Here is a 113724-nt window from a genome sequence, read left to right on the forward strand (position 1 = left end):
TCAAATATATCGTCTCGATGGGCGTGGTAGCGCCTGCGGAAGTTGTTGCTGTACCGGCCCCGGCAGCCAAAGAATAAAGGCAGGCGTCCCACGAGGGACGTGGCCGGATTGAACACTCACTAACCTGAACTGAGAATTTTATGTCTATGCGTACTGAATACTGCGGCCTCGTTACCGAAGCCATGCTGGGACAAACCGTCAGCCTGTGCGGCTGGGTACATCGCCGCCGCGACCACGGCAGCCTGATTTTCATCGACTTGCGCGACCGTGAAGGCCTGGTGCAAATCGTCTGCAACCCGGAGCAAGCGGAGATGTTCAAGGTCGCCGAAGCCGTGCGCAACGAATTCTGCCTGCGCGTGACGGGCGTCGTGACGAGCCGTATCGACGGCACCATCAACAACAACCTGAAATCGGGCAAGATCGAAGTGGTCTGCTCGGAACTGGAAGTGCTGAACCCTTCCGTACCCGTGCCGTTCCAGCTCGATGATGACAACCTGTCGGAAACGACGCGTCTGACGCACCGCGTGCTGGACCTGCGCCGCCCGCAAATGCAAAACAACCTGCGCCTGCGCTACAAGGTGACGATGGAAGTGCGCAAGTACCTCGACGCGCTGGGCTTCATCGACATCGAAACGCCAATGCTGACCAAGTCCACGCCAGAAGGCGCGCGCGATTACCTGGTGCCGTCGCGCGTGAACGCGGGCAGCTTCTTCGCCTTGCCGCAATCGCCACAGTTGTTCAAGCAACTGCTGATGGTCGCCAACTTCGACCGTTACTACCAGATCACCAAGTGCTTCCGCGACGAAGACTTGCGCGCTGATCGCCAGCCTGAATTCACGCAGATCGATTGCGAGACCTCGTTCCTGACGGAACAGGAAATCCGCGACCTGTTCGAAGACATGATCCGTGTCGTCTTCAAGAACACCTTGAACATCGACTTGCCGAACCCGTTCCCGGTGATGGATTTCGCCGAAGCGATGGGCCTGTACGGTTCCGACAAGCCGGACATGCGCGTCAAGCTGGCATTCACGGACTTGACCGAAGTCATGAAGACGGTCGAATTCAAGGTCTTCAACGGCGCCGCCAACATGAAGGGCGGCCGCGTGGTGGCCCTGCGCGTGCCGCAAGGCGGCAGCATGCCGCGTTCGGAAATCGACGCTTACACGCAATTTGTCGCCATTTACGGCGCCAAGGGCCTGGCTTACATCAAGGTCAACGAGAAAGCCAAGGGCCCTGAAGGCTTGCAGTCGCCGATCGTCAAGTTCCTGCCTGCCGACGTGCTGGCCACGATTCTCGAGCAGACGGGCGCGCAAGACGGCGACTTGATTTTCTTTGGCGCGGACAAGGCCAAGGTTGTCAACGACGCCATCGGCGCACTGCGCGTAAAAATCGGTCACAGCGAGTTCGGCAAGAAAGCCGGCCTGTTCGAGGACGTCTGGAAGCCATTGTGGGTGGTCGACTTCCCAATGTTCGAACACGACGAAGAAGCGGACCGCTGGACGGCGACCCACCATCCGTTCACGGCACCGAAAGACGGCCATGAAGACATGCTGGAAACCAATCCGGGCGCCTGCATCGCCAAGGCCTACGACATGGTCTTGAACGGCTGGGAACTGGGTGGCGGCTCGATCCGTATCCACCGCGAAGAAGTGCAAAGCAAGGTCTTCCGCGCATTGAAAATCGATGCCGAAGAAGCGCAGCTGAAGTTCGGCTTCCTGCTTGACGCCCTGCAATACGGCGCGCCACCGCATGGCGGCCTGGCATTCGGCCTGGACCGTATCGTGACCATGATGACGGGTTCCGATTCGATCCGCGACGTAATCGCCTTCCCGAAAACCCAACGCGCCCAGTGTCTGCTGACACAAGCGCCGTCGGAAGTGGACGAGAAGCAATTGCGCGAACTGCACATCCGTTTGCGTGGCGCCGAGCCTAAAGTTGCGTAATGCAGCATGCGGCCGCTGCGGCGGCCGCTGTTTGATAATGCTATGCAAAAAGAGGCGCTGACGAGGCGCCTTTTTCATTGTTGATATGAACCATAAAATTCCCGTTTCCGTGCTGGTCGTCATTCATACGGCTGATCTGGACGTCTTGCTGATCGAGCGCGCGGGCCAACCCGGTTTCTGGCAATCGGTGACCGGTTCCGTCGACGCCGTCGACGAACCGCTGCTGCAGACGGCCGCGCGCGAATTGTGCGAGGAGACCGGTATCGTCGTCGATGGACACGACATCGTGCTGCGCGACTGGAACTTGTCGAATGTGTACGAGATCTATCCGATCTGGCGCCACCGCTACGCCCCCGGCGTGACGCGTAACACGGAACACGTGTTCAGCGTGCAAGTGCCGCGCGATACACGCATTACGCTGAGTCCCCGCGAACACTTGCAATACGCGTGGTTGCCCTATCTGGCGGCGGCCGACCGCTGTTTCTCGTCGTCCAACGCGGAAGCGATTTTGCAATTGCCGGCCATGACGGGCCTGGCGCGTCCTGCCTGATTTCCCTAGAAAGCCTTCCATGTTGAACTGGTTTAATCTCTCGCTGCAACAAAAACTGGCTGGCACATTCTGCCTGGCGCTGTGCCTGGTCGTGATTCTGGCGGCCAGTCTGTACACGCCGCCCGAACGCACGCCGCCGGTCGGCTTGCCGCTTATGGCGATCGGCTGGCTGCTGCATCCGGGCGCCTTTGCCAAGGGCAAGCGCACCGTGGCCTGGCGCGGCGCACCGTTGCTGGTCAAGGTAGTGTGGGCCGCCGGGATCGCGGCGGCCGGCGTCAGCGTCGCCAGCGGCCTGGCGCGCATGTTTGCCTGAGCCTGGCGGCGCCGATGGCGAGCCAATCCAGGAATTAGGTGCGCACGCGCACCTACGCAGGCGCCGCGCGGGGTCCGTCTGGGAGTAGAATCAAGGCATGAAAATCCGCGTAGCAACTTATAATATACACAAGGGCGTCTCCTCCGTTCGTGGCTTGCCCAGAGTGCATGCCTTGAAGCAGGCAATCGCTCTGTTCAATGCCGATGTCGTCTTTTTGCAGGAAGTGCAAGGCAAGCATGACCGCAATGCGGCCCGCTATGGCGCCGAGAAGAATGGTCACAAGCATTGGCCGGAAGCGTCGCAGCATGAATTCTTTGCCGGCGCCGAACACCATTCCGCGTATGGCATGAATGCCGTGTATGACCATGGCCATCATGGCAACGCCTTGCTGAGCAAGTTTCCCATCGCCTCGCAAACCAACCACGACGTGTCCGACCATGCCTACGAGCAGCGCGGCATCCTGCATTGCGTGCTCAAGACGCCGCAGGCCGACGTGCATTGCTATGTCGTCCACCTGGGCCTGTTCGAATCGGGACGGGGCCGCCAGACGCAGGCGCTGATCGACGCCGTCATGGAATCGGCGCCGAATGGCGAGCCCGTCATCATCGCCGGCGACTTCAACGACTGGCGCAATACGCTCAGCGACAAGCTGCGCAATGCGCTGGGCGTGGTGGAAGTATTCGACCAGCGCGCGTCGAACTCGGCTTTGGGCGACCTGGTGCGCACCCTGGCGCGGCGCCAGACGAAAACACCCGTGCCCGTGCCGGCGCGCACCTTTCCCGCCGCCTTGCCTTGGTTCCGCCTGGACCGCATCTATGTGCGCGGTTTCCACGTGGAAGGCGCGCAAGTGATGCACGGCACCTTGTGGGCAAAATTGTCGGACCACGCGCCGATCGTTGCTGCTTTAAAACTCGCGTAGACTGCCGGCATGCGCACAGTCAATTTCATCGCCCACAACGACATCCAGCTGCTGTATTGCGGCACCGATTACTTTCCTGCCTTGATAGCCGCCATCGACGGCGCGCGCTCGGAAGTGTATTTCGAAACGTATATCTTTGCCGACGACGCCACGGGCACCCTGGTGCTCGATGCGCTCAAGCGTGCTGCCGCGCGCGGCGTGCTGGTGTGCATGATCACGGACTGGTTCGGCACCGGCAACCGCCGCGTGAAAGCCATGCATGCGCAGCTGGAAGCGGCCGGCGTGCACCACCGCATCTTCAACCCGTGGTTCCGGCGCGGCATCACGCGCACCCACCGCAAGATCTGCGTTGCCGATGGCGAGATCGCCCTGGTGGGGGGCATCAATATCAACGATGACATGTTTTGCGACTACGACCACAATATCAGCCTGGAAGCGCCGCGCTGGGATTTTGCCGTGCAGGTGAAGGGCCCGCTGGTGGATGCCATCCATGAGGAAGTGCAGGCCCAGTGGGCGCGCTTGGGCAAGATGAACCTGGTGCGGCGTATCAAGCTGTACCGCAAGATGCGGGTCGTCAGCAAGGAGCTGGCGAAGAACCCCGTCGTGGCCGGCTTCGTCGTGCGCGACAACTTGCGCAACCGCCGCACCATCCAGCGCGCCTACTTGCAGGCGCTGGGCCAGGCGCGAAAAAACGTGATGCTGGCCAACCCGTATTTCGCGCCCGGGCACAAGCTGCGCCACGCCCTGGCCCAGGCGGCCCAGCGGGGCGTCGACGTGGTCTTGCTGATCGGCGTGGGCGAGTTCCGCATGCAAGATGCCGTGGCGCACTCGTTTTACCCGAAACTGCTGGCTGCCGGCGTGAAAATCGTTGAATACCGCAAGACGCAGCTGCACGCCAAGGTGGCCGTCGTCGACGATGATTGGGCGACGGTCGGTTCCAGCAATATTGACGCGCTGAGCCTGTTCCTGAACCAGGAAGCCAACGTGGTCATCAAGGACGTGGCCTTCGCGCAAAGCTTGCGCCAGCACATCGAGCAGGGCGTGGCGGACGGCATCGTGATTCACCAGGATGATTTCAAGCACATCGGCCGTTTCCGGCGCATCGGCTACGAAGCAGCCTTCCTCCTGTACCGGCTGGTGATGCGCATTTTTTCAGTAGGCAAGTACGCATGAACGAGATGACAACGGTAAGGCTGGACAAATGGTTGTGGGCGGCGCGCTTCTTCAAGACGCGCTCGCTGGCCAGCGAGGCCGTCGACACGGGCAAGGTGAAAGTGGGCGGCGAACGCGTGAAACCGGCGCGCAGCCTGCGCGTGGGCGACGAGCTGGCCATCGACAATGGTGCGGAGACATGGGAAGTGGCCGTGCTGGGCCTGTCCGACAAGCGCGGTGCAGCACCCGTGGCGCGCCTGCTGTACGGGGAAACGCCGGCCAGCATTGCCCGCCGCGAGCAGCTGGCCGAGGAGCGCAAGCTGTTCCGCGAGCCAGGTACCACCATCAAAGGGCGGCCGACCAAGCGCGACCGCCGTCAACTGAGCAAGGCAGGCGACCTTTCCTGAGGCGCAGCTGTTGTTGTAAGGCAATGGCGCGCAACGCTTTTGTCCTCGTGAAATTGCTATAAACACTTAGCCAAAAAATGCTGCGCTGCACCAATAGAACGTCGGCTCTAAAGTTCCCGTTTGACTTTTACGTGGTAGTGGATAATAGTACGAGCGTTCGGATTTTTTCGGAGCGTGCTTTTTTTACCCGCGTTCCCATCCGCCAGACCGGCAACATCACTTTTAGAACGGACCTCTTGAATACTTCAGTCAAATTCATGCGCAAGGGCGAACTGACCCGTGCAGCCATCCTCGACGTGGCGCTGGACCTGTCCAGCCGCGACGGCCTGGAAGGCCTGACCATTGGGCTGCTTGCGGACAAAATGAACATGAGCAAGTCGGGCGTGTTTGCCCACTTTGGCTCGCGCGAAGACTTGCAGATGGAAGTGCTGAAGCTCTACCACTATCGTTTCGAGCAAGAAGTCTTTTTCCCCAGCATGAAAGAACCACGCGGCATCCAGCGCCTGCAATCGATGTTTGCGCGCTGGGTCAAGCGGGTCAGCGTGGAAATCGCTTCCGGCTGCATCTATATCAGCGGCGCCGTCGAGTATGACGACCGTCCCGGCCCCATCCGCGAGGCCCTGGTGGCCATGGTGCGGGCCTGGCAGGGTGCGCTGCTGCGCTGTGTCGAGCAATCGATTGCCACGGGCGACCTGAAAGCGGACACGGACGCCCAGCAACTGGTGTACGAGATGTATGGCCTGATCCTGGCCCTGCATCACGACGCGCGCTTCTTGCGCGTGCCAGGCAGCATCGAACGGGCGCAAGCGGGCTTTATCCGCCTGCTGGCGTCGTACCAGAATTCCGTCACAAGCAAATAAGCCGTCAGGCAGTATCCGCAGCAACGCACACGCAGTTCACAAGTACAACACTTTAGCTAAACGCCTTCAGGAGAAAATTATGGGTCAATACGTCGCGCCAATCCGGGATATGCAATTCGTTCTGCATGAGTTCCTGCAAGTGGAAGAAGAACTGAAGCAAATGCCGTCGTACGCCGACGTCGACGCCGACATTATCAACCAGGTACTGGAAGAGGGCGGCAAGTTCACTTCCGAGGTTTTGTTCCCCCTGAATCACTCCGGCGACCGCGAAGGCTGCCACCACGATCCTGTCACGAAAAGCGTGACCACGCCTAAAGGTTTCAAGGAAGCGTATAAACAGTACGTCGAAGGCGGTTGGGCGGCATTGGCTTGCGATCCTGAATACGGCGGCCAGGGCTTGCCGGTCGTGCTGAACAATTCGTTCTATGAAATGCTGAACTCGTCGAACCAGGCCTGGTCCATGTACCCTGGCCTGTCGCACGGCGCCTACGAGTGCCTGAAGGAACACGGCACCGACCACCAGAAGGAAGTGTATCTGCCGAAACTGGTGTCAGGCGAATGGACGGGCACCATGTGCCTGACGGAGCCGCATTGCGGCACCGACCTGGGCCTGCTGCGCTCGAAGGCATTGCCTGAAGCGGACGGTTCCTGGACCATCACCGGCAACAAGATCTTCATCTCGGCCGGCGAGCATGACATGGCGGAAAACATCCTGCACCTGGTGCTGGCCCGCGTGCCGGACGCGCCTGAAGGCTCGAAAGGCATCTCGCTGTTCCTGGTGCCGAAATTTCTGCCGAATGCGGATGGCACGGTCGGTGAGCGCAACCCGATCACCTGTGGCGCCATCGAAGAAAAAATGGGTATCCATGGCAATTCGACCTGCCAGATGAACCTGGACGGCGCAAAAGGCTGGATCATCGGCCAGCCGAACAAGGGCCTCAACGCCATGTTCGTCTTCATGAACGCGGCCCGCCTGGGCGTGGGCATGCAGTCGCTGGGCCTGACGGAAATCGCCTACCAGAACGCGCTGATCTACGCCAAGGACCGCACGCAAATGCGTTCGCTGTCCGGCATCAAGAACCCGGAACTGCCGGCCGACCGCATCATCGTGCACCCTGACGTACGCCGCATGCTGTTGACGGGCAAAGCCTATGCCGAAGGCGCGCGCGCTTTCACTTCCTACGTGGCGCTGCAGATTGACCGCGAACTGCACCATCCGGACGCCGATGTGCGCAAGGAAGCGGCCGACGAAGTGGCACTGCTGACCCCTGTCATCAAGGCTTTCATCACCGACAATGCCTGGATCGCCACCTCGGACGCGATGCAAGTGTTCGGTGGCCACGGCTACATCTCGGAATGGGGCATGGAGCAGTATGTACGTGACGCGCGCATCAACATGATCTACGAAGGTACGAACACGATCCAGTCGCTGGACCTGCTGGGCCGCAAGATCCTGGGCGACAACGGCGCCAAGCTGCGCAAGTTCGGCGAAAAGATCAAGGCTTTCGTCGAGGACAACGGCACCGATGAAGCGATGAGCGAATTCGTCACACCACTGGGCGACCTGGGCGACAAAGTCACCAAGCTGACCATGGAAATCGGCATGAAGGCATTCCAGAATCCTGACGAAGTGGGCGCGGCATGCGTGCCTTACCTGCGCGTCGTCGGCCACATGATCTACAGCTACCTGTTCGCGCAGATGGCCAAGATCGCCCTCGAAAAAGAATCCAGCGGCGACAAGTTCTATACCGCCAAACTGGCTACCGCACGTTTCTACTTCGCCCGCTTGCAGCCTGAGACGGCAACCCTGATCCGTCAGGCACGTTCCGGTTCGGCCAACCTGATGGCACTCGACGCAGACCTGTTCTAAGACTTGAGGAAAATATGACCAATTTCATCGTTAAAAAAGTAGCCGTCCTCGGCGCCGGCGTGATGGGCGCGCAGATTGCCGCCCATTGCATCAACGCGAAAGTGCCGGTCGTGCTGTTCGACCTGCCGGCCAAGGAAGGCCCGAAGAATGGCATCGTGCTGCGCGCCATCGAGAACCTGAAAAAGCTGTCGCCTGCGCCGCTGGGCAACAAGGATGACGCCGCGCTGATCCAGGTGGCCAACTACGAAGACAACCTGGACCTGCTGGCCGGTTGCGACCTGATCATCGAAGCCATCGCCGAGCGCATGGACTGGAAACACGACCTGTATCAAAAGGTCGCGCCGCACATCGGCCCGAACGCGATCTTCGCCTCGAACACTTCGGGCCTGTCGATCACCAAGCTGGCCGAAGGCTTCGACGCCGACCTGAAAGCGCGCTACTGTGGCGTGCACTTCTTCAACCCGCCGCGCTATATGCATTTGGTCGAGATCATCCCGACCGCGTTTACCAAGCCTGAAATCGCCGACCAGCTGGAAGGCTTCCTGACCACCACCCTGGGCAAGGGCGTGGTACGCGCCAAGGATACGCCGAACTTCATCGCCAACCGCGTTGGCGTGTTCGGCATCCTGGCCATCGTGCACGAAGCCGAGAAATTCGGCCTGTCCGTGGACGTCGTCGATGACCTGACGGGCTCCAAGCTGGGCCGTGCCAAGTCGGGCACCTTCCGCACCGCGGACGTGGTCGGCCTGGACACCATGGGCCATGTGATCAAGACCATGCAGGACTACCTGCCGAACGATCCGTTCGCTGCCGTCTACAAGACGCCAGCCGTGCTGGCGCAACTGGTGGAAAAAGGCGCGCTGGGCCAGAAGAGCGGCGCGGGCTTCTACAAGAAAGTCGGCAAGGAGATTCAGCGCCTGGACTTCGCCACCGGTGAATACGTCGCCGGCGGCGCCAAGGCTGCCGACATCATCGCCCGCATCCTGAAGGAAAAGGATCCGGTCAAGAAGATGAAGGCGCTGCGCGAATCGACGAATCCGCAAGGCCAGTTCCTGTGGGCGATCTTCCGCGACGCTTTCCACTACATCGCCATCCACCTGGACACCGTGGCCGACAATGCGCGCGATATCGACTTCGCCATGCGCTGGGGCTTCGGCTGGAACGTCGGTCCGTTTGAAACGTGGCAGGCATCGAACTGGCTGCAAGTGGCCAACTGGGTCAAGGAAGACATCGACGCCGGCCACGCGCTGTGCAACGCACCGCTGCCAGCCTGGGTCTTCGAAGGTCCGGTCGCTGAAAAAGGCGGCGTGCATACTCCGGAAGGTTCCTACTCCGCCGTGTCGAACAGCTTCGTGCCCCGTTCGACCCTGTCCGTGTATGACCGCCAGCCATTCCGCGCGCCAGTACTGGGCAGCGGCGCCATCGACGGCAAGACCGCCGGCACCACCGTCTTCGAAGACGAATCCGTGCGCGTCTGGCATACGGGCGACGATGTCTTGATCATCTCGTTCAAGACCAAGATGCACGTGATCGGTGAAGGCGTGATCAATGGCCTGAAACTGGCCCTGGCCGAAGCCGAAAAGAATTTCAAAGGTTTGGTGATCTGGCACGCCGACGCAGCCGAAGGCGGTGCCTTCTCGGCCGGCGCCGACCTGCAATCGGCCCTGCCAGCGTTCATGCAAGGCGGCGTGAAAGCCGTCGATCCGATCATCGCCGAACTGCAGAATACCTTCATGTCGCTGAAATACGCGAACGTGCCGGTGATCGCCGCAGTCGCTGGCCTGGCCCTGGGCGGCGGTTGCGAACTGGCGCTGCACGCGTCGAAGCGCGTGGCCTCGATCGAGTCCTACATCGGCCTGGTGGAAGTGGGCGTGGGCCTGATTCCTGCCGGTGGCGGCTTGAAGGAAGCGGCGCAGCGCGCCTACAAGGAAGCCAAGGGTAACGACATCCTGCAATTCCTGAAAACGGGCTTCACCAATGCGGCCACCGCCAACGTGTCGAAATCGGCGCTGGAAGCCAAAAAAATGGGCTACCTGAAGGAAGACGACGTGATCGTGTTCAACGCCTACGAGCTGCTGCACGTGGCCAAGGTCGAAGCGCGCGCCATGTTCGACGCGGGCTTCCGTCCGCAACTGCCGTCGCTGATCCAGGTCACGGGCCGCTACGGCTGGGGCACCATCAAGGCGCAGCTGGTCAATATGCGCGACGGCGGCTTCATTTCGGCGCACGATTTCAAGCTGGGCGAGATGATCGCCGAGATCGTATCGGGCGGCGACGTGGACCAGGGCAGTTTCGTCAGCGAACAGTGGCTGCTGGATATGGAACGCAAGGCATTCCTGGAGCTGTTGAACCATCCGAAAACCCAGGAACGGATCATGGGCATGATGCAGACCGGTAAGCCGGTACGCAACTAAGCCCATCGTCGATGAAGATCCTGTCGTTGGTATTTAAAGTATTACTGCGCGTGAGGCCAAGCATGGTGTATGACCGTATCAAACAACAGATGATGGACACCTTGCCCTTCGTGCGGCTGCTGGGGATCAGCATCGACGACATCGGCGCCGGCACCTCCAGGGTGTCGATGCCGGAAGATCCAAAACTGAATAATCACCTGGGCACGCAGCATGCGGGCGCCTTGTTTACCCTGGCCGAAACGGCTTCCGGCGCGGCCATGGCTGGCGGCTTCGCCGAGCTGATACTGGGCTTGCGCCCGGTGGCCAAGGAGTCGCGTATCGCTTACCAGAAGCTGGCCCGGGGCGCGACGCGCGCCGAAGGCCGGGTACCGGGCGACCTGGCTGCCTTGAAGGCGCAGCTGGCACAGGACGGCAAGGTGGCGTTTCCCGTGGAAGTCGATATCTTCGACTCTGAAGGCACGCTGGCGGCACAGGTGACGGTGGACTGGTATTTGTCGCAGAAGCGATAGACCAGCATCCCGGAAATTCGACAGAACACGAACCTCGTTCAACATCTTTGAAAGAATAAAATGAGCAAACAACTTCAAGACGCTTACATCGTCTCTGCAACCCGCACCCCGATCGGCAAGGCGCCGCGCGGCATGTTCAGAAACACCCGCCCGGACGACCTGCTGGTGCGCGTGCTGCAATCGGCCCTGGCGCAAGCACCTGGCCTCGACCCGGCGCTGATCACCGACGCCATCATCGGCTGCTCGTTCCCGGAAGCGGAGCAGGGCTTCAATATCGCCCGTAACTCGGTGCTGCTGGCCGGCTTGCCGAAAACCGTGGGCGGCGTGACCGTCAACCGTTACTGCGCTTCGGGCATCACGGCCATTGCCATGGCGGCCGACCGCATCCGCGTGGGCGAGGCCGACGTCATGATTGCCGGCGGCATCGAATCGATGTCGATGGTGCCGATGATGGGCCACCACCCATCGATGAACCTGGACATGTTCAGCGATGAAAACATCGGCATGGCCTACGGCATGGGTCTGACGGCCGAAAAAGTGGCGCAACAATGGAAAGTGTCGCGCGAACAGCAGGACGCGTTCTCGGTCGAGTCGCACCGCCGCGCCATCGCCGCGCAGCAAGCCGGCTTCTTCAAGGCCGAAACGACGCCCGTGGAGATCATCACGCGCACGCCGAACCTGGCTACCGGCCAGGTCGATGTGACGCGCCGCACGGTCGACACCGACGAAGGCGCGCGCGCCGATTCGACGATGGAGTCGCTGGGCAAACTCAAACCTGTGTTTGCCGCCAAGGGTACCGTCACGGCCGCAAACAGCTCGCAGATGTCCGATGGCGCTGGCGCGCTGTTGATCGTCAGCGAAAAGATTTTGCGCGAGCATAACCTGACCCCGCTGGCGAAATTCTCTTCGTTCGCCGTGCGCGGCGTGCCGCCGGAAATCATGGGCATCGGTCCGAAATTCGCGATTCCTGCAGCGTGCGCCGCCGCCGGCATCACACAAGACCAGCTGGACTGGATCGAACTGAACGAAGCATTTGCCGCACAGGCGCTGGCAGTCATCGGCGACCTGGGCCTGGACCCATCGAAGGTCAACCCGATGGGCGGCGCTATCGCCCTGGGTCACCCGCTGGGCGCCACAGGCGCCATCCGCGCGGCCACCGTGATCCACGCACTGCAGCGCACCAAGCAGAAGTACGGCATGGTCACGATGTGCGTCGGTGCCGGCATGGGCGCCGCCGGAATCTTTGAGCGCGTATAAGCTTGACGGGCTGAAGCAATAAAACAGGGCGCTGCGGGATTATCCCGGCGCCCTTTATATTTTTGGAGACGACATGGATATTTTGTGCAGCAAGAGCGAGGGCATCCTCACCCTGGAATTCAACCGCCTGGAACGCAAGAATGCGATCACGGGCGCCATGTACCAGACCCTGGCCGATGCGCTGGTGGCTGCCGAGACGGACAACGACGTGCGCGCCATCCTGATCTGCGGCAAGCGCGAGATTTTCACGGCTGGCAACGACCTCGATGACTTCATGAAGACGGCGCGGCCGAAGGATGGCTCGCTCGACCATGACCGTCCCGTGTTCCAGTTCATGCGCGCCCTGTACGGCAGCAGCAAGCCCGTGGTGGCAGCGGTCTCTGGCCCCGCCATCGGCATCGGCACGACGCTGTTGATGCATTGCGACCTGGTCTACGCGGCCGACAATGCCAGCTTCTCGATGCCGTTCACGCAGCTGGGCCTGTGCCCGGAATTCGGCTCCAGCCTGTTGCTTACGCAACTGGCCGGTTACCCGCGCGCGGCGGAAAAACTGATGCTGGGCGAGTCGTTCCCGGCACAGGAAGCGCTGGAGATGGGCTTGGTCTCGAAAGTCGTGCCCCTGTACGAATTGATGACGTACGCGCAAGGCCAGGCCGCCAAGCTGGTGGCCCTGCCAGCCGCATCCATCCGCGCCACCAAGCGCCTGATGAAACAAAGCCGCATGGAACCGGTGAAGGCGGCCATCGCGGAAGAAAACAAACTGTTCAGCGCCATGCTGGGCGGCGCCGAAGCGAAGGAAGCGTTTACGGCCTTCTTTGAAAAGCGCAAGCCGGACTTCAAGAAGTTTGCCTAGGCTGGATGCCGACCATCTGCTGCACCTGGACGCAGACTGGGATAGCATCCCAGCTGCTCCAAGATGCTGGTGATAACGTCGAAGGCAATTCGGCAAGCGTCCAGTCAGGAACCGTATCGGTACTGCCGCATTCGCAAAGTGCCGATGGATGCGCAGTCAGATTTTTAGTGTAGTGTGACGAGGCGATTGCTCTAATGTGGCGTTGCTGAACAGCTCAATAGTCCAGTCGGTGAACGCTCGCATCGCCGGGGACAGAAAGCGGTGATGGGGGTAGAGTAGTGATACCGGCACCGGCGCTGGCCGCCTGTCGGCCAGCACCTCGACCAAATCCCCGGCTTGCAAATGGTCGGTCACCAGGATCTCGGCCAGCTGCATCAAGCCGTGGCCGTCGAGGCTCAGCTTGATGTACAGCCCGGTCTCGTTGACCGCTACCGAGCCCGGCACCGGGATGGCAATGCTGATGCCCTCGTCGACGAAATGCAGATCGCTCCCCCGCCGCGCGGTGCTGGAAAAATAATGGACCGCCCGGTGTCGTTGCACATCCTCCAGGACCTCGGGAACACCCAGCTCGGCCAGGTAGGAAGGGGCTGCGCAGGTGATCCAGCGCAGTTCGCCCAGGCGGCGCGCGACCAGCGTCGAGTCATCGAGGCTACCGGTGCGGATGACGCAATCGACTCCCTCCTGTATCAAGTCCACCTGGCGATCATTGACGCCGATCATCAGGTAGATATCCGGGTAGCGCTGCTGGAATTGCCGTAACTGCGGCAGGATTAGGGCATGGGCAATGCCGCCAGGCATATCGACGCGCAATCGTCCTTGCGGGCGCTCGTTTGAGCCTTGCAGGCTGGCTTCGGTGTCGGCGATCAGGTCGAGTATTTCGCGGCAGCGGTGGAAGTAGCGCTCACCTTCCGGTGTCAGGCTGAGGTTTCTGGTGGAACGATTCAGCAAGCGCGTCTGCAAATGTTTTTCCAGCCGCTTGATGACGCCGGTGACCGACGATGCCGGCAAGCCCAGGGTCTCTGCTGCGCGCACAAAACTCCTGCTCTCGACCACGCGAAGGAATACCTGCATTGCTTGTACGCGATCCATGGCTTGTCCGTATGGCGGTAAAGGAAACGGCACTATAACCCAACATTGTTCGGATTTTCTGCATGGTGAAAACCTCCATGCCTACTTTTTCTGCATGCTTGCCTGCACTAGACTGGGTGCAACTCATTACCTATGGCAGGAATCAATCATGCTTGAACAAGCCCCTCAATTGCAGGCTCTGCTTGCGCCGCTGGCCGCAGTCCCACACAAGATGCTGATTCGAGGCGCAACGATCATCAGCATGGATGGCAATGTTGGCAATTTGCCCAAGGGCGATATCCTGATTGCCGATGGCGCCATTGCCGCCATCGGCTTGCACCTGGAGGCTGATGGTGCCGAAGTGATCGATGCCGCGGAGATGATTGCCATTCCGGGCATGGTCGATACGCATCGCCATTCCTGGGAAGGCCAGTTGCGCCGCATCAACCCGAATGCGGCAACGCTCGAGGACTATTGCAACGCCACGCATTTCTCGTTTGCCAAGTACTACCGGCCGCGCGACATCTACGTGGGCAACCTGCTCACGGCCTTGGGCTGCATCGATGCCGGCATCACGACCGTGATCGACAACTCCCACAACAGCCGCACAGGGGCGCACTCCGACGCGGCAGTCGAAGCACTGCTCGATACGGGCATCCGCGCGGTGCACGCCTCCGGAGCACCCGTATCGGGTGTCTGGGATGAGGCGCACTGGCCTGGCAACCTCGCGCGCCTGCAGGCCAAGTATTTCAGCAATCCTGACAGCCTGGTGACACTGGCCATGATGGCGCAGCTGGAACCTGAGCAGTGGGCCGTCGCGCGAGCACTGGGTATTCCCATCGTGACCGAGTTTTTTGGCGGTGGCATGGCAGCCGAGCTCGAAGGCTTGCACCAGCAGGGGCTGCTTGGCAGCGACAACATCTTCAACCACTGCACCTGCCTGCCGGAATCGGGCTGGAAAATCTTGCGCGAGGCAGGTGTGCGCGTCAATGTATGCCCGCGTTCGGATGCCCACTACGGTATCGAGGATGGCATGAACGCCTGGCAGGCCGCGTTCCAGCACGGCATACGCCCCGGTCTGAGTGTCGACAACGAGACTTCATATAGTGGCGACATGTTCATGGAAATGCGCGTGGCGTTCTACCTGCAAAGGGTCATGGGACATAGCCAGCGCCTCCATGGTCATCACCATGTGGCGGCGCCCACCGATGCGTTTCGCTTGCTGGAGGCTGCCACGATTGACGGCGCCGCTTGTGCGGGGCTGGAACAACGCATCGGCAGCTTGAGCCCAGGCAAGCAGGCCGACCTGGTACTGATACGCACCAGCGACCTCAACCTGTACCCGGTCAACAACGCCATCGGTACCGTAGTGCACGCGGCGGAGCGCAGCAATATCGATACCGTCATCATCAAGGGGCGCGTGCGCAAACGCGGTGGCGTCGTGCTGGGCGTGGATCAGGCAAAGCTGCGCGCCGCCATCGACGAGTCCTGTGCCCATCTGTTCAATGCCGCCGGTTACCAGCCCGATCTGTTTGGGGTATCGTTCGCACCGATCCAGCATGCGTAAGCGGTGCCTGATGAATGCGATACTGTTAACGTGTTTTCTACCAGCCGCGCCAATGCCCGTTCATTCATGGCAAGAAGGTCAGCCCATAGACGAAGGGGCGTGCGATCACAGGGATAGGCAATGAGGGTATCGGGGAGGCGCCTGATTTTCGGATGGTTGGACAGTGGCAAGTGTAGACGACTGGTCTAATTGTGCTATCATGCAGCGCATGAAAGCTGAATACACCGATGTGCGCCAGCACATTATCGACCAGGGCAAGGCCATCATCACGCGCAAGGGCTTTGCCGGCGTGGGGCTGAACGAGATTTTGTCGGCCGCCGACGTGCCCAAGGGTTCGTTCTACCATTACTTCAAGTCCAAGGAATTGTTTGGTGAAGCGATGCTGGAAGATTACGTCACCGGCTACCTGGCCGGGATGGAAGACGTGCTGGGCCAGCCGGGCCAGAGCGCGGCGCAGTCGCTGATGGCGTATTGGGCCAGCTGGACCAGCGAGAGCCTCGATGGCAGCGGTTGCGACTGCCGCTGCCTGGTGGTCAAGCTCAGCAGCGAAGTGGCGGACATGTCCGAACCGATGCGCGTGGCGCTGCTGGACGGCACCCACCGCATCATCGCCAGGCTGGCCCAGGCCATCGCACGGGGCAGGGCGGACGATTCGCTGCCATCGGTGGCCGATCCCGCGCAGATGGCCGCCACTTTGTACCAGCTGTGGCTGGGCGCGGCCCTGCTGACCAAGCTGCGGCGCGACGCCAGCGCCTTGCAAACGGCCTGGCAGGCGACCCTGGACATGTTGCAGCTGTCGCCGGACAGCTACCGATAGCCAGCAAGCAAGCGGACGCGCCACGTCCGCGTTTTTTTTGAGTGAATAGTAGACGACCAGTCTAATAATAAGGGGCGACAGCATGAAAAATTTTGAATTCCATAACCCGACCCGCATCGTGTTCGGTGCCGACACTGTCACCACATTGTCTACCCTGGTGCCGCACGATGCGCGCGTGCTGATTTTGTACGGCGGCGCCAGCGCGGAAAAGACGGGCACCCTGGCCGAAGTGCGAACTGCTCTTGCGCTGGGCCAGCGCAGCGTGCAGGAGTTTGGCGGCATCGAACCCAATCCCAGCTATGAAACCCTGATGCGCGCCGTGGCGCAGGTGCGTGGCGCCAAGCTGGACTTCCTGCTGGCCGTCGGTGGCGGCTCTGTCATCGACGGCACCAAGTTCGTCGCCGCTGCCGCCCTGTACGACGGCGAGCCATGGGAAATCGCCGAACGCGGCGGCGCCAACGTACGTCAAGCCCTGCCTTTTGGCACGGTGCTGACCTTGCCGGCCACGGGTTCTGAAATGAACAGCGGCGGCGTGGTGACGAAAAAAGCCACGCATGACAAGCTGAGTTTTCGCAGTCCCTTGCTGTACCCGCAATTTTCCGTGCTCGATCCGAGCAAGACTTTCACGTTGCCGGCCAGACAGGTGGCCAATGGCCTGGTCGACGCCTTTGTCCACACCACGGAACAGTATTTGACCTATCCGGTGCAGGCGAAGGTGCAGGACCGCTTTGCCGAAGGCTTGCTGCAGACCCTGGTCGAGATCGCTCCGCAAGCGGTGGCCGCGCCTGACGATTATGCCACCCGCGCCAACCTGATGTGGACGGCCACGCTGGCGCTGAATGGCCTGATCGGCGCGGGCGTGCCGCAGGACTGGGCCACCCACATGATCGGCCATGAACTGACAGCCCTGTACGACATCGATCACGCACGCACCCTGGCCCTGGTGCTGCCGGCACTGCTGGACGTACAGCGCGAGCAGAAGCGCGGCAAATTGCTACAGTATGGCGAGCGTGTCTGGAACATCACCGTTGGCAGTGAAGACGAGCGCATCAGCGCCGCCATCGCCAGCACCCGCGCCTTCTTTGAAGGCCTGGGCATTCCGACCCGTTTGTCCGCTTACCAGCTGGGCCAGGAAGCGGTGGAAGCGGTCTTGACGCAACTGGAAGCACATGGCATGACCTCCCTCGGCGAACACCGCGATATTGACCTCGCGCGTAGCCGCCGTATCCTCGAAGCAGCACTGTAACCCTGACATAAAAGGAAACAATATGAACATCCTGATGGTACTGACCTCGCACGATCAACTCGGCGACACTGGCAAGAAAACCGGTTTCTGGCTGGAAGAATTCACCGCGCCTTACTATGTCTTGCAGGAAGCGGGCGCCAAGCTGACGGTCGTTTCGCCCAACGGCGGCCAGCCGCCGCTGGACCCGAAAAGCGACGAGCCCGATTCGCAAACGGATGCCACGCGCCGTTTCAAGCTGGACGCCGATGCACAAGCCGTGCTGGCCAACACGGGCAAGCTGTCCGAGGTGAAGGCGGCCGACTTCGACGCCGTGTTTTACCCGGGCGGCCATGGCCCGCTGTGGGACCTGGCCGAAGACCCGCACTCGATCGCCCTGATCGAGCAGATGATTGCCGCCGGTAAGCCGGTCGCCGCCGTCTGCCACGCGCCCGGCGTGCTGCGCCACGTGAAGGCAGCCGACGGCACGCCGCTGGTGCGCGGCAAGCAGGTGACGGGCTTTACGAATACCGAGGAAGACGCCGTCGGCTTGACGGCCATCGTGCCTTTCCTGGTCGAGGATATGCTCAAGCAAAACGGCGGCGTCTACTCCAAGCTGGGCGACTGGCAGCCGTACGCCGTCACCGATGGCTTGCTGGTCACGGGCCAGAACCCGGCATCGTCGGAAGCGGCCGCCCAGGCGCTGCTCAAGCTGCTGGCCTGATGGCCGATGTCCGGCTGGGCATTCGTCGAGGAAGCCGGGCTTGAATGCTTCATGCCCCGGCGGCCATGCCAGCAAGGATCAGGCCGACCGAGGCGTGCCATTGCGTCTCGCTGGTCGGCCTGCCCGCCAGCGCATAGCCGTGCAGGAAATCGACAAGCGCATCGCGCCCGCGCAGCCGGATTTTTTTCTCCAGCGAGAGACCGTCGACGGCCAGCTCGAACAGCGCCGTAAACCGCTCGGCCACGTCGTCTTGCGTCACCAGCCCGCGCGCCATCAGGCGCACGAAGTAGGGCGTGGCGCTGATCAGTTCCAGGTACAGCGCGCACAGCGCGAGCAGGCGCCGCAGGGGCGTCTGGCGCCGCGTAAACGGCGGCTGGCGCGGATCGAGCGCGGCAAAACGCTGCACCATCAATGCCAGCAATAACTCCTCTTTTCCTGCGTAGTAGTGATACAGGGCCATGGCATCGACGCCCAGGCCTTGCGCCAGCGCGCGCATGGAAAACGCCTCGCCTTGCTCTTCCAGCAGGGCCAGGGCAGCGTGCAGGATGCTGGCGCTGTCCAGTGCGGGCGCGGCGCGGCGCGGACGCCCCGCGCGGCGCACGGGAGATTCTATGGCTTGAAGTTTTGGAGTTTTCATGGGCATAATTCTACACTGTAGAATTAATTGAGGGAGCACCATGCAAAAAACTTCTGTCAGCGTTTTTCTCGGCATCAGCATCGATGGCTGCATCGCCGGAGAAAACGGCGACCTGTCCTGGCTGGCCGAACTGGCCCCCGACTCGCCCGACGCCACCGGCTACACGGCCTTGATGGATCAAGTCGATACCCTGCTGATCGGCCGTACCACCTATGAGGCCGTGCTGGGGTTCGAGCCGTGGCCGTATGCGGGCAAGCGCGTGGTGGTATTGAGTCACCGCGACTTCGCGCCACGGCATGGCGAACAGCGCCGCGAAGGCAGCGTGCGGGAAGTGCTGGAGGGGCTGGCAGAGGAGGGTTGCCGCCACGTGTATCTCGATGGCGGCGCCGTCATCCGCGCCGGCTTGCGCGAGGGCGTCATCGACAGCCTGACCTTGTCCGTGCTGCCCGTGGTGCTGGGCAAGGGCGTGCGCCTGTTCGATGACGCGCTGCCGCGCAGCGACTGGCGCCTGGAAGATACGCGCCCGCTACCGAGCGGCGTGATGCAGCTGCGCTATCGAAAAAATTAAACCGTGCTGGCGATATCGACGATGAAGCCGGTGTCAAAGCGTTCGTTTTCGGGCGTGCCGTCCGGCTTCTTGTAGCCGCAGGGGTTGCACACGACGCGGCACTCGCCTATCTGGTAGTCGAGCGATGCGTGCATGTGGCCATGCACCCACAGGTCAGCTTGCGTCACCAGCGCGTCCAGCTGCGAGGCGAACGCGGGCGAGCCCAGGTTCGTCGCGTATTGCTCTTCCACCGACAGCATCGATGGCGCCATGTGCGTGATGACTACGGTTTTCCCGGTGAACGGCTGCGTCAGCTGCTGTTCCAGCCAGCAGCGGTGCTGGGCGTGCAGCTGCGCCGTGTCGCTGGCGCACAAGAGGCGCGGCGTCTCGCCACCCGTACTGATGTGCTTGTAGTCGGGCATGTAGGCTTGTGCCGCGTTAAGCGCTTCTGCCTGGCGCTCGGCACCGAACAGCAGAAAATCCGTCCACAGCGTGATGCCGAGGAAGCGTACTCCACCGATTGTCACGGCGTCGCCGTCGAGCAGGCGGATGTTGGCGCCGTGCGCATTCGCGCTGGCGCAGGCATCGCGCACGGCGTCCTGCATGTGTTCGAGCTGGTGGCCATAGCCTTCGTGGTTGCCGTGCACGTACAGCACGGGCAGGGCGCCGAAGGTGCGCGCGGCCCAGGCGATGGCATGGTTGCCTGTAGCGATGTCGCCGGCCAGGATCACCACGTCGGGGCGGCTGGCGGCAAGGTCGATGGCGGGTGTGTCTTCACCCCAGACTTCCAGGTGCAGGTCGGACAGGATCAGCAAACGCATGGCAGTGGGCGCGGCAAGGCGCACGGCAGGTCTATGGGCCTCTATCGTAGCGCAAGTCGCAGCGCCCGTCTGCTTGACCGCGCCAGGCTGGCGACGTTACCCTATGGCATCGATTACCACACACTCATTCCTGGAGCCGCATGCCGCCTTTCTTCATTCCCAAGACCTTGCTGAACATCGCGCTGGCCGCCATGGCGCTACCATTGACGGCGCATGCCGCCACGCCCGCCATCGATCCTCTGACGCAGCCGATTGCCTCACCCTATGCGGCGCAGTGGAACCGCCCGCAGCAACCGGCGCGCATCCATGGCGACACCTATTACGTGGGCGTGGGCGGCTTGAGCGTGGTGCTGATAGACACGCGTGCAGGCTTGATCCTGATCGACGGCGCGTTGCCGCAATCGGTGGCCGCCATCAAGGAGCATATCCTCGAATTGGGCTTTCGCCTGGAAGACATCAAGTTCATCCTGAATACGGAAGCGCATTTCGACCATTCGGGCGGCATCGCCGCCCTGGCCCGCGACAGCGGCGCGCAAGTGGTCGCCAGCCCGCTGGGAGCGGAGGCGCTGCGCGCGGGAGCGGTGCTCGCCGCAGATCCGCAAGCGGGCGAAATCGATCCCATGCCGGCCGTGGAAAACGTGCGCGAGATCGCCGATGGCGAAACCCTGCAACTGGGCGACGTGACCATCACGGCGCGCTACACGCCTGGCCATACGCCGGGCAGCACCAGCTGGACCTGGGTTTCATGCGAGGATGCAGAGCGTCAGGAATGCCTGAACGTGGTGTTCGGCGCCAGCCTCACGCCGGTGGCAGCCGACGATTTTCACTACCTGGCCGATGAGCGCCATGCGGACCTGACGCCGGCCTTCCGCCGCGTCATGCAGGACTTTGCCAGGCTGCCGTGCGACATCCTGATCTCGGCCCATCCTGACCACTCCGGCGGCGACAGCAAGCTGACGCAGTTGCTGGAAGGCGTCACACCGAATCCCTTCATCGATACGCAAGCGTGCAGTAACTACGCTGCCAAAAATGAAGCCAAGCTCGATGCCCGCATTGCGAAAGAAAAAGCAGATGCGACAAAATAGCAAGCTTGGAGCATGCGCCATGAAAGGTGGTTGACGCACTGCAGCATACGGTGCAGAATCAGCGTCCGTAGTGCAGATTAAACAAACTATAGAAAGGAAACCCATGTTCGAGCAGGCTGGCAGCAAGTTGACTTAGCACTAGCCCCGCGCATGACGCTCGGGGCCATCGGCAGCATTGCCGATCTCGAGCCGGTGTCCTTCAAACCCCGGTGAGGAAACTCGCCGGGGTTTTTTGTTTTGGGCGACCCCGGCATAAGGACAGGAAATACCGTGATGCCGATGCATCAAGGGTTGAAAGGAGACACCATGAAAATCAAAGTGAAAGCCACGCCCAAGCCGCGCAATCCGCTGGTGGCGGCCGCCAGGTTGCGAGGCGGCGCCGGTGCGCACCAGTCGGAGTCCTCGCCGCGCGCGGCGCGCCGGGCCGGCAAGCACCGCCTGCAGCAATGGCTGGCGGGCCGGCTCAAACCTGACGATTAGCGGGCCGGCAGCTCGACGATGAAGTTCGGATCAAAATCGGGATTTTGCGGCGTGCCGCTGCGTGTCTTGTAGCCGCAGGGGTTGCTCACCACGCGGCACGGACCGATCCGGTAGTCGCGTGAAGCATGGATGTGCCCATGCACCCACAGGTCCGCCTGCGCGGCCAGGTCGTCCAGGCGCGAAGCGTAAGCGGGCGAACACGCCTCGCTGCCATACGCGCCGTCGATGGATTGCAGCGACGGCGCCATGTGGCTGATGACGACGGTCGCGCCATCGAAGGGTTGCGCCAGTTCGCGCGACAGCCAGGCTTTTTGCTGCGCGTGGAACATGGCCGTGTCGGCCGCGCGCAGCTTGCGAAAGCCCATGTTGGCCAGGCGGATGCGCTTGTAGTCATTCATGGCGGCTTCCGCGTCGCGCATGGCCGACTGGCGCGTATCGTCGCCCAGCAGGCGGAAATCCGTCCATAGAGTGGCGCCCAGGAAGCGCACGGCGTTGCCAGCTTGGTCGGCGATGACGTGGCTATCGGCGTCGAGAAAATGCACGTTGTCCGTGGCGGCGCAGGCGCTGCGCAGCTCCTGGCGCACCTTGTCCAGATGGTGGCCATAGCCTTCATGGTTGCCATGCACGTACAGCACCGGCAGTCCCGCGAATGCGCTGGCGGCCCAGGCGACGGCGCGGGCGCCCGTGTCGATGTCGCCGGCCAGGATGACGGCGTCGGGGCAGCTGAGCGCTAGGTCGCCTTGCGGCGCATCGTCGCGCCATAACTCATGGTGCAGGTCCGACAAAATCAGTAAACGCATGCGGTATCCAGGCGATTGGAGAGTACGCCATCGTACCTGAAAACCCTCACTCTTCGTCCAGCGCGGCGAAGCTGTGCGCCAGGTAGTCGATCAGCGCGCGCACGGCCGGTAGCAGGCCGCGCCGTGAAGGAAACACGGCGTGGATGATTTCGCGCTGCGGCCGCCATTGTTCCATCAGCGGCAGCAGGCTGCCATTGGCCACCTGCTCGGTGATCATCATGGTCGGCAACTGGACCACGCCCACGCCGGCCACGGCCGCGTCGCGCAGGGTCAGTATGTCGCCCGTGACGAAGCGCGGCGTGTGGCGCAACTGGGCGCGCGCGCCATCGGGGCCGTACAAATCCCACTGGTAGTGTTGTTGCGGCATGCCCAGGGCCAGGCTGGGCCAGTCGGCCAGGTCGGCCGGCGCCTTCGGCACGGGCGCGCCGGCGAACAGCAGCGGGCTGCCCACCATGCACTGGCTGCGTTCGGCCAGCACGCGCAGCACCAGATCGCTGTCGGGCAGCGGCGGCGGACGCACGCGGATGGCCACGTCGATGCCTTCGGCCACCAGGTCGACACGGCGGTTGCTTGCTTCGAGCAGCAGGGTCACTTGCGGATGCGCGCGCATGAAGCCGGCCAGCATGGGCGCGACCAGGGAGTGCAGCAGGGCGATGGGGCAGGACAGGCGCACCGTGCCGCGCGGCGCGGCCCGCGTCAGTTCGATCGCTTCCTGCGCCGCCTCCGCTTCCACCAGCATCGCCTTGCAATGCTCGTAAAACGTCTGGCCCACGTCGGTGACGGAAAAATGCCGCGTCGTGCGCTGCAGCAGGCGCGCGCCGAGGCGCTCTTCCAGCAGCGCGATGCGCCGGCTCAGTTTTGATTTCGGCATGCCCAGCGCGCGCCCGGCCGGCGCGAAGCCGCCATGGTCGACCACTTGCACAAAGTAATACAAGTCATTCAAGTCCTGCATGCCACCTCCTTGATCGTTCTATTTTTAGAACGCTGATGGCATATTTTACCGTCTACCCGCTTCATCGTTGCAAGCGTATTCTGTCTCCATCGTCATGCACACCCTACAGGAGATCGAGATGAACACAGTCACAGGTATCTACAGCGCACCGCGCCAGCACTGGGTCGGCGACGGTTTTCCCGTGCGCTCGATGTTTTCGTACAACGGCCATGGCAAGCAGCTGAGCCCCTTCCTGCTGCTCGATTACGCCGGCCCGGCCGAATTCGCGCCCGGCACGCGTCCGCCCGGCGTCGGTTCGCACCCGCACCGCGGCTTTGAAACGGTAACCATCGTCTACAAGGGCGAAGTGGCGCACCGCGATTCGACGGGCCAGGGCGGCGTGATCGGCCCCGGCGACGTGCAGTGGATGACGGCCGGTGCCGGCATCCTGCATGAAGAGTTTCACTCGCCTGCCTTCACGCAGTCCGGCGGCACCCTGGAAATGGTGCAGCTGTGGGTGAACCTGCCGGCCAAGAACAAGATGACGGCACCGGGCTACCAGGCCATCACCAGCGACACCATTCCCACCGTGGCGCTGCCCGATGCCGCCGGTTCGGTACGCGTGATCGCCGGCACCTTCGATGGCCAGCATGGCCCGGCCCGCACGTTCTCGACTATGCAGGTGTGGGACCTGCGCCTGGCCCAGGGCAAGCTGACGGAACTGCCCGTACACGCCGGCTGGAGCACGGCGCTGATCGTCCTGCATGGCACGGTGCTGCTCAATGGCGAGAGCGTGGCGCGCGAAGCGCAGATGGCGCTGTTCGAACGCGATGGCGACAGCATCACCATCGAGGCGAACAATGACGCCGTGGTGCTGCTGCTGAGCGGCGAGCCGATCGATGAGCCCATCGTCGGCCATGGCCCCTTCGTCATGAATACCGAAGCGGAAATCGCGCAGGCGTTCGAGGATTTCAACAGCGGCCGCTTTGCCCGCATCGCGACGTAATGCCGGCCATGCTCAAGGGTATCGAGCATGGCCGTGAAACCAGGCTGGTAATACTGGAGACGGCTGGCAAGATGCCGCTTCAGCGTTCCAGCATCTGACAAAACTGTAGCGAGTGGCAGTGAGTTGTGGCCGGGAAGTGGGGCAGTGCGCATGCACAGTGAGCATTGCAAGCCGCATTTTGCGGCGCGCAGCAGGTTGGATGGATGTTCTACGGTGCTTCATAGCGGGCGCGTATCGCCGCTAGCACGCCGCGCTGTTCCAGGTGCGTGATGGCGGCGTTCAGGCGCGCCAGGTCGTCGGCGCTGGTCGTGCGCGCATTGAGCATCAGGTGCACGGGTGCGCGCAGGACCAGGAAGGGCAGGCTGCTCAAGGCGACGCCCTGCAGGTGCGCTTCGTGGCGTACGGCCAGCACGTCGCCCAGCAGCAGGTCGGCGCGGCCCGCGTCGAGCATGAGGATGCCCTGCCGGAAGTTGCCGAAGGTATTCAGGCGGCCGGCCTTCTCCAGCGCCGGCCGGGCCGCCGCATACTGCGCGCCATACCAGCCCAGCTTGGGCGCCAGCAAGCTTGACTTGCCGCGGGCCAGCTGGCCAAAGCTGCCGACATGGCGCTGCGCGGCGGGCGTGCCGGCCTTGCCGAAGATGCCCACGGTTTCGTCGCGGTAGCTCACGCTGAAACGCGCATACGCATGGCGTTCGGACGTGTCGGAGGCGGCGGGCAGCAAGTCCAGTTCGCCTTTCTGGAACAGCAACTGGCGCCGCGCCGTGGGCAGCTCCGGCACGCTCAGCAAGGTACAGCGCGCTTCCTTGAAAATGGCGCGCAGCAGCTCCAGGTCCAGCCCCGTGTAGTTGCCTTGTGCATCGCGATACAGGTAGGGCGGCCATTGCTCGAGCGCCATCGTCATGCGGCAGGCCTGGGCGGGCAGGACGCTGCCGAGCAGCGTTGCCGCAAGCAGTACGTGGCGCAAGCGCATGGAACATCTCCGCAGTGGTTCTTGGGTACTGTTACCCAATTTGCCAGAATGGCCAGGGAAGTCAAGCAGTGCGTGGCTGGTTTCGGATATCAAATGGGCTATAGTGGCGGCGTGCCTTCATTCAAAGGAATCCGCTTGACTCCCCCGCTCGAGATCGCCGCCAATGTCTTGATGACTGTTTCCATCATCCTGGCCGGACGCAATAATATTCATTCCTGGTGGATAGGCATCGTCGGCTGCGTGCTGTTTGCCGTGCTGTTTTTCCAGGTTAATCTGTATGCTGACGTGATGCTGCAGCTGTTTTTCATCGTCACCTGCGTCATCGGCTGGCTGCAATGGCGGCGCGGTGCCAGCGGCAAGCCGTTGCCGATCACGCGCACGGGCTGGCGCAGCCTGGCCTGGGTGGTGCCGGCAGGCATCGCCTCCGTGGTCATCTACGGCATGCTGCTGCACCGGTTTACGAATGCCTACGCGCCCTTCATCGATTCGGCAGTGTTGGTATTTAGCATCATCGCGCAATTTTTGCTGATGAGCCGACGCATCGAAACCTGGGCCTTCTGGCTGTTGGTCAACACCGTGGCCGTGCCGCTCTACTACAGCCGCGGCCTGCACCTGACGGCCGTGCTATATGCGGCCTACTGGGTCAATGCCCTGATTTCCTGGTACTGGTGGGGCGTGCAGGCACGCCGCGCGGCGCTGGCGCCCGCAGCGCCTTCCACGGCGATCGCCGACGCCTGATGTTGCCAAACGCCAAGTCCTTAGATTCAAATCATATATACAATCAATTTTTAATTCGTTCACGCCATAAATACAGCGGGATATAGTGGTCTTTCCCCGCTTACCGGTGTCTTTTATGTTGCGCTTTAGTCTTTCTACCTATTTTTACGCCGCCCGGCACCTACTGACCATGCAATGCATGGCGCAGTGGATGCCGATGCGTGCCCGTCCACGCATCCCCTAAGTCATTCCCATTCATTTCGTTGTCGTTTGCCCGCTGGCCCACCCGGTCCGCGTGCCCCTGCTCGGCCTTTTTTATCGGAAAAAGGCTGCAATCCCAATAAGAGGAAACCATGTTCAAACCACTCGCCATCAGTCTTGCCATCGCCGCCGCCTTTCCCGCTTTCCCCACCCTTGCCCACGCCGGGGACGACATGCTGCGTGTTAACGTCACCGGATCGAATATCCGCGTCAGCGAAAAGGAGGGCGCCAGCGCCGTGCAAGTCATCACGGCCAAGGAATTGAAAGCCAGCGGCAAGACCAGCGTGTCGGACGTGCTGCGCGCCATCTCCGCCAACAGCGGCAACAGCTACAACGAACAATATACGGGCAGCTTCTCGGCCGGTACTTCGGGCCTGTCGCTGCGTGGTATCGGCCAGAAAAATACCTTGATCCTGGTCAATGGCAAGCGCGTGGCCAGCTATGCGACGGCGCAAAACCTGCAGGAAACCTTTGTCGACCTGAATAGCTTGCCGATGGCGGCCGTGCAGCGCATCGAGGTGCTCAAGGATGGCGCCTCGTCCGTCTACGGTTCCGACGCCGTGGCCGGCGTGGTCAACATCATCCTCTACAAGGAATTCACGGGCACGGACATCACGGCGCAATGGGGTGGCTCGACCGAAGGCACGGGCCAGCATGAAAAGAGCGCGGCGCTGCAAACGGGTTTTGGCAAGCTGGAGGAAGACGGCTACAGCCTGGTCTTCTCGATCGATGCACAGCAGCGCGACAAGCTGCAGCAGAGCGACGTGGAGTGGATGCGCGATGCGGACTTCCGCAACCAGCAGCGCGGTAGTCTGGGCTGGGCCATCACCAACTATGCGGGCACCGACCCGACCAGGACCTTGGGCGGCGTGCGGGGACCATTGCAGCTGGTCAATTATGGCGACATCACGCCCGGCAAGACGGGACAAGTGCTGGCCTACAACCCATCGCCGTACAAAACCCTGATTCCCGGAATCCAGCGCGTGCATACGGCCGCGCGCGCCACCGTCAAGCTGAACGCGGACACGGAAGCGTATGTCGATTTGCTGCACAGTTATTCGCGCGCCGACCAGACTTTCAGCGCGCCGTTGACGGTGAACAATGCCACGCGCGTGTGGAACAACGCCACCCAGGCACTCGACACCATCCCCGTCGTGCTGCCCGTGGGCCATCCGAACAATCCGGGTACCGCGCCCCTGCCGTTCACGGCCACCCTGTTCGACCTGGGGCCGCGCCTGAAGCAGGACAAGGTCACGTTCTACCGTGCGCTGGCCGGCGTCAAAGGCACGCTGGCGGGCTGGGACTGGGATGCAGCCGTGGGCCACTCCAGCAGCAAGCTGGAAGAAACCGTGCAGAACTTCGTCAACCGCTATGAATTCCAGAAAGTGCTGGCCGACGGCAGCTACAATTTCTTTGATCAGTCGCAAAACAGCGAAGCCGTGCGTAACCGCCTGCGCCTGTCGACCCTGCGTCCGGCCGAATCGACGCTCGACACGCTCGACTTCTCGGCGGCCAAGGATATCTGGGACTTGCCCGCCGGCCCGCTGGGCTTTGCCGCCGGCGCACAGTGGCGCCGCGAAAAGATGGACTCGCAAACCTCGACTGCCGTGCTGTCGGGTACGGAGCTGCGCCCGGCCATCAACATCATCAACGGTACGCGCAGCGTCTCGGCCCTGTTTGCCGAATTCAACGTACCTGTAGTGAAAGACCTGTCTGTCAACCTGGCGGGCCGCGCCGACCATTACAGCGATTTCGGCAATGCATTTTCGCCGAAAGCCAGCGCCCGTTACCAGGCGGCGCCGTGGCTGCTGGTGCGCGGCACCGTGTCGCGTGGCTTCCGCGCGCCATCGCTGCCGGAAATCACGCAAAGCACGGCCGTCAGCTATGTCAGCGTGCTCGATCCGCGCGACCCGATCACGCCGACGCAGACGCGCGGCGTGACGGCCATTACCATTGCCAATACGGCGCTGCGTCCCGAGCGCTCGAACAACCTGAACCTGGGCGTGGTGGTCTCGCCGACCAGCAGTTCGAGCATCGGCCTCGATTATTACCGCATCAAGCAGGAGGGTGTGATCGGCACGGAAAGCGCCACCACCACCATCGCCAACGAAGCGACGGCGCCGCAAAAGGTCACGCGCGACGCCGATGGCCGCATTACGACCTTGTACCGCCAGTACCGCAACCAGGGCCAGCGCGAAGTGTCGGGCATCGACATCGACCTGCGCCAGCGCTTCGTCGACAAGGACTGGGGCAAGCTGACCCTGGCCGGCCAGTTGAGCCGGGTGCTGCGCTTTGCCGAACCGCTGTCGGACGGCGCGCCGCTCACGGATGGCGCCGGCACCAATTACTTCGGTTCCATCCCGAAATGGCGCGGCGTCAGCTCGGCCACCTGGGAGCAGGGCAAGTGGTCGTCCACGCTCACATGGAATTACGTGGGCAGCTATGCGCAAAACACGCATCTCGATGAATCGGTGGCCGCCTTCAGCACCTTCGACGTGACCAGCAGCTGGCAGGTGACACCAAAGGCGAACGTCACGTTCATCGTGCAAAACCTGGCCAACAAACGTGCGCCCTGGGACTATGCGTCCACCGGCTTTGACTTTACCCAGGCCGATCCGCGCGGACGCGTTGCGGCGCTCAAGCTGAACTACAAGTTCTAGTAGCCGCCCGCCGCCTGCCGCTGTCCTGTCTGCTCCTGCAGGCGCTGGCGGTAGGCGCTGGGCGTGACGCCCATGCGTTCTCGGAAGGCCGTGGCGAAGTTGCCCGCGTTGTGAAAGCCAATCAGCAGGGCGATATCCTGCACGTCGATTTCCGTCTGCTGCAGCAGTTCCACGCCGCGGGCGATGCGCGCTTCGCGGATGAAGGCGAAGACCGTCATGCCCGTCTGCTCGCGGAACATCAGGGTCAGCTTTTCGCGGTAGGTGCCCACGCTGCGGGCGATGTCGGACAGGTTGGGCAGGCTGCCCAGGTTGTCGAGGATGAGCTGTTTGACGGCATTGACGAACACCAGGTCGGGATGCTGCAGCTTGTCGCGGATCAGCGTCGTGGCTGGCAAGGTACTGTTGCTTTTACGCATCAACCCCAGGTGGATATGGATGCGTGCGGCCAGTTCTTCCGGCGTGAACGGCTTCGAAATGTAGTCGACCCCCCCCACCTGCAAGCCCATGATGCGTTCCTTGGCGGAATCAGCGCCGCTGAGAAAGATCACGGGTATCTCTTCCGTTTCGGGATTGGCCTTGAGCAAACGGCAGGCCGTGTAGCCATCCATCTCTGGCATGCGCACGTCGAGCAGGATCAGGTCGGGATGCGTGGCCAGTGCCAGCTGGTAGCCCTGGTAGCCGTTGAACGCGATGCTGAAACGGTAGGGCTGTTCGCCGAGCAGCTCCATCAGCATGCGCTGCTCGAACGCGGAATCGTCCACGATCAAGATGTTTTTTTTGATGGTTTCGCTGGTCAATGGCATGGCATGGATGACTTAACCAAATAGCAAGTAGTGGCTTATTATGCCTCGCTTTTTCTTTTTTTTCTGCTTTTCTCGTGTTTCAAAAGAGGTTTCTCCGCCAGAAGAAGCGCGGATTTTCCAGATCGCCAATAATTCATTCATGCATTGATTTTAAGCAATGTCGATTGCCAAAAAATCTGTTTTGCCAATGCTGCAAAAAGTGCCGGAGTCCCCGGGTTCCTGACTCTCGGCACAGGTATTTTGTCGTCCTGGTTTGCGTGCCCCAAAAAACGCCGGCAATACCGTGACTATCCTCGATGCCCTTCATATTGGCGGGCTCATTAATGATGTTCCATCATCAGGAGGTATCATGTTGCGAGTCATTTTCCCCCGCCTTGCCGTTGCCGCCAGCGTGGCTTTTGCCAGCACGGCGCTCATGCCTCGCGTCGCCGACGCAGCCGTGTATCTGAACGGCAGCAACACCGCAACCTTTGATGTCACCCTGAAAATCATCGCCAATTGCACCATTGCGGCGGCCGGTCTCGACTTTGGCCAAAGTCAGGGTGTACTGGCTACTGCCGTGAACGTCAATACGACCGTGAATGTCACCTGTACCAGTACCACCCCGTATAACGTGGGCCTGACGGCGGGCACGGGCACGGGGTCGAGCGGCACCACGCGCTACCTGAGCGGCACCGGCGGCAACGTGGGGACGGTGCAATTCAACCTGTACCAGACCGCTGGCAGCACCTTGTGGGGCGATACGCAGGGAACGAATACCGTCAGCGGCACCGGCAATGGCGCATCGCAGCCGATCACGGTGTACGGCAATATTCCGCCGCAAGCGACACCGGCGCCCGATACCTACAAGTCGACCATCACAGCCACCGTTTACTTTTGAGCGGGGGGCTGCGTGAAGGCCGGTTTCGCTTCCCTGATGAAAAACATGCTGGCGCTGCTGGCCTGCTGCGCGGCGGGCGTGCACGGCGCCAACTTGCAGATTTCGCCGGTGACGCTCAATTTGCGCGCCCCACAGAGTGCGGCCGGAATCAACCTGCAAAACCTCGGTGATCAGCCCATGTACGGGCAGGTGCGGGTGTTCGCCTGGGAGCAGCGCGACGGCGATGAGGTACTGGCACCGACGCAGGAACTGGTGGCCAGTCCGCCGATCGTCGAAATCGCCGCCAACAGCCGGCAGACCATCCGCCTGGTGCGTGCCCAAGGCGGCCCCGTCGCGCAGGAAAAGACGTATCGCGTACTCATCGATGAAGTCGGCCGCGACGATGATCCGGGCCGCAGCGGCGTCGATATCCGCCTGCGCTACTCGGTGCCTGTATTCGTGCTGCCGGCCGGTGCGCCGGGCAAGGAAATTCTCGACTGGCAAGTCTTTCGCGAGCAGGGTGCATGGATGTTGCGTATCAAGAACAGCGGCAACGTCCATGCGCAGATCGGTGCGATGACATTCACGAATCAGGCGGGCAAGGTGTTTGTCATCAGCAAGGGGCTGTTTGGTTATGTCCTGGCGGCACGCATGCGCGTATGGCGCCTGCCCGTCGCCGGGGAGGCTGAACTGGATGGGCCGTTGAGTATTGCGGTGCATGTGAATGCAAAGGCGCTCGTTGCCACGAATTCGACACCTTGAACATGGCCACCATGACGGGCGAGCTTGTCGCGCGCCTTCGGCATGGGCGCAACCGGCTTAAACCATGAGACGCGTACTGACATGGCGGATTTGCTGGACCTTGCTGCTGCTGGCCATGGCGGCACTGGCCAGGGCCGATGGATCGGCCGCCGTGACGGGCGCCGACCCGGGGCCGGCCAGCTTGCCCAGCGATCCGATGGCCCCGAATGAACTGTATCTGGAGGTGAGTGTGAATGCTGTATCAACCGGGTTGATCTTGCGTTTTACCCAGGTGGGTAAAGGCTTGCTCAGCAGTGTGGCGAACTTGCAGCAGCTTGGGCTGGACCCGGCGCGCCTGGGTGCGCCCGCTTGGGCCGACGTGGCGCTCGATGCGATTCCCGGGCTCAGCTATGATTATGATGCGGCGCGCCAAAGCGTGTCGCTGCAGATCGCGGACGACTTGCGCTCACCGTTCCGCATCAACGCGCGCCTGGCGGCGCAGGCGCCGCCGTCGCGCGTCACGCCCGGCGCCGTCCTCAATTACGAAGCGTATGCGGAACTGGGGCAGACGCGGCGCGCCGCCATCTTCAACGACTTGCGCTATTTCAATGACAGCGGCGTCTTCAGCAATACGGGCACCGTGAACCTGGGGTCGGACCAGCACAAGTACATGCGCTTTGACACTTTCTGGAGCCACGCCGACCCCGAGACCCTGCAAACGTGGCAAGTGGGCGACCTGATTTCCTCTTCGCTCAGCTGGAGCCGCGCCGTGCGCGTCGGCGGTGTGCAGTGGCGCAAGAATTTCCAGCTGCGTCCCGACCTGCTGACCTTTCCCGTCGCCTCCGTCGATGGCACGGCGCTCGTACCCTCATCGCTGAGCCTGTATGTCAATGGCGTGCAGCAATATGCCGCCAGTGTGCCCAGCGGTCCGTTTGTGCTGAACCAGGTGGCGGGCATCAATGGTGCCGGGCAAGCTACCATCGTCACGCGCGATGCTCTGGGGCGTAGCGTGACGACCGTGCTGCCCCTGTATGTCGATACGCGCATGCTGGCCAGCGGCTTGAGCGATTACTCGGTCGAGGCGGGCGCCATGCGGCGCGGCTATGGCCGACGCCTGTTCGGCTATGAGCGGCAACTGGTCGCCAGCGCTTCCGGTCGCCATGGCGTCAACGACAGCGTTACCCTCGAAGGCCACGCGGAACTGGCTGCCGGCCTGTATCAGGCGGGCGCGGGCGTGCTGGTGCGCCTGGGCCAGGCGGGCGTACTGAACGGTTCGCTGTCGGCCAGCGGGGGACAGCGCCGCGGCGCGCAGCTGGGCGCCGGCTACCAGTACATGGGGCCAAGCTTCAGCGTCGATGTGCAAAGCGTGCGCGCCAGTGCCGCGTTTGCCGACCTGGCCTCGCGCGACGGCAGTGCCGTGGTGCGCGCGGCGGACAGATTCACCGTCAGCCTGCCACTGCCGGCAGGAAGCAGCATCAGCAGCAGCTACATCAGTTACCGCACGCCCGGCGCACCACCATCGAAGCTGGCCACCGTGGGCTATTCGGCCACCCTGTTTCACGGCTTGTTCCTGAACGCCAGCCTGTTCCAGGACTTGCGCCAACGCGAGAAGCGGGGGTTTTACTTCGGCCTGAGCATGGCCTTCGACAACAATCTGGCCATCAGCACGACCAGCAGCCGGCAAAACGGCGAGAGCGGCCGCAGCGTCAGCGCGCAGCGCCCGGCGGACTTTGGCGGCGGCTTCGGCTGGAATTTGCAGGCTGGCACGGTGGGCGGCAACACCTACCGGCAGGCGCAAGTGGAATACCTGGGCAATGGCGGCCGCGTGAGCGCGCGCACGCAAAGCAGCGGCATGGGCAATGTTTCCTCGCTGGGCGCGGCTGGTGCACTGGTGCTGATGGATGGCCATGTCGAAGCGGCACGCCAAGTGGGCAACGGTTTTGCGCTGGTGTCCACTGGGGGCGTGGGCAATATTCCTGTGTTGCATGAGAACCGCCAGATTGGCGTGACGGGTAGTAGCGGTTATCTGCTCGTGCCGAATTTGAATCCTTATGGCAATAACCAGATCAGCATCGCCACGGAGGAACTCGACGTCGATGCGCGGGTGCCCGTGACGAATATCAATGTCGTGCCGCGACACCTGGCCGGTGCGCTGGCCGCTTTTCCCATCGAACGCTACAGCGCGGCCACCGTCATCGTGCAGGGCGCCGATGGCAAGCCGCTGACGACGGGCTTGCCCGTGCTGCACGTGCAAAGCGGCAAGCGGACGGTGGTGGGATTTGACGGCATCGTTTTCGTCGATGATCTGCTGGAGCAGAATCAGTTGCAAGTCGGCGAGGGCGACAGCGTGTGCACGGTGCGTTTTGCCTATGCGCGTCCGGCGGCGGGCGGCTTGCCCGTGATCGGTCCGCTGCGCTGCGCTGCCGCTGCCGTTGGCGCCGGGGGAGGCCGCTGATGCGCCGCCTGCTGCTATGGCTGACCCTGCTGCTAGGCTGTGCCTGGGGCGGTACGGCGCAGGCCGATACCTGCTCGGTCAGCATGACGAATATCGATTTCGGCGCTGTCAGCCCGATTTCCGGCACCGATCACGTAGCGCAGGCAACGGGCACCTTCAGCTGCGTGTTTTCCTCGCTGAACCTGGGACAGTTGCTCACGCCGAATGCGCAAGTGTGCATCTCGCTGGGGCTGGGCACGAATTCCACCTCGGCCTTGCCGCGCAAGCTGGGTAATGGCAGCAATCGCATGGAGTACAACGTGTATGTGGACAGTTCCTATGCCACGGCGAAGATATGGGGCGGCGCCGGCGTGACTGGCGCGCCATCGACCTTAGGCATGACTTTGTCGGCCGGCTTGCTGGCGCCGCCCGGCACGTATTCGACGACGTTTACCGTGTACGCGAAGATCCCTGCCGGCGCCGCACTGGCGGCCGTGCCCACGGTGGGTAACGCCAATACCGTGTATACCTCGAGCTTTGCCGGGCAGGGAACGTATACCTACACCACGTATGGCCTCGTCAACTTGTTTGGCTGCACGGTCAACAGCGGCAGCTTCGGTTTTACGGTGAATGCCACGGCCGTCAACGATTGCACCATCACCGCCACGCCGATGGCGTTTGCGAACGCCACCATCCTGACGGGCAACTTGCGCAGCACCAGCACCTTGTCGGTGCGCTGCGTCAATAACAATGCCTATCAGATTGCCCTGAACGGCGGCAGCGTGGCACTCAATGTGGCCAACCGGCAAATGAAGAATACGGTGACGACGGAGAAGGTCAGTTACCTGTTGTCCGCCACCCTCGATGGTGCGCCATGGGGCGATGGCACGGCAGGCACGAGCATGGTGACTGGCACGGGCACGGGCGCGAGCGTGCCGCTGACGATCTACGGCCGCGTGCCGGCGCAGGTGTCGCCGCGCCCCGGTGACTACAAGGATACGGTGACGGCAACGATTTATTTTTAGAACGTGACGGTGACGAGGCCGGCGCCTGATGGCGTTGCCTGCTGGAGCAGCAGATACGGTGTGTTGTGCTGGCAGCGCACCCGGGCGCTGCTGCGCTGCGAGACGATGGTGCACGCTTCGTTGATGACGAAGGTGGCCTGGAGCGTCGCGGAAGACATGGTGCCGGCGGTGGTGGTCTGGCAAAGGGACAGGGCGAGCAGGGCAGGCAGTACGGCAAGCTTCAAAGGGGTCATCGTGAACGCAGTGAGTGAAAACGGGCGTGGGCAGCAGCGCTGGAAGGCGTGGCTGGCACCGTTTTTCGCACCGGGATTGGGAGAACAGAACCAGCCATGATTGTACTTGAAGAAGGAAAGTGTGAGTTTTCGCGTATTTTCAAGCCGTCGGCATGGTGGGCAGGTGACTTTGCTTTTGATAGTAACTGATGTTTCCGTGTTGCAACTGAGATATTTTTCGATTGTTGTGTTGAATCAACGTGAGGAGATGGTCATGAAACATACCAACTTTAATAATTTGCCCTGCCCGATCGCTCGCAGCCTGGGCAAGGTGGGCGAATGGTGGAGCATCCTCATCCTGCGCGAGGCGTTTTATGGCAAGACGCGCTTCGACGAATTTGAAAAAAGCCTCAAGATCGCGCCCACCATCCTGACGCGCCGCCTGGCCGATCTGGTGGAAGGCGGCTTGATGACGCGCCGCCTGTATTGCGCCAAGCCGCCCCGCTACGACTATGTGCTGAGCAAGTCCGGGCGCGCCTTCAAGCCGGTCTTGCTGGCCTTTATTGCCTGGGGAAATGAAAACTTTGCGCCGGAAGGTGCCAGTCTCGTCATCGCCAGCCGCGACACGGGCCTGGCCGCCGACCCCGTGCTGGTCGACGCCATGACGGGCTTGCCCATCAATGACGAGTATTACGCCTTCGCGCCAGGGCCGGCCGCCAGCGACAGCATGCGCAGCATCATCCTCGATGCGGAAAAAAGCAGCGGCATCGCGCCCAAACCGAAGGCCGCGCCCGCCAATCGGGGCTGGGTGGCAGAAGGTCACCTGGCCTGAAGACGGGCCGGCAGGCGAGCAGCAAGTTTGGCGAAAAGCAAAGCGGACAAGGCGGCATGGCCTTACAGTCGCACTATGCAACACCAGAGTGGCGCAAGCCCGGTTGTGCGGGGCCGGGCGCCCTTCGTGACCCGCTGTCCGCTGTCCGTTACTGTCCGTTGAAGGAGACCTGCGATGAGCACATTGCAACAACACCTGCGCCGCGCCGCCACCGTGCTGGCGCTGGCAGCCCTGCTGGGCGCTTGTTCCCATGGTCCGCATCATCCGGGCGGCCATGACGTCACCTTGACGGGCGCGCAGGAGGTGCCGGCCAACACCAGCACGGCCAGTGGCAGCAGCACTATCCGCGTCGCCCACGACCGCAGTGTCAGTGGCGGCGTGCGCTACACGGGCATGCTGGCGACCGTCGCGCATATCCACGAAGCGCCGACCGGCGCCAACGGCCCTGTCATCTTGCCGCTGGTGAAAACCGCCGAAGGCATGTTTTCCGTACCGGACGGCACCCTGCTCACGCCGCCCCAGTATGCGAGCTACCAGGCCGGCAAGCTGTACGTCAACGTGCACAGTGCCGCCTACCCGGCGGGCGAGATCCGCGCCCAGCTCACGCCATAGCCTGCCAGCGGCGCTTTCCCTCGAAACCTCCTTGGGCCGCGTGAGCGGCCTTTTTTTTACGTCCGGCGGCCAGCCAGAGCAGCGCGCTACAATGGCGCTCCATGCTGACCATCCTCGCCATCACCTTTCCCTTCTTCGCCCTGGTGCTGTGCGGCTATCTGGCCGTGCGGCGCAAGCTGCTGCCGCTGGCAGCCATCGGCGGCTTGAACAGTTTTGTCCTGTACTTCGCGCTGCCCTGCATGCTGTACCGTTTCGGTGCCGCCACGCCCATCGCGCAGCTGCTCGACGCCAGCGTATTTGGCGTCTATCTGCTGTGCGCCCTGATCATGGTGGGCGTCACCATGGCCATGACCCTGAGCCACCGCATCGACTGGAACAACGCCGCCTTCGGCGCGCTGGTGGCCGCCTTCCCGAACACGGGCTTCATGGGCGTGCCCTTGCTGTTGACCTTGCTCGGACCCCGTTCTTCGGGACCCGTCATCGTCACCATCGTCGTCGACATGCTGATTACCAGCTCGCTGTGCATTGCCCTGTCACGCATCGGCAGCGGCGGCGCGCACGGCAGCCGCGCCGCCGTCGGCAACGCCTTGAAGGGCATGGCGGGCAATCCCATGCCGTGGGCGATCGTGCTCGGCGCCCTGTCGTCGTGGCTGGAACTGGCCTTGCCCAAGCCTTTGACGCAGACGGTGGGCTTGCTGGCCGACGCCGCCTCTCCGGTCGCCCTGTTTACCATCGGCGCCGTGCTGGCCCGTTCGCAGATGAGCACGGCCGACCCGGCGCCGCTGGGGGAGTATGTGCCGGTGGCGCTGAAAAAACTGCTGCTGCATCCGCTGCTGGTGTGGTCCATCGGCCACGCGGCCATCGCGCTGGGTGCGCCGCTCGATCCGTTCGCGCTGACCTGCATGGTACTGGTGGCTTGCCTGCCCAGCGCCAGCAATGTGTCGCTGCTGTCCGAGCGCTTCGGTGCAAACACGGCGCGCATCGCCCGCATCATCCTCGTGTCGACGGCGCTGTCGTTCCTGACGTTTTCGGCGGCTGTCAGCTGGCTGGCGTGACGTTGGCGGCGATCAGTGCGCCCAGCGCCCGGGCCGCGCCGGCTTGAGTGTCCAGCGCCAGGCCATGCGCCATGCTGGCCTGGTTTTGCAGGCTGCGGTTCTGCCCCAGCTTCCATTTTCCCGTGATGCGCGTGAGGGGGATTTCGATGCCGACGATGGCTTTGAGCATCTTGTCGATGTAGTCGGCCGGCGCATCGCTCACCCGCCATGGTGCGGCTTGATCTGCCTCATGGCGCGCCGTCAGCCGCTCCAGCAAGTCCATCAGCCACGCCGCGTCATCGATGGCGCGCAAGGGGCCGTGCGCGTGCACGACCGCATAATTGAAGGTCGGCACTACCTTGCCGCTGCCCTGCTTTTCCGCATACCAGGCGGGCGTGATGTAGGCGTGCGGCCCCTGGAAAATTACCATGCAGTCTTCGTCCCCGCCGGCGCGCCACAGCGGGTTGGCGCGCGCCACGTGGGCGCGCAGGATGCCGAACGGGGCCTCGGGCGTGGGCGCGGCGATCTCGAACGGCACATGGTCGGCGCATAATCCATCGGCGCCGTGGCGTACCAGCGCGCCCAGGGGATGGGCCTGGATCAGGCCATGCAGCACGTCGAGGCGCTCTTCGCGAAAACTGGCGGGCGTGTACATCTAGGGCGCTCCTTCCACGACCACATCGGCCGTGAGCGAATTGGCGATGTAGCAGCGTTCGTGCGCGTCGTGGTGCAGGGCGGCCAAGGCCTCTGGCGAGGGTGCCGCGCCTGAAAACACGATGCGTGGGCGCAGCACGATGCGCGTCATGGCCAGCCGCCCCGCAGCGTTTTTTCCCAGCTCGCCGACGGCGTCGTCGCGGTAGTCGTCGATGACGTAGCCGCGCTGCGCTGCCAGCGACAGGAAGAACAGCATGTGGCAGCTCGACGTGGCGGCCACCAGCGCTTCTTCCGGGTCGATATTTTCCGCCACCGACATGGGCAGCGGCACGGACAAGGGAGACGACGAGGCGGGTACGCGCAGGCCGCCGTCGAACTGCCATTCATGGCCGCGGCTGTAGCGCTGGCCGGCGAAATCCTGGCCGTCGCGCTGCCAGGCGACGGTAGCGAAAAACTGATGCATGGGTGCTCCGCAAGAGTCGAAAGGGAAGCGCCATCTTAGCGCTTGTTTTGGCTATTTAAAACAGCCAATAAGTGCTATCTTGAAGATACCAATTCAAGAGCCATTGCGCCATGCCAGCTTCCCACCTGAATCAGATCATCACCGCCTTGCCGCTGCAACGCGGCGCCATCGAGCCGCTATTTCGCCAATTGTATGCGGCCATCAAGGCAGCCATCCTCGATGGCCGCATGAGTCCCGGCATGCAGTTGCCACCCACGCGCGACTTTTGCCATCTGCTGGCCGTGTCGCGCCAGACGGTGCTCAATGCCTATGCGCTGCTGACGGCGGAAGGTTATCTCGATGGCGCCGTGGGACGCGGTACTTTTGTCAGCGTCGACGTGCCTGTGGCCGCGCCGGCCGGCAAGACCGAGGCGCCGGGTCTGCTACGGCCCCTGTCAGCGCGCGGGCAGGGCGTGGTGACGGCCATGCGCCAGGTGGCATACCACCGTGGCCCACTGCGCGCTTTCCGTGTCGGCATGCCGCGCATCGACCATTTTCCGTTTGACGTGTGGAACCGCCTGGAAGCGCGGCGCTGGCGTCGCCCCGACCACCAGTTCGGCTACAGCGATCCGGCCGGCTACCTGCCACTGCGCGAGCTGCTGTGCGTGTACCTGAAGGCGTCGCGCGGCGTGCATTGCACGCCGCAGCAGATCGTGATTACCTCGGGCTCGCAGCAGGCGCTGTTCTTGCTGTCGACCATCCTGCTCGCGCCGGGCGATGCGGCCTGGATGGAGTCGCCCGGCTACCGGGGCGCCAGCGGCCCGCTGCGCGCCGCTGGCGCGCGCGTGTTTCCCGTCCCCGTCGATGCGCAGGGACTGGATGTGGCATATGGCGTGGCGCACTGTCCGCAGGCGAAGCTGGCCTACGTGACGCCATCGCACCAATTGCCACTGGGCGTGAGCATGAGTTTGCCCCGCCGCCTGGCCTTGCTGGCCTGGGCCGCACAGAACAAGGCCTGGCTGGTGGAAGACGATTACGACAGCGAATACCGCTACACGGGCGCGCCGCTGGCCTCCCTGCAAAGCCTGGACCGGGCCGGCTGCGTGGTGTACGTGGGCACCCTGTCAAAAGTGATGTTCCCCGGCCTGCGCCTGGGCTATATGGTGGCGCCGCCCGCGCTGGCCGAAGCGCTGGTGCAAGCCAAGGCCGTGATGGACCGCCACACGGCCATCGTGCCGCAGATGGCGCTGGCTGACTTCATCGCCGAGGGCCATTTTGGCCGGCATATCCGCCGCACGCGCGACAGCAATGCCGAGCGGCGCGACCTGCTGGTGCGCGGTATCGCGCGCGAACTCGACGACCAGCTCGCATGCGGGCCGGCCGACAGCGGCCTGGAATTGTGCGCGTATTTTCGCGGCGGCCACGATGAAGAAACGGTCTCGCGCGAGGGGCTGGCACGGGGAATTGAATTGCGCCCGCTGGGGCACTATGCCGACCCTGACGCCGGCGCCGCCTGCGCCACCCCGCCAGGACTGCTGCTGGGCTTTGCGGCGATTCCCCCGGCCGAGATGGCGCACGGTTTGCTGGAACTGGGGCACATCCTGCGCGGCCGATAAACTATACTGGCGTTTGCCCGCACATGAAGAACACGACCATGACCACCATCCGCTGCTCCTGGGCCAATCCGGCCAATCCCCGCTATCTCGCGTATCACGACACGGAGTGGGGCGTGCCCTGCCACGACGAGCGCCGGCTGTTCGAGATGCTGAACCTGGAAGGTGCGCAGGCGGGACTGAGCTGGGAAACCATCCTCAACAAGCGCGACACTTACCGCGCAGCCTTTGACGGCTGGGACGCGGAAAAGATCGCCGCCTATGGCCCGGAGAAGGTGGCGCAGCTGCTGGCCGACCCCGGCATCGTGCGCAACCGCCTGAAGGTGGCGGCAGCCATCACGAATGCGCAAGCCTATTTGCGCCTGCGCGCGGAAGGCCAGACCCTGGACAGCTTTCTGTGGGCCTACGTCGATGGCCAGCCCATCGTCAACAGCTGGCAGCCCGGCGACTTCCCGTCCAAGACGGCCTTGTCGGACAGGCTCTCGAAAGACTTGCTCAAGCGGGGCTTCAAATTTGTCGGCTCGACCATCATCTACGCCTACATGCAGGGCATCGGCATGGTCAACGACCATGCGCCTTCCTGTTTCTGCCGCGCGGAGCGCTGATGGCCCACGTGCTCGTCGTGCTCGACACGGATTTCGACGGCGCGCGCTTTGGCGCCGCCTGTGGCGCCCATGGCGGGCGGCGCCTGCACTACATCGCGCTGGCGCCGCGTCCCGTCGATGCCAGCCATTTGCCGCAGGAATGGCGCGTGCAATGGCCGCCCTGCGTGCCTGGCCAGCACCGCATGGTCTCGCGCGATGGCCTCGTCACGCTCGATGTGCTGATCGGCCAGCCCGATGCCTGCCTGGCGCAATTGGCGGCGCGTGTCGATGAAGTGCACCTGGCCTGGGTGCCGGCAGCCATGCCGGTGCTGGCGCGCCTGATGGTCGATGGCGCGCGCCTGCAGGCCGTGCACCTGGACGAGGCGCAGCGCGCGGAGTTGCAAAAAAACGGCTTTGTTTTTGACGAGAGCCGATTGCGTGCCGTGTTTTATGCGCGGCGCGGCGAGCACGCAGCCTTCACCGCGCCCGAGCGTCGCGCCATCGTCATCGGCGCGGGCGTGGCCGGCGCGGCTGCCTGCGAACGGCTGGCCGCGCGCGGCTGGAAGGTGACCCTGGTCGAGCGCCACGCGCAGCCTGCCAGCGAAGCGTCGGGCAACCTGGCCGGCATCTTCATGCCGCTGATGTCCAAGGATGACAATATCGCCACGCGCCTGGTGCGCGCCGCCTACCTGTATTCGCTGGGCCGCTGGAAAGACCTGGGCGGCATCGGCGCCGCCATCGAGGGTGTGCAAAGCGGCGTGCTGCACCTGGCGCGCGACGGCGCGCATGCGCAGGTGCAGCGGCAGATCGCCGCCAGCGGCCTGTATCCGCGCGAATTCGCCCGCTGGCTCGAAGCGCCCGAGGCGACCGCCATGCTGGGCGCACCGGCGCCCGATGGCGCCTGGTGGTTCGAACAGGGCGGTTGGGCGCGCCCGTCTTCCATCTGCGCGGCCATGCTCGATGCCTGCGGCGCCTTGCTCACGCGGCGCTTTTCCAGCAGCGCCCTGCGCCTGGAGCGTGGCGATGAGGAATGGCTGGTGCGCGATGCCGAAGGCGGCTTGATCGCTGCGGCGCCCACCGTCATCCTGGCGGCGGGCACGGGAGCGGTCGATTTCGCGCAAGCGGCGCACCTGCCGCTGGACGCCGTGCGCGGCCAGGTCACGCACCTTGCCGAAGGCAGTCTGCCATCCTTGCCGTTTGTCGTCTGCCGCGAAGCCTACATGACGCCGGCGCACCAGGGCATCGTGTGCGTGGGCGCCAGCTACGATGCGGACGCGGATGCCGAGGTACGCGCATCGAGCCAGCACGAGAATATCCACAAGATCGCCGCTATCCTCGATGTGCCGGCGTTTGACGCGCCGCTGGCCGGGCGCACGGGCTTTCGCTGCATGGCGCCGGACCGCCTTCCGCTGGCGGGCGCCTTGCCCGACCCGGGCGTGCCGGGCCGCTGCGAACGCTTGCGCGACGTGCCCCGCTGGCCAGGCCTGTTTGGCTTGCTCGGTTATGCCTCGCGCGGCTTGATCTGGGCGCCGCTGGCGGCCGAGTTGCTGGCTTGCCAGCTGGAGGGCGAGCCGCTGCCGCTGGAGAGTCAATTGGCCGCTGCGCTTGACCCAGCGCGCTTTTTATTACGAGAGCGCCGTAGAGCATATTGATTCTGGTCTTTTTCTAATTCACCCCCCAAACAAGTTCCGGGGTCAGACGCGGCGGGTCTGACCCCGGCTTTACGCTGCAATATCTCCATATACGTTTTTCAGCTTTCCAAACTCTTTTTAATTTGTTTTCCGAACAACATAAGTTCGCTACAGTGGACGTGTGCTGGTTTTTGACGACGGAATATAGAGGTGGAACGATGGCTGCTGCAGAACTGATTTTCGACCCTCGTGCCGCGCACGGCGAGGCGGCCTTTGATGAAGTGCTCCATCTCGCGCGTGTCCAGGCGCAGGCCCAGGGCTTGCCGTATGCGGGCATCGTCAGCGCGCAGGATGCATGGCAGCTGGTGCAGGCTGGCAAAGCCGTACTGGTCGATGTGCGCACCAACGAGGAACGCACTTTCGTCGGCTACGTTCCCGCCTCGCTGCACGTTTCGTGGGCGACCGGTACGTCCATGAACCGCAATCCCCGCTTTGTGCGCGAACTGGAAGCGAAGGTGGGTGGCAAGGATGTCGTCGTGGTGCTGCTGTGCCGCAGCGGCAAGCGCTCTGCCGCAGCAGCCGAAGCGGCGGCCAAGGCGGGTTTCACGCACGTCTTTAATATCGCGCAAGGCTTCGAGGGCGATCTCGACGCGCAGCAGCAGCGTGGCCACAGCGGCGGCTGGCGCTGGCATGCGCTGCCCTGGCTGCAAGATTAAACCTCTTCCCGGAACCACCATGAACCAGCGAGCCCTTCCCCCTGCTTCCCTTGCCGCGCAGCCGCAATGGGAACTGCACCAGATCGTCGACGAATTGCGCGCCGTGCGCGCGCAGTGGCGCCTGGGGCTGGCCAGCAGCCAGGAGTGCGGCGCGCGCGAATTCCCGTCGCGCCAGCACTTGCGCGATATCGTCGGCGCCCTTTGCGCGGCCCTGTTTCCCATGCGCCTGGGCCCCCTCGACCTGCAGCAGGAGAGCGAAGATTTCTTCGTCGGCCATACGCTCGACACGACCTTGACGGGCCTGCACGAACAGGTGCGGCGCGAACTCAGTTACCACGCGCGCCAGCACGGCTTGCAGCAGACGGTCTCCATCGAACAGCAGGCGCTGGCCATCGTGCAGCGCTTCGCCCGCGCGCTGCCGCGCATCCGCGCCCAGCTCGACACGGACGTGGCGGCTGCCTTCCATGGCGACCCGGCCGCGCACAGCGTCGATGAAGTGCTGCTGTGCTATCCGGGCATCCTGGCCATCATCCACTACCGCCTGGCCCATACCTTGTACGCACTGGGTGCGCCTCTGGTGGCGCGCATCATCGCCGAAGTGGCCCATTCGCAGACGGGCATCGACATCCATCCTGGCGCCATTATCGGCAGCAGTTTTTTCATCGACCATGGCACGGGCGTGGTGATTGGCGAGACGGCCGTCATCGGCGAAAGGGTGCGCATTTATCAAGCGGTCACCCTGGGCGCCAAGCGCTTTCCCGCCGGCGCTGACGGCGTGCTGAAGAAGGGACTGGCGCGCCACCCCATCGTGCAGGACGACGTGGTCATCTATGCGGGCGCGACGATCCTGGGACGGGTGACCATCGGTCAGGGCTCCGTCATCGGCGGCAATGTCTGGCTGACCCGCAGCGTGGCACCGGGCAGCCATGTCACGCAAGCGCACAACCAGCAGGAGGCACCGGACTTGTCGGCGCCATCCCAACCCGCTTTTGCCCACCACCCATGAGGACAGCATGTTGATCAAACAGTTTGGACTGGCCGTGCGCCAGTTGCGCGAAGGGCAAGGCTGGTCGCAGGAACGCCTGGCCGAAGCGGCCGACTTGAACCGCTCCTTCATCGGCGAAATCGAACGTGGCGCCGCCACGCCGTCGCTGCTGACGGTGGAAAAACTGGCCGGCGCCTTGGGCATCGGCCTGGCGGGATTGATGGCCCGCTGCGAACCGGAGCTGGTGGATTAAAAACAGGTAAAAGGCATAACAGAACCGTAGCGAGCGGCAGTGAGTTGTGGCCGAGAAGCGCAGCTGTGCAAATGTACGGGGCCGCCGAGACAGTGAGCATCGCAGGCTGCAAATCGCGACGCGCAGTAGGTTTGGTTAAGCGTGTTTTGATGGCGATAGCATGTTGAGAGAAAAGGGGAGACGTCCGATACTTTATTCGTTTTTCAGATAAGCATATTCACTTTTCTCATCAGGAGTAGTCATGGCTGAAGCAACAGAGAGCCAGTTTGCGCTGGGCGATAACGCCGCGCGCCAGCTGGCCAATGCAAGCAAGAGCGTCCCCCAGTTATCCACAATCACGCCGCGCTGGCTGGTGCACCTGCTGCAATGGTTGCCCGTGGAAGCGGGTATCTACCGCCTGAACCGCGTGAAAAACCCGAAGGATGTGCGCGTGGCCTGTTCGCAGCGCGACGAGTCGGAATTGCCGCAAACCTTCGTCGACTACGACGACCAGCCGCGCGAATATTTTCTCAATGCCGTCAGCACGGTGCTCGACGTGCACACCCGCGTATCGGACCTGTACAGCAGCCCGCACGACCAGATCAAGGAGCAACTGCGCCTGACCATCGAAACGATCAAGGAGCGCCAGGAAAGCGAATTGATCAACAATCCCGACTACGGCCTGCTGGCCAGCGTGCATGACGATCAGCGCATCTTCACCTTGACGGGCGCGCCCACGCCGGATGACCTCGACGAACTGCTGACGAAAGTGTGGAAGGAACCGGGCTTTTTCCTCGCCCACCCGCTGGCCATTGCCGCTTTTGGGCGAGAATGCACGCGCCGCGGCGTGCCGCCTCCCACCGTCAGCCTGTTCGGTTCCCAGTTCCTCACGTGGCGCGGCGTGCCTCTGGTGCCGTCCGACAAACTGCCCATCGAAGACGGCAAGACGAAGATCATTTTGCTGCGTGCGGGCGAACAGCGCCAGGGCGTGATCGGCTTGTTCCAGCCTGGCCTGGCGGGCGAGCAAAGCCCGGGCCTGTCCGTGCGCTTCATGGGCATCAACCGCCACGCGATTTCGTCCTACCTGATTTCGCTGTATTGCTCGCTGGCCGTGCTGACCGACGATGCGCTGGCCGTACTGGAAGACGTGGAGATCGGTAAATACCATGACTACCCAGACACCTACAAGTGATGGCGCGGCGGGCTTGCCTGCCGTCCCGTTTTTACCCGATGAAGCGACCCTGAACCGGCTGGCGGGCGAGTTTTTCGCGCGTTTGCCGGGGGTGCCCCCTGCGTTGGACAAGTCTCCCAGTCTCGGTGGCTCCGGCAGCGTGCTCGATGCGGCTCCCCGCTATGCGAACCGTCCGCCGCCGCAGCCCGGCCCTTCGTTCGCCGCCATCGCCCCCGGCGTGGCGGCGGCGCAAGTGCCGCCCGTGACGGCGCCCCTGGAGTCGCCGATTGCACCGGCGCCTGCTTCCGTGCCGACGCCACGCTTGTCCGCCCTCGGTGCACCGTCGCCCTACTATTTTGTCGGCGGCGCGCATGGCTATCCCATGTCGAACGGCAAGCTCGATGGCCTGGCACAGCAGGGGTTGGGACAGGCTGCTCCCGACGATTTGCGGGGACTGTTTGCCACGCCGCAACAGGCGCCTGCGCGCCAGCTGCCGGTATCGCCGGCTAACAGCCAGCCCGTGTTTTATTTCCAGACCGAGCTGCCTTCAGCGACGAAACCGGGCCAACACCAGGCGCCGGCACCGTTCGACGTGCATGCCGTACGGCGCGACTTTCCCGTGCTGGCCGAACGGGTCAACGGCAAGCCGCTGGCCTGGTTCGACAATGCGGCCACCACGCACAAGCCGCAGTCGGTGATCGACCGGGTGTCGTATTTCTATGCGCACGAGAATTCGAACATCCACCGCGCCGCCCACGCATTGGCAGCGCGCGCCAGCGATGCGTACGAGGCGGCGCGCGCCAAGGTGGCGAACTTCTTGGGCGCCGCCTCGGCCAATGAAATCATTTTTGTCCGTGGCGCCACCGAGGGCATCAACCTGATCGCCAATACCTTTGGCCGCAAGGTCATCGGCAGCGGCGACGAAATCATCGTCTCGCAGCTCGAGCATCACGCCAATATCGTGCCATGGCAGCAGCTGGCGGCGGAAAAGGGCGCGATCCTGCGCGTGATTCCCGTCGATGACAGCGGCCAGATCCTCCTCGATGAATTTCGCAAGCTGCTCAACGGGCGCACCAGGCTGGTGTCCGTGACGCAGGTGTCGAATGCGCTGGGGACGGTGACGCCCGTGGCGCAGATCATCGCGCTGGCGCATGCGGCCGGCGTGCGCGTGCTGGTCGATGGCGCGCAAGCCGTGTCGCACCTGCGCGTGGACGTGCAGGCGCTGGATGCGGATTTTTACGTGTTTTCGGGCCATAAAGTGTTCGGCCCGACGGGCATAGGCGCCGTATATGGCAAGGCGGACTTGCTGGAGCAGCTGCCGCCATGGCAGGGCGGCGGCAACATGATCGCCGACGTTACGTTCGAGCGTACCGTCTACCAGGGCGTGCCGAACCGTTTCGAGGCGGGCACGGGCAATATCGCCGATGCCGTGGGCCTGGGTGCGGCCATCGATTACGTGCAGCGCATCGGCCTGGACAACATTGCCGCCTATGAGCACGCGCTGCTGGAATACGCGACGCACCAGCTGCAGGCCATTCCCGGCGTGCGCCTGATCGGCACGGCGCTGGAGAAGGCCAGCGTGGCCTCGTTCGTGCTGGCCGGCTACGAGCCGGCGGAAGTGGGGCGCGCTCTGAACGACGAGGGCATCGCCGTGCGCTCGGGCCACCACTGCGCCCAGCCGATTTTGCGCCGCTTCGGCGTGGAAGCGACCGTGCGGCCATCTTTCGCCTTCTACAATACGTATGAGGAAATCGACCGCATGATCGTCGTGGTCAAACGCCTGGCGGGCGCGCGCCGCTGACGCCAAGCTGTTTCCGGTTCAATGCCAATGCCGCCCTTGCGCAAGCGGGGGCGGCATTGTTGCGTCAGCTCACGGTCTTTGCGCGCGGCTGGCTGGCGCCGGCATGCTGGCGGTATAATTTATCCTTGGCAATAATCAAGCTGCGGCCCCAAGGAGATATTCGGTGGAAGATCAACACAGCTCGCCCGAGCTTTTCCTGTTCCTGGCGTCGACCGTGCACGACATGAAAAACTCGATCAGCGTGGTCAGCGGCACCCTGGAATCCTTGCTGGCGGCCGAGCAGGCCAAGCCCGCGCCCCAGGCCGACCCCGCCTATCTGCAAATGGCGCAAATGCTATACCAGACCAAGCGCCTGAACGATAACCTGATCCAGCTGCTGGCCCTGTACAAGGAAGTGGGCAAGCCCGGCTACCCCTTCGACGTGCAGCCGCAACTGGTGAGCCAGGTAGTCGACCAGGTGGTGGACCAGGAAAAGATCCTGCTGGCTTCGAAAGGCATCCGCCTGGAGACAGTCTGCCCGCCGGAGCTGATCTGGACCCTGGATGAAGACCTGGTCATCGGCGTGCTGGCGCATGCCATCAACAACGCCATCCGCTATACGAAAGACACGATCCGCCTGTCGGTGCGCCAGGCGGACGCCTTGCTGGAGCTGCGCGTGGAAGACAATGGCGACGGCTACTCGCAGGCGCTGCTCGATGCGGGCAGCGCGGCCATGGATGGCATGGCGACCGGCGTGAACTTTTCCACCAACAGCACGGGCCTCGGCCTGTATTTTTCCAGTGTGGTGGCGAAGATGCACAAGCACCGGGGCAATAGCGGCAGCATCGCCCTGGAAAATGGCGGCGTGCTGGGCGGCGGCTGTTTCATCCTGCGCCTGCCCTGAACGAGGAATTCATGACAACAGACAGCCACGCCACCGCCGCCGAAGCGGGCAGCACCGACTGGGCCGACAAGCATTATCTGCTGGTCGATGACTTCATCGGCATTCGCATCCTGCTGCGCGAATCGCTGCGCAACCTGGGCGCGCGCCATATCGACCAGGCGGCCAGCGGCGGCGAAGCCATGAAGCTGCTGGCCAAGACGCGCTATGACGTGGTGCTGTGCGACTACAACCTGGGTGAAGGCAAGAATGGCCAGCAAGTGCTGGAAGAGACGCGCGTGCGCAACCTGACGGCGCCATCGAGCGTGTGGCTGATGGTGTCGGCCGAGAAAAGCGTGGAATCGGTGATGGGCGCGGCCGAGCACCAGCCCGACGCCTACCTGATCAAACCGATCACGGAAGGCGTGCTGCTGACGCGGCTGAACCGCGTGTGGCACAAGAAGCAGGTATTCCGCGAAATCGACCAGGCCTGCATGGAAAAGGATTATTTGCGCGCGGCCAAGCTGTGCGACGCGCAGATCGAGCTCAACAAGCTGCACGCGCTGGAACTGCTGCGCATGAAGGCATCCCTGCTGCTGAAAAGCGGCGAGCCGGAAAAGGCCCGCGCCGTGTACGAAAAAGTGTTGGCCGAGCGCGATTACAGCTGGGCCAGGGCAGGATTGGGCAAGATTCGCATGAATAACGGCGAACACGAGGCGGCGCGGCAGATCTTCCAGGGCGTGATCGTCGAAAACAAGTATTACATCGACGCTTACGACCAGATGGCCGTGGCTTACCAGCTGATGGGCCAGCACGAGGAAGCGTGCGGGGTACTGGAAAAGGCGGCGCGCCTGTCGCCCAATTCCGTGCCGCGCCAGCGCAACCTGGGACTGGCCGCCTTGAAAGTCGGCAATGTCAGCATGGCGGAAAAGGCTTTTCGCAAATGTATTGCCATCGGTGAATTTTCCGTCATGAAGACGCCTGACGCGTATCTGGGGCTGGCGCGCGTGTGCGGCCTGAAGAAGGATGCCAAGGAGGCGCTGCAATGGCTGCTGCTGGCGCAGCGTGAATTTCCGCCCGAGAAAATTGGTTTGCGCGCGAAGATCACGGAAGGCATGGTGCACCACGAAACGGGCGATTACCGGCGTGCGCGCAAGTGTGGCGACGAACTGGAAGTCATGCTGCTTGACGACCCGGCGCGGCCCGAGAAAAGCATTTGCATGGAACTGGCTACCTTGCTGTTCGCCGTCGGCGTCAAGGATGCACCGTCCAGCCTGCTGTGCTATGTGGTGAAGAACAACCACGACAACCAGGTGGTACAGGACGAGGTGCAAAAAATCTTCGACAAGGCGAAGATGGGCGACGAGGGCACCAGCCTGATCATCGCTTCGCGCAAGGAAGCATCGGATTTGATGAACAAGGGCGTGCTGCTGTGGAAGACGGACAAGCTTAACGAGGCGGTCGCCTGGATGCGCGCGGCGCGCGAAAAGCTGCCGAACAACCTGCGCATCCTGTTCAACTCCGCGCAAATCATCGTGTCTTTCCTGGAGCAGCGCGGTTACCAGGCGGAATTGGCGGCCGAAGCCATGGAAGTGTTGTTGTATGTAGACAAAATTGCACCAGGACAGCAGCGCTTCGCGCAATTGATGGAGCAACTGGTGCAGCTGACGCCGCCGCCCGGGCCGGAAGTGGCCGTCGAGGTGCCGGATAAAACGCCGCCGGCGCCGGAAAAAGGGGGAAAATCCGTGCGCGAGCGTGCCGGATGATAAACTAGGGGCCAGCGTGGGTTCGCCCGTGCTTGAGTTGCTTTACAACAATAAGGAAGAAACTATGCGTGATGTGGTCAATGAAGTGTACAAAAAAATGAAGGTCGGCAGTATTGCCTGGGTACGCCCGGTCGCCGCCAAGGGAGACACGCTGGAAACATTCCAGTCTTCGTACGAGCACGCCAAGGCGCTGGCCGACGAAGGCCTGATCACGATCGGTGACGTAAAACGCCAGGCCGACAACATGATCGAGGCGATCCGCATTCATCGTATCGCCTGATCATATCGCCGGCTTGCGTATCAGGCCTTGCCTGGTGCTTTGGACTTGGGCGCTGCGCGTTTTGCGGGCGCCTTGCGCAGCGGGGCCTTGGCCTTGGCTGCCGTGCCTGCTTCCGCAGGCTTGCCAGCGGCAGGTTTGGCCTTGCTGCCCTGGCCAAAGCTGGCTGCTGCTGCACCGGCGGCGTCGGGCGACATGGCTGTCGATACCGCCTGCTTGAACTGATCTTGTAACAAATTCCACCAAGCACTTGGATTGGCCAGCTGGGCTGCCGCCTGGCTCCCGGCATCGTCGGGCGCCGCCGCAGCGGGTTCTGGCGCGGGTGCCGGTGCCGGTGCCGGTGCCGGTTTCGGCGCAGGCGCGGGTGCAGCAGGCGCTGCCTGCTGGAAAAACGCGGAAGCGTAGGGCACCGATTCAAATACGGTTTTCTCGCTGGCGCCGGGCTGGGTGATGGCCGCCGCCAGCGAAGCACCCATCGATTTCAGGGTGGCGATGGTGCCGCGCTGTACTTCCAGCGCCTGGATACTGCCGCGCAGCATGCTGGTATTGAGGTTCAGCCATGCTTCGACGGCTTTCAGGTCGCTGATCTTCTTGTCCAGCTCTTCCACCGACATGGTGGGCGCCGTGATGCCGGGCATACCCATGCCGGGCACGCTCATGCTGCCCCACAGGTTCTTGACGAAGTCGAGGGTATCGGTCACAACTGCTGCGCCCGGCATTTGGGGCATTTGCGGGTTTGCCATGCGAAATCTCCTGGTAGGTGGATGTCCCTAGCGTAGCAGATATCAGCTTGCAACTGACGCAAGCTCACCAACATTTTCTTACATAAAACATCAGGAGTTGAGCACGGGCAAGAAGCGGGAAGCGGGGCGGAGGCGTTACACTACGGCCTATGATGCCCGATTCCTTCTTTTCGCGCCCGCGCCGCCGTACCGTCATTTTTGTCGCGGTCATCGGCGCACTGCATTACATGGCGCTGGAATGGCTCACCTCGCGTGCCAGCATGGTGGCGCTGGGGCAGGATCATGGGCAGGTGGTCAGCATGGCATTGATCGCCGAAGCACCCAAACCCCAGCCGGTGCTGGCGCCACCTCCGCCGCCCAAGCTGCGGCCCGTGCCCGAGCCCCGCCTGCCGCCACCGCCGCCGCCGACGGACTTGCCGTCGAGCGAGATAGCCCAGTGGACGGCGCCCGCCAGTGACGTGCCGGAAGGTCCGGTTACGTCCGAACCGGCTGCCGTGGCCGCCCCCGCCATCACGGCGCCTGCGCCCGCCGTGGCCGCCGTGCCCGCACCGGCCAGCGCGCCGCCGCCAGCCGTCGAGCAGGCACGGCACTACAAGACGAATGTGCCTGCCTCGGCCCAATTCGACCTGCACGTGGACCGGCGCGATGCCGACGGCACCAAGTGGCAGGGCGTGGCGGCCATGGCGTGGGAAAACAGGGGCGATACCTACCAGCTGAAACTGGAAGTGGGCTTGAGCATGCTGATCACGCGCATCAACCTTCTGGTGCTGACCAGCGAGGGCGTGATCGATGCCAGCGGTATCGTGCCCGTCACGGCCACGGAGAAGCGCAAGGGCCGCGCGCAAACGGCCACGCATTTCAACCGCGACGCCAAGGCCATCACGTTTTCGGCCGTGACAGCCACAGCGCCGTGGCAAGAGGGGGCGCAAGACAAGGCCAGCGTGCCGTTCCAGCTGGCCGCCATCGGCCGCGCCGACGTCAACCAGCTGGCGGGCAACATCGATATCCTCGTCGGCGAGGAAAAGGAAGCGACCGTGTTCCGCTTCCAGCTGGTGGGCGAGGAAGAGCTCGATACCAAAATGGGGCGCCTGGTGACCTGGCATGTGCGCCGGCCACCGAAGCCCGGCACCTATTCGTCGCAGCTCGATATCTGGCTGGCGCCGTCCATGCAATGGTATCCGGTACAAATACGCAATACAGAAGCGAACGGGGCGCTGACCACGCAAACCGTGACCAAGATCTCCGTAAATGATTCAACAGGAAAATAAATGACTACTTTGACTACTTTGAAACGCGTCCTGGCTGCCAGCCTGCTGGCTGCCACCCTGACGCCCGCCATGGCGGCGGACGAGCCCGTGGACCACCCCGTCATCAAGCGCCCATACAAGCTGGCGCCATCGGCAGACCTCGTGTATTCGATCAAGGCGAAGCAGCGCGGCATTGCGCTGTCCGGAGAATCGGTCAGCAACTGGCGCGCCGGCGAAGGCAAGTATTCGCTGCTGGCCGAAACCAAGGCTGCGCTGTTCGGCAAGATCCTCGAGCAGCGCAGCGAAGGCACGGTCGACGATTACGGCCTGGCGCCTGCCCAGTTCGTGGAAAAACGCTTCCGCAAGGAAGCGGCCACGACCACGTTTAAGCGCGACAGCAAGACCATCGTCTTCAGTGAGGGCGATGACAGCTATCCGTTGAAGGGCGGCGAGCAGGACCGCAACAGCACCGTCTGGCAACTGGTCAGCGTGGCGCGCGCCACGCCCGAGAAATTTACGCCGGGCTCGGAATGGAGCTTCTTCGTTGCCGGCCGCCACGACGCCGAGCCGTGGACCTTCAAGGTCGTCAAGCAGGAGACCGTCGCCACCGGCCAGGGTTTGGTGGAGGCCGTGCACCTGGTCAAGGCGCCGCCGCCGGACAAGAAGGGCCAGCAAGTGGACCTGTGGCTGGCGCCGTCGCTGGAATGGTATCCCGTGAAGGTGACGTTCGCCGATGAAGATGGCGATTATGTCGAGCAAACCTTGCAGAAGATCATTAAAAAGTAAGTGCTCACCAATGTGCAGGGCCAGGCATGCCGGGTTTGCTTCCCTGTTTTGCCATCCTGGCCCGGCATGGCGCCGCGGCTGTGTTGCGCCGCGTCCGCAGCACCCCCTCCCGCACGCTAAATTGCATGTCAGAACTGATATACTGACGCCCCCGCCCCGCAGCGCCGCGTTAGCCCGCTGCGCCGCCCGCTGAACACTCATCCGGAAAAGAATGATTGATATAATGGCAAGTGCAGCCGTGGCTACGGATGCAAATCAGACAGAGCAAGAGCATCACGATTCCTTGCAGGCGCATTTCCAGCCCAATATTTCGGCCGATGAAATTGAGCAAGTTTTTCACTTGAAGCGGGCGCAGCCCTTGCTGCAAGTGTTTACGGCCCTGTTCCATGGCGGTTTCGATGGCGTGCTGGTGCGTCTGCTGGTGTTGCGCGAGCTGGCGTCCGATGCGGCCACGTCCGCCTATACGCGCGCCGATATCAACACCAAGCTGGCTTATTTATTGCCGGAAAGCCTGGAAACGGTCTTGCTGCGCCTGCGCTCGAACCAGTTGCTGGCCTGGGATGCGCAGCAGGGCGTGTACCGCGTCACGCCCATGGCACGCAATGTGCTGTCCGCCATCGACAGCTTGCTGGGCCTGGGCCAGACGGAAGACGAAGCGGAAATGGGTTTCCTGTTATCACAGGTGGCGGGTGCGCAAGCCGTGGGCGGCGTGTCGGTCGAGCAACTTCAGCATTTGCTGGGCCGCCTGGTGGACTTGACGGAAGAATTCTCCGACGCCATCGCCTCCGGTTCCGAATTCCGTTTGCGCACGGCGCAGGCGAAGTGGAACATGGCGTGCGACTGGGTCGAGAAGGGTTCCGAGATTCTCGTGGCCATTACTTCCGATGAAAACGCGGACAGCGCCACGCACAAGGCGGCGCAGGCAATCGGCCGCGCGCAAAGCAAGTTGCTCAATATGCAAGGTATGTTTTCGCGCGCCCTGAACCAGATCGAGCGCCAGCGCGTGCACCTGGGCCAGTCGGGCCTGTCGACCACCGACATCAAGCGCTGGCTGCTGCTGCATGAAGACCTGGCCAGCCTGGCCGAGGGCGCCATCGACCAGCCTGTCGTGCCCCTGTTCTCCACGCCGGCCGAGATGATCGACGTGGCGGAAACGGAACTGCTGTCGGAACGGGCGGCGGGTGTCATCAACACGGGCCTGCCCAGCGGAGAGGACGCGCCCACTACCATCAGCGACGGTCCCGCCATGCAACTCGAACTCGATGACTTGCTCGAACGCCTGTCGAACTTCGCCAGCCTGGGCAATTTCCCCAGCATCGGCGAAGAAGGGCCGAAGTCCGTACCGGTGCAGGACTCGCTGCTGCCGGCCAGTTTTGCCGTGGCGTCCTACCGCGCCTCGATGCTGCCCCTCCTGGGCGATGTGTCCGAAGCAAGCTTGCAAGGCTCGACGGCCGAACTGGCCCGTTTGCCGATCACCTTTACACCGACCGACGAGATGGTCCAACTGACCGACCCCCACGTGGCGGCCATGTCGATCGCCTCGCTTTCACTGAATGTTTCACTTGATTTAGATAGCGGCACAGCCGATGAATGACGATTCCCAAATCCTGATTGCGCGCCTGCTCACGCATCAAACCCTGCGCCGCGACGACAAGCTCGTCAAGCGCGTGCTGTCCGACGAGCTGTTCCGCGCCGAAATCGATGCGCGCCTGCTGGCCTGCGGCTTGAAATTGCTCGACAACGTGTACGCCGACCATGTCACCCTGGCCCTGACGCGCACCATCGAACCGAAGATTTTCGGCGCGCGCGACGTGTGGCAAAACAATAATTTTGGCCTGGCACGCGATGGCGTGGCCTTGCTGGTGGTGCTGTGGGCGCAGATCATCCTGCCCAAGCGCGAACGCCAGGAAACGCACCAGCATGCGGATGATGACCAGAACGATATGTTTGGCACGGAAAAGCCCCTGCCGCGCGCGGAAGACGCATCGATCGGCATTTCCTACAAGGCGCTGCTGTCTGACTTCGGCGACAAGCTGGGCAAGAAGACGCGCATGGACATGAATTTGGGTACCCTGGCCAAGCTGGGCTTCATCGAGCGGCGCGGCGACTTTATCCTGGAAGGTCCGCTGCTGGACTTGATGATGGATACGGACGTCCTGAAAGAGCGCATCATCAACGGCGCCCTGGCCGACGTGTTCAAGCGGGCGCCTGCGCGCCTGGTGGCTGTCGACCCCGATGCCGACCTGGCAGACGACCTGTCCGCCGACATCGGCGACTTGCCCGACGCCGGCGACGAGCCCGTGTCCGACCTTCCTCACTGAAAGCACCCATGTTTCATATCAAATCACTTGAACTGGTGCACTGGGATTACTGGCAGCGCATCAAGAATATTCCGCTCGACGCGAAGATCATCACCATCGCGGGGCAGAACGGCTCGGGCAAGACCACCTTGCTCGACGCCTTGCGCACCTTGTTCGGCCTCGACTGTTCGATGGGGCGCACCTATAAACACTATGCGCGCCACTCGGGCCAGCAAACGGCATGGCTGCGCGCCGTGGTCGACAACAAGAACGTGGGCAAGCAGCTGTCGAACCGTCCGTTCCGCAGTTCCGGCTTCTTCAGCGACGATGAAGTGACCCTGTTTTGCCAGATCCAGAAGAATGGCGGCGACTGGAAGCGTCAGTATCTGATGCGTCCGGGCAATGTGCAGATCGAAGACATCACGGATGCCAACGACTGGCTGGGCGTGGAAAACTACCGCAAGCGCCTGGCCAATGCCGGCCTGTCGCCCGCCATGTCGAAAGTGCTGGCGCTGGAGCAGGGCGAGACGGACAAATTGTGCGAATACGCGCCGCGCCAGCTGCTCGACCTGGTGTTCCAGGTGTTCGGCGACAAGGAAGTGCTGGATGCCTACGATGAAGCCAAGCGCCACCAGCGCGATACGGAAGTGGAGCTGAAGCGCTTCGAGACGGAACTGGAAGCGTCCAAGACCAACCTGGAAGGCTTGCGCCTGCGTGTGGCCAATTACCACCAGTGGGAAAGTCTGCACAAAGAGCGCCGCAACTTGCTGGAAGAAGTGCTGCCCAGCCTGCAATACCACGAGGCGCGCGAAAAGGCGGCCACGGCCAGCCGGCAATTGCGCGATGCGCGCAAACCGATGGCGCAGGCGGATCAGCAGCTGACCGACAAGCGCAATGCGCTGGCCGCGCAAGCGAAGGCCCTGTCCGACGCGCAAATGAACGAAACCCTGCTGGAGCAGGAATCCATAGGCCTGCAGAGTCGCCTTTCACTGATCAATGCAAAACTGAAACCGCTGGACAGCCTGCTGGAACAGAAAGACCGTTTGCAGAAGCTGGCGGCGGACTCGGGCAGCGATATCGCCGAAGTGGCGGCCCAGCTGGAACAGAAGGAAGCGCAATTGTTGCAGCAGCGCCAGCAGCGCGACGCCTTGTCCGCCCGCATCGCGGGTGAGCAGGCGACGATTGCCGCGCTGCAAGGCAAGACGGCCATGCCGGAGCCGGACAATGTGCGCGGCATGCGCCGCGCGCTGCGCGATGCGGGCATTGCACATGCGATGCTGTCGGATATCGTCGAAGTGACGGACAGCCGCTGGCAGGGTGCCGTCGAAGGCGTGCTGGGCGGTTACGCCTCGGTCGTCCTGCTCGATAAAGCCAAGGATGCGGCCGCTGCCTACCGGCTGGCCGAGAAAGAACGCTATCGCCACTTCATCGTGCCCGAGCTGGTCACGGCACCTGTCGCCAACGACGAAAGCCTGCTGGCCGTGGTGAAATTCTCCGCGCCCGTGCCTGGCTGGCTGATCGAGCAACTGTCGCGCATTGCGCGCGTCGATTCCGTCGAAGCGGGCTTCAAGCTGGGCAACCACGAAGAGTGGATCACGCCCGAGGCGTATCACCGCGAACGCCGGGGCGGACGCTCCCTGTTCGTGGAAGCATCGCGCTACCGCTTCGGCCAGGCAGGCCGCAGCGGCCGACTGGAAGCGCTGCTGCGTTCCTTGCCGGGCCTGGAAGGGCAGGAAGACACGCTCACCCTGGCGATCTCGAAGCTGGCGGCGGAAGTGGGCGCTTTAAAAGCGCGCATCGCCGGCGTCGACGCGGCCAAGGAACTCAGTGCGCGCCAGGAAGAATTCGCCGAAGCGCTGCGCAATTCGAAACCGCTCAAGGAAGAGCGCCTGGAAGTGGGCGGCCGCCTGGGCGAGCTGCAGAATCTGACCAAGAACGCCACCGTGGCGCGCACGCGCGCCGATACCGTGTGGCAAAACGCGCGCCTGGCCCTGTCTGAAGCGGAAGCCGGTTCGCGCCTGGGCTACAAGAAACAAATTGAACAGCGCGCCGAGCACGCGCGCGCCTTGCTGGCTTTGCGCCATGCGTGGCGCCATCTGCCGAAAAGCTGGCGCCGTCCCGCGCGCCGCGCGGCCCTCGTGGCCGAACACCAGAATGCGCACCAGGTCGACTTGCGCGTGGCCAGCCTGCAAAACAGCCTGGCGCGCGACGACTGGGAACTCGACGCCACCGTCATCGACCAGCACCACCGCCTGTCGGACCAGTTGCATGGCCGTCAGTCGGAAACGGACGAGCGCCGCTACCAGAACAACCGCGCCATCGAAGCGACGGGCAATGCGCGCGGCGCCTACATGGAGCGCTTGCGCTACACCATCAAGACTTATAGCAAGAACATCAAGGAGCTGGGCGAGCTGGCCGGCATCGAAGTGCATGCCGACCCTGTGCGCCTGGAAAACGACGATGTGCAGCTGTCGCAGGCGGGCTTGCACGTGCGGTTCAAGTTTGACGGCAAGGGCGTGATCGGCATGAACGATGGCGAAGCGTCGGGTGGCCAGCAGGTGATGAAGTCGCTGGTGCTGCTGATCGGCTTGCTGAAATCGGAAGACGGTTCCGGCGGCTTCGTCTTCATCGATGAACCGTTTGCCCACCTCGATATCCGCAACATCCAGCTGGTGGGCGAGTTCCTGAAAAACACGGAAGCGCAATACCTGATGACGACGCCGTTGACGCACAACACGGATGTCTACGATCCATCGGAGCTGACGCTGATCACCAGCAAGAAGAAAAAGGATACGCAATGGGCGCAACCGATTTTCGTGCTTCAGCGCAGAGTCGAACCCGTACCGGGCAAGGCCGCGTGATGGCCGTGCGCAAGCTCGTTCTGGCCGCTGCCCTGTCGCTGGCCTTGGTGGGCACGGCCGTGGCCAACGACGGCATCGGTTCCGTGAGCGCGGGCGGCATCCTGTTCGGCAAGACCGATGCCGTGGCCATGAAAAAGGAAGTGCTCAGCGTGAGCACGGACTTGATCAAGGTCGAATACGAATTCCTCAATGAATCGGCGAAGGATGTGGAAGAGACGATTTTCTTCCCCTTGCCAGAATACGCGGCCGGCTACCATGGCTCGCCCACGTATTATGGCCAGCCGCAGCAGTTTACTGTCGACGTGGACGGCAAGCGCAAGGACTATAAAACCACCTTCGTCGCCAAGCTCGACAGCAACGATGTGACGGCCCGCTTGCGCCAGCTGGGCCTGTCGGACGCGCAGATCGCCTATTTCCCCTCGCACACGCCGTTCGACAGGAAAGTGGCGCCGCTGACGGCCGCGCAGAGCAAGATCATGATCGGCGAAGGCTTGCTGGCGCAGTTGTATGACGAAGAATGGGTGCCGGCCTGGACCGTGAAAGTCATCTACCTGTGGCAGCAGAAATTTCCCGCCGGAAAAGTCGTGCGCGTGCGCCATCAATATGCGCCATTCGTCGCGGCCGGGCCCGGTGCTTCCTACCTGGGCGATGGCAATGCATTTGAAAAGAAATACTGCGGCGACCAGGCCTTCTACAAGACGTGGAACCGCCTGGCGGCCAAGCAGGGCGAAAGCGGCTTCGTCAATGCTGTCTGGGTATCGTATATTTTGACGACGGGCAACACCTGGAAGAATGGCATCGAAGACTTCACCTTGAACCTGATCAAGGGCAAGCCGGATGAGCTGATCAGCCTGTGCTTCCCTGGCACGTTCACCAAAATTAACCCCACCACCTTGCAAGTCAAGCTGCGCAACTTCCATCCGAAGCAAGACTTGGATGTGTACTTCGGCAATGTCGAAGGGACGGTTAGCCACGACGGCGTGGCGCCGCAGATCCGGCCATAGCAGAATGAGCACATGAGTGGGCAGGAGGCACTGGCGGCGCGCCTGCGCGCCATCGCCCGCGCCACGCCGTGGTGTATGCAAGCCCTGCAGGCCGTGCAGCAGTTGGGCTTGCCCCACTGCTGCATCGGCGCCGGTGCCGTGCGCACGCTCGTGTGGGATGCCTTGCACGGCTACGCACAAGCGTCGGCACTGAGCGACGTCGACGTGGCGTATTTCGATGCGCACGATGTGCAAGCCCGGCGCGAGGTGGAACTGCGCCAGCGCCTGGGAACCCTGCTACCCGGCGTGCCGTGGGAAGTGTGCAACCAGGCCAGGGTGCATCTGTGGTTTGAAGACGCGTTCGGCTATGTCGTGCCGCCCTTGCTGTCGCTGGACGACGCCATCGCTTCCTGGCCCGAGTTTGCCACGGCCGTCGGCATTTATCTGCAGCCTGATGGCGAGATCGGCATCATCGCGCCGCACGGCCTCGATGAGCTGTTCGCCATGGTGGTGCGGCGCAACCCGGCGCGCATCAGCCTGGATGGGTATGCGCAGCGGCTGGCCAGTAAAAACTATGCGGCGCACTGGCCGCGCGTCACCATCATCGCCCCCGAAGATGATGGTGTAAAACACAATTAAATTCACCGTGGATACATTTTTCATATAATTGCCAATTATCCAATAGTGCTTTCAGCATCCTCATCCAATGTCCTTATCGATTTCCACGCCGCTGCGCCGCATCGGCCAGCTGTTCTTCCTTTCCTCCGCCTTCGTGGTGCCCGCCGCCTGGGCCGACAGCTACGGTGATTTCCAGCAAGCCAGCGGCCAGCTGGAAGCGCTGATGGCCAAGGCGACGACGCACAGCGGCTTGCCGCGCCTGGGCGACCCTGACGTGGCAGCGTTGTTTGCCCGGATTACCGATGCGCCGCGCCTGTTCCAGGCGCCCGTCGCCGCGTTGCAGGACATGAATCAGAGCGTGGCCCTGTGCGAGCGGGCGACCAAGCTCGGCAAGGCGTATTACGCGTTTGACATGGAGCGGCCGTTGCCGCTGTCGGGGGCGGAGCTGCAGCAGGCGCGCGCGGACCAGGCAAGGCAGAACCTGGCCAATTATGGCGATGAAATGAGTACTTTTTTTGCCTTTGGCATGCATTGCCATGGTCATTTGATTCAGCTGATGGAGCAGGAATTCAGTGCCCTGCCCGCCGATGCGGTGAGCGGGACCGAGCGTCTGCGCGCGCGTGCCTTCAGCAAGGGCTCGACCACCATGTATGTTGGTGTGGTGCAATTCGTGCAGGTGCCGTTCTGGAACGTGGCGCAAAAGAAGCGGATGCTGGAAGCGGCGGCGCAGCACGCCACGGCGAATGTTGCGTTGATGCCGCCGCCGTTGCGCGAGCGTTTGCTGGGTACTCTTGCGCAGGCGGACCAGGACCTCGATCCAACCCTGGCGCCGGCGCTGGCGACGATACGCCAGGCGCTGTCCGTGACGACGTGCGAAGGCCTGTGCCAGTTCTATTGAGGTAGGGCGGACTTACTCGGGTGCCTGCAAAGGCTTGTTGCGCTTGCGCCAGCGCAGCAAGCCCCAGGCGTAGACGGCGTAGTAGCCGATGACCAGGCCGTAAGCGGCCATGGTCAGCGGGCTCTGGCCGAACGGCGGCGGAGGCACGGGCACGTCCAGGCGCGTGTTCAGGTAGATTTCCATGCCACGGTACAGCAAGCGGGCGATGAACAGCATCGTGATGGCCAGGCCAAGGTAGCGGTGCTGGGTAAAAAAGAAATCTTGTCCTACTTGCTCGAAGCGCGTCAGCTTCAAGCCCAGCACGCCCAGCCAGCCACCGGCCAGCGCGCCTGCGCCCAGGCTGGACAGGGGCAGGACCTCGAATTTCGTCGTCGTCGCCAGGAACAGCAGCAACGCGGGAAACGCGACCGCCACGCTCCAGTGCCGCCACAGCTGCGACTTCTGGCGCGCCACCAGTTTCTTCAGGCGCGAATAAATGCGCCAGACCAGCAGCGGGACCAGGAACAGCAGGGCGAGGGTAGTGGTTTCCATGTAGGCATTCGGGTGCGGGTAAAACAGCGATTGTAAGCGAGATGGGGGCGGCCGGCGATGCTTGTCAAACAGTAAAAGTTGCTGGTTGACATTTACATGGCATGAACGCACTATGCCTTGTCACAAAGCGCCGCCATGAGCGGTGCCGTGCGCTCGCTGCCTGTCACCACCTTCATACACTGGAGTCCCATGTCTACTCGTTTGCCTTTGCTGCCTATCACTGTTGGCCTGATGGCCTCGTCTTCCCTGGCCATGGCGCAAGATGGCGCTTATCAAGCCCCGCCGGCGCCCCTGCAAGCCATCGTCGATGCGCCGCGCGCGCCGACCCTGAGCCTGAGCCCGAAACGCAACCTGGCCGCCGTGCTGCCCACGCCATCCTTGCCCAGCATTAGCGAAGTGGCGCAGCCAGAACTGAAGCTGGCGGGCTTGCGCATCAATCCGCGCACGTATTCGGCCAGCCGTTTCAGTTTTCACACGGGACTGGGCTTGCTCGACATCGATACGCAGAAGGAAATCAAGGTCAGCGGCTTGCCCGCCTCACCCCGCATCGCCGATCTGGCCTGGTCGCCCGACCAGCGTTACCTGGCGTTTACGCACATCGCCTTTGCCGATCCCGCCAGGGGCGTGAAGGAGTCCGGCGTGGAGCTGTGGCTGCTCGACGTGCAGACGAAAGCGGCGCGCAAGCTGGGCAATCAATCGCTGTCGGCCGTTTATGGCCGCGGCTTTTCCTGGATGCCCGACAGCAAGACCTTGCTGGTCCAGCTGAAACCGGCCAAGCTGGGCTCGGCGCCCGTGGCGAGTGGCATTCCGACGGGCCCATCCATCCAGGACAGCGTGCCGGGCAGCGGCGTCAAGCAATTGCGCACCTATCCCGACTTGCTGAAAAACGAACAGGATGCGCAGCTGTTCGAACACTACATTACCGTCCAGCTGGCCTTGCTGGACGTGGCGGGCAAGCAGCGCCTGGTTGGCCAGCCGGGCCAGTTCTCGCGCGTGTCGGCCTCGCCCGATGGCAAGCACCTGCTGACGACCAGCATCGTGCGTCCGTATTCCTATATCGTGCCGGCGCATGACTTTGGCCATAAAATCGACGTGCGCGACCTGAATGGCAAGGTGGTGCATGCGGTGGCGGCCCTGCCGCTGGAAGAAGGGCTGCCGCCAGGTAATGATGCCGTGTCCGCCGGCGTGCGCTCCGTCAGCTGGCGCGTCGATGCGCCCGCCACCCTGGTGTGGGCTGAAGCGCAGGATGGCGGCGACCCGGCCAAGGCGGTCGAGATCCGCGACATCGTCTATACGCAGGCGTCACCGTTCACCAACAAGCCGGCCGTGCTGGCCAAGCTAGGCTCGCGCTATGCGGGCGTGGCCTGGGGCCGCGGCGACCTGGCCCTGCTCAGCGAAGCGTGGTACAAGACGCGCGCCGTCAAGCAATGGCGCATCCAGCCGGATCAGCCGTCCGCCGTGGCGGGCACGCCTGGCGACCTCGTGTATGCCGGTTCCTTCGAAGACCGCTACAACGATCCGGGCCAGCCCGTCATGCGCGCGGACGCTGCCGGCTTGCCGCGCCTGCTCATCGCCGCCGATGGTTCCATCCTGCTTGACGGCCAGGGCGCTTCGAAGGAAGGCGACCGACCATTCATCGACCGCCTGAACCTGGCGACGAAACAGAAGGAGCGGCTGTTCCAGAGCGCCGCGCCGTATTATGAAAATGTGGTGGCCGTGCTGGACGAGGATGGCAGCCGCTTGCTGTCGACGCGCGAATCGCCGACCGAGCAGCCGAATTTCTTCGTGCGCAACCTGAAACAGCAGGGCGCCGCGCAATTGACGGCCCTCACGCATTTCCCCCATCCGTTGCCGCAACTGAAGGACGTGCAGAAAGAGCTGATTCGCTACAAGCGCGCCGATGGCGTGGACTTGACGGCCACCCTGATGCTGCCGCCAAACTACGACGCCCGCCGCGACGGTCCGCTGCCGACCCTGATGTGGGCGTATCCGCAGGAATTCAAGACGGCCAGCGCGGCCAGCCAGACCAAGGGTTCGCCGTACAAATTCAATGCCGTCAGTTACTGGGGCCCGGCCGCCTTCCTGTCCATGGGCTACGCCGTGCTCGACAATCCATCGTTCCCCATCGTCGGCAATGGCGAGCAGGAGCCGAACGACACCTACCTGCCGCAGCTGGTGGCTGACGCCGAAGCTGCCGTCGACGAGGTGGTGCGCCGTGGCGTGTCCGACCGCAACCGCATCGCCATCGGCGGCCACTCGTATGGCGCCTTCATGACGGGCAATTTGCTCGCGCACACGCGGCTATTCCGCGCCGGCATCGCCCGCAGCGGCGCCTATAACCGCACCTTGACGCCGTTCGGCTTCCAGGCGGAAGAGCGCTCGTTCTGGCAGGCGCCGGCCGTCTACCAGGCCATGTCGCCGTTTAATTATGCGGACAAGATCAAGGATGCGCTGCTGATGATCCATGGTGAGCAGGACAACAACTCGGGCACTTTCCCCATCCAGAGCGAGCGCATGTTCCAGGCCGTCAAGGGACTGGGCGGCACAGCGCGCCTGGTGATGCTGCCGAACGAAAGCCACGGCTACCGCGCGCGCGAATCGATCATGCAGATGCTGTATGAAAGCAACAACTGGCTGGAGAAATATGTGAAGAACGCGGCGCCGCCGGCCGCCGACGTCAAGCCGGCAGGCAAATAAGGGCAGCGGCACGCATCTCGTGGTATGGTCTTCCTTTGTCTGCAGGGAGGCCAGCCATGTCAGTCATCAATGCCCACCGCGCGCCTGACCCGGCGCCAGTCGATGAACCCATGCCGGCGCCGGAGCCGCAAGAAGCACCCGGGCGCCAGCCGGGGCCCGTGCATCCGGTGCCGCAGGACGATCCTGTGCCGCACCCGCATCCCAGTTAATCTCGTCAAGAAAGGCTGTTTTAGATGGCAATTGTCAAGGAAGTCTACACACGCAAAGTCAGCGGAGAATCGTTCGACTATGAACTCGATTACACCCAGGGCGCGGACGTGGCCTGGATTGCGCGCGTGTACCACGACGGCGTGCTGAAAGGCTCGCCGCACGGCGCGCTGACGGCCAACGTGCTGTCCGGCCCCGCGCTGGAACAATATCTGCGCGCCTACGTCGAAGGCATGATCGAGCGGGGGCTTGACGTGGCCGAATAAACTGTTTGTGGTAGAGCAAAGAAAAGGGCGCCGAGGCGCCCTTTGTTGTTTCTGGTGGTGTCGGATTACGCGGCTGCGCCGCTAATCCGACCTACGCACAGGCACGTGGGCCGTAGGTCGGATTAGCGCGGCAACGCCACGCGTAATCCGACAACATTGTTGGCCGCCACTCTAATCAAACGCCCACGTGTACAACACGTCCAGTGCATTGTTCGTGCCCGTCTGGAATTGCAGGGTAATGCGGCGGTTCAGCTTGTAGCGCAGCTTGACCAGGCTCGTCGCCGTGCTCGTGCCTTGTTCGAACGTCAGGTAGGCGCGCGACGACAGGCGCTTGCCGACGGTGACGACCGTGCTTTCCAGCCCTTGCGCCTGCGACAGGCCCACTTCGTCGAGGCCCAGCGAATTGGCCAGCTTGCCCTGCAAGCCGCCGCCGGAGCCGCCGAAGAGGGCGCCTGCGGCCGTCGTCAGCAGGGCCATTTCATCGCCGGCCGCCGTTTCCGCGCCGTGGCCGAGGATCAGCCAGGCCAGCTTGTCGCTGTCCGACACGCTCGGCGTGGAGACCAGCTTGGCCGTCGGTGACTGCGCCGTGCCGCGCACTTCCACGCCCGCTTCCACATTCGTTTCCGACAGCGCTTCGCCCTCGGGCCGCTTGCGCACGGCCAGGATGTTCAGGGACGGGTTGTCGTAGGCGCCCGTGAAGGCGATCAAGCCCCGTTCGATCGACAGCTTTTGCCCATAGGCCGCGTACTGGCCGTTGCTGACTTTGATGCTGCCCGTCACGCGCGGCGCGGCGCGGTTGATGACGCGGGCGCGTATATTGCCCGCCAGGTCGGCGTCGAGGCCCATGCCGCGCAAGTGGAAGGCATTGCCCAGGTCGAACTCGAGGTCGATATTCAGGGGCAGCGAAGGCGCTTCCTTGCTGCCCTTGACTTCCTTGCCCAGCACCACCACGTCGCTGCTTTGCGTGGGGGTATCTTGCGGCGCCAGTTCGATCAGCGCACGGTTGGCCTTGAACTTGCCCTCGAAGCTGAAGCGCTTGTCGTTGCGCACCAGGGTGCTGTTGCCCGACAGGATCAAGGTGCGGTCGGGACGCGACAGCGCCTGCAGGCGGTCGGCCATCAGTTTCAATTCCAGGCTCGCTTCGCCATTCGCAAAGCGTACCCAGCCATCAGCCTGCACCTTGCCATCGCCGCCGTCAAAGCTCAGGCGCTGCAATTGCAACTGATCGCCGGCCAGCTTGGCTTGCAGCACGCCATTGCGCAACTTCAAGCCCTGGTCGGCCCAGTTCACCAGCAGCTTGCTGCCATTGATGTCGCCATTCAATTGCGGCGCGCCGATGCTGCCGCTGCCGGCCAGCGCGATTTTCAGGGCGCCGCCCAGCTCCAGGCCTGGCTGGCCCGTCAGCGGCGCCAGCCAGGCCAGTGTATCGACGTTGGTGGTGGCCGTCAGCGAGAGGGCACTGTCGTTGCTGATGCGTCCACCCAGCATTTGCACGGTGGCATTGATATCGCTCTGGCCCGCGCGCGCGCCATCGAGTTTCACGGCCAGGCGCAGTTGCTGGTTCGCTACATCCACGCGGGCATCGAAGGTGCGCAGGCCCAGCGCCAGCGGCTGTTCCACGCCCACCGTCACGTCGCCTTTTTCGCGGTAGATGTGCAGCATGCCGGCCAAAGACGGATCTTTCTGCTTGGCCGTCGGTACCTGCATGTCGAGCGACCATTGCGCGCCCAGGGTCAGGTCGCTGCGCGCATTGGCTTGCAGCGAGGGTATCACTTGCGCCAGATAGGTCAGCGCCACGCCGGCCGCCTGGCCGGAACTGGTCCAGCGGGGGCCGTTCTTGACCAGGCTTTGCATGGTGATGCTGCCTGCCGGTAATTTGATGACGGTGTTGCCCACGCTGATCTGTTCAGGCTGGCCCAGGCCCGCCACGCCGCTGCCGGCGGGACCGGCCACTTTCACGGGCACGGGCGCTTGCAGCACCAGCGCATAGCGGCCCTTGTTTTGCAGGCTGTCGATCGTGCCTGTCCAGTTGGCACCGCTCTGGCTGCCCCGGATTTGTACGGTGGCATCGAAATCGTCATTGCGCGCCGTCAAACTGACCGTATGGCTGCCGCGCGTGCCCGTCGTACCAAGGCGGGCGCTGGCCAGCTTGAAGGTGGGCGTGCTGTAGCCCGTGATGTCCAGGCTGCTGACCATGGGGTCGAGCGCGCCCTGGCCGGCGCCCACGCTGGCGCTGCCTTTGATGGATTTCAATTGCTGGTCGCCAAAGAAGGTCAGGTCACGGCCATCGAGTGTCAGTTGCGCGGCCGGCGCATCCATCTTGCCGCTCACGGAACCGGCTGCCTGCAGCACGCCGGCAAAGCGCGGACCCAGGGTCGACAGTTGCGGCGCGTCGAGTTTCCACGCCAGCTTGTCCGTGGCGCCGCCCAGCGCGCCCTTGGCCAGCAGGCTGTTCGGCCCCAGGCGCAGTTCCGCATCCACGCTGTCTATGCGTTTCGCGTTGGCCGACAGCCTGGCATAGCCGGCCAGCGGCGCGTTTTGCAGCGTCGATTCGCGCAAGCCGAGGTTCAGGGCCACTTGCCAGTCGCCGCTCAGGCGGCCGCTGCCGTTGAAATCCGCATTGACGTTGCCGTTGGGCAGTGATGCGCCAAACGCGGCCGGGTTGATCTTTTGCAAGGAACCCGTCATTTTCAATTCCGCTTCCTTCTTCGGTCCCGTCAAGCCCACGTCGCCGCTGGCGTGGATGGCGCTGTCTGGCGCGGGACGCTTGCCGCTGGTGAGGCCCAGTCCTTTTGCATCGGCAACAAAGCTCGTGCGCGGCTGCTGGAGGGTGCCCTGCACCACGCCGCTGGCCAGCACGCTGCCCAGCAAGTCGCCCTGCAGGGCGGAAAGTTGCCGTGCATCGACGTTCCAGTTGAGCTTTTCGCCGGCGCCGCCAAAGTTGCCCTTGGCCGTGAGATTATTCTTGCCCAGCGCCAATTGCACGTCGATGCCGCTGAAATGGGCCGCATCGGCCGTCAGCTTGCCCTTGCCGGACAAAGGCTGGTCGAGCAGCTTGCTGGGGCGCACGGTGAAGTCTGCATTGGCCAGCCATTGTGGCGCCACGTGGCCGCTGGCGCGCACGTCGAGGTTCAGGTCGGCCACGGGGAAGGCGCCGAAGTCTGCGGGATTGAGGCGGCTGGTATTGGCCACGGCCTTGAATGGCTGTTCATCCTTCAGGCTGATCTGGCCCGTCGCGTTGACGCTGCTTTTGCCTGCTTGCAAGGTTGCCTTGCGTAGTTGCACCAGGGAATCTGCCAGGGTGGCTTCCACGTCCAGGCGCAACTTGGCCTCACCGAGCTTGGCGCGCAGGGTTTGCGTCTTGCCGTCGCTGTCGAGCACGATATCGCCGACGATCTTCGTGCTATTGATGCTGCTGTAAATATGCTGCAAGTCGATCTTGTCCGTGTGCAAGGTCAGCTGCGCATTGCCGATGGGAGCGTCGGCCGCATTGCGGTTGAGTTTGCCACTGCCCGTGAATTTGCCCGCGTTGCCGAAATCGATGATGGCCGATTCCAGGGTGGTGGCTGTCAGGGTGCCGCCCAGGCGCGCTTCGAACTGGCGCAGCGGCAGCTTTTGCTGGTCGATGGGGCCGGGCGTGGCGTGGTTGAGGATGGCCAGCTTGCCCGACACGGTTTGCGCATTGGGCCGCGTGTCGATGGCGGCGTCGAGTTCCAGGCTCAGGTCCGCCTGCGGCAGGGTCGCGTCGAACTTGCCCGGATTGATGTTGCGGCCTTTGATACTGGCCGAGCGCAGGATGATGACGGGGTCGAACGGTACCAGCGCCAACTGGGCGTCGGCCGTAGCCGCACCCGCGCTGCCCTTGGCTGTCACGTTCAGCACGTTCAAGTCGCCGCCCAGCTGCAGGGTCAGGGCGGCTGGTTTTTCACCGGCGGCGGCATTGAGCTGCGTCAAGCCCGCCTTGCCGCTGAGCTTGAACGGCTGCGTGGCGGCAATCGTCGCGCTGGCCGTGGCCTGGCCGAACGGCGTCAAGGCCGAGGCGTCTTCCAGCTGCCATTGGGTCTTGTCGCCCGACAAGGTGAAATGAATTTTTTCAAATACCGTGTTGCCGCTCGCGCTGATGAGGGTGACCTTGTCCAGGCGCGCGTCGGAAATGCCGATCTTGAACGGCGACGCCAGGCTGGCGGGCATGGTCGACGGTTCCTCGGAGGGCGCCGTACTCTCCACGGACAGGCTGGCCACATGCAGTTCGCTGATGGCGATGCCTTCCGAAAAGAATTGGAAGGGTGACCAGTTGATATCGATATTGTCGGCCGTGATGTGCTGCGTCTTGCTGCGGTAGCTGACGTGGCCCAGGTGCATGCGATTGTAGAGCGAGCCGGACACGCCCGACACTTCGATTTCGCCGCCGCTGGCACTGGCCACTTTTTGCACCAGCATCTGCAAGGTCGATTCGCGGCCCAGGAACCAGAAGGCACCACCCAGCAGCACGGCCAGGCTGGCAACGGCGATCAGGAGGTAGCGCAGCGCCCGGCGCGGTTTTTTCGCCGGCGGTGGCGGCGCGGTGTCGTGGGACTCGGTAGTAATATCAGACATCAGAAAGTGAATCCCAGAGAGAAGTGCAAACGGTATTTTTGGACGGCGTGGCCATATGCCACGTCGACATTGATGGGGCCGACGGGGCTCTTGTAGCGCCCGCCCAGGCCGTAGCCCGATTTCGGCGTCATGGCCGCTTTCACGGTATCGGCCGCGTTACCGGCGTCATAGAAGGCGGCAATCGCCCATTTCGGCTTGAACCAGTATTGGTATTCGGCGCTGCCGGTCAGCATGTAGCGTCCGCCGACGGTGGCGTCGCCTTCCTTGACGCCCAGTTCCTGGTAGCCATAGCCGCGCACCGACTGGTCGCCGCCCGCGCGGAACAGGTAGACGGCCGGCACGCCGCGCTTTTCCTTCGAACCCAGCGCGCCCATTTCGCCACGCACGATCAGCTCGCCTTTTTCGCCCAGCGGACGGTAATACACGGCCTTGCCGGCCACACGCACGAAGCGCTCGTCCGTCAGCACGGGCAGCAGGGCGCCGCCCACCTGGGCATTGATGACATAGCCCTTGGTGGGGAACAGCAGGCTGTCGAGGCTGCGCTTGGTGATGGCATAGGTCAGGGGCAAGCTCTTGCTGCGCGTCTGTTCCAGGCCCACGACGGTCTTGTCTTCGCTGAGGAACTCGAACGTCAGGCTGCGTTCGAGGTTGGTGCCGCCCCAGTTACGCTTGGCCGAGATGGTGGTGACGGCCGTGATTTCATTGGAAATGTCGCTGCGTTCGAACGAAGCGCCCGCGCTGTCGTTGTAGCCGCGTTCGGTCGTCGGAAAGTAAAAATTGGCGTGCGCCGCCTGTTTCTTCGTTTCCATGGTGAGGGCGCTCTTGAAGCGCGTGCCCCACACGTTCAGGTTGTCATAGTTGAGCTGGGCGCGATTGCCCGTATTCGTACTGAAACCAAGGCCGGCGCTGACGTTCTGCTGCTTGTTTTCCGTCACGCGCACCACCAGCGGCAACTGCGGCGCGGGGCCGCGGTTGACGGGCCTGGCTTCGGGGACGGCGCCGGAGGCCTCGGCTTGCTGGCTTTCCTGGCCCGCCTCAATCTGCTCGCCCAGGATGCTGCTCATGTCGGCGCTCACCTCCACGCTGGCAAAGTAGCCCGTGTCCTGCAGGCGAGCCTGCAACGATTGCAACGCCGATTCGCTGTAATAGTCACCCGGGCGTATCTTGTCGAGGTTGCGGATGATGGCTTCCGGGTAGCGTTTCAGGCCTTCGATGCGCAGTTCGCCAAAGCGCAGTTCAGGGCCGCTGTCGAGCACCACCAGCAAGGATACCTTGTGCGTTTCCGGGTCGACCACGGCTTGCGTATCGACCAGTTGGGCGCGCGGATAACGCGTCTGCACCACTTCGCGCAGCAGCGCGCGCTTGGCCGATTCCCAGTCGGCCTGGCGAAACACGCTGCCTGCCTTCAGCGGCCAGCTGCGCTTGAGCGCTTCCGTATCATATGGTTCGGATGCGGCCAGCGGCGGCGTGGGATCGAAGCCGCGCAATTCCAGCTCGACCTTGTCAATGGTCACCGGTGCACCCGGCTCGACGTCGACGATGACGACAGGTTTGGCGCCCGTCGTATCGACGCGCACCGTGACGACGGGCGTATAGTAGCCAGCCGTGGCGACGAGGTTCCTGGCTTGCTCAGGCGTATCACGCACGAGGCGCTGCAATTGCACACGGTCCATGCGCGGGTTGCCGCGGAAGCGTTCCAGGTCCAGGTTTTTTTCCAGCAAGTCATCGAGGTCACCGGGCGCGTTGACCTTGACCTCGTACTGCAGCGGGGCGGGAGCCGCTTCCGTGCTGACGGGGCTGTCTGCAACGGCGTCTTGCGGACGCTCTTGCGTGCGCTCCTGTGTTCCGTCCTGCGCGCGGGCCTGGGCGATCGGGCATATCAAGATGACACTACCAGCGGCCGCCAGTGTCAGTTGACCCATTACTTTTGTCACTACTTGTGCCAAAATTCGTGGTCGTATCGCCTTGCCGGCAGCCGTATGCCGTATGGGTCGTGCAGAAAACATGGTGCTCCAGATGAGTAAATGCTGACTGCATGTTACCGGAATCGGTAAACTGATGGCGGACGAATAAGTATTTTTTGCGCAGGGAATCATGTTTCCCCGCGCACGATTGCAACAGAGTAAAACTGAAAAGAAAGAAATTATGCTAGCAACTGATTCCGCACTGGTGCTCTTTAGCGGTGGGCAAGATTCCACCACCTGCCTGGCCTGGGCCCTCAAGCACTATAGCCGCGTGGAAACCATCGGCTTTGACTATGGACAGCGCCATGCGATCGAGCTGACCGTGCGTCCGGGCGTGCTCGAGCAGATGCGCCAGCAATCGCCCGAGTGGGACAGCCGCCTGGGCCAGGATCACATGATAGACCTGTCCCTGATTTCCGCCATTTCCGATACGGCCATGACGCAGAACGTCGAGATCGTCATGCAGGAAAACGGCTTGCCGAACACCTTCGTTCCTGGGCGCAACTTGCTGTTCATGACGGTGGCCGCCACCGTGGCGTACCGCCGCGGCTTGACGGTGCTGGTAGGCGGCATGTGCGAGACGGATTTTTCCGGCTATCCGGATTGCCGCGACGACACGATGAAGGCGCTGCAAGTGGCGCTGAACCTGGGCATGAACACGCGTTTGAAACTGGAAACGCCGCTGATGTGGCTGGACAAGGCGCAAAGCTGGGACCTGGCGGAAGACCTGGGCGGCCAGCCGCTGGTCGACCTGATCCGCAGCGGCACCCACACCTGCTATCTGGGTGAGCGGGGCGAGCTGCACGACTGGGGCTATGGTTGCGGCACTTGCCCCGCCTGCGCCCTGCGCGCCAACGGCTACCAGCAGTACGCTGCGCGCAAAGCCCTGAAGTAAGCAAGTTGTAACTAAGTTGCGTCGTTTCTTCAAGCGGCGCGGCAGGGTTGACGGTCATGCTGTGGTTTTTGCCACAGGAGCGTCTTGCCATGAAATCTCTCTTCGCCGCGCTGTACGGCCCCGTCTTCTGGGCCGGCTTCATCGGCGCCGCCGCCTGCTTGGTGGCGGCTTGCCATTTTTCGCTCTGGGTCTTGCCACCCTTGTTGCTGCTGGCCCTGCTCACTTCCTTGTTTGCCGAACGCTATCTGCCGTATGACGGCGCGTGGAACCGCGATCATGGCGACGTCTGGCGCGACAGCCTGCATGCGCTCGTCAACGAAGCGCTGTACCTGCTGGGCCTGGCGGCTTTCCCCTTGCTGGCTGGCCATCTGGCGCTGGGGCCATTCTGGCCCGGCCAGTTGCCATTCTGGCTGCAACTGCTGCTGGCCATCCTGATCGCCGATTGCGGCATCACCCTGGTGCATTACCTGAGCCACCGTTATTACTTTCTGTGGAAATTGCATGCAGTACACCACAGCGTGCAGCGCCTGTATGGTTTTAATGGCTGGATGAAACACCCGCTGCATTTGCTGCTGGAAGCGGCGGGCGGCATGCTGCCGCTGTTGCTGCTGGGCATACCGGAAGCTGTCATGGCCGTGCTGGCGTTTGCCGTGGCGGTGCAATTGTTGTTGCAGCACGCGAATGTCGACATGCGCATGGGGCCGCTGCGCCACGTGTTTGCCTGGGCGCCATTACACCGTTTCCATCACATGAAATACGGCACGGCGGGCGACGTGAATTTCGGCCTGTTCTTTACCTGCTGGGATCGCCTGCTGGGCACAGCCTTCGACGCGCCCGGCTACCGCATGCGGGGCGAGGACCTGGGCATCGGCAGCCGTCCCGACTATCCCGTGGCCTACCTGCGGCAATTGATCGAACCGTTCCGCGCGGAAGAGGGCGTGCGCGCACCCGAGCTGCCGGCCGGCTTGCGCCACGGGCCTCAATCGACAAGTTAATCAAGCAGCTTGACGTTGAGCTGGCGCAAGCTGCGGTCGGCGCGCACGCCGAACAGGGTGCGCATGGTGCGCGAAAAATGCGCTGCATCGGCAAAGCCGGCGCCGTGGGCTGCCTCCGTCAGGGTGCTGCCGAGCAAGATGAAACGGATGGCCAGGCGCAAGCGGCGCCACAGCACGAGACGCCGCACGGGCAAGCCCAGCTGGGCGCTGAACAGGCGTTCCAGCTGGCTCAGCGACAAATGCGCCGCCTCGGCCACGGCCGCCGCGCTGACCTTGCCGGACAACAAGACATCGACCTGGTCCAGCGCGCGCTGAACGCGTGCGTCGGCCAGGATTTCGCGCGGCTGTGCCTGCAGCGCGGCTGCCAGGCTGTCCAGGCTGGGCGCGCCTGCGCTGCCGGCGGCCGCCAGCAAGGCCGCGCCGCCCAGGCGCTGCGGTTCCGCATAGATGGTCAGCACGGGTGACGGTGCAGCAACGATGGCGTGCGGGTGCAGGCTCTCGACCAGTAAGTGCTGCGCCGTATGGACGATGCCGTCGAGCTCGGCCGTGAAGGGCGCCCCGGTGCTCAGCATCAGCTGGTGCGCGTAATGGGCGTGGCTATCCGTGGCGCCCGCTGCGCCATGCAAGATGGCAAAGTCCGGCGCCAGCCATAATGTTCCCTGCCAGCTATCGTGCTGCAAACGCGGCTCCTTGGTGATGACTGCGGGGCGATCATACCAGCCGCTGGGGATGGTTTTCACGGCATCGAATTTTCCTGGAGTACGCATCATTGCATTGACGAAATATGTGATCTTTTTAATACAATATTCAGCATTGCAAGGGCGCCCGCTGTAACGTACTATCATTCTCATCGACTACCGATGGTAATCGTGCAGCCCGCTGCCAGCCATGCTGCTGAGCGTGTAGCGGTTTGAGGTCCGTTCTGCTTGTCCGCCTGTCATGCCTACACGCGCGCCTACGTCGTGGTTTGCTCGCTCAGTGTCGCACTGGGTGGGGCCGCGCGTGCTGGCTGCGCTGGTACTGGCACTGTGCCTGGGACTGACGTATGGCGCCTGGCGCAATGCCAGCGACGCCAGCGAACAGCAGGTACAGGCCGATTTTGACTTCCGCGTGCGCGAACTGGTGGGCAACATCGTTGTCCGCATGCAGACCTATATCCAGGTGCTGCACGGGGTGCAGGGACTGTATGCCAGTTCGCAGGACGTTGCGCGCCGCGAATTCCAGGCCTATCTGGCGGTGCAGCAGGTGGACCGCCACTTTCCCGGCATTCACGGCATCGGCTACCTGCCCCTGTTGCCGGTTGCCGGGCTGGCGCGGCACGAAGCCGGCGTGCGCGCGGAAGGCTATCCCGGCTATGCCGTGCGTCCGCCCGGCCACCGCGCCTGGTACGCGCCCATTACCTATCTGGAACCTTCAAGCGAGAGCAACCTGCTGGCCATCGGCTACGACATCGGGTCCGAAGCCGTGCGCCGCGCCGCGCTCGAGCAGGCACGCGACACGGGCCAGGCCGCCATGACGGGCAAGATCCATCTGGTGCAGGATGGCGGCAGCACGCAGGCGCATGGCTTCCTGGTCGTGTTGCCCGTCTATGACAATGGCTTGCCGCATGCCAGCCTGGCGCAGCGGCGTGCCGCCTTGCGCGCCTGGGTGTTTGCGCCGTTCCGCATGGGCGACCTGATGGCGGGCGTGGGTGGCGAGGGGGCGCGCCAGCTGGACCTGGAAATCTATGATGGCGCGCAACTGACCGAGGCGGCCCTGATGTATGACAGCTTGCCGGGCGCGCAGTCGTCTGCCGCGTCGGACAGCCTGGTGTCGCAGCAGGCGATCAGCATCGCCGGCCATGCCTGGACCTTGCGCATGCGCGCCATGCCGGGCTTCGATGGCGAGCTGCTTGCGCGGCCCCGCCTGGTGGCCTGGGCCGGCTTGCTGGCCAGCGTCGTGCTGGCGCTGGCGGCCTGGCTGCTGGCGGCGGGCCGTGCCCGCGCCCAGGCGGCGCTGGCGCGCTCGAGCGAGCTGACTGGCCAGCTGGAGCAGGGGCAGGCGAGCGTGCTGGCGATGGCCGAGGCAGCGCAGCGTAGCCAGGCCATGCTGCGCAGCATCCTCGATTCGACCATCGACGGCATCCTGGTCGATAACGTCGATGGTCGCATCTTCACCTCGAACCGGCGCTTCCGCGACCTGTGGCAAGTGCCCGATGCACTCGACTGGCAGGCCGATGGCGCGGCGCTGGTGCGCCATGTGGAATGCCAGCTGGAGCAGGCGGCGCCTTTCCTGGGAGCACGCGCCCACGCGCCGCATGGCCACCGCGAGCGGCGCGACGTGCTGCATCTGCGCGATGGCCGGGTGGTCGAGCAGTACGTGCGCAGCATGCAGCTGGGCAATGAACAGGCGCGCTTGTGGACCTTCCGCGATATCAGCGAGCGCAGCCAGATGGAGCGGCGCGAGCACACGCGGCGGCAGGTGCTGGAAATGCTGGCCACGGGCGCACCGCTGGAACGGGTGCTGGAAAGCGTGGTGCTGAGCGTGCAAGCCGACCATCCTGCCATGCTGTGCAGCATCTTGCTGCTCGATGAAAGCCGCCACCGCCTGGTGCTGGGCGCGGCGCCGAGCTTGCCCGCGTTTTTCAACCTGGCCAGCCATGGCCATGACCTCGACACCCTGCAGGGCGTGCATGGCATCGCGGTGCAGGCCTTGCGCGACGGCCAGCGCGTGATCGTGGGCGACTTGCATGCCGCTGCCGATGCGCAAGAGACGATGGAACTTGCGTGGCGAGCCCAACTGCAATCGTGCTGGGCCGAGCCCGTACGGGGCGGCTCGGGCAAGCTGCTGGGCGTGATGATGGCGTATCACCGCCAGCCCACGCTACCGGGCGCGGCACATCTGGCGCGGCTCAGCGAGGCCGCGCATCTGGCCGGCATGGCCATCGAACAGGCGCAGGTGGCGCTGGCCCTGCGCGCCGGCGAAGCGCGTTTCCGCAGCCTGTACGACCATGCACCCGTGGCCCTGTGGGAACAGGACTGGTCGGCCGTACGCGCTGCGCTCGATGCGCTCGAGCAAGCGGGCGTGCGCGACCTGGGTGCCTACTTCCACGCCAATCCGGACGCGCTGCAGCGGCTGGCGGGGCTGGTGCGCATCATCGATGCGAATGGCGCCGCGCTGGCGCAGGTGCGCGCCAACGAGGATGACCAGCGGCGCGGCGCGCTGGGCCTGGCGCAGAATTTCGATGATAGCGCCTTGCCCTGTTTTGGCGATGCGCTGCTGGCGCTGGCTGGCGGCGCCCACCTGTACGAGTGCGAGAGCAGTTTTGTGCGTCTCGATGGTGCGGCGCGGCAAAATGAATTGAGCTTGCTGGTGATGCCCGGCCATGCGGACAGCCTGGACTTTGTCATGGTGTCTACACTCGATATCACCGAGCGCAAGCGCATGAACGCGGAATTGCTGCAGCTGGCCACCACCGATTTCCTGACTGGATTGCCGAACCGACGCCACTTCATGGCGGCGTTGGAAAACGAGCATGCACGGCTGCAGCGCGAACTGGCCAGGTGCGCCAGCGTGCTGATGCTTGACATCGATCATTTCAAGCGTGTCAACGACGAGTATGGCCATGCGGTGGGCGATGCCGTGCTGCGCCACTTGGGCGCGCTGATGTGCCAGGCGCTGCGCAAGGTCGATGTGCCGGGCCGCGTGGGCGGCGAAGAATTCGCCATCTTGCTGCCGGGCACGGACCTGGCGGCGGCAGCCGTGTTTGCCGAACGGCTGCGCCGGCGTGTGGCGGAAAGTTCGCTGACCACCGATGGCGGCATCCTGATCACCATTACGGTGAGCATCGGCATGGCCGCCATGGCCGGCACCGATGCCGATTGCGACGCCGTGCTGGCGCGCGCCGACGAGGCGCTGTACCGGGCGAAGCGTGGCGGGCGCAACCGCATCGAACAAAATGATGGCGGCAGCGACGGCGTGCTCAGCAAGTTCATGGCGCAGTGATTACAGGCTGTGCTGACGCGCTTGCGCTTGCTTGTGCTTGCGGCTGAGGATCAGCCAGACGATGGCGACGGGTATCAGCAGCGGCAGCAGCACGGGCGTGCTCAGCGCCAGTACCAGCACCACGCACAAGGCCACCACGGCGATCAGCACCACGCCCACGCCAGCCAGGACGACCCCTGTCACGACGGCGGCACACACCAGCGCAATGGCGGCGATCAGCAAGCCGCCACCGGCAAACACCAGGCCGAACAGCCATTCCAGAGGACCGTCGACATCGTCGCCGTTGAACTGCATGTGCATGTCGCTGCCGCTTATCTTGTCGAGGAACAGGCAGGCGAGCATGACGATGAGGACGAAGGTGAGCAATTTTTTCATGGTAAGCCTCAGTGGGTGTGTGATGGGGTGTTGCATGGTCACACTGTAGGGGGGCGCCGGGCTGGCCGCCAGCAGTGTGCGACAGGCGGTTGTTTTCACGGTATGGGAGGTCTGTACGGGCAGAAAACGCTGATCTGGAACAAGATTTCTTTTCTTGTAAAACGCGCAAGCCGTCCTATACTGAACACCTCAGTCTCGCAAGGAGGGCAACATGCTTTTGTTTGCAGATACCGGGGATCAATCGCTATCCCTTTCCCACCATCGAACCACGCGCCAGCCTGGCGCCACGCAGTCCTGCGCCGAGCCCGTCGGCGCGCCATCGGCGATACCGCCGATCATCATCAACCCCTTTAATTACCACGCGCCGCTGCCAGCCATCGACCCGCGCTGGGTGCCGCCCGGTCCGCCGCTGACCTGGCCCAACCGGCCTGCCATGTCCATGTGTTGATCGCCGCCATGGCGGCAGGCTGGGCCGTGCTGTGTGACGTTCCGTCGCCATTGCGGCAAGGCGGCACGGGAGGGCGTTTTCGACTATCATGCTAGCCCCGACCCTCCATCACGAGCACCGCCATGAGTACCGATTTTCCCGACTTTTCCGACGAAGCAGCCGAGCAAGACAATGACGCCCCGATCCAGGAGCCGCGCCTGTGGGTAGGCAATGGCTGGACGGCGCGTGTGATCAAGAACGAGGAAGATGAAGGTTGGGCCGTGGCCATGATCAAGGATGGCGAACCGGAGCCGGCGCTGGTGGGCCCGTGGACCATGGGCCGCGACAAGAAAAACCCGAAGCCGCTCGACGTCAACGCGTTTAATACGCTGGTCAAGACAGCTTCGGAAGTGCTGCGCCGTCACGAGCAGCAGCTGCATGCACAATTGCACAAGAACCTGTTTGTCGCCACCGACGAGGGTCAAATCAAGGTGATGTTCGACATCGTGCCTGATGAAGACCACCCGTACGCGGAACTGAGCGCCTACGACGCGGACGGCGAACAGATCGCCAAGGTACGTACCTCGGCGGCCTTCAAGTTCAATGCCACTGCAGCAGCGAACTGGATCGAGGGCGGCTACCGCAAGCCATGACCAGGTAGGTCGGATTAGCGGGGCTTTGCTCCGCGTAATCCGACACCACCACCGGCGCCAACAATGTGTCGGATTACGCGTGCCCTTCGGCCACGCTAATCCGACCTACCTCCTCTTCCTCCTCCTCTTGCCGGCGGTATGCCAGCCGGTACAGCAATGGCAGCACCAGCAAGGTCAAGGCCGTCGACGACAGGATGCCACCGATCACCACGGTGGCCAGCGGGCGCTGGACTTCGGCGCCCGTACCCGTGGCAATGGCCATCGGCACGAAGCCCAGCGACGCCACCAGCGCCGTCATCAGCACGGGCCGCAGGCGGGTAATGGCGCCTGCACGTATCGCTTCCTGCAGCGGCATGCCCTGTTCGCGCAGCTGGCGGATGTAGGCGATCATCACCAGACCATTGAGGACGGCCACGCCGGACAGGGCGATGAAGCCCACTGCTGCCGAGATCGACATGGGAATGTCGCGCAGCCACAGGGCGACGATGCCGCCCGTCAAGGCGAACGGGATGCCGCTGAACACCAGTAGCCCATCCTTCACGTTGCCGAACATGGCGAACAGCAGCACGAAGACGAGCGCCAGCGCCACGGGCACCACCAGTTCCAGGCGTTTCGTGGCCGACTGCAATTGCTCGAACTGGCCGCCCCAGCTGGTCCAGTAGCCGGGAGGGATGGCCACCTGCGATTGCAACTGCTGCGTGGCGTCGGCCACGAAGGAGCCGATATCGCGTCCGCGCACGTTGGCGCTGACGACGATGCGGCGCTTGCCGTCTTCGCGGCTGATCTGGTTCGGCCCCGGCGCCACTTGCAGGCTGGCGACTTCACCGAGCGGGATGAAGCGTGCGCGGCCTTCCGCCGCCGCCCCCACAGGCAGGGCGATGGGCAGGCGCTTCAATTGCTCCAGGTCGCTGCGCAGACTGTCGGGCAGGCGCACGACGATGTCGAAGCGGCGGTCGCCCTGGAAGAGAGTGCCTGCCTCTTGCCCTCCGATGGCCGTGGCTATTGCCGATTGCACGTCAGCAATGTTAAGGCCGTAGCGGGCCGTCTGCTCGCGGTCTATCTGCACCGTCAGCATGGGCAAGCCCGTCGTTTGTTCCACTTTCACTTCGGTGGCACCCGGAATCTTGCCCAGTACGCCCGCGATCTTCGCCGCCGTGCTGTCGAGCACGGCCATGTCGTCGCCGAACAGTTTCACGGCCACGTCGCTGCGCACGCCGGAAATCAGTTCATTGAAGCGCAGCTGGATCGGCTGCGAAAACTCATAGTTATTGCCCGGCAAGCTCGTGGCCGTCGCTTCGATTTCCGCCAGCAACTGTTCGCGTGATTTGCTCGGTTCCGGCCACTGGTCGCGCGGCTTGAGCATGATGTAGCCGTCGGAAATATTCGGCGGCATGGGGTCCGAGGCGATTTCGGCCGTTCCCGTGCGGGCGAACACGCGTGCGATTTCCTTGTGGTTTGCCATCAGCTTGCTTTCCAGTTGCTGCTGCATGGCCAGCGATTGCGTCAAGCTGGTGCCGGGGATGCGCAAGGCCTGGATGGCGATGTCGCCCTCGTTCAGGCTGGGCACGAATTCGCTGCCCATGCGCGTGGCCAGCAAGCCTGACAGCAATACGGCCACCGCCGCGCCCGTCAGCACCACGGGCGTATTGCGCATCACCTTGCCCAGCAGCGGCGCATACCAGCGCTTGGCCGCGCGCATGATGGCATTTTCCTTTTCCGCCACCTTGTCGCCAATAAACAGCGCCACGGCGGCAGGGATGAAGGTGATCGACAGCAGCATGGCGCCCAGCAGAGCGATCACCACCGTCAGGGCCATCGGCGTAAACATGCGGCCTTCCACGCCCGTCAGCGCGAAGATGGGCAGGTACACGACCATGATGATCAGCTGGCCATACAGCAAGGGCCGGCGCGCTTCTTGCGATGCCGCAAACACTTCATGAAAACGCTCCTGCAAGGTCAGCGGCCGTCCCAGTTTCTGCTGGGCATGGGCCAGGCGGCGCACGCAGTTTTCCACGATCACCACGGCGCCATCGATGATGATGCCGAAGTCCAGCGCCCCCAAACTCATCAGGTTGGCGCTCACATGGTATTGCACCATGCCCGTAAACGTGAACATCATGGCCAGCGGAATCACCATGGCCGTGATGAGGGCCGCGCGGATATTGCCGAGGAACAGGAACAGGATGGCGATCACCAGCACGGCGCCTTCCAGCAGGTTTTTCTTTACCGTATTGATGGCCTTGTCGACGAGGACCGTGCGGTCATACACGGTGACGGCGTGCACGCCTTTCGGCAGGCTGCGGTTGATTTCCACCATCTTCTTGTCGACGGCTTGCGAGACGGCGCGGCTGTTTTGCCCGATCAGCATGAACACCGTGCCCAGCACCACTTCGCGGCCGTTTTCCGTGGCCGCGCCCGTGCGCAGCTCGCGCCCCAGCACCACATCGGCCACGTCGCGGATGCGGATGGCCACGCCCTGCACATTGGCGACGACGATGTTGCCGATGTCGCTTTTTGAGGCCACCTGACCCGGCGCGCGTATCAGCAGCTGCTCGCCCTGTCTTTCGATATAGCCGGCGCCCACGTTGCTGTTGTTGCGCTCGAGCGCAGTCACCACGTCTTGCAGGCTGATGCCGTAGGCGGCCAGTTTTTCCGGGTAGGGCGCTACCTGGTATTGCTTGGCGTAGCCGCCGATGGCATTGATCTCCGTGACGCCCGTGACGTTGCGCAATTGCGGTTTGATGATCCAGTCCTGGATTTCGCGCAAGTCCGTGGGCGTGTACGGCGTGCCATCGGGCTTCTTCGCGCCGTCCTGCGTCTCCACCGTCCACAGGTAGATTTCGCCGAGGCCCGTGGAGACGGGCCCCATCTTTGGCGTGATGCCAGCCGGCAAACTTTCCTTGGCTTCCTGCAAGCGCTCGTTGATCATCTGGCGCGCAAAATAAATGTCCGTGCCATCCTTGAAGATCACCGTTACCTGCGACAGGCCATAGCGCGACAGCGAGCGCGTCTGCTCCAGGTTCGGCAAGCCGGCCATGGCCGTCTCGATGGGGAAGGTGACCCTCTGCTCGGTTTCCAGCGGCGAATAGCCCGCGGACTGGGTATTGATTTGCACCTGCACATTGGTGATATCGGGCACGGCGTCGATGGGCAGCTTTTGATAGCTGTAGATGCCCAGGCCGGCCATGGCGGCCACAGCCAGCATCACCAGCCAGCGCTGGTCGATGGCGAAGCGGATCAAGCGTTCAAACATGATGGTTTCCTTAGCTTTGACGTGATCAATGTTCGTGGCCGGCGGAATCTTTGCCCAGCTCGGACTTCAGCACAAAGCTGCCTTGCGCCGCGTACGGCGTGCCGGCGGCCAGGCCCTGCTTGATATGCGTCAAGGTGCCATCGCTACGCCCCAGCACCACGGGCGTGGCCTGGTAACCCTCCTTGACTTGCACGAAGACGACGGGCTTGTCTTCCACCGTCTGAATGGCCGTGCTGAGCACGGTGACGGGCGCGTCCGCTTCGCCGGACACCACTTCCACCGTGACGAACAGGCCCGGGCGCCAGGCCATGTTGGGGTTTTGCAAGCTGATACGTGCCTTGGCCGTGCGCGTCTGCTCGCCCAGCAGAGCGCCCACGTAGGTGATCGTGCCTTGCGCGCTGGCATCAAAAGCGCTGGCTTTTACTTCCGCCTTGCCTCCCATGCGCACGGTGGCGAGGTCTTTCGCTGGCACGGCGATTTCCGCCCACACGGTCGAGAGGTCGGAAATGACGAAGATGTTCGCGTCTTCCTTGACGGCTTCGCCCAGGGTGATATGTTTTTCCAGCACCATGCCATCGAACGGCGCGCGGATGTCGTAGCGGTTCAGCGGCCCTTTGCCGGAAGCACCGGCGCCCAGCGCGCTGAGCTTTTGCTGCGAATTATGAACGGCGATTTCCGCCTCGCGCCACGTTTGCTGCGCCTGCAGATAATCTTGCTCCGCAGAAATTTTCTCGCGCCACAGTTTTTCTTCGCGTTCATACGTGGAGCGGGCCAGGGATAAACGCCGCTGCGCCGACAGCAATGCGCTGCGCTGTTCCGACAGTTCCGTGCTGGCGATGACGGCCAGGATCTGCCCCTTTTTCACCAGCTGGCCCAGGTCAGCCTGTACGGCTTCCACCACGCCTGCCAGGCGCGGCACGACGTGGGCCGTGCGGTCTTCATTGAAACGGATTTCGCCGGGCAGGGCGATTGTCGTCTTGATGCGCCCTGGCGCGGCCGTGGCGATGACGACGCCGGCCGCGCGGCTTTGCGCAGCCGTCAATTCCAGCCTGCCTTCCACTTCCTCGTGGCCATGTTCGTCTTTCTTTTCCGCATGTGCTTCCGCCTTGACGGCAGGCGGCGGCGTCTTGGATGTGCCCGTGCCGAGGATGAGAATGGCCAGGACGATGCCGGCGGCCGCGATGGAAGCGATGGCAATCGCCTGCTTTTTGTTCAGTGTGATATTCATGGATGGTGTTCCTTACAGGGAGGCGGGGGCGCCCAGCAGGCGCTCGATCTCGGCAGCGGCGTGCTGCGCTTCGGTCAGCGCGCGCAGGTATTGGTTTTTGGCTTGCAGCAAGGTGCGCTGGGCATCGAGCACGTCGAGGAAGGCGAACTTGCCGAACTCAAAACCCTTGCTGGCCGCGTCGTAGGCGCTTTGTGCGCCAGGCAAAATGTCCTGGCGCAAGCTTTCCACGTCAAGCCGGGCCGTGGCCAGCCGTTCGCTGGCGGCGGCTACATTGGTCTGCACGGCGATGCGGGCGGCGGCCAGCTCGTCGCTGGCCTTGTCGCTGCGGCGCAGGGCGTCGAGCCTGTTGCCGGCATTGCGGTCGAACAGGGGCAGCGGCAAGGCCAGGCCGATGATGGCCTGGTTGCGGCCCAGCTCTTCCGAGCGCTTCATGCCGATGCTGACCGTGACGTCGGGCGTGGCGCGCCGCTGTTCCACGTCCAGCATGGCTTGCCGCTGGGCCAGCGCGCTGTGCGCCTGGCGCACGGCCGGGGCCTGGTCCAGGCGTGCCGCCAGTTCGCTGGCGGATGGCAGCTCCGGCAAGGTTTCCAGGCGTCCTTCCGCGACGCTGAAGCGCGGCGTGGCATTGCCCCACAGGGCGGCCAGGCGCTTGCGGGCGCTGGCCAGGGTACTGCGGGCCAGGTTCAGCTCCAGCCGCACGCTCGCTTCGGCAACCTTGGCACGCGTTTCTTCGACAGGGGACGCCTTGCCGGCCGTGACCCGGCGCGCCGTGATGTCGCTGGCGCGCGCGGCCAGCGCCTGCGCGCTGTCGGCCAGGCGCAAGCCTTCCTGGGCGGCCAGCACGTCGACAAAGGCGGTGGTCACGGCGGCGCGCGTGTCGGCTTGCTGCAGGAACAGGCCGGCTTGCGCCAGGTCTTCGCCGCGCTGGGCGACGACCGTGCGGGCACCGCGCTTGCCGCCCAGTTCTATGAGCTGGTTGAGCTGCACGGTGGTGCTGCGCGTGGCGCGCCGCGTGTCTTCCAGCACGGTTTGCAGTTCCGGATTGGGCAGGGAGCGCGCCTGTTGCAGGGCGCCCCCTTGTGCCGCCAGTTCATGGCGGGCGGCCGACAGGGTGGCGTTGCCGCCTTCGGCGAGCAGCAGCGCGGCGGGCAAGGTCAGGGGGCCGGCGGGCTCCGCAGGTGTTTGCGCATGGGCAAGATTGCCGGCCAGCAGGCCGGCGGAGAGCAATAACAGATGAATGGATCGGTACATCGAATTCTCCAAAAGCATGGAAAAGAATTCGACGGGACGCGCAGGCTGGCGCCCAGGTCAATCAGGCGCGTGTATTGCGATCAGTGGAATGAAATGTCCCGTCGGCCTAAATGGCCGACGACCAGTCAGGGCGCTTGGGAGCGTCCGGGATGTGAGAAGCGTAAAAGAAGGGGGAAGTGTCCGCGTTGACGGAGGCCATGTCGCCGACCGGCAGGCTGGAGCCGGCCGGTAGCCACGCATGGCCAATGCCATGGCAGACGTTGCAATCGCTGTGCGGCTGGCCTTTTTTCTGCTGGTCAGCTTTGTCAGCCACGGGTTTCTTGTCAGCATCCGCCTTGTGCTGGTGGCTGTGGTGGCCCAGGTGCTGCGCCGCCTTGCCTTCTTCGTGCAGGCAATACGCGCTCGCCGCAGCCCAGGACATCTGGAGCGGAAGCACGAACAGCAGCAAAATGAGGAAGAATCGTCGCATGGTGAAGGCTATTGTACAGAAAGGCGGGCGACCGTGCCCAGCTTAGCGCGGCTGGGCGCGCCACGCCTTCAGCTGCCCGGCGATGGCCTTGCCCTGGAACATTTGCGGCTCGGAATGCTCTTCCGCTTCCATGCCGCCTTCGCGGAAGTCGGCCGCCTCGCGCGCCTGCACCAGCACCCTGGCCTGGTCGAACGCTTCGGCAAAGCCAGCACTCTTTGGCAGCGCTTCCTTGAAATACGCTTCGCTGAAATACGTGAAATCGCTCTGGTCGTCGCACCCGAACGAGGTGCGGTCGCTGCGCGCGGCCGTGATGACCAGCGTCTGATCATCCTTCAGCGCATCGATGAAACCGCCCGCGTAGCAGGCCGAGATCACGATGACCTTCCAGCGGATGCCGCTGTGCTTGAGCATGGTGGCAAGCTCCTGCGCGGGCAGGCTGTGCAAGTCCATGCCGTTCTGCGCCAGCGCCAGTTCGTGCTCGGGCGAGCCGTGGCTGGTGAGGAACAGGAACAGAATGTCGTTCCGCTTGTCCATCTTCGCGCCCAGCGCATCGAGGCTGGCGGCTATGCTGGTGCGCGTGGCCATCGGCTGCTGCGCCACCGTGTTGCGGCTATTGACCAGCATCAGGGAGCGGCCTACGGTGCCGTAATCGCGGTCGAACTGGCGCTGCACGAAGGCCGTTTCGCGGTGAAACACTTCCTGCGCGCCATCGCCCGCCACGCCCAGCAAATACAGATTGATTTTCTTCGCCGCATCGCGCGGCGCGATGCGCGCCAGGGCACCGTCGAGCAGGGTGCGCTGGTTATACAGGGCCAGTTCGATATTGTCGCGCGTGAGCTTATCCAAGGCCGGGTCGTCCAGCTGGCCTTCGGTCCAGTTGCCGCTGTCTTCGCGCCGGCCATCGGCCTGTGCGACGGCGTAGCGCAGCACGCCCTTGCCGTCGAATTGGCCATTCTTGAAACTGCCCCGGTATTCATCGCCGTCGGCCGTGCGCAGCACGCCTTCGCCTTCGAATTTCCAGTCTTTCAGCTCGCCTTCGTAGTGGATGCCGTCGCTGGTGCTGACCTTGGCCTTGCCCTGCAGCTGGCCCTGTACGAAGTCGCCTTCGAAGACGGTGCCGTCCGTGTCGGTCAGCTTGCCTGCGCCGTGCGGGCGCCAGTGTTTGAAATGGCCTTCGAAGGTGGCGCCATCGGCACCCTGGAAGCGGCCTTGTCCTTCGAAGCTGCCCTTGACGAAGTCGCCCGCATAGATCTCGCCCTTGGGCGAGGTGTAGCGGCCGATGCCATCGAAGGCACCCTGGCGGAAGGCGCCCGTGTATTCGACGCCGGACGCCTGGCGCAGCGTGCCCTGGCCGGAAAACACGCCGCGCGCGAAGCCCCCTTCGTAAAACGCACCGCTCGCGTACTCGAGCCGGCCCTGGCCGTGCATCTTGCCCGCGACGAGGGGGCCAAAATAGCGTCCGCCATCGGCCGTTTCCGCTGCCGGCGCCTTGGCTGGCGCGGCGCACAGCGGCGGCATGCCCAGCGCGGCAAAGGCCAGCAGGCCAGCGAGGGTATAGGGGCGAAGCGAGGCGCGTAGCGTGGCAGTCATGAGGACGGTCTGGTCTGTAGGAAGGGGCCTAGTCTGCCACTGTATCGCCAGCGTGGCAAATGCCGGCGTTGCGTGTGTTGCTCTGCCTTAAGGCAAGATTGTGCGTTTTATGCCGTGCCAAGGCTGGGCTGAACTGATAATATTGATTTTCAGAACATTATATGTACACAAGGCACACAGTTACCCATGGAAAGCCGTCTTAGCCGCCTGGAAGCCGTCCAGACCGTGTTGCTGGAAATCGGGCAGCGCTCGAGCACCTGCAGCGATATCAGCGAATTCCTGCAGGCGGTGCATGCGGCGCTGGGGCGCATCATGTATGCGGCCAATTTTTATGTGGCCCTGAGCGACCGTGACGACGGCCTGGTGCGCTTTCCCTATTTTGTCGATGAATTCGATGCGGCGCCCGACCCGGACGTGGGCGTGCGCCTGGCCAGCGCCGCGCAATCGCCCACGGCGTGGGTCATCGTCAACCGCAAGCAACTGGTGATGACGGCCGACGACGACGCCATGCGCGCCATCGGTGGCGGCGCCTGGGGCGGCGGCACGGCGGCCGAGCACTGGATCGGCTGTCCGCTGCTGGACCAGCAGCACCAGGTACTGGGTGCCATCGTCATCCAGAGCTATGACGCGCAGCACCGCTTCAGCCTGGAAGACCAGGCCCTGTTCGCGCTGATCGCCACGCACGTGTCGAGCGCCCTGCAAGGCATGCAAAGCATGGACCGGCTGGAAAAGGCGGTGCAGGAGCGCACGGCCCTGCTGGCGCACGAGGTGGCCGAGCGGCGCCGCGCGGAAAACCTGCAGCATGCGCTATATGAAATCGCCAACTTGTCGGCGCAGGCGTCCGATGCGACGACCCTGTATGCGCGGCTGCACGCCATCATCAGCGAGCTGGTGACGGCGAAGAACTTCCTCATCGCCCTGTACCATCCGGACAACAAGGACATCACGATCCCGTATTTTGTCGATGAAAAGGATGCGCAGGCGCCCGTGAAGCGCTTTCATTACGGCATCGGCATGAGTTCGTACGTGCTGGCGCGCCGCCAGGCCTGCCTGCTCGATGCGGACAGCTATGCGGCGCTGGTGGACAGTGGCGAGATGGACGAGCCGCTGGGCAATGTGGGCATCGCCAGCTGGATGGGTGCGCCCATGCTGCTGGGCGAGCGGAAATATGGCGTGATCATCGTGCAAAGCTACGATACTTCCGTCGTGTATGGGCAGGCGGAACTGGACGTGCTGGCCTTCATGGCCAGCCATGTGGCCGTGGCGATGGCCCGCATCCAGGCCGACAGCGCCATGCGCCAGGCCAAGGAAGCGCTGGAAGAGCAGAACGCGGCCCTGAACAGCGCCCTGAGCGCCTTGCAGGAGGCGCAGTCGGAACTGGTACGCCAGGAAAAGCTCGCCTCGCTGGGCCGCCTGGTGGCGGGCGTGGCGCATGAAATCAATACGCCGCTGGGCATTTGCGTCACGGCCACCAGTCACCTGGTGCAGGAATTGAAGCTGACGCGCGAAGACCTGGACGGCGGCCAACTCGATGAAGACGGTTTGCGGCAGTTTTTCGACATCATCGACCAGACCCTGCGCATCATGACGACGAATACGCAGCGTGCCGCGGCGCTGGTGCGCAGCTTCAAGCAGGTGGCCGTGGACCAGTCGTCGGACGAGTTGCGCAGCTTTAATTTGCGCAAATATCTCGATGAAATCCTGCTCTCTCTGCAGCCCAAGCTGAAGGGCAAGCCGATCAAAGTAGACATCGATTGCGCGCCCGAGGTGCAGCTGCGCAGCTATCCGGGCGCCGTCTCGCAGATCGTCACGAACATGGTGGTCAATTCACTGGTGCACGGCTTTGTCGAAGGCGAGCCGGGCAAGATCAGGATCAGCGTGCGGACGGCCGGCGAGATGCTGGAACTCGACTACAGCGATGACGGCATGGGCATGGATAACGCCACCCTGGGCCAGCTGTTTGATCCCTTCTTCACGACGAAGCGGGGCTCGGGCGGCAGCGGCCTCGGTGCGCATATCCTGTACAACCTGGTGACGGGGCCGCTGGGCGGCACGGTGAAGGTGGTCAGCGCGCCGGGCATGGGATTGCATTACAAGATCCGTTTCCCGCTGGAGCCACGTAGCTCGGATTAGCGGCAAGGCCGCGTAATCCGACGCTACCAGCGGCGTCAACGATGTTGTCGGATTACGCGCGGCGTTGCCGCGCTAATCCGACCTACGCCTTTTAATCAGGGAAACGCTGATTCAACGCAAGCGCTTCGTCGAGATTGGCAATCAGCAACTCCACATACTGCGGGTCGAGGTGGCTGCCGCTCACTTCGCGCAGGTAGCTGACCACGCGCTCCAGGGGCCAGGCGTCCTTGTAGCAGCGCTTGTGCATGAGGGCGTCGAAGACATCGGCGACGGCGGCGATGCGCGCGTATTTGTGGATGTTTTCGCCGACCAGGCCTTGCGGATAGCCGCTGCCGTCGTACTTTTCATGGTGCTGGTGGGCGATCACGGCCGCTGCTTTGAGCAGCGGGCGCTGCGAGCCGTCGAGGATGGACATGCCCACCGTCGGATGCTGCTTCATGATTTCCCATTCGGCCGCGTCGAGCTTGCCCGGTTTGAGCAGCACGGCGTCAGGCGTGGAAATCTTGCCGATATCATGCATGGGCGCCGCGTGGCGCAGCACCATGGTTTCCTCTTCCGACATGCCGGACGCCTGCGCCAGCAGCTGGCACACTTCGGCCATGCGGCGCACGTGGTTGCCGCCTTCGTGCGAGCGTGATTCGACCACGTCGCCCAGGCGCAGGATCAGTTCGGCCTGGGTATCGGTGATTTCCTGCGTCAGCAGGATGTTGTCGAAGGCGATCGCCACGCCGGAGCAGAATACTTCCAGCAATTGCGCATCGAGGTCGGAAATCTCTTCCACGCCTTTGAGTACCAGCAAGGATGCCTTGCCGCTGCTGTTCGGAAAATAGCCGACATAGGTGTCGCCGTGCAGGCGCGAGATTTTATTGCTCTTGGCATGGTCCAGCTGCGACAGCAGGGACGGGCTGAGGATGCCGCCATCGGCTTCATGGTCGCCGATCTGCGCAAGGATTTCATAATCCTGTTCGCCCGTGATGGCGCTGGCGCCGCGCAGGCGCAGCAGCATGCTCGTTTCCAGGCGCAGCAGGGCGACGACTTGCTGCAGCAGGCCGCTGGCGAAGTCGCGCAGGTTGCGCTGCTTGAAGATATGCGCCGACGCCGCGATGACTCTTTCCAGGCCTTCGCGATAGTGCAGCTGGGCCAGGCGCGCCTCTTCCACCTTCATGATGTCGCGGTAGGCGCGCAGGGCGGCAAAGGTGGTGGTGAACAGCTTGGTGCGGTCCAGTTCCGTCTTTTCCTTATAGTCGTTGATGTCGTAATTGACGATCACCCGTTCTTCCGGCGCCTGTCCCGGCTGTCCCGTGCGCAGCACGATGCGCGTAAACTGGTTGCCCAGGTCTTCGCGCATCCAGCGCGCCACCTCCAGGCCGCTGTCTTCGCGTTCCATCACCACGTCGAGGAAGACTAGCGCGATGCCTTCTTCGCGCGCCAGCACCTGCTTGGCTTCGGCGCCGCTATACGCATGCACGAAGCTCAGGGCGCGGCCTTCGAGGCGGAAACGGCTCAGTGTCAGTTTGGTGATGTCGTGGATGTCGGGTTCATCATCGACGAGCAAGACTTTCCAGGGGAGTAACTTGGGTGAGGCTGAAGACAAAAATGACATAAGGGCGAGTTCCGCTAAAAGGCATAACTGACGCAATGCTGAGACGCCCGCGCCAGGCTAGCCTGTGCGCCACGACTGGCGTTGCGCGTTTTTTGGGCGCATTTTATCGATTGTAGACTGACGGCCAAGTATTAACAATAAGCAAGAAAAATTGACCAACAACATGCAACACAGCTGCTAAAAAAACACTTTAAATGCCTGCTGCTGACACTATCTATACTTTATCGCTTAGGCAACTATATTTTCAAGACAATACTTTGTTTTAATTAATATTGCCAATGAATCTGCAAAAAAATACGCCGTTCCGCCTTTCTCACGGAAAACCAGAAAAGTAACAAGGTATGAATTTCGCGTCAGAATCGGGTGGAGCGCGTTATATTGAATAGGCATAAGAAGTGGCCCCATGCCACTCACTTTTCCTGAAAGGGTACATCATGCAAAAGCAAACGACGCGCGCCCTGATCGCCGGCCTGGCCTTGCTCGCCAGCAGTGCGGCCTGGGCAGGAACCGAGGTGCATTTCAGCAAACCGGATCAATTCACGGATGTCCCGTTCAATCCGCACGAACGGGAAGAGGCGTTAAAGGAACTGAGTCGGCATTTTGCGAAGCTGGGCGCATCGCTGCCACCCGGGCAGACCTTGAAAATCGACGTCACGGACGTGGATCTGGCGGGACGTGAAGATCCCGCGCTGCGTGCCGGCCAGGATATCCGCGTCATGAATGGCCGGGTCGACTGGCCGCGCATGCGCCTGCACTATGTGCTGGAACAGGATGGCAAGGTCATTCGCAGTGGCGATGCAGCCTTGTCCGACATGTCGTACCTGACCCGCATCAATCATTACTTCAGCAATGAAAAGCTGCGCTATGAGAAGCTGATGATCGATGACTGGTATGGCGACACCTTCGGCATCAAGGTGAAGCGCCAGGCGCGCAAGTAAGCGGGCGTGCACCGCTATGTCAGCGCAGGTACGCACCTTCGATGCGTGCCAGCTGGCCGTTCTGCCGCATGGCAAGCAGGGCCGCATTCATCTTGTTGATGAAGTCGGCCTTGTAGGCGGGCGTATTGCGCGCGCTGTAGGCAATGTAGGTGGCTTCGGATGACAGTTCCAGCACTTCGTGCAATTGAAAGGCGTATCGGTCCAGTTCGCCTTGCAGCTGGCGCGCCGTGTGGCGTGCCGCGCCGCGGTCGCTGGCGTAGCAATCGATGCGCCGCAGTGCCAGTTTCTTCAGATTGGCTTCATTGCCCTTGGCCGCTTCCAGGTGCAGCAATCCCTGGCGGGCCGGCGCCATCAATTTTTCCGACAGCAAAAAACCCGTGTTGACGCCTATGGTCAGGCCGGCGAAGTCGGCAGGAAAATGCGTACGCGGCGTGCGCATCACGGCATCATGGCAAAACAACACCACCGATTCGCGGTACAACATGGTCGAATACGGTTGCACGTACGGCCGTTCCCGCTTGTACCCGGGCGGGAACAGGCCGAATACCTGGCCTTTTTCCAGCGCATCGAGACCCCGTTTCCAGGGACGCGGCTGCAGTTCCAGCCGGTAGTCGGGCATCGTGCTGGCTGCCAGGCGCAGGATATCGATGTACATGCCCTTGAAGACGCCGTTTTCCACATAGCTGTACGGTGCATAGTCGTCGTCGCCGTACAGGATGACGGTTTGCGGCGCGGCCAAGGCGGTCGTCGGCCACAGGCCCGGCAAGGTCAGGGCCAGGCATAGTCTTGCCGTTATCGCTGCTTGCATGCCGCTCCAGTGTTAATATCTTCCTGGCAAGTATACAGCATGGCGGCAAGGTGACCCGCTTAATCCAGCCCTTAATCGATCCAGTTCACCTGCGGGAACTTGCTGCCGAACTCTTCAGGCATCGGCACGACCTGGCTGCGCTTGTAGTTGAAAAATACAAAGCCGGACTTGGCCATCGCGATCAGGGTGTTGTCGCGAGGACGCGTGATGCGGAAGGTGATGTCGCCGCCATATTTATTAAAATCCATGACGCCCACTTCGAACAGCAGCTGGTCGCGCGCATGGGCTTCGGCACGGTAGGTAGTGGCCAGGTCGGTGACGATGATGCCGGTGCCGTCCGCTTCGATGTCGCGCACGCCGAACTCGAACAGGAAGCGGGCGCGGGCCTCGGAAATCATGGAAATCATGGAATCGTTGCCGAGATGGTTGCCGGCATTGATGTCCGTGGTGCGTACCGTCAGTTGCGAGGAATAGCAGTACTGGTCTTCGGGAAATTCAAGTTTCAAACGGGCCATGGTGTTCTCTTGGGCTGATGCGCAGGGCGCGGCGGAAAAAAACCATTTTAGCCGGTTCCCCGCGCCCCGTCGAAAAACGCCCTCAGCCGCGTGCGCCACCATGTCCGCCTGCGCACGCTTATTTGCGCACGCTTATTTATGTACGCTTATTTACGGACGATCTGGTAGACCTTGCCCGTGCCGCTCAGCATGTACAGCTCGTTTTGCGCATCCTGGCCAAACGACAGGATATTGCCCACGTTAGTGATGCCCCAATCTGTCACGGCGGAAGCCGTGCCATTGCCGTAGCTGAAGCTTTTTAGCCAGCCGCTGCAGTAGTCCGAATACAGGTACTGCCCGACCAGTTCCGGCAGGGCGGAGCCCCGGTACACATAGCCGCCCGTGACCGAGCAACCGCCGGCAGCATCGTGGCTGTATTCGATGGCGGGCAGGACCAGAGCCGCCTGCGCGCAACTGCTGCTGTTGTAGCAGTGCGCGCCTTCCATGATGTTCCAGCCGTAATTGTTGCCCGCCTGGCCCATGGGATGCACATCGACCTCCTCCCAATTGGCCTGGCCCACGTCGGCGATATACAGCAGCTGGGCCGGCATGTCGAAGGCGTAGCGCCACGGGTTGCGCAAGCCGTATGCCCAGATTTCAGGGCGCCCACCTGCCGTGGCAAATGGATTGCCCGGTGGAATGGCGTACGGCAGGGCCACCGTGCTGGCGTTGACGTCCAGGCGCAGCAGTTTTCCCAGCAGGACGTTCGTATTTTGCGCATTGCCGGACGGATCGCCCGCGCTGCCGCCGTCACCCGTGCCCGCATACAGGTAGCCATCCGGGCCAAAGCTGAGCAAGCCGCCGTAGTGGTTGCTGAACGTGGGGTGGGGTATCGTGAGGATGGTCAGGGCGGACAGGGGATCGGCCACGTTGGCGTTGCCCGCCGACACTTGTCGGCGCTCGATGACGATATCGCCGGCCAGGTTGGTGTAATACAGGAAGAAATAGCCGTTGCTGGCATATTGCGGATGGAAGGCCATGGATAACAAGCCCCGTTCGCCGCTGGTGCTGGTCAGGCTGCTGATGTCGAGGAAGGGCGTGGCCAGCAGGCCGCCGTTCTGTACTACGCGGATGCGGCCGGGGCGTTCGAGAATGAAGAGGCGGCTGTCGCCGGGCGGCGCCGTCAGGAAGATGGGCGCGCTCAAGCCGCTGGCCACTTCTTGCAGGGCCAGGGCCAGCGGTGCCGTGGCTGCATAGGTGACGCCGGCGCTGGCCGTGGCGTCCGCATTGATTTGCACCTGCTGCGTGACGGGCGTGGGGGCCAGCGTTACCGTGCCTTGCGCAACGCTGGCGGCGCTGAGCATGTAGGCGCCGGGCGCCAGCTTGGTGAGCGTGGTGCTCGCCGTCAGCAGCTTGCTGTAGGACGCGGGCCCCGTGACCGTGACGGCGCCCGCCACGCCGGCCGGCAAGCCGCCGATGGTGACTGCCAGGCTGCCGGTGGTGGCGCCGGGTGGTGGGTGGTCTTGGCCGCCGCCACAGGCGGTCAGCAGGGCCAGGCAGCATGCCAGCAGCAGCGCTGGCCAGGTGATGGGCAGTCGGAATAGCGAGTTGCGCATGTCAGTCTCCTGCGGGAACGATGAAATGGCGAGTCAGTGAGATGCATCAAGGGAATGCTGTTACGTCAAGAATGCACGTTTTTGTGCCCGCAAGATTGAGCTTGCGCAAGCGTACGCCTGTCATACACCGCGCTTCCGTGCGCTGCTGCACGGTACGGCGGCATCGGACAAATTCGCCGCGTTTTCAGACAAGCACGGGGCCAGCTGCCCCATCGCGTCCGCCGGCGCCCGATAATGGCGGATCTGAAACCGAGCAGGAAGAATCCCCATGAAAACCAAAGCCGCGATTGCCTGGAAGGCGGGTGCCCCGCTGACCATTGAAGAAGTCGACCTGGCCGGCCCGCGCGCCGGCGAAGTGCTGGTCGAGCTGAAAGCCACTGGCATTTGCCATACCGATTACTACACCCTGTCGGGCGCCGACCCGGAAGGTATCTTCCCGGCCATCCTCGGTCATGAAGGCGCCGGCGTCGTCGTCGACGTGGGTCCGGGCGTGACGACCCTGAAAAAGGATGACCACGTTATCCCCCTGTACACGCCGGAATGTCGCCAGTGCAAGTTCTGCCTGTCGCAAAAGACGAATTTGTGCCAGGCCATCCGCTCCACGCAGGGCCGCGGCCTGATGCCCGATGCCACCAGCCGCTTTTCGCTGAATGGCCAGCCGCTGTTCCACTACATGGGCACCTCGACCTTTTCCAATTACATCGTCGTGCCGGAAATCGCTCTCGCCAAGATCCGCGAAGATGCGCCGTTCGACAAGGTCTGCTACATCGGCTGCGGCGTGACGACGGGCGTGGGCGCGGTATTGTTCTCGGCCAAGGTGGAAGCGGGCGCGAATGTGGCCGTATTTGGCCTGGGCGGCATCGGCCTGAACGTGATCCAGGCGGCGAAAATGGTCGGCGCCGATAAAATCATCGGCATCGATATCAACCCGGCGCGCCAGGCCATCGCGCGCAAGTTTGGCATGACGCATTTCATCAATCCTAACGCGGTGGAAAACGTCGTCGATGCCATCGTGCAATTGACCGACGGCGGTGCCGATTATTCATTTGAATGCGTCGGCAACACGACGCTGATGCGCCAGGCGCTCGAGTGCACGCACAAGGGCTGGGGCAAGTCCTTCATCATCGGCGTGGCGGCAGCGGGCCAGGAAATTTCCACGCGGCCATTCCAGCTGGTGACGGGGCGTGAATGGCGCGGTTCGGCCTTCGGCGGCGCACGGGGCCGCACGGACGTGCCGAAGATCGTCGACTGGTACATGGAAGGCAAGCTCAATATTGACGACCTGATCACGCACCGCTTGCCGCTCGAACGCATCAATGAGGGTTTCGACCTGATGAAGAGCGGAGAATCGATCCGTTCCGTGGTGCTGTATTAATCTTCTTGTATTAATCTTCCTGTATTGATCGCATCGTAATGTACTCAATGCGCAACACTTGACGGACGGGGCAGGGCGGCAGGCTGTACTTCGCTGCCTGCGCCTGCTAGTGTGAAGGCATCCGCCTTGCTTTGGGAGCCGTTCATGTTTGCCACTGCCTACCTCGCCACGTTGCGCCGCATGCTGCCCATCTTCCTCGGCGCGGCCCTGTCCTCCCTGCTGGCCTTGTGGTGGAGCAATGCCGCCATCCTCGCCTCGCCCGCCATCTGGCTGGCGCTGCTGGCCACCTATCTGCTGTGCGCGCTGATGTTTACGCCGCTGGCCTGGCACCGCCAGCAGTTGGCCACGCGCCACGTGCGTACCAAGAAGTCGCGCTGATTCTCGCTGCGCCTAACGCGCCGTGCTGGAAAAGCGTTCGCGGTAGTCGCGTGGCGTGATGGCGAGTTTCTTTTGAAACAGGCGGCGCAGCCTTTCCTCGCTGTGCAAGCCCGCCTGCACTGCCACCTGTTTTAAGGAGGACACATTGTCTTCCAGCAAGCGGCGCGCCACTTCAAAGCGGGCCGTTTCGATGAATTCCGTGGGGCTGCTACCCGTTTCGCGCTGGAACACGCGCGTAAAATTGCGCTCGCTCATGGCCAGCCTGGCCGCCAGCAGCGGTATGCTGAGTTCTTCGTCCAGGTGTTCCATGATCCAGCCCTGCAACTGGCGGATGGTGGGATGCGTGGTCATCTGGCTCGACAGGTGCACGGAAAACTGCGACTGGCCGCCGGGCCGTTTCAAGTACACCACCAGGTCGCGCGCCACTTCCAGCGCGATATCGCGGCCGAAATCGTCTTCCACCAGGGCCAGGGCCAGGTCGATGCCTGCCGTCACGCCGGCCGACGTCCAGAATTTCCCCTCTCGCACGAAAATCGCATCGGCATTGACCTGTATCAAGGGATAGCGCTGACGCAGGCTGTCCACGGCGCTCCAGTGCGTGGCGGCGCTCTTGCCGTCGAGCACGCCCGCTTCGGCCAGGAAGAAGCAGCCCGTGCACAGGGCCGCCAGGGTCGTGATGCGCGGCGCCGCCTCGGCCACCCAGGCGGCGAGGGCGGGGATGTCCTGCAAGACTTGCTCGACATGGTGGCAGCCGACGATGACGGCCAGGTCGGGCAGACGGCTGGCATCGAGCGCCTTGCTGGCGTGCAGCGACATCAGGGTGTCGGACTCGACGGGGCCGATGGCCGTCGACGCGATGCGCACGTCGTAGCCACCGGGCAGATTGCGCAGGCGCAAATGGGTGTTGGCGTAGTCAAACACTTTCATGGCGCCGATGGCTTCGAGCGCCTTGAAGCCTGGATAGACGATGATGTCGACGGTGCGCAGGGGGAATTCTTTGGGGCTTTGCTTGATCATGCGAAGTACGTGTGGGTGGAAAACACTGCCATAATGCAACACCTGCGATGGTACAGCTTAGCATGAGATAGTTAATATGCCGCCCGCCACCTCCCATTTATCCGATTTCTGAACATCGTGCGCATACACATTTTTTTCCTTGGTTTGTTCTTCTTGTTATCGACCGGCATGGCCCAGGCGGCCACCCTTAATTTCGATGGCGGCGCTGTCGCTGGCTGCAACGTGAACGAAGCCAGGACAGAGTATACCTGCGCGTCCCTGGCGATGGAGTGGAACGACGCCGTCGTTATTGGTACTGGCATCAGCGTTGTAGTCAACAGTCCTGTGACCATAACGTATAACCAAGGCTTGACGATGAGAGGCACAGCTACCCTGACGGCCAAGGGAGATATCAATGTCAGCGACAACCCGCCATCGAGTTTAAAAATAAGTGGCGGTACCATTATCGCCAATGGCGGCACTTTCATCGCAGGCGGGCAGAACGGGCAAAACATAGTCGCCAATATCATAGCGTCGTCGATCAAGCTGGGTGGTAGTCCGATCAGCGTGACAGGCAATCTTAATACAACGGGTGCCGTCACTATCTCTGCCCGTTCGACCGTGAATGGCGCTATCCAGGGCGGCTCCGTGGCCATCGAGGCTGATGCCAAGGTCACAAACGGTATTAGCTCGACAGGGCCAATAAATCTCGCATCGAGAGTGAATGTCACGGGGGCTATTACCGGTACCACCATCGTTACCGCTTCCGCTGTCGTTATTGATGGCAGCATCACCGCCAGCACCTCGCTCTTGATCGAGTCTGCAAGCAAGGTGACGGGCAACCTGACTGCCCCTTCCATCCAACTCAAGTCGACGGACCTGGTTGTGACGGGCGATGTCAAGGCATCCCAGACGCTGGTCGTTGAGAACAAAGCTACCATCAAGGGCAATGTAGAAGGTGGAAACGTGACCCTTGGGAATTCCGATGCGACCATCACCGGCAACGCCTTGGTCGATCACATTACATTGGGATATCACGGCCGGGTGCAGCAGACCATTACCTGCAAGGCCTACACGCCGTCCAATCCGTGCAGCTGCGTGACGAACAACAGTGGCTGGACCTTCAATGAACCGATGGGGCCGAAGTGCGGTCCTGGCACGCAGGCGGGGCCGCACCATTTTCAGATCGACCATTCAGGCACGGCCCTGACGTGCGCGCCGCAGACGGTAACAGTGACGGCGTGCGCGGATGCCGCCTGCAGCGCGAAGTACACGAACGGCGCGAATGTCACCGTCAGCCCTGGCGGCACGGCGACGCAGATAGGCAGCAGCGGCGTGGCAACGGCCAGCGTGCGCCAGTACACGGCCGGCACGGCCACCTTGAGCCTGACGAGCGTGACCGGCACCACGGGTGCGCTCGTGTGCAAGCGCAGCTCGGACAATAGCAATAGCTGCGACATGGCGTTCGCGGCAACAGGTTTGATTGTCACTCCCGTCAACCACGTCTCTGCCAAACAACAGGCGTTTGGCATCAGCGCCGTGCAGGCCAGCGGAGACCAGCAAGCCTGCGTGCCCCTGTTTGCGAATAAAAACAAGGACTTGACGCTCACTTGCGGCTACAGCAATCCCGCCAGCGGCAGCTTGCCCGTCTTCGTCAAAGGCACGGGTGGCTTCATCGCCCTGGCGGCGGATAACAGCAGTGCTTGCAGTGCCTTGGGGAAGACCGTCAACCTGGCGTTCAATGGCCAGGGCGTCGCCACGGCCACTATGTCCTACGCGGATGTGGGGCAGCTGAATTTGAAGGCCACCTATGCGGGGTCGGCCACTACGGGCGACGCCGGCTTGAGCATGACGGGCAGCGGTAGCGTCATCGTCGTGCCGGCCAAGTTCGGCCCCGTTACCATCGCTACTCTCCAACGCGCGGGCGCGCCCGTGACGGTCAGCATGAGCGCGCTCAATAACGTGGACCAGTTGACGCCGAATTTCGGCAATGAAAAGATAGCAGAGACGGCGCTGCCTACGCTGGCCAGCCTGGTCAGGCCGACGGCGATCGAAATGAGCAAACCAGCCAAGCCGGACATTCAGGGTGGCTTGGTTTTCCAGAATGGTAACGTTGCCAGCAGCGACATGAGCTGGCCGGAAGTGGGAACGATCACCATCGCCTTCAAATTGGCCAATCGCAACGGCTACCTGGATGCCAACGCTACGGTGCCGGACTTGCCCTTGGCATCGAGCGTGAGCAAGGCGGTGCAGCTCATCCCGCACCACTTCATCACCGAACTGATCAGGACCGGCGCTGCCGACAGCATCGCCACGCCATGCGCCGCGCCGCTCACCTGTGCCGACGATGGGGAAAAAGGCCGCTACGCCTACTCGGGGCAGGCCATAGGCGTGCGCGTGACGGCGCGCGCCCTTGGGGAGACGACGACCCAAAATTATGATGAGCTCAATCCGAGCGCCCTGGCGCCCGTGTTGCTCGAAGGCTGGGATGCGGCCACGGGCACGATTTCCTTTCCGCCGAGCACTCCTGATGGCAGCAGCCGCCTCACCGACGGCAAGAAGGAGCAAAATACCGTCACCGGCGTGGCGCCCGCGAAATTCACCCTCGGCGTCGCCTCGCCCATGGTCGCCTACCGATTTCCGGGCAAGGCAGGCGTGCCGGTGAAGGTGGCGCCTACCGACGTGCGCTGGCGCGCCAGCAGCACGTATCCCGGCGGTACCGTCGTCAGTTCAAAGTCGGCATTGATACAGAACGAGGCACGGATGACTGTGCTGTCGGGGCAATGGCAGGTAGCTCATGGCTATGGCTCGGAGTTGCTGCCAGTCCGGCTGGCCGTGCAAGTCCAGTACTGGAATGGCAAGAAATGGACGACGAATCTGCTTGACAGCATCAGTGCGTTCTACAAGTCGCACGTGGTGCTGGCCAATTGCAAGAAAACCCTGGATTGCGCTGCGCTGGTCGCAGATGACCGGACCTATGCCGTCGTGCAAGGTGCACTGCCGCAGTTCAATCGCCTGACCTTGCTGGCGCCTGGTGCTGGCAAGGCCGGCAGCGTGGACGTTTCCGTGGGCAACCATCCCTACCTGGGTAGCACGGTGGGCGTCGTCGTCTTTGGCATCCTCAGATCGGGCCCCGTGATTTATCTGCGCGAGATGTATTGAGCCTGGACAATGGGCGGGCGCAGACAGGGTAAAAAACCAGTAACATGCCTGGCTGTGGCATTCCCCTCAACCTCAGACTGGAGTTTCTATGAGCACAACTTCGCAGTGGATCGATATCGCCGGCCCGGACGGCAGCTTCCAGGCTTATCTGGCCGTGCCGCATGTGGGCAAGGGCCCCGCCATCATCCTGTTGCAGGAAATTTTCGGCGTCAACGAGCACATCCGCGCCGTGGCCGACCAGTACGCGGCCGATGGCTACGTGGTGCTGGTGCCCGACCTGTTCTGGCGCGCTGGCGCGCACATCGAGCTGGGCTATGACGCGGACGGCTGGAAGCGCGCCGTGGAATTGATGCAGGCCACCGATAATCCGCATGCCGACGCCGATATCGCCGCCACCGTTGCCGTCTTGCGCGCGCGCCCGGAAGTGACGGGCAAGCTGGCCTCGGTCGGCTACTGCTTCGGCGGCCGTTTGTCGTTTCAAACGGCTGCGGCCGGCCTGGTCGACGCGGCCATCGCTTATTACGGCGGCGGCATCCAGAACAAGCTGGACCTGGCCGACCGGATCAAGGTGCCGCTGCTCATGCATTTCGGCGACCAGGACAGCCACATCCCGCTTGACGCCGTGCAAAAGATCGCCGAACGCTTCGACGACCGGCAAGACGTGGAAATCCATATCTACCCGGGCGCCGAGCACGGTTTCAATTGCACCCACCGCGACAGCTACCAGCAGCGCGCCGCAGCCCACGCGCACGGCAATTCCTTGATTTTCCTGGCGGAAAACTTGTAAGACTTCCTCGCCAGGCTGGCCAGCCGCTATTGTCTAGCCCAACGCGCGCTCAGCAGCAAAGCCGCATGGGCGCTAAAATAGCGGCTGTGCCGGGCAACTCCGGCCGGCCGGGCGGAGTTGCCCGGCAAACCTGGATGAGGAACCGAATTAAAGATGGCCCAAGTAATTGTTTCTGTAACATTGGCGGCAAGCGCCGAACGCGTGTGGGATTTTATCGGCGGCTTCCAGTCGCTGGCTGAATGGTCGAGCTCGATCAAAACCAGCCTGTCCGAGCATGGCGGCCGCGTGCGCCGCCTGAAAACCACGGACGGCGCCATCATCGCCGAACGCCTGCAAAGCTACAGCGAGGCGGACAAGAGCTACAGCTACACCATCGTCTCGGGCCCGATCCCCGTCAAGAATTACCGTTCCACCCTGCGCGTCACGGGCGAGCCGGGCGCAAATGAGTGCGTGGCGGAATGGTCTAGCGAGTTCGACGCGGCCGAGGGTGTGGAAGAGGTCATGGTGGGCGCGTTTCAACATTTGTATGAAACGGCGTTCATCGACCTGAAACGCATCATGGCGATTTGAATCAACCAGTGTAGGTCGGATTAGCGGCTACGCCGCTTAATCCGACACCACCACCGGCGCCAACAATGATGTCGGATTACGCAGGGCGATGCCCCACCTCGGCGGCCCCGCTAATCCGACCTACGCTAGACGTTACCGCTTCACCTTTCCAAACGCCTCGCCCTTGTTCCAAGTAGGCAAATTCTTGTCGTTTGCCACTTCATAGCCGAGGTTCAGGGTGAATTGCGCCTGCTGCACCATGCCCGACAAGTCTCACGACGGGTGGTATTCATCTGTTACCTGATGGTAATCCTTTTTAAACGCGACCAGGCGCTCGCCGGAGGCTTTCGGCGCCTGCACGAAGTCGAACGAGCCGTCGCCGGAAAACACGGCCGAGCCCACGTTGAAGGCGGGCACGCCAGCTTTGGCGAAGGCAAAATGGTCGGCCCGGTAAAAGGCGCCGGACAGGTCGGGTATCGTCGGCGCCAGGCGCAGGCCCATGCGCCTGGCTACCTTGGCGGCGCTCGCGTACAGGCTGCTGCGCTCGGCGCCGGCCACGCCGATGTCGTGCGTCTTGCCGACGAAATTCATGCTGTCGAGGTTCAGGTCGGCGGCCGTCTTGGCCAGCGGCCACAGGGGCGCGCGCGTGTAGGCCGTGCTGCCCAGCATGCCCGTTTCCTCGCCGGCCGGCCACAGGAAGATCTGCGTGCGGCGCGCCGGCTGTTTCACGGCCACCTGCGCCATGGCCAGCAGGGCCGCCGCGCCCGAGGCGTTGTCGATGGCGCCGTTGTAGATATGGTCACTCTGGCCGCTGCGGCCGTTGCCTTCGTCATCTTTGCCCAGGTGGTCCCAGTGGGCCGAGTAAATGACGGCTTCGTCCTTCAGTTTCGGGTCCGTGCCCGGCACGATGCCGGCCACGTTGAATTGCTCGATGCTGCGGATCTGGCTGTCGACTTGCACTTTGACCGTGGCATTCAGGGCCACGGGGCGGAACTCGCGCGTTTCCGCCTGTGCGCGCAAGGCGTCCAGATCCTGTCCGCCCGCCTGGAACAGGGCGCGCGCCGTGTCTTCCTGCAGCCAGCCTTCCATGGCATTGCCCGCGCCAGCCAGGCTGAAGCGCTCGTGGCCGAAGCCATTGGCGGGCACCGACCACGGATACGAAGCGGACTCGGTCGTATGGATCAGCAAGACGCCGGCGGCGCCCTGGCGCAGCGCTTCCTCGTACTTGTAGACCCAGCGGCCGTAATATGTGAGGGACTTGCCGGCAAAGCGCTTCGGCTCGGCAGCGGTCGGCTGCGGATCGTTGACCATCATGATGAGCAACTTTCCTTTTAAATCTACACCCTTGAAATCGTCCCAGCGCTCTTCGGGAGCACGGATACCGTAGCCGGCAAACACGACGGGCGCGTCGAATGCCACCTTGTCCTTGCCATTGGCGGCACCAAAGACGATGTCCTTGCCGAATGCGGGAGCGAGGGTCTTGCCGCCGACGCTGAACGTCACCTTGCTTGATGGCAAGGCCTTGCTGCCGACGATGCTCAGCGCCTGGCGGTACGTGCCATCCTTCAATGGCTGCAAGCCGGCCACGGCCGCCTGGGTTTCCAGGTAGCGCACGGCCAGGTCGCCGCCGCGCTGGCCCGTGCCGCGTCCTTCGAGCAAATCGTCGGCCAGGAAGGACAGATGAGCGCGCAGGGGCGCTTCGGCAACGAGCGGTTGGGCGAGGGCGGCCGTGCTGAACAGGCTGGCGGCGAGGACGTAGGGAAAACGCATGACAACTCCAAAAGTGAATACGGGAAAGCAAAGCAGCGGCAATCTTACTCTACCGCAATGCCCAGCGTAGCGCGCGGCGTGTGCGCGACATTGCGGCCACAATGGCAGTTGGCCCACCGACAAGGAGCGTTTCATGACTGCCACTGACTTGCAATCGAGCAATACCCTGCGTACCGCCGACGGCACCCTGATCTACTACAAGGACTGGGGCAGCGGTCCGCCCGTCGTCTTCAGCCACGGCTGGCCACTGTCGTCCGACGCCTGGGAAGACCAGATGTTTTATCTGGCCTCGCATGGCTACCGCGTCATCGCGCACGACCGGCGCGGCCATGGCCGCTCCAGCCAGCCCTTCGACGGCAACGACATGGATACTTATGCCGACGACCTGGCCGCCTTGATCGAGGCGCTGGACTTGACGGGAGCCACCCTGGTCGGTCACTCGACGGGCGGCGGCGAGGTGGCGCGCTACATCGGCCGCCATGGTACGGACCGCCTGGCGGGCGCGGTGCTGGTCGGCGCCGTGCCGCCCCTGATGCTGCAGACGCCGGACAACCCGACGGGCTTGCCGCTGTCCACCTTTGACGCCATTCGCGCGGGCGTGCAGGCCGACCGCAGCCAATTCTTCCGCGACTTGAGCGAGGCCTTCTATGGCTACAACCGGCCCGATGCAAAGCCGTCGCAGGGCGTGCGCGACAGTTTCTGGCGTCAAGGCATGCAGGCCGGCATGCCGGCATCCTATCTGTGCATCAAGCAATTTTCAGAAACGGATTTCACCGGCGACCTGGCCAGGTTCGACGTGCCGACTTTGGTGATCCATGGCGACGACGATCAGATCGTGCCCATCGCCGCCTCCGCGCGGCGCACGGCTGAGCTCGTCATCGGCAGCAAATTGCTCGTGTATGCGGGCGCGCCGCACGGCCTGGCGACAACGCACAAGGACCGCCTGAATGAAGACTTGCTGGAGTTCCTGCGCACCTGAAAAGGGGCGGGCGCCATAGTGGCGAGGCGCCCGCCGTTGCCGTTGCCGCGCAAAACAGGCGCAGGTGGCACATTGTTGTGTATCGTTTAATGTTGGCAAAAGTTAGCTAAATCACGCGCCAATTGCGTGCGGATCAGCGATTTTTCTGCCTTTTTTCGGTCCATATGCCGCAAAAAACGGCGTTCTGCGGCATGCAGCCACCCGGTAAGGTCCAGTAAAGAGTAAACTAGCAGATACACTCTTTCGCATTGGGCGATTCGAGCGAACTTGTGAGTGATTTCATGTCTGATACACCAATTTCCTTATTTTCCGACCTCAACCTGAGCGAGCCGCTGATTCGCGCGCTCAAGGATGTCGGTTACGAAACACCGTCGCCTATCCAGGCGGCCACGATTCCATTGTTGCTCGCTAACCGCGACGTGCTGGGCCAGGCGCAAACAGGCACGGGTAAGACCGCCGCCTTCGCCTTGCCTATCCTGTCGCGCATTGATCTGAAACAAAGCTCACCCCAAGCCCTGGTCCTGGCACCGACGCGCGAACTGGCCATCCAGGTCGCCGAAGCGTTCCAGGTGTACGCTGCCCACATCCCCGGCTTCCATGTACTGCCGATCTACGGCGGCCAAAGCTACGGTCCGCAACTGTCGGCCTTGCGCCGCGGTGTGCACGTCATCGTTGGCACCCCTGGCCGCGTCATCGATCACCTGGACAAGGGTTCGCTCGACCTGTCCAAGCTGAAAACGCTGGTGCTCGACGAAGCCGATGAAATGCTGCGCATGGGCTTTATCGACGATGTCGAACGTATCTTGAAAGAAACGCCGGATGGCCATCAAACGGCCCTGTTCTCGGCCACCATGCCTTCCGTCATCAAACGCATTGCCACGACGTACCTGGTGAACCCGGCCGAAGTGACGGTTGCCGCCAAGACGGGCACGGCCGACAACATCCGCCAGCGCTACTGGCTGGTGTCGGGCATGCACAAGCTCGACGCGTTGACCCGCATCCTGGAAGCGGAAGCGTTTGACGGCATGATCATCTTCGCCCGCACCAAGCTGGGCACGGAAGAGCTGGCTGGCAAACTGCAAGCCCGCGGCTTCTCGGCTGCCGCCATCAATGGCGACATCCAGCAAGCGCAGCGCGAGCGCACGATCCAGCAGTTGAAAGACGGCAAGATCGACATCCTCGTGGCAACCGACGTGGCCGCCCGCGGCCTGGACGTCGAGCGCATCAGCCACGTCGTCAACTACGACGTGCCGCACGATCCGGAAAGCTATACTCACCGCATCGGCCGCACTGGCCGCGCTGGCCGCAGCGGCGAAGCGATTCTGTTCATCACCCCGCGTGAAAAGAACTTGCTGAAAGCCATCGAACGCTCGACTCGCCAGCCGATCAGCATGCTGGAACTGCCAACGATCCAGGCCGTCAACGACGTGCGTATCGCTAAGTTCAAGGAACAGATCAGCGAAACCCTGGCCCTGGGCGAACTGGAGCAGTTCCAGTCGCTGATCGAAGATCTTGAACGCGAAAAGAACATTCCCGCCATCGAAATCGCCGCCGCCCTGGCGAAGATGGCGCGTGGCAATGTGCCTTTGTTGCTGGACAAGAACAAGGCGCGCGAGCAAGCCACGTGGCAAGACGACCGTCCTGTGCGCCAGGACCGTTTCGAGCGCAACGATCGTCCGGAACGGGGCGACCGCTTCGAGCGTAACGAGCGCAGCGAGCGTGGCGAACGCCCGGCCTTCCCGAAAAAGGAACGCATTCAACGTCCAGCCGACGCCGGCATGCAAACTTTCCGTATTGAGGTAGGTCATCAGCATGGCGTGAAACCGGGCAATATCGTGGGCGCCATCGCCAACGAAGCGGGCATCGATTCTAAAAATATCGGCCGCATCGAAATCTATGACGATTACAGCGTCCTGGACTTGCCAGACAGCATGCCGAAAGAATTGCTGGACCAGCTGAAAACCGTGTGGGTAGCGGGCCAGCAGCTGCGCATCAGCCGCGACGGCGATGCACCGGACCTGGCGCCGCCAGCCGCGCCGCGCAAGCCGTTTGCCGCCAAGTCCGCGCCAGCGTTCAAGGATGCCCCGGCCGACGCGGGCGACGCAGCACCAGCGCCGCGCGCGCCGAAGAAGGAACGTCCACGCCCGGGCGTGACGGCTTACCGTATCGAAGTGGGCCGTGAGCACGCCGTGACGCCAAGCAACATCGTCGGCGCCATCGCCAACGAAGCGAACCTGGAAGCCAAGCATATCGGCCGCATCGATATCTTTGACAACTACAGCGTGCTGGACCTGCCGGAAGGCATGCCGCCGGAAATCCTCGACCACCTGAAATCGGTCGTGGTCTCGGGCCAGAAATTGCGCATCAGCCTCGATGACGGCACGACGGAACGCAAGCCTGCGGCTCCGCGTCCGAAGTCGCCACCGCGTAAGACATTCAAGTAAGCCATCCCCACGGGCGCTCCGGCGCCTGTGTCGCGGATTGGAGACATATCCCCCACTGGCGCGTTCGCGCCAGTTTTTTATTTTCCCTCAGTAAATGTTCATGATGGCTAAGTCATGCCTGCCGGCAGGCGTCGCCAAGTGCCGCCAGTGATTGCAATGCTTCCGCGTCTTTTTATCGGCATACACACCATATTTATTGTCTGCCGCATCGTTACATAAATTTTTATTAATTATTGTGTGTGCATTCAATTTGAATATCGCATTTCAATAAAATCAATTAAGTTGAATCAAAGTAAATTGTAAAACATAAATAAATTAACTTTTATTAAATTGTTTGACCAGCATCACTGTCGCCTTGGCGATATCTTGCCGGTGCTTGATGTGGTATATTGTTTTTATGTTTTTGTTATGCTAGTTGAAAAAAAATAGAGGAGCGACGATGCGGGTCAATACGCCAATCACGCAAAATGAATACGTATTAAATGAAGGCATGACGATTGTTTCCACCACGGATTTAAAGGGAAACATCAATTACGCCAATCAGTATTTCATTGAAGTCAGCGGTTTTTCAGAAATGGAACTGCTGGGTGCGCCACAGAATATCCTGCGTCATCCCGATATGCCGGCCGAAGCCTTTGCCGACCTGTGGGATACCATCAAGACGGGCATGCCATGGACTGGCATGGTCAAGAACCGCTGCAAGAATGGCGATTTTTATTGGGTCTTCGCCAATATCACCCCCGTCATTGAAAACGGCCGTCCGATCGGCTATATGTCCGTGCGTACCAAGCCCACGCGCGAGCAGATCAATGAAGCGGCAGCCCTGTATAAAAGTTTTAAAGATGGCAATACCGCCAGGCTGGCGATTCGCAAGGGCCGCATTGTGCGCCAGGGCTGGGCCGCCAAGCTGGCCGAGTGGCGCAAGCTGAGCCTGTCGCAAGACCTGGCCCTGCATTGCATCGTCTTTGGCGTGGTGCTGGCCATCCTCGGCTGCGCCGTGTGGAATATCGATGGTGATACGAGCACGGCCACGCGCAGCTGGCTCAGTGGCGCGGCCGCCGCGGCTGTCGCGCTGATGCTGTATTTCTGGGCCCATCTGCACAATTCGCTGGTCGCGCCGCTGGGCGACGCCATCACGGTGGCGCGCAAGATGGCAGGTGGCGACCTGACGGGCGTGATCGACAAGGTGCGTGATGATGATATGGGTCAATTGATGGCGGCCTTGCGCCAGACCAACATCAACTTGCACAGCATCATCGGCGACGTGCGTGCCAACTTCGAGGATATCCGCGTCACTACGGCGGAAATTGCCACCGGCAATATGGACTTGTCCAGCCGCACGGAATCGCAGGCTTCCAGCCTGGAGCAGACGGCGGCCAGCATGGAGGAATTGACGTCCACGGTGCAAAACAGCGCCGACCACGTTGCCACGGCCAACGACCTGGCGGTGCAGGCATCGACCGTCGCGGCCAAGGGCGGCACCATCGTCAGTGAAGTGGTCACCACGATGAATGAAATCAGCACTTCGTCGCGCAAGATTCTCGACATCATCGGCCTGATCGACGGCATCGCTTTCCAGACGAATATCCTGGCCTTGAACGCGGCCGTGGAAGCGGCGCGCGCGGGAGAGCATGGCCGCGGCTTCGCCGTCGTGGCCGGTGAAGTGCGCAGCCTGGCGCAGCGCTCGGCGACGGCGGCCAAGGAAGTCAAGAATCTGATCGACCATTCGATCGCCACCGTGAATGCGGGCAGCGTGCTGACCAGCAATGCGGGCGCCACCATGGCGGAAGTGATTGCCTCGGTGGCCCGCGTGACGGAAGTGATGGACGAGATTTCTTCCACCACGCGCGAGCAGAACCAGGGCATCGGTCAAGTCAACCAGGCCGTTATCCACATGGACGGCATCACGCAGCAGAATGCGGCGCTGGTGGAGCAGGCCGCTGCGGCTGCCACCAACCTGGCGCGGCGCACCGACAGCGTGGCCCAGTCGATCGGTATCTTTAAATTGAAGGCATCGCCCAAGCGCAAGGCTGCCGGCGTGGGCCGCAGCGTGGGTGCGGGCGTGACGGCAAGGGCACTGTTAAAGGCGAGGTAGCAAAATGCCGGGGTCAGTCACTGCGTGATCGGTATGCTCCCCATTGGGGCGCATACCCCCCGTCGGGTCTGCCCCCAATTTACCCGCCTTCAGCTACGCGCTACAGTCATTACCGCTTTACCCGATACACTTCCCCGCTGCGCACCTTCTGCACCACCCCATCCCCGCCAAACAAAATCACATATTCTCCCTGCGCGCCCGCAGCGGCAGGGTAGTTGTACATCCACACTTCATTGCCGCTGTCGAAACGGATGGACGTGCTGTCGCCTAGCGCCGCGCGCACCTGCTCGCGCGTGCTGCTGCCTGGCTGCACCGCCTGCTCCAGGGTGGCGTAAGGCACAGTCTTGCTTGCCTGTAATGCGCGCGTGCCGGAGCAGGCGGCCAGCGTTATCAAGATGATCAGTGACAGCCATTTCATGGCGCCACCTCGTCCATGTAAGTAAATTCCAGCAAGGTATCGTCGGGCCAGCTGGCGTCCCACAGGGGCGCGTAATACGTGCGGTCGAGCAAGACCTGGCAATCGCAATAGGGCAGTGAGGCGGGCGTTTGCTCGCCGCCCGCGTACAGCATGGTGAACGGCAGGGCAAGGCGGCGCTCGCCATGCACGAGGGTTACGCCAAACAGGGGACGGTCCGTGAAAAACAAATAATTGCCGTTCGCTTCGGAACACACCTTTTCGGTGCTGTAGAGCATGCTGGACAGCCAGGCGATGATTTGCGGGTCGTTTGAAATCAGGCCCGAATCCATGCCGGCGCGGCATTCCAGGCGCAAGTCGCCCAGGCGCCGCGTGCCGGGCGGCAAGCCGGGCGTGATGACCTGCGCGCGCCAGCTCATGGTGGAAGCCCTGCGGTTGGCGATCAGGATAGCATCCTCGCGCGCGGCTTGCGCGTTGCGCACGGGGGCAAAGCTGTTGTCCTCCGCCAAGGGCAGAGGAATGCTGATGGTGTCGCCGGCGATGCGCAGCTGCACGCCTCTCATGTCCACGCCAGGTTGGCGCGGCAGCAAACGGAAGCGCAGTGTCGCCTGCGGCGCCAGCGCATGGTCGCGCTCGAAGCGGTCCACGCCCTGCAGCATCTTGCGGTAGGATTTGTCGACGGGGTCGCGCGTGGCGTCCACTTTCACTTGCGGCACGGACGCGGTTTGCGCCAGCGCAGCAGCGCTGGACAGTGAGCCAGCGAGCAAGCCAGCAAGCAGCAGGGAGAGAGGGATGCGCATGGCTTGATGCTACGCCTTTTTGCGCGGCAGCCACGCACGCATGGTTGTCAGTATTGCGTCGATTTGCGCGCGTCGCCGCGGACCTGCTGCGCCGGGTACTTCTGTGCGTTGAGCAGCATCTTTTCCAGCACGGCCGCATGCAGGTCGACGCCGCTCTTGTCGGCCAGGCGCACCAGGTACATCAGCACGTCTGCCAGTTCGTGGCGGATGCCCGTGCGCGTCGCTTCGTCCAGCTCGCTGTCCGCACCCGTGGGCAGCCACTGGTAGTGCTCTGCCAGTTCCGCCACTTCCACGGACAGGGCCATGGCCAGGTTTTTGGGCGTGTGGAACTGGTCCCAGTCGCGCTCGGCGGCAAAGGCGCGCAGGCGCGCGCGGATGTCGAGCAGGCTGTCGGATGGCGCATTCATGCGGCCACCTGCAGCGGTTTTTCCATGAAGACACTGAACGGATCGTCGGGGTAGTCGCCGTACGGTCCGCGCTGTTGATAGCCGTGGCGCGCGTACAGGGCGATGGCTGCAGGCTGGTGGATGCCCGTCTCCAAGGTCAGCAAACGGCAGCCGCGCGCCAGCGCCTGTTCTTCCAGCAGGGCCAGCAGACGCCTGGCCAGGCCCAGGCCGCGGCTGTCCGGGTGCACATACATGCGCTTGACTTCGCCGAAATCGGGCGTGACGACGATGGCGCCGCAGGCGCGCGCCGTGCCTTCTGCATCGCGGGCAACGGCAAACAGCAGGCTGTCCGGCGGCACGGACGCCAGGTCCAGCGAGTACACGCATTCGGCCGGATACAGGGTTTGTTGATAGGCATCAAGCTCGGCGATCAGGAGCTGCACATCGGCTTGCTGGGGCGATTCCAGGCGGATTGTCATGGGGAATTCAAGTAGATGAGATGTTCCCCATGGTATCACTGTGGTCGCGCCAGGCGCATGGACAGGCCGATGGGCGACATCACAAAGCCCATCAGTTCCTGTGCCTCGCCGCCATCGGGCGTATCGACGCCGGCGATGTCGAAGCTGCCCAGCAGCATGGCCATGGCGATCTTGATTTCCAGCAAGGCCAGATAGCGGCCGGGGCAGGTGCGTAGCCCGGCGCCGAAGGGCATGGCGGCGCGCTTGTCGTTGGCTTCTTCATTGCCGGCCAGCCAGCGCTCGGGCCGGAAAGCCTGGGCGTCGGGAAAGTGCGCATCGGACACGCTGTCATGGCGCATCACGCACCACAGCATGCTGCCGGCGGGGACGGCCACGTCCCCCACCACCGTGTCGCGCAGCGCTTCGAGCGGGATGTAGGGCGCCACCGGCTTCAGACGCATGGCCTCGCTGGCGCACGCGCCAAGATAGTCGAGGCTGTCCATTTGCGCCAGGCTGAAGTGCGCCACGTCGGGCGCCAGACGCCGCACTTCCTCGCGCGCCTTGGCCAGGGTGTGCGGATGGCGTTGCAGCAGGTAAATCATCCAGGACAGCGTGTTGGCCGTCGTGTCTTCGCCCGCCAGCAGCATGGTCAGCACATTGCCGGCCACGGCGCGGTCGTCCACGCCACTGTCGGCTTCATCGGCGGCGGCGATCATGGCTTCGAGCAAGTTGGGCGGGCGCACGCGCCGCGCGGGATCGTGCTCCAGGCGGGCCCGCGCTTGCCGCACCAGGTCGGCCACGGCCACGTCCAGCGCCGCCACGTCGCGGTCCAGGCGCCGGTCGACGGGTAGTTTGACATAGCGCCAGTACGGCAGCATCGACAGGCTGCGCCGCGCCACGGCAGGCAGGATCGAATCGAGGTGGCGCTGGATCACGTCCTCGCCCGATTCGAGCGTATTGACTGCCGTGCCGAAGGCCAGGCCGGCGATGATGTCGACCGTGTAGCGTTTCAGGTCGCCATCGAGGCTGATCGCCTGGCCTTGTGTGGCGGCAATGTGCCAGCGTCGCTGCAGGCGCTGCGCCACCGTCACCAGCGCCGGGAAGTAGGCCTTGATGGCGCCCGGCGCCAGGCCGGCCATGACCATGCGGCGTTGGTTGCGCCATTGCGTGCCCTCGGCCAGGAACAGGCCCGGGTTGCCGCCCATTTCCACCGAAACCGTATAGCTCGACAAGGGGCGCCGGAAGCCATCCGGGCGGTCGCGCAGCACGGCAGCCACGACTTCGCTGTCGGCCACCACCAGCACCAGGGTGCGGCCGAACCAGGCGCGTACGTAGGGGCCATAGCGCCGCACCCAGCCTTCCACGTCGCGGTGGATACGCGGCAGTTTCACTTGCAGCGCGTTGCCGATAATGGGCAGGGCAAACGGCCCCGGCAATTGGCGGATCTGCCGCAGGGGCGGAGTGGTGGCGGGCGCGGCGGCGTGGTCGAGTGGTGGCATGACAAGCTCCTGTTTCAGTGGGAACGATGACATGACTGTAGCGCGCTTGCGTTCGCGCGTCTTGAACGAATACGACATCGCGCGGCGCCCGCAATTGCCGGTACAATCGTCGCCATGCCTGCCGCCCAGACGCCCCCACCGCCCCTGACCCGCCTGATCGCGCCGCGCACCGCGCTCGCTTCCTGCGTGCGCGCCTTCCTCGTGCGCGACACCACCGGCTGTGCGCTCTTGCCGCCGGCGCAGCGCCTGAACCGTTTCCCCGCCACGCCCATGTGCTGCCTGCTGTGGACCGTCGCTGGCGAGGTCGAGGCGGCGGCACCTGGCCCCGACCTGCTGCATGTGCGCATGCCGCCAGCCCTGTTCAGTGGCCCGCGCGGCTATCCGCTGGTCAGCTACAACCCCGGCCCCGTGCACTCGTTCATGGTGATGCTGTATCCGGCCGCCCTGCACGCGCTGACGGGCATCGACATGGCAGTTATGTTCGACCAGGTGCGCCCGCTCGAACCGCTGTTCGATGCCGACTGGCTGGCGCTGTCCGATGCCGTGCTGGCCGCACCCGACGACGCGGCGCGCATCGCGCTGGTGGAGGCCTTCCTGGCGCCGCGCTGGGCGGTGGCGCGCGGAAATGGCGACCATCCGGCCGGCGCCATGCAGGACTGGGTGCGCCGCCTGGGTGTGCAAGCGGCATCGACGGGCCTGGCCAGCGGCGTGCGCAATATCGAGCGCCGCATCAAGGCCTGGGCCGGCCAGCCCATGCGCACCTTGCGCCGCATGCGCCGCGCGGAGCAGTCGTTTCTCGACGCGCGCGAGGCCATGCTGCAAGGCAATGCTTCATGGAGCGATATCGCCGCCGAGGGCGGCTACGCCGACCAAGCCCATCTGTGCCGCGAGGTGCGCGCCATCACGGGCTTGAGCCCCACCGAACTGGCGCGCGCCAGCCGCGATGATGAAAGTTACTGGGTCTACCGAGTGTGGGCGTAGGTCGGATGAGGTCCGAAGGACCGTCATCCGACAACGTCGTTGGCGAGGCCGGTGGTGGTGTCGGATTACGCGGCGTTGCCGCTAATCCGACCTACCGTTCGCTGTACACTTTTCCCTTGGATAGGGTGACTTCATGGTGGCCCGCGCCGGGCGCCATCATGGGGAAGCAGTTTTCTGCGCCATGCACGCGCACGTCGAGGAAGCAGGGGCCTTCGGATGCCAGGCAGGCGGCCAACGCTGCATCGAGTTCCTCGCGCCGGCTCACCGTGTGCGCTTGCCAGCCAAACGCACGCGCCAGGGCGACGAAATCGGGCAGCGCTTCCGTGTAGCTGTGGCTGTAGCGCTCGCCGTGGTGCAGCTCCTGCCACTGGCGCACCATGCCCATATAGCCATTGTTCGACAATACCACTTTGACGGGCAGGCGGTGCTGCACTGCCGTCGCCAGTTCCTGGATATTCATCAAAATCGAGGCGTCGCCGCTGACACACACGACGCGCTTGCCGGGATGGGCGACCTGCGCGCCGATGGCGGCCGGCAAGCCATAACCCATGGTGCCGGCGCCGCCCGAGGTGAGCCAGCGGCGCGGCTGCTCGAAACG

At 63.0% G+C, this 113724-nt stretch carries 101 protein-coding genes and 1 pseudogene (2 of these 102 cut by a window edge); 68 read left to right on the forward strand and 34 right to left on the reverse strand.

Going from position 1 to position 113724, the window contains the following annotated elements:
- From CLU92_RS22315 to CLU92_RS22375, 13 genes are all read left to right on the forward strand, one after another.
- A protein-coding gene (locus tag CLU92_RS22315; protein WP_101483643.1) for a DUF502 domain-containing protein crosses the window boundary here: on the forward strand, nt 1-77 show its end. The gene continues 565 nt to the left of window position 1, outside the view; the window shows 77 of its 642 coding nt (coding positions 566-642); its start codon lies beyond the left edge, outside the window; its stop codon occupies nt 75-77.
- A 63-nt stretch (nt 78-140) separates the two neighbouring features.
- A complete protein-coding gene (gene aspS, locus CLU92_RS22320; protein ID WP_166674654.1) occupies nt 141-1943 on the forward strand; it encodes an aspartate--tRNA ligase in 1803 nt (600 codons plus the stop codon).
- An 85-nt stretch (nt 1944-2028) separates the two neighbouring features.
- Nucleotides 2029-2493, forward strand: coding sequence for a dihydroneopterin triphosphate diphosphatase (gene nudB, locus CLU92_RS22325; RefSeq protein WP_101483645.1), 465 nt, complete (start codon nt 2029-2031; stop codon nt 2491-2493).
- Between the two features lie 19 nt (nt 2494-2512).
- Nucleotides 2513-2806, forward strand: a complete 294-nt coding sequence (locus tag CLU92_RS22330; protein ID WP_070345870.1) for a hypothetical protein — start codon at nt 2513-2515, stop codon at nt 2804-2806.
- Nucleotides 2807-2903: 97 nt separating this feature from the next.
- Nucleotides 2904-3725, forward strand: a complete 822-nt coding sequence (locus CLU92_RS22335; RefSeq protein WP_101483646.1) for an endonuclease/exonuclease/phosphatase family protein — start codon at nt 2904-2906, stop codon at nt 3723-3725.
- A 9-nt stretch (nt 3726-3734) separates the two neighbouring features.
- Nucleotides 3735-4898, forward strand: coding sequence for a cardiolipin synthase ClsB (clsB, locus tag CLU92_RS22340; RefSeq protein WP_101483647.1), 1164 nt, complete (start codon nt 3735-3737; stop codon nt 4896-4898).
- Nucleotides 4895-5284 (forward strand): RNA-binding S4 domain-containing protein, encoded by a 390-nt coding sequence (locus CLU92_RS22345; protein ID WP_077398991.1) that lies wholly within the window; start codon nt 4895-4897, stop codon nt 5282-5284. The genes clsB and CLU92_RS22345 overlap by 4 nt, the downstream gene beginning before the upstream one ends.
- Before the next feature lie 257 nt (nt 5285-5541).
- Nucleotides 5542-6144, forward strand: coding sequence for a TetR/AcrR family transcriptional regulator (locus tag CLU92_RS22350; RefSeq protein WP_034753385.1), 603 nt, complete (start codon nt 5542-5544; stop codon nt 6142-6144).
- Nucleotides 6145-6223: 79 nt separating this feature from the next.
- Nucleotides 6224-8014: an acyl-CoA dehydrogenase C-terminal domain-containing protein gene (locus CLU92_RS22355; protein WP_034753387.1), complete on the forward strand. Its 1791-nt coding sequence runs from the start codon at nt 6224-6226 to the stop codon at nt 8012-8014.
- 14 nt (nt 8015-8028) lie between these two features.
- Entirely contained in the window at nt 8029-10428 is a 2400-nt protein-coding gene (locus CLU92_RS22360; protein WP_101483648.1) for a 3-hydroxyacyl-CoA dehydrogenase/enoyl-CoA hydratase family protein, read from the forward strand.
- Nucleotides 10429-10490: 62 nt separating this feature from the next.
- Nucleotides 10491-10937, forward strand: a complete 447-nt coding sequence (locus CLU92_RS22365; RefSeq protein WP_101484831.1) for a PaaI family thioesterase — start codon at nt 10491-10493, stop codon at nt 10935-10937.
- Nucleotides 10938-10997: 60 nt separating this feature from the next.
- Nucleotides 10998-12194, forward strand: coding sequence for an acetyl-CoA C-acyltransferase (locus CLU92_RS22370; protein ID WP_101483649.1), 1197 nt, complete (start codon nt 10998-11000; stop codon nt 12192-12194).
- Nucleotides 12195-12267: 73 nt separating this feature from the next.
- Nucleotides 12268-13047 carry an enoyl-CoA hydratase gene (locus tag CLU92_RS22375; protein ID WP_101483650.1) on the forward strand — a complete coding sequence of 260 codons (780 nt, stop codon included), beginning with the start codon at nt 12268-12270 and terminating at the stop codon, nt 13045-13047.
- 156 nt (nt 13048-13203) lie between these two features.
- Here CLU92_RS22375 and CLU92_RS22380 read toward each other — a convergent pair whose 3' ends face one another.
- Nucleotides 13204-14136: a LysR family transcriptional regulator gene (locus tag CLU92_RS22380; protein ID WP_101483651.1), complete on the reverse strand. Its 933-nt coding sequence runs from the start codon at nt 14134-14136 to the stop codon at nt 13204-13206.
- A 148-nt stretch (nt 14137-14284) separates the two neighbouring features.
- On the opposite strand from CLU92_RS22380, the gene CLU92_RS22385 reads away from it, so the two are divergent.
- The 4 genes from CLU92_RS22385 to CLU92_RS22400 all read left to right on the forward strand — a co-directional run bounded on the left by CLU92_RS22385 (nt 14285) and on the right by CLU92_RS22400 (nt 18445).
- Nucleotides 14285-15682 (forward strand): amidohydrolase family protein, encoded by a 1398-nt coding sequence (locus CLU92_RS22385; RefSeq protein WP_101483652.1) that lies wholly within the window; start codon nt 14285-14287, stop codon nt 15680-15682.
- Nucleotides 15683-15890: 208 nt separating this feature from the next.
- Nucleotides 15891-16499 carry a TetR/AcrR family transcriptional regulator gene (locus tag CLU92_RS22390; RefSeq protein ID WP_101484832.1) on the forward strand — a complete coding sequence of 203 codons (609 nt, stop codon included), beginning with the start codon at nt 15891-15893 and terminating at the stop codon, nt 16497-16499.
- A gap of 82 nt (nt 16500-16581) precedes the next feature.
- Nucleotides 16582-17745 carry an iron-containing alcohol dehydrogenase gene (locus tag CLU92_RS22395; RefSeq protein WP_101483653.1) on the forward strand — a complete coding sequence of 388 codons (1164 nt, stop codon included), beginning with the start codon at nt 16582-16584 and terminating at the stop codon, nt 17743-17745.
- A gap of 22 nt (nt 17746-17767) precedes the next feature.
- Nucleotides 17768-18445 carry a type 1 glutamine amidotransferase domain-containing protein gene (locus CLU92_RS22400; protein ID WP_101483654.1) on the forward strand — a complete coding sequence of 226 codons (678 nt, stop codon included), beginning with the start codon at nt 17768-17770 and terminating at the stop codon, nt 18443-18445.
- A 49-nt stretch (nt 18446-18494) separates the two neighbouring features.
- Here CLU92_RS22400 and CLU92_RS27555 read toward each other — a convergent pair whose 3' ends face one another.
- Nucleotides 18495-19082: a TetR/AcrR family transcriptional regulator gene (locus tag CLU92_RS27555; RefSeq protein WP_180338568.1), complete on the reverse strand. Its 588-nt coding sequence runs from the start codon at nt 19080-19082 to the stop codon at nt 18495-18497.
- Nucleotides 19083-19122: 40 nt separating this feature from the next.
- On the opposite strand from CLU92_RS27555, the gene CLU92_RS22415 reads away from it, so the two are divergent.
- A complete protein-coding gene (locus CLU92_RS22415; protein ID WP_101483655.1) occupies nt 19123-19650 on the forward strand; it encodes a dihydrofolate reductase family protein in 528 nt (175 codons plus the stop codon).
- Here CLU92_RS22415 and CLU92_RS22420 read toward each other — a convergent pair.
- On the reverse strand, nt 19647-20450 hold the full coding sequence (locus CLU92_RS22420; protein WP_101484833.1) for a metallophosphoesterase family protein: 804 nt from the start codon (nt 20448-20450) through the stop codon (nt 19647-19649). The genes CLU92_RS22415 and CLU92_RS22420 overlap by 4 nt on opposite strands.
- Nucleotides 20451-20590: 140 nt before the next feature.
- Between CLU92_RS22420 and bla the strand changes: the two genes are divergently transcribed.
- Together bla and CLU92_RS27880 are read left to right on the forward strand one after the other, a co-directional pair.
- Entirely contained in the window at nt 20591-21535 is a 945-nt protein-coding gene (gene bla / locus CLU92_RS22425; RefSeq protein WP_101483656.1) for a subclass B3 metallo-beta-lactamase, read from the forward strand.
- Nucleotides 21536-21841: 306 nt separating this feature from the next.
- Nucleotides 21842-22015: a hypothetical protein gene (locus CLU92_RS27880; RefSeq protein ID WP_166674652.1), complete on the forward strand. Its 174-nt coding sequence runs from the start codon at nt 21842-21844 to the stop codon at nt 22013-22015.
- Here the strand turns inward: CLU92_RS27880 and CLU92_RS22430 are convergent.
- Together CLU92_RS22430 and CLU92_RS22435 are read right to left on the reverse strand one after the other, a co-directional pair.
- Nucleotides 22012-22815, reverse strand: coding sequence for a metallophosphoesterase family protein (locus CLU92_RS22430; protein WP_101483657.1), 804 nt, complete (start codon nt 22813-22815; stop codon nt 22012-22014). The two genes, CLU92_RS27880 and CLU92_RS22430, sit on opposite strands and share 4 nt — an antisense overlap.
- Nucleotides 22816-22861: 46 nt before the next feature.
- Nucleotides 22862-23767 (reverse strand): LysR family transcriptional regulator, encoded by a 906-nt coding sequence (locus tag CLU92_RS22435; RefSeq protein WP_101483658.1) that lies wholly within the window; start codon nt 23765-23767, stop codon nt 22862-22864.
- Between the two features lie 118 nt (nt 23768-23885).
- Here CLU92_RS22435 and CLU92_RS22440 point away from each other — a divergent pair, with 118 nt between their 5' ends.
- The gene (locus tag CLU92_RS22440) at nt 23886-24752 is read left to right on the forward strand and encodes a pirin family protein (protein WP_101483659.1); all 867 of its coding nucleotides are present in this window, start codon (nt 23886-23888) and stop codon (nt 24750-24752) included.
- Between the two features lie 208 nt (nt 24753-24960).
- Here CLU92_RS22440 and CLU92_RS22445 read toward each other — a convergent pair whose 3' ends face one another.
- Nucleotides 24961-25722, reverse strand: a complete 762-nt coding sequence (locus tag CLU92_RS22445; protein ID WP_101483660.1) for an ABC transporter substrate-binding protein — start codon at nt 25720-25722, stop codon at nt 24961-24963.
- Between the two features lie 135 nt (nt 25723-25857).
- On the opposite strand from CLU92_RS22445, the gene pnuC reads away from it, so the two are divergent.
- Nucleotides 25858-26460, forward strand: a complete 603-nt coding sequence (gene pnuC / locus CLU92_RS22450) for a nicotinamide riboside transporter PnuC (protein ID WP_101484834.1) — start codon at nt 25858-25860, stop codon at nt 26458-26460.
- A 332-nt stretch (nt 26461-26792) separates the two neighbouring features.
- Nucleotides 26793-29360 carry a TonB-dependent receptor gene (locus CLU92_RS22455; protein ID WP_101483661.1) on the forward strand — a complete coding sequence of 856 codons (2568 nt, stop codon included), beginning with the start codon at nt 26793-26795 and terminating at the stop codon, nt 29358-29360.
- On the opposite strand, the gene CLU92_RS22460 is transcribed toward CLU92_RS22455, so the two are convergent.
- Both CLU92_RS22460 and CLU92_RS28340 read right to left on the reverse strand, forming a co-directional pair.
- Complete coding sequence (locus CLU92_RS22460; protein ID WP_101483662.1) at nt 29357-30163, reverse strand: response regulator; 807 nt, start codon at nt 30161-30163, stop codon at nt 29357-29359. The genes CLU92_RS22455 and CLU92_RS22460 overlap by 4 nt on opposite strands.
- 12 nt (nt 30164-30175) lie before the next feature.
- Nucleotides 30176-30304, reverse strand: coding sequence for a hypothetical protein (locus tag CLU92_RS28340; RefSeq protein WP_257561356.1), 129 nt, complete (start codon nt 30302-30304; stop codon nt 30176-30178).
- A gap of 208 nt (nt 30305-30512) precedes the next feature.
- Between CLU92_RS28340 and CLU92_RS22465 the strand changes: the two genes are divergently transcribed.
- The 4 genes from CLU92_RS22465 to CLU92_RS22480 all read left to right on the forward strand — a co-directional run bounded on the left by CLU92_RS22465 (nt 30513) and on the right by CLU92_RS22480 (nt 35222).
- Nucleotides 30513-31043: a spore coat U domain-containing protein gene (locus CLU92_RS22465; RefSeq protein WP_101483663.1), complete on the forward strand. Its 531-nt coding sequence runs from the start codon at nt 30513-30515 to the stop codon at nt 31041-31043.
- A gap of 36 nt (nt 31044-31079) precedes the next feature.
- Nucleotides 31080-31784, forward strand: a complete 705-nt coding sequence (locus CLU92_RS22470; protein WP_243857872.1) for a molecular chaperone — start codon at nt 31080-31082, stop codon at nt 31782-31784.
- 64 nt (nt 31785-31848) lie between these two features.
- Nucleotides 31849-34218, forward strand: coding sequence for a fimbria/pilus outer membrane usher protein (locus CLU92_RS22475; RefSeq protein WP_101483665.1), 2370 nt, complete (start codon nt 31849-31851; stop codon nt 34216-34218).
- On the forward strand, nt 34218-35222 hold the full coding sequence (locus CLU92_RS22480; protein ID WP_101483666.1) for a spore coat U domain-containing protein: 1005 nt from the start codon (nt 34218-34220) through the stop codon (nt 35220-35222). The genes CLU92_RS22475 and CLU92_RS22480 overlap by 1 nt, the downstream gene beginning before the upstream one ends.
- Here CLU92_RS22480 and CLU92_RS22485 read toward each other — a convergent pair.
- Nucleotides 35219-35455, reverse strand: coding sequence for a hypothetical protein (locus CLU92_RS22485; RefSeq protein WP_101483667.1), 237 nt, complete (start codon nt 35453-35455; stop codon nt 35219-35221). The genes CLU92_RS22480 and CLU92_RS22485 overlap by 4 nt on opposite strands.
- 253 nt (nt 35456-35708) lie before the next feature.
- Here CLU92_RS22485 and CLU92_RS22490 point away from each other — a divergent pair, with 253 nt between their 5' ends.
- From CLU92_RS22490 to CLU92_RS22500, 3 genes are all read left to right on the forward strand, one after another.
- Nucleotides 35709-36266, forward strand: coding sequence for a helix-turn-helix domain-containing protein (locus CLU92_RS22490; protein WP_101483668.1), 558 nt, complete (start codon nt 35709-35711; stop codon nt 36264-36266).
- Nucleotides 36267-36440: 174 nt separating this feature from the next.
- Entirely contained in the window at nt 36441-36878 is a 438-nt protein-coding gene (locus tag CLU92_RS22495) for a CHRD domain-containing protein (RefSeq protein WP_101483669.1), read from the forward strand.
- 101 nt (nt 36879-36979) lie between these two features.
- The gene (locus CLU92_RS22500) at nt 36980-37933 is read left to right on the forward strand and encodes an AEC family transporter (protein ID WP_101483670.1); all 954 of its coding nucleotides are present in this window, start codon (nt 36980-36982) and stop codon (nt 37931-37933) included.
- Here CLU92_RS22500 and CLU92_RS22505 read toward each other — a convergent pair.
- Both CLU92_RS22505 and CLU92_RS22510 read right to left on the reverse strand, forming a co-directional pair.
- Entirely contained in the window at nt 37917-38567 is a 651-nt protein-coding gene (locus CLU92_RS22505) for an FMN-binding negative transcriptional regulator (protein ID WP_101483671.1), read from the reverse strand. The two genes, CLU92_RS22500 and CLU92_RS22505, sit on opposite strands and share 17 nt — an antisense overlap.
- Nucleotides 38568-39029: an OsmC family protein gene (locus CLU92_RS22510; RefSeq protein WP_101483672.1), complete on the reverse strand. Its 462-nt coding sequence runs from the start codon at nt 39027-39029 to the stop codon at nt 38568-38570.
- A 110-nt stretch (nt 39030-39139) separates the two neighbouring features.
- Between CLU92_RS22510 and CLU92_RS22515 the strand changes: the two genes are divergently transcribed.
- From CLU92_RS22515 to CLU92_RS22565, 11 genes are all read left to right on the forward strand, one after another.
- Nucleotides 39140-40624 (forward strand): PLP-dependent aminotransferase family protein, encoded by a 1485-nt coding sequence (locus CLU92_RS22515; protein ID WP_101483673.1) that lies wholly within the window; start codon nt 39140-39142, stop codon nt 40622-40624.
- 38 nt (nt 40625-40662) lie between these two features.
- Entirely contained in the window at nt 40663-41226 is a 564-nt protein-coding gene (locus CLU92_RS22520; RefSeq protein ID WP_101484835.1) for a DNA-3-methyladenine glycosylase I, read from the forward strand.
- Complete coding sequence (gene mnmC / locus CLU92_RS22525) at nt 41226-42857, forward strand: FAD-dependent 5-carboxymethylaminomethyl-2-thiouridine(34) oxidoreductase MnmC (protein WP_101483674.1); 1632 nt, start codon at nt 41226-41228, stop codon at nt 42855-42857. The genes CLU92_RS22520 and mnmC overlap by 1 nt, the downstream gene beginning before the upstream one ends.
- 197 nt (nt 42858-43054) lie before the next feature.
- Complete coding sequence (locus tag CLU92_RS22530; RefSeq protein ID WP_101483675.1) at nt 43055-43552, forward strand: rhodanese-like domain-containing protein; 498 nt, start codon at nt 43055-43057, stop codon at nt 43550-43552.
- 19 nt (nt 43553-43571) lie between these two features.
- A complete protein-coding gene (epsC, locus tag CLU92_RS22535; protein WP_101483676.1) occupies nt 43572-44558 on the forward strand; it encodes a serine O-acetyltransferase EpsC in 987 nt (328 codons plus the stop codon).
- A gap of 7 nt (nt 44559-44565) precedes the next feature.
- The gene (locus CLU92_RS22540) at nt 44566-44790 is read left to right on the forward strand and encodes a helix-turn-helix domain-containing protein (protein WP_101483677.1); all 225 of its coding nucleotides are present in this window, start codon (nt 44566-44568) and stop codon (nt 44788-44790) included.
- A gap of 241 nt (nt 44791-45031) precedes the next feature.
- Complete coding sequence (locus CLU92_RS22545) at nt 45032-45961, forward strand: family 2A encapsulin nanocompartment shell protein (RefSeq protein WP_034753448.1); 930 nt, start codon at nt 45032-45034, stop codon at nt 45959-45961.
- Nucleotides 45936-47741 (forward strand): family 2A encapsulin nanocompartment cargo protein cysteine desulfurase, encoded by a 1806-nt coding sequence (locus tag CLU92_RS22550; RefSeq protein ID WP_101483678.1) that lies wholly within the window; start codon nt 45936-45938, stop codon nt 47739-47741. The genes CLU92_RS22545 and CLU92_RS22550 overlap by 26 nt, the downstream gene beginning before the upstream one ends.
- A gap of 163 nt (nt 47742-47904) precedes the next feature.
- The gene (locus CLU92_RS22555) at nt 47905-48624 is read left to right on the forward strand and encodes a sensor histidine kinase KdpD (protein ID WP_101483679.1); all 720 of its coding nucleotides are present in this window, start codon (nt 47905-47907) and stop codon (nt 48622-48624) included.
- 11 nt (nt 48625-48635) lie between these two features.
- Nucleotides 48636-50366 (forward strand): response regulator, encoded by a 1731-nt coding sequence (locus CLU92_RS22560; protein WP_101483680.1) that lies wholly within the window; start codon nt 48636-48638, stop codon nt 50364-50366.
- A gap of 16 nt (nt 50367-50382) precedes the next feature.
- Entirely contained in the window at nt 50383-50646 is a 264-nt protein-coding gene (locus CLU92_RS22565) for a hypothetical protein (protein ID WP_225317168.1), read from the forward strand.
- Between the two features lie 20 nt (nt 50647-50666).
- Here CLU92_RS22565 and CLU92_RS27885 read toward each other — a convergent pair whose 3' ends face one another.
- Nucleotides 50667-51386: a PhaM family polyhydroxyalkanoate granule multifunctional regulatory protein gene (locus CLU92_RS27885; protein ID WP_180338569.1), complete on the reverse strand. Its 720-nt coding sequence runs from the start codon at nt 51384-51386 to the stop codon at nt 50667-50669.
- 149 nt (nt 51387-51535) lie between these two features.
- Between CLU92_RS27885 and CLU92_RS22580 the strand changes: the two genes are divergently transcribed.
- From CLU92_RS22580 to CLU92_RS22615, 8 genes are all read left to right on the forward strand, one after another.
- Nucleotides 51536-52654, forward strand: a complete 1119-nt coding sequence (locus CLU92_RS22580; protein WP_101483683.1) for a DUF3108 domain-containing protein — start codon at nt 51536-51538, stop codon at nt 52652-52654.
- Nucleotides 52655-53419: a DUF3108 domain-containing protein gene (locus CLU92_RS22585; RefSeq protein WP_101483684.1), complete on the forward strand. Its 765-nt coding sequence runs from the start codon at nt 52655-52657 to the stop codon at nt 53417-53419. It abuts the gene before it with no gap.
- A 211-nt stretch (nt 53420-53630) separates the two neighbouring features.
- Nucleotides 53631-55013, forward strand: coding sequence for a hypothetical protein (locus tag CLU92_RS22590; protein ID WP_243857871.1), 1383 nt, complete (start codon nt 53631-53633; stop codon nt 55011-55013).
- Nucleotides 55006-55740, forward strand: coding sequence for a hypothetical protein (locus CLU92_RS22595; protein ID WP_101483686.1), 735 nt, complete (start codon nt 55006-55008; stop codon nt 55738-55740). Before CLU92_RS22590 ends, CLU92_RS22595 begins: the two co-directional genes overlap by 8 nt.
- A gap of 8 nt (nt 55741-55748) precedes the next feature.
- The gene (locus CLU92_RS22600; protein ID WP_101483687.1) at nt 55749-58580 is read left to right on the forward strand and encodes an ATP-binding protein; all 2832 of its coding nucleotides are present in this window, start codon (nt 55749-55751) and stop codon (nt 58578-58580) included.
- Between the two features lie 5 nt (nt 58581-58585).
- On the forward strand, nt 58586-59584 hold the full coding sequence (locus CLU92_RS22605; protein WP_180338570.1) for a DUF4424 family protein: 999 nt from the start codon (nt 58586-58588) through the stop codon (nt 59582-59584).
- A gap of 12 nt (nt 59585-59596) precedes the next feature.
- The gene (locus tag CLU92_RS22610; RefSeq protein WP_257561377.1) at nt 59597-60202 is read left to right on the forward strand and encodes a nucleotidyltransferase family protein; all 606 of its coding nucleotides are present in this window, start codon (nt 59597-59599) and stop codon (nt 60200-60202) included.
- A 67-nt stretch (nt 60203-60269) separates the two neighbouring features.
- Nucleotides 60270-61079 (forward strand): hypothetical protein, encoded by an 810-nt coding sequence (locus CLU92_RS22615; protein WP_101483689.1) that lies wholly within the window; start codon nt 60270-60272, stop codon nt 61077-61079.
- 12 nt (nt 61080-61091) lie between these two features.
- On the opposite strand, the gene CLU92_RS22620 is transcribed toward CLU92_RS22615, so the two are convergent.
- Nucleotides 61092-61610 (reverse strand): hypothetical protein, encoded by a 519-nt coding sequence (locus CLU92_RS22620; RefSeq protein WP_101483690.1) that lies wholly within the window; start codon nt 61608-61610, stop codon nt 61092-61094.
- Nucleotides 61611-61799: 189 nt separating this feature from the next.
- On the opposite strand from CLU92_RS22620, the gene CLU92_RS22625 reads away from it, so the two are divergent.
- Genes CLU92_RS22625 through CLU92_RS22630 form a run of 3 tightly spaced genes read left to right on the forward strand, consistent with a single transcriptional unit; the run spans nt 61800 to nt 64780 of the window.
- Nucleotides 61800-64307: a S9 family peptidase gene (locus CLU92_RS22625; protein ID WP_180338571.1), complete on the forward strand. Its 2508-nt coding sequence runs from the start codon at nt 61800-61802 to the stop codon at nt 64305-64307.
- Nucleotides 64308-64363: 56 nt separating this feature from the next.
- The gene (locus CLU92_RS27890) at nt 64364-64516 is read left to right on the forward strand and encodes a hypothetical protein (protein WP_166674650.1); all 153 of its coding nucleotides are present in this window, start codon (nt 64364-64366) and stop codon (nt 64514-64516) included.
- A 24-nt stretch (nt 64517-64540) separates the two neighbouring features.
- On the forward strand, nt 64541-64780 hold the full coding sequence (locus CLU92_RS22630; RefSeq protein WP_034753464.1) for a hypothetical protein: 240 nt from the start codon (nt 64541-64543) through the stop codon (nt 64778-64780).
- Nucleotides 64781-64951: 171 nt separating this feature from the next.
- Here CLU92_RS22630 and CLU92_RS22635 read toward each other — a convergent pair whose 3' ends face one another.
- Together CLU92_RS22635 and CLU92_RS22640 are read right to left on the reverse strand one after the other, a co-directional pair.
- Nucleotides 64952-69376, reverse strand: coding sequence for a translocation/assembly module TamB domain-containing protein (locus CLU92_RS22635; protein ID WP_101483691.1), 4425 nt, complete (start codon nt 69374-69376; stop codon nt 64952-64954).
- Nucleotides 69376-71298: an autotransporter assembly complex family protein gene (locus CLU92_RS22640; protein WP_101483692.1), complete on the reverse strand. Its 1923-nt coding sequence runs from the start codon at nt 71296-71298 to the stop codon at nt 69376-69378. The genes CLU92_RS22635 and CLU92_RS22640 overlap by 1 nt, the downstream gene beginning before the upstream one ends.
- A 223-nt stretch (nt 71299-71521) precedes the next feature.
- On the opposite strand from CLU92_RS22640, the gene queC reads away from it, so the two are divergent.
- Both queC and CLU92_RS22650 read left to right on the forward strand, forming a co-directional pair.
- Nucleotides 71522-72235, forward strand: coding sequence for a 7-cyano-7-deazaguanine synthase QueC (gene queC / locus CLU92_RS22645; RefSeq protein WP_101483693.1), 714 nt, complete (start codon nt 71522-71524; stop codon nt 72233-72235).
- A gap of 89 nt (nt 72236-72324) precedes the next feature.
- Nucleotides 72325-73230: a sterol desaturase family protein gene (locus CLU92_RS22650; protein ID WP_101483694.1), complete on the forward strand. Its 906-nt coding sequence runs from the start codon at nt 72325-72327 to the stop codon at nt 73228-73230.
- On the opposite strand, the gene CLU92_RS22655 is transcribed toward CLU92_RS22650, so the two are convergent.
- Complete coding sequence (locus CLU92_RS22655; RefSeq protein WP_208327663.1) at nt 73227-73970, reverse strand: AraC family transcriptional regulator; 744 nt, start codon at nt 73968-73970, stop codon at nt 73227-73229. The two genes, CLU92_RS22650 and CLU92_RS22655, sit on opposite strands and share 4 nt — an antisense overlap.
- Nucleotides 73971-74169: 199 nt before the next feature.
- Here CLU92_RS22655 and CLU92_RS22660 point away from each other — a divergent pair, with 199 nt between their 5' ends.
- Nucleotides 74170-77214, forward strand: a complete 3045-nt coding sequence (locus CLU92_RS22660) for a CHASE domain-containing protein (RefSeq protein WP_257561390.1) — start codon at nt 74170-74172, stop codon at nt 77212-77214.
- Here the strand turns inward: CLU92_RS22660 and CLU92_RS22665 are convergent, their stop codons facing one another.
- Complete coding sequence (locus CLU92_RS22665; RefSeq protein ID WP_101483696.1) at nt 77215-77589, reverse strand: hypothetical protein; 375 nt, start codon at nt 77587-77589, stop codon at nt 77215-77217.
- Nucleotides 77590-77800: 211 nt separating this feature from the next.
- On the opposite strand from CLU92_RS22665, the gene CLU92_RS22670 reads away from it, so the two are divergent.
- Nucleotides 77801-78037 (forward strand): hypothetical protein, encoded by a 237-nt coding sequence (locus CLU92_RS22670; RefSeq protein WP_101483697.1) that lies wholly within the window; start codon nt 77801-77803, stop codon nt 78035-78037.
- A gap of 122 nt (nt 78038-78159) precedes the next feature.
- Nucleotides 78160-78669, forward strand: coding sequence for a hypothetical protein (locus CLU92_RS22675; RefSeq protein ID WP_101483698.1), 510 nt, complete (start codon nt 78160-78162; stop codon nt 78667-78669).
- Between the two features lie 73 nt (nt 78670-78742).
- Here CLU92_RS22675 and CLU92_RS22680 read toward each other — a convergent pair whose 3' ends face one another.
- From CLU92_RS22680 to CLU92_RS22700, 5 genes are all read right to left on the reverse strand, one after another.
- On the reverse strand, nt 78743-81922 hold the full coding sequence (locus CLU92_RS22680) for an efflux RND transporter permease subunit (protein WP_101483699.1): 3180 nt from the start codon (nt 81920-81922) through the stop codon (nt 78743-78745).
- A 25-nt stretch (nt 81923-81947) separates the two neighbouring features.
- Nucleotides 81948-83150 (reverse strand): efflux RND transporter periplasmic adaptor subunit, encoded by a 1203-nt coding sequence (locus CLU92_RS22685; protein ID WP_101483700.1) that lies wholly within the window; start codon nt 83148-83150, stop codon nt 81948-81950.
- A gap of 12 nt (nt 83151-83162) precedes the next feature.
- Nucleotides 83163-84401 (reverse strand): TolC family protein, encoded by a 1239-nt coding sequence (locus tag CLU92_RS22690; RefSeq protein ID WP_143452637.1) that lies wholly within the window; start codon nt 84399-84401, stop codon nt 83163-83165.
- A 106-nt stretch (nt 84402-84507) separates the two neighbouring features.
- Nucleotides 84508-84870, reverse strand: coding sequence for a cation efflux protein, CzcI family (czcI, locus tag CLU92_RS22695; protein WP_101483701.1), 363 nt, complete (start codon nt 84868-84870; stop codon nt 84508-84510).
- Nucleotides 84871-84912: 42 nt separating this feature from the next.
- Nucleotides 84913-86460, reverse strand: coding sequence for a C13 family peptidase (locus tag CLU92_RS22700; RefSeq protein WP_101483702.1), 1548 nt, complete (start codon nt 86458-86460; stop codon nt 84913-84915).
- A gap of 186 nt (nt 86461-86646) precedes the next feature.
- Here CLU92_RS22700 and CLU92_RS22705 point away from each other — a divergent pair, with 186 nt between their 5' ends.
- Nucleotides 86647-88593, forward strand: coding sequence for a GAF domain-containing sensor histidine kinase (locus CLU92_RS22705; protein ID WP_101483703.1), 1947 nt, complete (start codon nt 86647-86649; stop codon nt 88591-88593).
- 91 nt (nt 88594-88684) lie between these two features.
- Here the strand turns inward: CLU92_RS22705 and CLU92_RS22710 are convergent, their stop codons facing one another.
- Nucleotides 88685-90196, reverse strand: a complete 1512-nt coding sequence (locus CLU92_RS22710; protein ID WP_101483704.1) for a response regulator — start codon at nt 90194-90196, stop codon at nt 88685-88687.
- A gap of 434 nt (nt 90197-90630) precedes the next feature.
- Here CLU92_RS22710 and CLU92_RS22715 point away from each other — a divergent pair, with 434 nt between their 5' ends.
- A complete protein-coding gene (locus CLU92_RS22715; RefSeq protein ID WP_101483705.1) occupies nt 90631-91134 on the forward strand; it encodes a DUF3016 domain-containing protein in 504 nt (167 codons plus the stop codon).
- 19 nt (nt 91135-91153) lie between these two features.
- On the opposite strand, the gene CLU92_RS22720 is transcribed toward CLU92_RS22715, so the two are convergent.
- The 3 genes from CLU92_RS22720 to CLU92_RS22730 all read right to left on the reverse strand — a co-directional run bounded on the left by CLU92_RS22720 (nt 91154) and on the right by CLU92_RS22730 (nt 94052).
- A complete protein-coding gene (locus tag CLU92_RS22720) occupies nt 91154-91942 on the reverse strand; it encodes an ABC transporter substrate-binding protein (RefSeq protein WP_101483706.1) in 789 nt (262 codons plus the stop codon).
- 71 nt (nt 91943-92013) lie between these two features.
- Nucleotides 92014-92457 carry a thioesterase family protein gene (locus tag CLU92_RS22725; protein WP_071079638.1) on the reverse strand — a complete coding sequence of 148 codons (444 nt, stop codon included), beginning with the start codon at nt 92455-92457 and terminating at the stop codon, nt 92014-92016.
- A gap of 146 nt (nt 92458-92603) precedes the next feature.
- Nucleotides 92604-94052, reverse strand: a complete 1449-nt coding sequence (locus tag CLU92_RS22730; protein WP_101483707.1) for a sorbosone dehydrogenase family protein — start codon at nt 94050-94052, stop codon at nt 92604-92606.
- 268 nt (nt 94053-94320) lie between these two features.
- Between CLU92_RS22730 and CLU92_RS22735 the strand changes: the two genes are divergently transcribed.
- Together CLU92_RS22735 and CLU92_RS22740 are read left to right on the forward strand one after the other, a co-directional pair.
- Nucleotides 94321-95427, forward strand: coding sequence for an S-(hydroxymethyl)glutathione dehydrogenase/class III alcohol dehydrogenase (locus tag CLU92_RS22735; RefSeq protein ID WP_101483708.1), 1107 nt, complete (start codon nt 94321-94323; stop codon nt 95425-95427).
- A gap of 144 nt (nt 95428-95571) precedes the next feature.
- Nucleotides 95572-95805 (forward strand): hypothetical protein, encoded by a 234-nt coding sequence (locus CLU92_RS22740; RefSeq protein WP_101483709.1) that lies wholly within the window; start codon nt 95572-95574, stop codon nt 95803-95805.
- A gap of 12 nt (nt 95806-95817) precedes the next feature.
- Here the strand turns inward: CLU92_RS22740 and CLU92_RS22745 are convergent, their stop codons facing one another.
- Nucleotides 95818-96822 (reverse strand): GlxA family transcriptional regulator, encoded by a 1005-nt coding sequence (locus tag CLU92_RS22745; RefSeq protein WP_101483710.1) that lies wholly within the window; start codon nt 96820-96822, stop codon nt 95818-95820.
- A 354-nt stretch (nt 96823-97176) separates the two neighbouring features.
- Here CLU92_RS22745 and CLU92_RS22750 point away from each other — a divergent pair, with 354 nt between their 5' ends.
- From CLU92_RS22750 to CLU92_RS22760, 3 genes are all read left to right on the forward strand, one after another.
- Nucleotides 97177-99963, forward strand: a complete 2787-nt coding sequence (locus CLU92_RS22750; protein ID WP_180338572.1) for a DUF6701 domain-containing protein — start codon at nt 97177-97179, stop codon at nt 99961-99963.
- 88 nt (nt 99964-100051) lie between these two features.
- The gene (locus tag CLU92_RS22755) at nt 100052-100750 is read left to right on the forward strand and encodes a dienelactone hydrolase family protein (RefSeq protein ID WP_101483712.1); all 699 of its coding nucleotides are present in this window, start codon (nt 100052-100054) and stop codon (nt 100748-100750) included.
- A 153-nt stretch (nt 100751-100903) separates the two neighbouring features.
- Nucleotides 100904-101320: an SRPBCC family protein gene (locus tag CLU92_RS22760; RefSeq protein WP_101483713.1), complete on the forward strand. Its 417-nt coding sequence runs from the start codon at nt 100904-100906 to the stop codon at nt 101318-101320.
- Nucleotides 101321-101452: 132 nt separating this feature from the next.
- On the opposite strand, the pseudogene CLU92_RS22765 reads toward CLU92_RS22760, so the two are convergent.
- Nucleotides 101453-103069, reverse strand: a pseudogene (locus CLU92_RS22765) (M28 family peptidase).
- A gap of 133 nt (nt 103070-103202) precedes the next feature.
- Between CLU92_RS22765 and CLU92_RS22770 the strand changes: the two are divergent.
- From CLU92_RS22770 to CLU92_RS22780, 3 genes are all read left to right on the forward strand, one after another.
- The gene (locus CLU92_RS22770; protein WP_101483714.1) at nt 103203-104048 is read left to right on the forward strand and encodes an alpha/beta fold hydrolase; all 846 of its coding nucleotides are present in this window, start codon (nt 103203-103205) and stop codon (nt 104046-104048) included.
- A gap of 281 nt (nt 104049-104329) precedes the next feature.
- On the forward strand, nt 104330-106492 hold the full coding sequence (locus tag CLU92_RS22775; protein ID WP_101484840.1) for a DEAD/DEAH box helicase: 2163 nt from the start codon (nt 104330-104332) through the stop codon (nt 106490-106492).
- Between the two features lie 439 nt (nt 106493-106931).
- Nucleotides 106932-108587 carry a PAS domain-containing methyl-accepting chemotaxis protein gene (locus CLU92_RS22780; protein WP_101483715.1) on the forward strand — a complete coding sequence of 552 codons (1656 nt, stop codon included), beginning with the start codon at nt 106932-106934 and terminating at the stop codon, nt 108585-108587.
- 109 nt (nt 108588-108696) lie between these two features.
- Here the strand turns inward: CLU92_RS22780 and bamE are convergent, their stop codons facing one another.
- Genes bamE through CLU92_RS22805 form a run of 5 tightly spaced genes read right to left on the reverse strand, consistent with a single transcriptional unit; the run spans nt 108697 to nt 112145 of the window.
- A complete protein-coding gene (gene bamE / locus CLU92_RS22785) occupies nt 108697-109005 on the reverse strand; it encodes an outer membrane protein assembly factor BamE (RefSeq protein ID WP_101483716.1) in 309 nt (102 codons plus the stop codon).
- Nucleotides 109002-109802, reverse strand: coding sequence for a hypothetical protein (locus CLU92_RS22790; RefSeq protein WP_101483717.1), 801 nt, complete (start codon nt 109800-109802; stop codon nt 109002-109004). Before CLU92_RS22790 ends, bamE begins: the two co-directional genes overlap by 4 nt.
- A gap of 47 nt (nt 109803-109849) precedes the next feature.
- A complete protein-coding gene (locus CLU92_RS22795) occupies nt 109850-110209 on the reverse strand; it encodes a nucleotide pyrophosphohydrolase (protein ID WP_101483718.1) in 360 nt (119 codons plus the stop codon).
- Nucleotides 110206-110667 carry a GNAT family N-acetyltransferase gene (locus tag CLU92_RS22800; protein WP_101483719.1) on the reverse strand — a complete coding sequence of 154 codons (462 nt, stop codon included), beginning with the start codon at nt 110665-110667 and terminating at the stop codon, nt 110206-110208. Before CLU92_RS22800 ends, CLU92_RS22795 begins: the two co-directional genes overlap by 4 nt.
- Nucleotides 110668-110702: 35 nt before the next feature.
- Nucleotides 110703-112145, reverse strand: a complete 1443-nt coding sequence (locus CLU92_RS22805; RefSeq protein WP_257561411.1) for a cytochrome P450 — start codon at nt 112143-112145, stop codon at nt 110703-110705.
- A gap of 114 nt (nt 112146-112259) precedes the next feature.
- Between CLU92_RS22805 and CLU92_RS22810 the strand changes: the two genes are divergently transcribed.
- On the forward strand, nt 112260-113126 hold the full coding sequence (locus CLU92_RS22810; RefSeq protein WP_243857867.1) for an AraC family transcriptional regulator: 867 nt from the start codon (nt 112260-112262) through the stop codon (nt 113124-113126).
- 91 nt (nt 113127-113217) lie between these two features.
- Here CLU92_RS22810 and ilvB read toward each other — a convergent pair whose 3' ends face one another.
- A protein-coding gene (ilvB, locus tag CLU92_RS22815; RefSeq protein ID WP_101483721.1) for a biosynthetic-type acetolactate synthase large subunit crosses the window boundary here: on the reverse strand, nt 113218-113724 show its 3' portion. The gene runs 1245 nt beyond the window's last position; only the last 507 of its 1752 coding nucleotides appear in the window; its start codon lies beyond the right edge, outside the window — the gene reads right to left on this strand; its stop codon occupies nt 113218-113220.

The sequence above is a fragment of the Janthinobacterium sp. 61 genome (genome assembly GCF_002846335.1).
GTDB lineage: Bacteria > Pseudomonadota > Gammaproteobacteria > Burkholderiales > Burkholderiaceae_D > Janthinobacterium.

Bases quoted from the DNA above. Each gene is read 5' to 3' on its own strand.
- aspS (WP_166674654.1), top strand. From the start codon at position 141: ATGTCTATGCGTACTGAATACTGCGGCCTCGTTACCGAAGCCATGCTG.
- nudB (WP_101483645.1), top strand. From the start codon at position 2,029: ATGAACCATAAAATTCCCGTTTCCGTGCTGGTCGTCATTCATACGGCT.
- CLU92_RS22330 (WP_070345870.1), top strand. From the start codon at position 2,513: ATGTTGAACTGGTTTAATCTCTCGCTGCAACAAAAACTGGCTGGCACA.
- CLU92_RS22335 (WP_101483646.1), top strand. From the start codon at position 2,904: ATGAAAATCCGCGTAGCAACTTATAATATACACAAGGGCGTCTCCTCC.
- clsB (WP_101483647.1), top strand. From the start codon at position 3,735: ATGCGCACAGTCAATTTCATCGCCCACAACGACATCCAGCTGCTGTAT.
- CLU92_RS22345 (WP_077398991.1), top strand. From the start codon at position 4,895: ATGAACGAGATGACAACGGTAAGGCTGGACAAATGGTTGTGGGCGGCG.
- CLU92_RS22350 (WP_034753385.1), top strand. From the start codon at position 5,542: ATGCGCAAGGGCGAACTGACCCGTGCAGCCATCCTCGACGTGGCGCTG.
- CLU92_RS22355 (WP_034753387.1), top strand. From the start codon at position 6,224: ATGGGTCAATACGTCGCGCCAATCCGGGATATGCAATTCGTTCTGCAT.
- CLU92_RS22360 (WP_101483648.1), top strand. From the start codon at position 8,029: ATGACCAATTTCATCGTTAAAAAAGTAGCCGTCCTCGGCGCCGGCGTG.
- CLU92_RS22365 (WP_101484831.1), top strand. From the start codon at position 10,491: ATGGTGTATGACCGTATCAAACAACAGATGATGGACACCTTGCCCTTC.
- CLU92_RS22370 (WP_101483649.1), top strand. From the start codon at position 10,998: ATGAGCAAACAACTTCAAGACGCTTACATCGTCTCTGCAACCCGCACC.
- CLU92_RS22375 (WP_101483650.1), top strand. From the start codon at position 12,268: ATGGATATTTTGTGCAGCAAGAGCGAGGGCATCCTCACCCTGGAATTC.
- CLU92_RS22380 (WP_101483651.1), bottom strand. From the start codon at position 14,136: ATGGATCGCGTACAAGCAATGCAGGTATTCCTTCGCGTGGTCGAGAGC.
- CLU92_RS22385 (WP_101483652.1), top strand. From the start codon at position 14,285: ATGCTTGAACAAGCCCCTCAATTGCAGGCTCTGCTTGCGCCGCTGGCC.
- CLU92_RS22390 (WP_101484832.1), top strand. From the start codon at position 15,891: ATGAAAGCTGAATACACCGATGTGCGCCAGCACATTATCGACCAGGGC.
- CLU92_RS22395 (WP_101483653.1), top strand. From the start codon at position 16,582: ATGAAAAATTTTGAATTCCATAACCCGACCCGCATCGTGTTCGGTGCC.
- CLU92_RS22400 (WP_101483654.1), top strand. From the start codon at position 17,768: ATGAACATCCTGATGGTACTGACCTCGCACGATCAACTCGGCGACACT.
- CLU92_RS27555 (WP_180338568.1), bottom strand. From the start codon at position 19,082: ATGAAAACTCCAAAACTTCAAGCCATAGAATCTCCCGTGCGCCGCGCG.
- CLU92_RS22415 (WP_101483655.1), top strand. From the start codon at position 19,123: ATGCAAAAAACTTCTGTCAGCGTTTTTCTCGGCATCAGCATCGATGGC.
- CLU92_RS22420 (WP_101484833.1), bottom strand. From the start codon at position 20,450: ATGCGTTTGCTGATCCTGTCCGACCTGCACCTGGAAGTCTGGGGTGAA.
- bla (WP_101483656.1), top strand. From the start codon at position 20,591: ATGCCGCCTTTCTTCATTCCCAAGACCTTGCTGAACATCGCGCTGGCC.
- CLU92_RS27880 (WP_166674652.1), top strand. From the start codon at position 21,842: ATGAAAATCAAAGTGAAAGCCACGCCCAAGCCGCGCAATCCGCTGGTG.
- CLU92_RS22430 (WP_101483657.1), bottom strand. From the start codon at position 22,815: ATGCGTTTACTGATTTTGTCGGACCTGCACCATGAGTTATGGCGCGAC.
- CLU92_RS22435 (WP_101483658.1), bottom strand. From the start codon at position 23,767: ATGCAGGACTTGAATGACTTGTATTACTTTGTGCAAGTGGTCGACCAT.
- CLU92_RS22440 (WP_101483659.1), top strand. From the start codon at position 23,886: ATGAACACAGTCACAGGTATCTACAGCGCACCGCGCCAGCACTGGGTC.
- CLU92_RS22445 (WP_101483660.1), bottom strand. From the start codon at position 25,722: ATGCGCTTGCGCCACGTACTGCTTGCGGCAACGCTGCTCGGCAGCGTC.
- CLU92_RS22455 (WP_101483661.1), top strand. From the start codon at position 26,793: ATGTTCAAACCACTCGCCATCAGTCTTGCCATCGCCGCCGCCTTTCCC.
- CLU92_RS22460 (WP_101483662.1), bottom strand. From the start codon at position 30,163: ATGCCATTGACCAGCGAAACCATCAAAAAAAACATCTTGATCGTGGAC.
- CLU92_RS28340 (WP_257561356.1), bottom strand. From the start codon at position 30,304: ATGAATGAATTATTGGCGATCTGGAAAATCCGCGCTTCTTCTGGCGGA.
- CLU92_RS22465 (WP_101483663.1), top strand. From the start codon at position 30,513: ATGTTGCGAGTCATTTTCCCCCGCCTTGCCGTTGCCGCCAGCGTGGCT.
- CLU92_RS22470 (WP_243857872.1), top strand. From the start codon at position 31,080: ATGAAAAACATGCTGGCGCTGCTGGCCTGCTGCGCGGCGGGCGTGCAC.
- CLU92_RS22475 (WP_101483665.1), top strand. From the start codon at position 31,849: ATGAGACGCGTACTGACATGGCGGATTTGCTGGACCTTGCTGCTGCTG.
- CLU92_RS22480 (WP_101483666.1), top strand. From the start codon at position 34,218: ATGCGCCGCCTGCTGCTATGGCTGACCCTGCTGCTAGGCTGTGCCTGG.
- CLU92_RS22485 (WP_101483667.1), bottom strand. From the start codon at position 35,455: ATGACCCCTTTGAAGCTTGCCGTACTGCCTGCCCTGCTCGCCCTGTCC.
- CLU92_RS22490 (WP_101483668.1), top strand. From the start codon at position 35,709: ATGAAACATACCAACTTTAATAATTTGCCCTGCCCGATCGCTCGCAGC.
- CLU92_RS22495 (WP_101483669.1), top strand. From the start codon at position 36,441: ATGAGCACATTGCAACAACACCTGCGCCGCGCCGCCACCGTGCTGGCG.
- CLU92_RS22500 (WP_101483670.1), top strand. From the start codon at position 36,980: ATGCTGACCATCCTCGCCATCACCTTTCCCTTCTTCGCCCTGGTGCTG.
- CLU92_RS22505 (WP_101483671.1), bottom strand. From the start codon at position 38,567: ATGTACACGCCCGCCAGTTTTCGCGAAGAGCGCCTCGACGTGCTGCAT.
- CLU92_RS22510 (WP_101483672.1), bottom strand. From the start codon at position 39,029: ATGCATCAGTTTTTCGCTACCGTCGCCTGGCAGCGCGACGGCCAGGAT.
- CLU92_RS22515 (WP_101483673.1), top strand. From the start codon at position 39,140: ATGCCAGCTTCCCACCTGAATCAGATCATCACCGCCTTGCCGCTGCAA.
- CLU92_RS22520 (WP_101484835.1), top strand. From the start codon at position 40,663: ATGACCACCATCCGCTGCTCCTGGGCCAATCCGGCCAATCCCCGCTAT.
- mnmC (WP_101483674.1), top strand. From the start codon at position 41,226: ATGGCCCACGTGCTCGTCGTGCTCGACACGGATTTCGACGGCGCGCGC.
- CLU92_RS22530 (WP_101483675.1), top strand. From the start codon at position 43,055: ATGGCTGCTGCAGAACTGATTTTCGACCCTCGTGCCGCGCACGGCGAG.
- epsC (WP_101483676.1), top strand. From the start codon at position 43,572: ATGAACCAGCGAGCCCTTCCCCCTGCTTCCCTTGCCGCGCAGCCGCAA.
- CLU92_RS22540 (WP_101483677.1), top strand. From the start codon at position 44,566: ATGTTGATCAAACAGTTTGGACTGGCCGTGCGCCAGTTGCGCGAAGGG.
- CLU92_RS22545 (WP_034753448.1), top strand. From the start codon at position 45,032: ATGGCTGAAGCAACAGAGAGCCAGTTTGCGCTGGGCGATAACGCCGCG.
- CLU92_RS22550 (WP_101483678.1), top strand. From the start codon at position 45,936: ATGACTACCCAGACACCTACAAGTGATGGCGCGGCGGGCTTGCCTGCC.
- CLU92_RS22560 (WP_101483680.1), top strand. From the start codon at position 48,636: ATGACAACAGACAGCCACGCCACCGCCGCCGAAGCGGGCAGCACCGAC.
- CLU92_RS27885 (WP_180338569.1), bottom strand. From the start codon at position 51,386: ATGGCAAACCCGCAAATGCCCCAAATGCCGGGCGCAGCAGTTGTGACC.
- CLU92_RS22580 (WP_101483683.1), top strand. From the start codon at position 51,536: ATGATGCCCGATTCCTTCTTTTCGCGCCCGCGCCGCCGTACCGTCATT.
- CLU92_RS22585 (WP_101483684.1), top strand. From the start codon at position 52,655: ATGACTACTTTGACTACTTTGAAACGCGTCCTGGCTGCCAGCCTGCTG.
- CLU92_RS22590 (WP_243857871.1), top strand. From the start codon at position 53,631: ATGATTGATATAATGGCAAGTGCAGCCGTGGCTACGGATGCAAATCAG.
- CLU92_RS22595 (WP_101483686.1), top strand. From the start codon at position 55,006: ATGAATGACGATTCCCAAATCCTGATTGCGCGCCTGCTCACGCATCAA.
- CLU92_RS22600 (WP_101483687.1), top strand. From the start codon at position 55,749: ATGTTTCATATCAAATCACTTGAACTGGTGCACTGGGATTACTGGCAG.
- CLU92_RS22610 (WP_257561377.1), top strand. From the start codon at position 59,597: ATGAGTGGGCAGGAGGCACTGGCGGCGCGCCTGCGCGCCATCGCCCGC.
- CLU92_RS22615 (WP_101483689.1), top strand. From the start codon at position 60,270: ATGTCCTTATCGATTTCCACGCCGCTGCGCCGCATCGGCCAGCTGTTC.
- CLU92_RS22620 (WP_101483690.1), bottom strand. From the start codon at position 61,610: ATGGAAACCACTACCCTCGCCCTGCTGTTCCTGGTCCCGCTGCTGGTC.
- CLU92_RS22625 (WP_180338571.1), top strand. From the start codon at position 61,800: ATGTCTACTCGTTTGCCTTTGCTGCCTATCACTGTTGGCCTGATGGCC.
- CLU92_RS27890 (WP_166674650.1), top strand. From the start codon at position 64,364: ATGTCAGTCATCAATGCCCACCGCGCGCCTGACCCGGCGCCAGTCGAT.
- CLU92_RS22630 (WP_034753464.1), top strand. From the start codon at position 64,541: ATGGCAATTGTCAAGGAAGTCTACACACGCAAAGTCAGCGGAGAATCG.
- CLU92_RS22635 (WP_101483691.1), bottom strand. From the start codon at position 69,376: ATGTCTGATATTACTACCGAGTCCCACGACACCGCGCCGCCACCGCCG.
- CLU92_RS22640 (WP_101483692.1), bottom strand. From the start codon at position 71,298: ATGGGTCAACTGACACTGGCGGCCGCTGGTAGTGTCATCTTGATATGC.
- queC (WP_101483693.1), top strand. From the start codon at position 71,522: ATGCTAGCAACTGATTCCGCACTGGTGCTCTTTAGCGGTGGGCAAGAT.
- CLU92_RS22650 (WP_101483694.1), top strand. From the start codon at position 72,325: ATGAAATCTCTCTTCGCCGCGCTGTACGGCCCCGTCTTCTGGGCCGGC.
- CLU92_RS22660 (WP_257561390.1), top strand. From the start codon at position 74,170: ATGCCTACACGCGCGCCTACGTCGTGGTTTGCTCGCTCAGTGTCGCAC.
- CLU92_RS22665 (WP_101483696.1), bottom strand. From the start codon at position 77,589: ATGAAAAAATTGCTCACCTTCGTCCTCATCGTCATGCTCGCCTGCCTG.
- CLU92_RS22670 (WP_101483697.1), top strand. From the start codon at position 77,801: ATGCTTTTGTTTGCAGATACCGGGGATCAATCGCTATCCCTTTCCCAC.
- CLU92_RS22675 (WP_101483698.1), top strand. From the start codon at position 78,160: ATGAGTACCGATTTTCCCGACTTTTCCGACGAAGCAGCCGAGCAAGAC.
- CLU92_RS22680 (WP_101483699.1), bottom strand. From the start codon at position 81,922: ATGTTTGAACGCTTGATCCGCTTCGCCATCGACCAGCGCTGGCTGGTG.
- CLU92_RS22685 (WP_101483700.1), bottom strand. From the start codon at position 83,150: ATGAATATCACACTGAACAAAAAGCAGGCGATTGCCATCGCTTCCATC.
- CLU92_RS22690 (WP_143452637.1), bottom strand. From the start codon at position 84,401: ATGTACCGATCCATTCATCTGTTATTGCTCTCCGCCGGCCTGCTGGCC.
- czcI (WP_101483701.1), bottom strand. From the start codon at position 84,870: ATGCGACGATTCTTCCTCATTTTGCTGCTGTTCGTGCTTCCGCTCCAG.
- CLU92_RS22700 (WP_101483702.1), bottom strand. From the start codon at position 86,460: ATGACTGCCACGCTACGCGCCTCGCTTCGCCCCTATACCCTCGCTGGC.
- CLU92_RS22705 (WP_101483703.1), top strand. From the start codon at position 86,647: ATGGAAAGCCGTCTTAGCCGCCTGGAAGCCGTCCAGACCGTGTTGCTG.
- CLU92_RS22710 (WP_101483704.1), bottom strand. From the start codon at position 90,196: ATGTCATTTTTGTCTTCAGCCTCACCCAAGTTACTCCCCTGGAAAGTC.
- CLU92_RS22715 (WP_101483705.1), top strand. From the start codon at position 90,631: ATGCAAAAGCAAACGACGCGCGCCCTGATCGCCGGCCTGGCCTTGCTC.
- CLU92_RS22720 (WP_101483706.1), bottom strand. From the start codon at position 91,942: ATGCAAGCAGCGATAACGGCAAGACTATGCCTGGCCCTGACCTTGCCG.
- CLU92_RS22725 (WP_071079638.1), bottom strand. From the start codon at position 92,457: ATGGCCCGTTTGAAACTTGAATTTCCCGAAGACCAGTACTGCTATTCC.
- CLU92_RS22730 (WP_101483707.1), bottom strand. From the start codon at position 94,052: ATGCGCAACTCGCTATTCCGACTGCCCATCACCTGGCCAGCGCTGCTG.
- CLU92_RS22735 (WP_101483708.1), top strand. From the start codon at position 94,321: ATGAAAACCAAAGCCGCGATTGCCTGGAAGGCGGGTGCCCCGCTGACC.
- CLU92_RS22740 (WP_101483709.1), top strand. From the start codon at position 95,572: ATGTTTGCCACTGCCTACCTCGCCACGTTGCGCCGCATGCTGCCCATC.
- CLU92_RS22745 (WP_101483710.1), bottom strand. From the start codon at position 96,822: ATGATCAAGCAAAGCCCCAAAGAATTCCCCCTGCGCACCGTCGACATC.
- CLU92_RS22750 (WP_180338572.1), top strand. From the start codon at position 97,177: ATGAGAGGCACAGCTACCCTGACGGCCAAGGGAGATATCAATGTCAGC.
- CLU92_RS22755 (WP_101483712.1), top strand. From the start codon at position 100,052: ATGAGCACAACTTCGCAGTGGATCGATATCGCCGGCCCGGACGGCAGC.
- CLU92_RS22760 (WP_101483713.1), top strand. From the start codon at position 100,904: ATGGCCCAAGTAATTGTTTCTGTAACATTGGCGGCAAGCGCCGAACGC.
- CLU92_RS22770 (WP_101483714.1), top strand. From the start codon at position 103,203: ATGACTGCCACTGACTTGCAATCGAGCAATACCCTGCGTACCGCCGAC.
- CLU92_RS22775 (WP_101484840.1), top strand. From the start codon at position 104,330: ATGTCTGATACACCAATTTCCTTATTTTCCGACCTCAACCTGAGCGAG.
- CLU92_RS22780 (WP_101483715.1), top strand. From the start codon at position 106,932: ATGCGGGTCAATACGCCAATCACGCAAAATGAATACGTATTAAATGAA.
- bamE (WP_101483716.1), bottom strand. From the start codon at position 109,005: ATGAAATGGCTGTCACTGATCATCTTGATAACGCTGGCCGCCTGCTCC.
- CLU92_RS22790 (WP_101483717.1), bottom strand. From the start codon at position 109,802: ATGCGCATCCCTCTCTCCCTGCTGCTTGCTGGCTTGCTCGCTGGCTCA.
- CLU92_RS22795 (WP_101483718.1), bottom strand. From the start codon at position 110,209: ATGAATGCGCCATCCGACAGCCTGCTCGACATCCGCGCGCGCCTGCGC.
- CLU92_RS22800 (WP_101483719.1), bottom strand. From the start codon at position 110,667: ATGACAATCCGCCTGGAATCGCCCCAGCAAGCCGATGTGCAGCTCCTG.
- CLU92_RS22805 (WP_257561411.1), bottom strand. From the start codon at position 112,145: ATGCCACCACTCGACCACGCCGCCGCGCCCGCCACCACTCCGCCCCTG.
- CLU92_RS22810 (WP_243857867.1), top strand. From the start codon at position 112,260: ATGCCTGCCGCCCAGACGCCCCCACCGCCCCTGACCCGCCTGATCGCG.